The 97,909-nt window shown below is 62.6% G+C and carries 90 protein-coding genes and 1 pseudogene; 52 read left to right on the forward strand and 39 right to left on the reverse strand.

All coding sequences use genetic code 11. The features are described from left to right. From BM374_RS28770 to BM374_RS28780, 3 genes are all read left to right on the forward strand, one after another. Nucleotides 1-275, forward strand: a 275-nt coding sequence (locus BM374_RS28770) for a hypothetical protein (protein WP_143270266.1), incomplete at its 5' end; no start/stop codon positions are given. A 157-nt stretch (nt 276-432) separates the two neighbouring features. Next, nucleotides 433-1,629: an acyltransferase family protein gene (locus BM374_RS28775; protein ID WP_092300304.1), complete on the forward strand. Its 1,197-nt coding sequence runs from the start codon at nt 433-435 to the stop codon at nt 1,627-1,629. Between the two features lie 348 nt (nt 1,630-1,977). Further along, the gene (locus BM374_RS28780; RefSeq protein ID WP_092300307.1) at nt 1,978-3,441 is read left to right on the forward strand and encodes an MATE family efflux transporter; all 1,464 of its coding nucleotides are present in this window, start codon (nt 1,978-1,980) and stop codon (nt 3,439-3,441) included. A gap of 2 nt (nt 3,442-3,443) precedes the next feature. Here BM374_RS28780 and BM374_RS28785 read toward each other — a convergent pair whose 3' ends face one another. The 6 genes from BM374_RS28785 to BM374_RS28810 all read right to left on the reverse strand — a co-directional run bounded on the left by BM374_RS28785 (nt 3,444) and on the right by BM374_RS28810 (nt 9,612). Then, nucleotides 3,444-4,655, reverse strand: a complete 1,212-nt coding sequence (locus BM374_RS28785; RefSeq protein ID WP_092300310.1) for a glycosyltransferase family 4 protein — start codon at nt 4,653-4,655, stop codon at nt 3,444-3,446. Further along, nucleotides 4,652-5,419 carry a class I SAM-dependent DNA methyltransferase gene (locus tag BM374_RS28790; protein WP_092300313.1) on the reverse strand — a complete coding sequence of 256 codons (768 nt, stop codon included), beginning with the start codon at nt 5,417-5,419 and terminating at the stop codon, nt 4,652-4,654. The genes BM374_RS28785 and BM374_RS28790 overlap by 4 nt, the downstream gene beginning before the upstream one ends. Then, nucleotides 5,416-6,537, reverse strand: coding sequence for a DegT/DnrJ/EryC1/StrS family aminotransferase (locus BM374_RS28795; protein ID WP_092300316.1), 1,122 nt, complete (start codon nt 6,535-6,537; stop codon nt 5,416-5,418). The genes BM374_RS28790 and BM374_RS28795 overlap by 4 nt, the downstream gene beginning before the upstream one ends. Further along, nucleotides 6,534-6,980: a cupin domain-containing protein gene (locus tag BM374_RS28800; RefSeq protein ID WP_092300319.1), complete on the reverse strand. Its 447-nt coding sequence runs from the start codon at nt 6,978-6,980 to the stop codon at nt 6,534-6,536. Before BM374_RS28800 ends, BM374_RS28795 begins: the two co-directional genes overlap by 4 nt. Nucleotides 6,981-7,100: 120 nt before the next feature. After that, on the reverse strand, nt 7,101-8,183 hold the full coding sequence (locus BM374_RS28805; RefSeq protein WP_244552718.1) for a CgeB family protein: 1,083 nt from the start codon (nt 8,181-8,183) through the stop codon (nt 7,101-7,103). Between the two features lie 100 nt (nt 8,184-8,283). After that, nucleotides 8,284-9,612: a hypothetical protein gene (locus tag BM374_RS28810; protein WP_092300325.1), complete on the reverse strand. Its 1,329-nt coding sequence runs from the start codon at nt 9,610-9,612 to the stop codon at nt 8,284-8,286. A gap of 169 nt (nt 9,613-9,781) precedes the next feature. Here BM374_RS28810 and BM374_RS28815 point away from each other — a divergent pair, with 169 nt between their 5' ends. Together BM374_RS28815 and BM374_RS28820 are read left to right on the forward strand one after the other, a co-directional pair. Beyond that, nucleotides 9,782-9,976, forward strand: a complete 195-nt coding sequence (locus tag BM374_RS28815; protein WP_092300328.1) for a hypothetical protein — start codon at nt 9,782-9,784, stop codon at nt 9,974-9,976. After that, entirely contained in the window at nt 9,976-10,389 is a 414-nt protein-coding gene (locus tag BM374_RS28820) for a hypothetical protein (protein WP_092300330.1), read from the forward strand. The genes BM374_RS28815 and BM374_RS28820 overlap by 1 nt, the downstream gene beginning before the upstream one ends. Nucleotides 10,390-10,416: 27 nt before the next feature. Here the strand turns inward: BM374_RS28820 and BM374_RS28825 are convergent, their stop codons facing one another. Beyond that, nucleotides 10,417-11,736, reverse strand: coding sequence for a hypothetical protein (locus tag BM374_RS28825; RefSeq protein ID WP_143270258.1), 1,320 nt, complete (start codon nt 11,734-11,736; stop codon nt 10,417-10,419). A 201-nt stretch (nt 11,737-11,937) separates the two neighbouring features. Here BM374_RS28825 and BM374_RS28830 point away from each other — a divergent pair, with 201 nt between their 5' ends. From BM374_RS28830 to BM374_RS28865, 8 genes are all read left to right on the forward strand, one after another. After that, a complete protein-coding gene (locus BM374_RS28830; protein ID WP_092300336.1) occupies nt 11,938-12,999 on the forward strand; it encodes a Gfo/Idh/MocA family protein in 1,062 nt (353 codons plus the stop codon). Continuing rightward, nucleotides 12,996-13,463, forward strand: coding sequence for an acyltransferase (locus BM374_RS28835; protein WP_092300339.1), 468 nt, complete (start codon nt 12,996-12,998; stop codon nt 13,461-13,463). The genes BM374_RS28830 and BM374_RS28835 overlap by 4 nt, the downstream gene beginning before the upstream one ends. Nucleotides 13,464-13,466: 3 nt before the next feature. Next, nucleotides 13,467-14,567, forward strand: coding sequence for a DegT/DnrJ/EryC1/StrS family aminotransferase (locus BM374_RS28840; protein ID WP_092300342.1), 1,101 nt, complete (start codon nt 13,467-13,469; stop codon nt 14,565-14,567). A gap of 212 nt (nt 14,568-14,779) precedes the next feature. Beyond that, on the forward strand, nt 14,780-15,778 hold the full coding sequence (locus BM374_RS28845) for an NAD-dependent 4,6-dehydratase LegB (RefSeq protein WP_092300346.1): 999 nt from the start codon (nt 14,780-14,782) through the stop codon (nt 15,776-15,778). 5 nt (nt 15,779-15,783) lie between these two features. Beyond that, nucleotides 15,784-17,004 (forward strand): LegC family aminotransferase, encoded by a 1,221-nt coding sequence (locus tag BM374_RS28850; RefSeq protein ID WP_244552719.1) that lies wholly within the window; start codon nt 15,784-15,786, stop codon nt 17,002-17,004. Beyond that, a complete protein-coding gene (locus BM374_RS28855) occupies nt 17,004-18,392 on the forward strand; it encodes a hypothetical protein (protein ID WP_092300349.1) in 1,389 nt (462 codons plus the stop codon). The genes BM374_RS28850 and BM374_RS28855 overlap by 1 nt, the downstream gene beginning before the upstream one ends. Before the next feature lie 125 nt (nt 18,393-18,517). Further along, nucleotides 18,518-19,780 carry an oligosaccharide flippase family protein gene (locus BM374_RS28860; RefSeq protein WP_177248589.1) on the forward strand — a complete coding sequence of 421 codons (1,263 nt, stop codon included), beginning with the start codon at nt 18,518-18,520 and terminating at the stop codon, nt 19,778-19,780. Between the two features lie 47 nt (nt 19,781-19,827). Continuing rightward, nucleotides 19,828-21,357 carry a hypothetical protein gene (locus BM374_RS28865; RefSeq protein ID WP_143270260.1) on the forward strand — a complete coding sequence of 510 codons (1,530 nt, stop codon included), beginning with the start codon at nt 19,828-19,830 and terminating at the stop codon, nt 21,355-21,357. 28 nt (nt 21,358-21,385) lie between these two features. Here the strand turns inward: BM374_RS28865 and BM374_RS28870 are convergent, their stop codons facing one another. Next, nucleotides 21,386-22,360, reverse strand: a complete 975-nt coding sequence (locus BM374_RS28870; protein WP_092300358.1) for an NAD-dependent epimerase/dehydratase family protein — start codon at nt 22,358-22,360, stop codon at nt 21,386-21,388. Between the two features lie 57 nt (nt 22,361-22,417). Then, nucleotides 22,418-22,642 (reverse strand): hypothetical protein, encoded by a 225-nt coding sequence (locus tag BM374_RS38800; protein ID WP_177248590.1) that lies wholly within the window; start codon nt 22,640-22,642, stop codon nt 22,418-22,420. Nucleotides 22,643-22,672: 30 nt separating this feature from the next. Here BM374_RS38800 and BM374_RS28875 point away from each other — a divergent pair, with 30 nt between their 5' ends. After that, entirely contained in the window at nt 22,673-23,320 is a 648-nt protein-coding gene (locus BM374_RS28875) for an FkbM family methyltransferase (RefSeq protein WP_177248591.1), read from the forward strand. A gap of 13 nt (nt 23,321-23,333) precedes the next feature. Here BM374_RS28875 and BM374_RS28880 read toward each other — a convergent pair whose 3' ends face one another. The 3 genes from BM374_RS28880 to BM374_RS28890 all read right to left on the reverse strand — a co-directional run bounded on the left by BM374_RS28880 (nt 23,334) and on the right by BM374_RS28890 (nt 26,515). After that, the gene (locus tag BM374_RS28880; RefSeq protein WP_092300364.1) at nt 23,334-24,488 is read right to left on the reverse strand and encodes a phytanoyl-CoA dioxygenase family protein; all 1,155 of its coding nucleotides are present in this window, start codon (nt 24,486-24,488) and stop codon (nt 23,334-23,336) included. Nucleotides 24,489-24,578: 90 nt separating this feature from the next. Continuing rightward, on the reverse strand, nt 24,579-25,772 hold the full coding sequence (neuC, locus tag BM374_RS28885) for a UDP-N-acetylglucosamine 2-epimerase (RefSeq protein ID WP_092300367.1): 1,194 nt from the start codon (nt 25,770-25,772) through the stop codon (nt 24,579-24,581). Then, a complete protein-coding gene (locus BM374_RS28890) occupies nt 25,769-26,515 on the reverse strand; it encodes an acylneuraminate cytidylyltransferase family protein (RefSeq protein WP_244552725.1) in 747 nt (248 codons plus the stop codon). The genes neuC and BM374_RS28890 overlap by 4 nt, the downstream gene beginning before the upstream one ends. A gap of 181 nt (nt 26,516-26,696) precedes the next feature. Here BM374_RS28890 and neuB point away from each other — a divergent pair, with 181 nt between their 5' ends. From neuB to BM374_RS39205, 11 genes are read left to right on the forward strand one after another with little or no spacing between them, the layout of a single operon-like run. Continuing rightward, nucleotides 26,697-27,779, forward strand: coding sequence for an N-acetylneuraminate synthase (gene neuB / locus BM374_RS28895; RefSeq protein ID WP_092300373.1), 1,083 nt, complete (start codon nt 26,697-26,699; stop codon nt 27,777-27,779). Continuing rightward, the gene (locus tag BM374_RS28900) at nt 27,776-28,402 is read left to right on the forward strand and encodes a NeuD/PglB/VioB family sugar acetyltransferase (protein WP_092300376.1); all 627 of its coding nucleotides are present in this window, start codon (nt 27,776-27,778) and stop codon (nt 28,400-28,402) included. The genes neuB and BM374_RS28900 overlap by 4 nt, the downstream gene beginning before the upstream one ends. Nucleotides 28,403-28,414: 12 nt before the next feature. Beyond that, complete coding sequence (locus BM374_RS28905; protein ID WP_092300380.1) at nt 28,415-29,455, forward strand: nucleotidyltransferase family protein; 1,041 nt, start codon at nt 28,415-28,417, stop codon at nt 29,453-29,455. After that, the gene (locus tag BM374_RS28910) at nt 29,452-30,264 is read left to right on the forward strand and encodes an SDR family oxidoreductase (protein WP_092300383.1); all 813 of its coding nucleotides are present in this window, start codon (nt 29,452-29,454) and stop codon (nt 30,262-30,264) included. The genes BM374_RS28905 and BM374_RS28910 overlap by 4 nt, the downstream gene beginning before the upstream one ends. 37 nt (nt 30,265-30,301) lie before the next feature. Then, on the forward strand, nt 30,302-31,471 hold the full coding sequence (locus BM374_RS28915) for an N-acetyl sugar amidotransferase (protein ID WP_092300385.1): 1,170 nt from the start codon (nt 30,302-30,304) through the stop codon (nt 31,469-31,471). Nucleotides 31,472-31,501: 30 nt separating this feature from the next. After that, nucleotides 31,502-32,440 carry a polysaccharide deacetylase family protein gene (locus BM374_RS28920; protein WP_092300388.1) on the forward strand — a complete coding sequence of 313 codons (939 nt, stop codon included), beginning with the start codon at nt 31,502-31,504 and terminating at the stop codon, nt 32,438-32,440. After that, nucleotides 32,437-33,231 carry a formyltransferase family protein gene (locus tag BM374_RS28925; protein ID WP_092300391.1) on the forward strand — a complete coding sequence of 265 codons (795 nt, stop codon included), beginning with the start codon at nt 32,437-32,439 and terminating at the stop codon, nt 33,229-33,231. The genes BM374_RS28920 and BM374_RS28925 overlap by 4 nt, the downstream gene beginning before the upstream one ends. A gap of 19 nt (nt 33,232-33,250) precedes the next feature. Further along, a complete protein-coding gene (locus BM374_RS28930) occupies nt 33,251-34,063 on the forward strand; it encodes a YdcF family protein (protein ID WP_092300394.1) in 813 nt (270 codons plus the stop codon). After that, on the forward strand, nt 34,051-34,689 hold the full coding sequence (gene hisH, locus BM374_RS28935) for an imidazole glycerol phosphate synthase subunit HisH (protein WP_092300397.1): 639 nt from the start codon (nt 34,051-34,053) through the stop codon (nt 34,687-34,689). Before BM374_RS28930 ends, hisH begins: the two co-directional genes overlap by 13 nt. Before the next feature lie 10 nt (nt 34,690-34,699). Next, nucleotides 34,700-35,476, forward strand: a complete 777-nt coding sequence (locus BM374_RS28940; RefSeq protein ID WP_092300400.1) for an imidazole glycerol phosphate synthase cyclase subunit — start codon at nt 34,700-34,702, stop codon at nt 35,474-35,476. Between the two features lie 4 nt (nt 35,477-35,480). Beyond that, on the forward strand, nt 35,481-36,146 hold the full coding sequence (locus BM374_RS39205; protein WP_210188600.1) for an LbetaH domain-containing protein: 666 nt from the start codon (nt 35,481-35,483) through the stop codon (nt 36,144-36,146). On the opposite strand, the gene BM374_RS28950 is transcribed toward BM374_RS39205, so the two are convergent. The 6 genes from BM374_RS28950 to BM374_RS28975 all read right to left on the reverse strand — a co-directional run bounded on the left by BM374_RS28950 (nt 36,147) and on the right by BM374_RS28975 (nt 44,212). Next, the gene (locus BM374_RS28950) at nt 36,147-37,460 is read right to left on the reverse strand and encodes an aminotransferase class III-fold pyridoxal phosphate-dependent enzyme (RefSeq protein ID WP_092300403.1); all 1,314 of its coding nucleotides are present in this window, start codon (nt 37,458-37,460) and stop codon (nt 36,147-36,149) included. It lies immediately after the preceding gene. 564 nt (nt 37,461-38,024) lie between these two features. Further along, nucleotides 38,025-39,236 (reverse strand): glycosyltransferase family 4 protein, encoded by a 1,212-nt coding sequence (locus BM374_RS28955; RefSeq protein ID WP_177248593.1) that lies wholly within the window; start codon nt 39,234-39,236, stop codon nt 38,025-38,027. Between the two features lie 19 nt (nt 39,237-39,255). Beyond that, nucleotides 39,256-40,224 carry a GDP-L-fucose synthase gene (fcl, locus tag BM374_RS28960; protein ID WP_092300409.1) on the reverse strand — a complete coding sequence of 323 codons (969 nt, stop codon included), beginning with the start codon at nt 40,222-40,224 and terminating at the stop codon, nt 39,256-39,258. Next, entirely contained in the window at nt 40,205-41,290 is a 1,086-nt protein-coding gene (gene gmd, locus BM374_RS28965; RefSeq protein WP_092300412.1) for a GDP-mannose 4,6-dehydratase, read from the reverse strand. The genes fcl and gmd overlap by 20 nt, the downstream gene beginning before the upstream one ends. A 501-nt stretch (nt 41,291-41,791) precedes the next feature. Continuing rightward, nucleotides 41,792-42,877, reverse strand: coding sequence for a phytanoyl-CoA dioxygenase family protein (locus tag BM374_RS28970; RefSeq protein WP_092300415.1), 1,086 nt, complete (start codon nt 42,875-42,877; stop codon nt 41,792-41,794). A gap of 111 nt (nt 42,878-42,988) precedes the next feature. Next, entirely contained in the window at nt 42,989-44,212 is a 1,224-nt protein-coding gene (locus BM374_RS28975; protein ID WP_143270263.1) for a phenylacetate--CoA ligase family protein, read from the reverse strand. Nucleotides 44,213-44,298: 86 nt separating this feature from the next. Between BM374_RS28975 and BM374_RS28980 the strand changes: the two genes are divergently transcribed. After that, a complete protein-coding gene (locus BM374_RS28980) occupies nt 44,299-45,453 on the forward strand; it encodes an AGE family epimerase/isomerase (protein ID WP_177248594.1) in 1,155 nt (384 codons plus the stop codon). Here BM374_RS28980 and BM374_RS28985 read toward each other — a convergent pair. From BM374_RS28985 to BM374_RS29010, 6 genes are all read right to left on the reverse strand, one after another. Continuing rightward, on the reverse strand, nt 45,450-46,289 hold the full coding sequence (locus BM374_RS28985; RefSeq protein WP_092300421.1) for an ABC transporter ATP-binding protein: 840 nt from the start codon (nt 46,287-46,289) through the stop codon (nt 45,450-45,452). The genes BM374_RS28980 and BM374_RS28985 overlap by 4 nt on opposite strands. A 144-nt stretch (nt 46,290-46,433) precedes the next feature. After that, on the reverse strand, nt 46,434-47,717 hold the full coding sequence (locus BM374_RS28990) for an ABC transporter substrate-binding protein (protein ID WP_092300424.1): 1,284 nt from the start codon (nt 47,715-47,717) through the stop codon (nt 46,434-46,436). A 43-nt stretch (nt 47,718-47,760) separates the two neighbouring features. Beyond that, on the reverse strand, nt 47,761-48,834 hold the full coding sequence (locus BM374_RS28995; RefSeq protein ID WP_092300427.1) for a branched-chain amino acid ABC transporter permease: 1,074 nt from the start codon (nt 48,832-48,834) through the stop codon (nt 47,761-47,763). A gap of 3 nt (nt 48,835-48,837) precedes the next feature. Beyond that, nucleotides 48,838-49,731: a branched-chain amino acid ABC transporter permease gene (locus tag BM374_RS29000; RefSeq protein WP_092300430.1), complete on the reverse strand. Its 894-nt coding sequence runs from the start codon at nt 49,729-49,731 to the stop codon at nt 48,838-48,840. A gap of 179 nt (nt 49,732-49,910) precedes the next feature. Beyond that, nucleotides 49,911-51,842 carry a long-chain fatty acid--CoA ligase gene (locus tag BM374_RS29005; protein ID WP_092300432.1) on the reverse strand — a complete coding sequence of 644 codons (1,932 nt, stop codon included), beginning with the start codon at nt 51,840-51,842 and terminating at the stop codon, nt 49,911-49,913. Then, on the reverse strand, nt 51,839-52,660 hold the full coding sequence (locus BM374_RS29010; RefSeq protein ID WP_092300583.1) for an ABC transporter ATP-binding protein: 822 nt from the start codon (nt 52,658-52,660) through the stop codon (nt 51,839-51,841). Before BM374_RS29010 ends, BM374_RS29005 begins: the two co-directional genes overlap by 4 nt. 337 nt (nt 52,661-52,997) lie before the next feature. On the opposite strand from BM374_RS29010, the gene BM374_RS29015 reads away from it, so the two are divergent. Beyond that, complete coding sequence (locus BM374_RS29015; protein ID WP_092300435.1) at nt 52,998-53,672, forward strand: Crp/Fnr family transcriptional regulator; 675 nt, start codon at nt 52,998-53,000, stop codon at nt 53,670-53,672. Here BM374_RS29015 and BM374_RS29020 read toward each other — a convergent pair. After that, entirely contained in the window at nt 53,669-54,925 is a 1,257-nt protein-coding gene (locus BM374_RS29020; RefSeq protein ID WP_092300438.1) for an MFS transporter, read from the reverse strand. The two genes, BM374_RS29015 and BM374_RS29020, sit on opposite strands and share 4 nt — an antisense overlap. Before the next feature lie 291 nt (nt 54,926-55,216). On the opposite strand from BM374_RS29020, the gene BM374_RS29025 reads away from it, so the two are divergent. Further along, nucleotides 55,217-58,525, forward strand: a complete 3,309-nt coding sequence (locus BM374_RS29025) for an adenylate/guanylate cyclase domain-containing protein (RefSeq protein ID WP_092300440.1) — start codon at nt 55,217-55,219, stop codon at nt 58,523-58,525. A gap of 21 nt (nt 58,526-58,546) precedes the next feature. Further along, on the forward strand, nt 58,547-59,227 hold the full coding sequence (locus tag BM374_RS29030) for a peroxiredoxin-like family protein (protein ID WP_092300443.1): 681 nt from the start codon (nt 58,547-58,549) through the stop codon (nt 59,225-59,227). Between the two features lie 119 nt (nt 59,228-59,346). Here BM374_RS29030 and BM374_RS29035 read toward each other — a convergent pair whose 3' ends face one another. Continuing rightward, nucleotides 59,347-60,186, reverse strand: coding sequence for a uroporphyrinogen-III synthase (locus BM374_RS29035; RefSeq protein WP_092300446.1), 840 nt, complete (start codon nt 60,184-60,186; stop codon nt 59,347-59,349). Between the two features lie 143 nt (nt 60,187-60,329). Here BM374_RS29035 and purU point away from each other — a divergent pair, with 143 nt between their 5' ends. Further along, complete coding sequence (gene purU, locus BM374_RS29040) at nt 60,330-61,193, forward strand: formyltetrahydrofolate deformylase (RefSeq protein ID WP_092300449.1); 864 nt, start codon at nt 60,330-60,332, stop codon at nt 61,191-61,193. A 74-nt stretch (nt 61,194-61,267) separates the two neighbouring features. Here purU and BM374_RS29045 read toward each other — a convergent pair whose 3' ends face one another. Continuing rightward, nucleotides 61,268-61,561 carry a hypothetical protein gene (locus BM374_RS29045; RefSeq protein ID WP_092300452.1) on the reverse strand — a complete coding sequence of 98 codons (294 nt, stop codon included), beginning with the start codon at nt 61,559-61,561 and terminating at the stop codon, nt 61,268-61,270. Between the two features lie 576 nt (nt 61,562-62,137). On the opposite strand from BM374_RS29045, the gene BM374_RS29050 reads away from it, so the two are divergent. The 6 genes from BM374_RS29050 (at nt 62,138) to BM374_RS29075 (ending at nt 68,047) form a co-directional block, all read left to right on the forward strand. Beyond that, entirely contained in the window at nt 62,138-63,316 is a 1,179-nt protein-coding gene (locus BM374_RS29050) for an ABC transporter substrate-binding protein (RefSeq protein ID WP_092300455.1), read from the forward strand. Nucleotides 63,317-63,480: 164 nt separating this feature from the next. Further along, on the forward strand, nt 63,481-64,350 hold the full coding sequence (locus BM374_RS29055; protein ID WP_092300458.1) for a branched-chain amino acid ABC transporter permease: 870 nt from the start codon (nt 63,481-63,483) through the stop codon (nt 64,348-64,350). Between the two features lie 8 nt (nt 64,351-64,358). Continuing rightward, entirely contained in the window at nt 64,359-65,387 is a 1,029-nt protein-coding gene (locus BM374_RS29060) for a branched-chain amino acid ABC transporter permease (protein ID WP_092300461.1), read from the forward strand. Next, complete coding sequence (locus BM374_RS29065; protein WP_092300464.1) at nt 65,384-66,139, forward strand: ABC transporter ATP-binding protein; 756 nt, start codon at nt 65,384-65,386, stop codon at nt 66,137-66,139. Before BM374_RS29060 ends, BM374_RS29065 begins: the two co-directional genes overlap by 4 nt. Next, on the forward strand, nt 66,132-66,848 hold the full coding sequence (locus BM374_RS29070; RefSeq protein ID WP_092300467.1) for an ABC transporter ATP-binding protein: 717 nt from the start codon (nt 66,132-66,134) through the stop codon (nt 66,846-66,848). Before BM374_RS29065 ends, BM374_RS29070 begins: the two co-directional genes overlap by 8 nt. Nucleotides 66,849-66,928: 80 nt before the next feature. Next, complete coding sequence (locus BM374_RS29075; protein ID WP_092300470.1) at nt 66,929-68,047, forward strand: cobalamin-independent methionine synthase II family protein; 1,119 nt, start codon at nt 66,929-66,931, stop codon at nt 68,045-68,047. Between the two features lie 82 nt (nt 68,048-68,129). On the opposite strand, the gene BM374_RS29080 is transcribed toward BM374_RS29075, so the two are convergent. The 3 genes from BM374_RS29080 to BM374_RS29090 all read right to left on the reverse strand — a co-directional run bounded on the left by BM374_RS29080 (nt 68,130) and on the right by BM374_RS29090 (nt 71,298). Next, nucleotides 68,130-69,596 carry a sodium:solute symporter family protein gene (locus BM374_RS29080; protein ID WP_210188601.1) on the reverse strand — a complete coding sequence of 489 codons (1,467 nt, stop codon included), beginning with the start codon at nt 69,594-69,596 and terminating at the stop codon, nt 68,130-68,132. Beyond that, entirely contained in the window at nt 69,593-69,790 is a 198-nt protein-coding gene (locus tag BM374_RS29085) for a DUF3311 domain-containing protein (RefSeq protein ID WP_092300473.1), read from the reverse strand. Before BM374_RS29085 ends, BM374_RS29080 begins: the two co-directional genes overlap by 4 nt. Before the next feature lie 164 nt (nt 69,791-69,954). Continuing rightward, nucleotides 69,955-71,298: a caspase family protein gene (locus BM374_RS29090; RefSeq protein ID WP_244552721.1), complete on the reverse strand. Its 1,344-nt coding sequence runs from the start codon at nt 71,296-71,298 to the stop codon at nt 69,955-69,957. On the opposite strand from BM374_RS29090, the gene BM374_RS29095 reads away from it, so the two are divergent. The 8 genes and pseudogenes from BM374_RS29095 (at nt 71,191) to BM374_RS29125 (ending at nt 80,263) form a co-directional block, all read left to right on the forward strand. After that, nucleotides 71,191-72,546 carry a hypothetical protein gene (locus BM374_RS29095; RefSeq protein WP_092300476.1) on the forward strand — a complete coding sequence of 452 codons (1,356 nt, stop codon included), beginning with the start codon at nt 71,191-71,193 and terminating at the stop codon, nt 72,544-72,546. The genes BM374_RS29090 and BM374_RS29095 overlap by 108 nt on opposite strands. 61 nt (nt 72,547-72,607) lie before the next feature. Then, entirely contained in the window at nt 72,608-73,804 is a 1,197-nt protein-coding gene (gene metK, locus BM374_RS29100) for a methionine adenosyltransferase (RefSeq protein WP_092300479.1), read from the forward strand. A 124-nt stretch (nt 73,805-73,928) separates the two neighbouring features. Next, nucleotides 73,929-75,350, forward strand: coding sequence for an adenosylhomocysteinase (gene ahcY / locus BM374_RS29105; protein WP_092300482.1), 1,422 nt, complete (start codon nt 73,929-73,931; stop codon nt 75,348-75,350). A 159-nt stretch (nt 75,351-75,509) separates the two neighbouring features. Next, a pseudogene (locus BM374_RS29110) lies at nt 75,510-76,969 on the forward strand (flavin-containing monooxygenase). An 85-nt stretch (nt 76,970-77,054) separates the two neighbouring features. Next, entirely contained in the window at nt 77,055-77,210 is a 156-nt protein-coding gene (locus tag BM374_RS38805) for a hypothetical protein (protein WP_177248595.1), read from the forward strand. Nucleotides 77,211-77,351: 141 nt separating this feature from the next. Next, the gene (locus BM374_RS29115; protein WP_092300485.1) at nt 77,352-78,281 is read left to right on the forward strand and encodes an aspartyl/asparaginyl beta-hydroxylase domain-containing protein; all 930 of its coding nucleotides are present in this window, start codon (nt 77,352-77,354) and stop codon (nt 78,279-78,281) included. A gap of 33 nt (nt 78,282-78,314) precedes the next feature. Then, the gene (locus tag BM374_RS29120; RefSeq protein ID WP_092300488.1) at nt 78,315-78,773 is read left to right on the forward strand and encodes a YybH family protein; all 459 of its coding nucleotides are present in this window, start codon (nt 78,315-78,317) and stop codon (nt 78,771-78,773) included. 149 nt (nt 78,774-78,922) lie between these two features. Then, nucleotides 78,923-80,263 carry an MFS transporter gene (locus tag BM374_RS29125; RefSeq protein WP_092300492.1) on the forward strand — a complete coding sequence of 447 codons (1,341 nt, stop codon included), beginning with the start codon at nt 78,923-78,925 and terminating at the stop codon, nt 80,261-80,263. Nucleotides 80,264-80,326: 63 nt separating this feature from the next. Here the strand turns inward: BM374_RS29125 and BM374_RS29130 are convergent, their stop codons facing one another. The 3 genes from BM374_RS29130 to galE form a co-directional block, all read right to left on the reverse strand. Beyond that, complete coding sequence (locus BM374_RS29130) at nt 80,327-81,028, reverse strand: fumarylacetoacetate hydrolase family protein (protein WP_092300495.1); 702 nt, start codon at nt 81,026-81,028, stop codon at nt 80,327-80,329. Between the two features lie 36 nt (nt 81,029-81,064). Next, nucleotides 81,065-82,867 carry an ABC transporter ATP-binding protein gene (locus BM374_RS29135; RefSeq protein WP_092300498.1) on the reverse strand — a complete coding sequence of 601 codons (1,803 nt, stop codon included), beginning with the start codon at nt 82,865-82,867 and terminating at the stop codon, nt 81,065-81,067. A 118-nt stretch (nt 82,868-82,985) separates the two neighbouring features. After that, nucleotides 82,986-83,999, reverse strand: coding sequence for a UDP-glucose 4-epimerase GalE (gene galE / locus BM374_RS29140; protein ID WP_092300501.1), 1,014 nt, complete (start codon nt 83,997-83,999; stop codon nt 82,986-82,988). 125 nt (nt 84,000-84,124) lie between these two features. Here galE and BM374_RS29145 point away from each other — a divergent pair, with 125 nt between their 5' ends. Further along, nucleotides 84,125-85,162 (forward strand): glycosyltransferase family 4 protein, encoded by a 1,038-nt coding sequence (locus tag BM374_RS29145; RefSeq protein WP_092300504.1) that lies wholly within the window; start codon nt 84,125-84,127, stop codon nt 85,160-85,162. A 124-nt stretch (nt 85,163-85,286) separates the two neighbouring features. Here BM374_RS29145 and BM374_RS29150 read toward each other — a convergent pair whose 3' ends face one another. The 4 genes from BM374_RS29150 to waaF form a co-directional block, all read right to left on the reverse strand. Further along, nucleotides 85,287-85,496 (reverse strand): hypothetical protein, encoded by a 210-nt coding sequence (locus BM374_RS29150; protein ID WP_502689464.1) that lies wholly within the window; start codon nt 85,494-85,496, stop codon nt 85,287-85,289. A 3-nt stretch (nt 85,497-85,499) separates the two neighbouring features. Next, complete coding sequence (locus BM374_RS38810) at nt 85,500-85,676, reverse strand: hypothetical protein (RefSeq protein WP_177248596.1); 177 nt, start codon at nt 85,674-85,676, stop codon at nt 85,500-85,502. 94 nt (nt 85,677-85,770) lie between these two features. Further along, nucleotides 85,771-86,301, reverse strand: coding sequence for a D-glycero-alpha-D-manno-heptose-1,7-bisphosphate 7-phosphatase (locus tag BM374_RS29155; RefSeq protein ID WP_092300506.1), 531 nt, complete (start codon nt 86,299-86,301; stop codon nt 85,771-85,773). Then, complete coding sequence (gene waaF / locus BM374_RS29160; RefSeq protein WP_092300509.1) at nt 86,294-87,358, reverse strand: lipopolysaccharide heptosyltransferase II; 1,065 nt, start codon at nt 87,356-87,358, stop codon at nt 86,294-86,296. Before waaF ends, BM374_RS29155 begins: the two co-directional genes overlap by 8 nt. A gap of 162 nt (nt 87,359-87,520) precedes the next feature. Between waaF and rfaD the strand changes: the two genes are divergently transcribed. The 6 genes from rfaD to BM374_RS29190 all read left to right on the forward strand — a co-directional run bounded on the left by rfaD (nt 87,521) and on the right by BM374_RS29190 (nt 95,470). Next, on the forward strand, nt 87,521-88,501 hold the full coding sequence (rfaD, locus tag BM374_RS29165; RefSeq protein WP_092300512.1) for an ADP-glyceromanno-heptose 6-epimerase: 981 nt from the start codon (nt 87,521-87,523) through the stop codon (nt 88,499-88,501). A gap of 12 nt (nt 88,502-88,513) precedes the next feature. Then, complete coding sequence (rfaE1, locus tag BM374_RS29170; RefSeq protein ID WP_092300589.1) at nt 88,514-89,998, forward strand: D-glycero-beta-D-manno-heptose-7-phosphate kinase; 1,485 nt, start codon at nt 88,514-88,516, stop codon at nt 89,996-89,998. Next, nucleotides 89,995-91,293, forward strand: a complete 1,299-nt coding sequence (locus BM374_RS29175; RefSeq protein ID WP_244552722.1) for an O-antigen ligase family protein — start codon at nt 89,995-89,997, stop codon at nt 91,291-91,293. The genes rfaE1 and BM374_RS29175 overlap by 4 nt, the downstream gene beginning before the upstream one ends. An 84-nt stretch (nt 91,294-91,377) precedes the next feature. Continuing rightward, nucleotides 91,378-93,291, forward strand: a complete 1,914-nt coding sequence (locus tag BM374_RS29180; protein WP_177248597.1) for an SDR family NAD(P)-dependent oxidoreductase — start codon at nt 91,378-91,380, stop codon at nt 93,289-93,291. A gap of 2 nt (nt 93,292-93,293) precedes the next feature. Further along, nucleotides 93,294-94,526, forward strand: coding sequence for a glycosyltransferase family 4 protein (locus BM374_RS29185; RefSeq protein ID WP_177248598.1), 1,233 nt, complete (start codon nt 93,294-93,296; stop codon nt 94,524-94,526). After that, nucleotides 94,523-95,470: an NAD-dependent epimerase/dehydratase family protein gene (locus tag BM374_RS29190; RefSeq protein ID WP_092300518.1), complete on the forward strand. Its 948-nt coding sequence runs from the start codon at nt 94,523-94,525 to the stop codon at nt 95,468-95,470. Before BM374_RS29185 ends, BM374_RS29190 begins: the two co-directional genes overlap by 4 nt. Here the strand turns inward: BM374_RS29190 and BM374_RS29195 are convergent. Both BM374_RS29195 and BM374_RS29200 read right to left on the reverse strand, forming a co-directional pair. Further along, on the reverse strand, nt 95,458-96,411 hold the full coding sequence (locus tag BM374_RS29195; RefSeq protein WP_092300598.1) for an MraY family glycosyltransferase: 954 nt from the start codon (nt 96,409-96,411) through the stop codon (nt 95,458-95,460). The genes BM374_RS29190 and BM374_RS29195 overlap by 13 nt on opposite strands. A 50-nt stretch (nt 96,412-96,461) precedes the next feature. Further along, nucleotides 96,462-97,421: a lysylphosphatidylglycerol synthase transmembrane domain-containing protein gene (locus tag BM374_RS29200; protein WP_092300521.1), complete on the reverse strand. Its 960-nt coding sequence runs from the start codon at nt 97,419-97,421 to the stop codon at nt 96,462-96,464. Nucleotides 97,422-97,802: 381 nt separating this feature from the next. Between BM374_RS29200 and BM374_RS29205 the strand changes: the two genes are divergently transcribed. Next, nucleotides 97,803-97,909: sugar phosphate nucleotidyltransferase (locus tag BM374_RS29205; protein WP_177248599.1), on the forward strand; the 107-nt coding region annotated here is incomplete at its 3' end.

A 97,909-nucleotide genomic window follows, 5' to 3' on the forward strand; every position in this document is an offset into this window, starting at 1 on the left:
ATGAGGTTGCGTTGCATTTGACTGGCAGTGACCAGTACACCGTTTGGAATACCGACTCGAACGGCACGGTTGTTTCCAACGGCACGGGCGGCGTGGTCGTGTCGGGTTCAAGCTTGGTGCTGGAAGCGCTCGAGCCGAGCTTCCATCAGGATCTGAACGGGGATGGCGTGATAGGGGCGCCCACCTCCTCCGCGACTGCTCAAGCGCAACCCGGGTCAGAGGCACCCCATCATTGGACGATTGATTCCCACTTAGGTTACTTGATATCTCATTGATATTCTTTGGCTGTTTCGAACTCGGCCGCGATCGAGACCGGAAGCGCTGATCGGGATGGCCGATTGTATTCGTGACAATGCCAAGTTGTTATACACTACAATCAGTCGTGTGAATGCTCCCCCTTTTCCCCTTTTCCGCTCAGTTGAGATTTAACGGATGGCCAAGAGAGATAATATCGGCCTCGACTCTACAACCTCACATCTGATGGACTGCTTGCGCGGACTGAGCGCTCTGATCGTCGCGTATGTCCACGGGTTTCAGATATTTGTCCTACCCTATTTTGGTGTCGGCTCGCCGAGTCATATCCTGACGAGTCTGATCGCCACCTACGCCGTCAATACATTCTTTGTCGTTAGCGGTTTCATGATCTGCATCAGCACGCTGCGTCATCGCAATCCAGATGGTTCTTTCCGATCTGCCGAATTCGCCCAAGCCCGGATCCTACGAATTTATCCTCCTCTGCTTCTGGCGATTGCCGTCACGTTGCTGGTCTATTTTATTATCTCAGGTCTTGGTCTGCATGGATCAGAGAGTTTTCGACTAGGCGATGAGCTTTTCTTGGCGAGGGAACGCGTCAAGGTGGAATGGACCGCGCTCCCCAGTACGCTCCTTCTCCTGTATGGAGCAGTACCGTTCGCTCCCACTCCGATTAATATGGATGGACCTTTGTGGACGTTGGGCTATGAGTGGTGGTTCTACGTCTCGACTTTCTTGATTGCGCGGCTTTTGAACGGCTTGTCCATTTCTCGCCTGGTTCCGATTGCGCTTTTGGCTGGCATGCTGATTTACGGGCGGAATACTCTCTTTCTCTGGTTCTTGCTCATATGGTTAAGCGGCTTCAGCCTTGCCATGGCCTATGTAGCCAACTGGCTTCGTTCAAAATATTTTTTCCCGATTGTCGCCGTTCTCGCATCCGTCTTACTGCTCGCTCTACTCTTGATCGGGGGTGGACATATTTGGATCGATATACTTCTGCCATTCGATACGTCGTCGGCTCAGAAGATTATGGTCGTGAACTCGATGCTCGCTACGATCGTCCTGTCGGTCGTCGTCCGCTACGCATCATCTTCACGCCGTAAGTTCGCGCGGCAGCTCGCCAGCCTTTCGAATTTTTCCTACACGCTGTACGTGATCCACTATCCTCTCCTTCTTCTGGCCTTTAGTCTCTTGCACCCGCTTCTTCATGATTTCAAATGGATGGTTTCGCTGGCCACAATGACGCTTGTCCTCATCCCGATAGTTTACATATGTTCACGCGCCGCCACGGTCGTGGAGAATAGAAAGCTTCTCGGGCAGCTGGGATCTCGTGTCGTTGTGAGTTGGGTTCCTAGTGGGTCACGCGCAAATCCCTGAACTCGTGTTGCATGTGCGCTTTCTGCTCAATCGTCGGATTGGCCCCCTGAACGGGACGACCTCGGGCTCTTGCTTAGGCGGTCTCATCGCCGTAAGAGCCACTCTTGGGTCACTGGTCCACGTTGGGGTCACCCGTTCAGGGCGAGATGTTGATTGGTGCAGGCCGGTGTACCCGCTGCTTCACCACTGCCGACCGCGATCGAGACGATTTTTGGCCCGCTCGTCTGCCACGAAGGGTGCGTTTTGACCGATACGCAAGTTGATCCGCCAGGCAAGACAGACAGCCCCGCACGCGAGGGAGGGCGCTTGTACCGGCTTGTTCACGGCTGGTCCGCGAACCTTGTACAGATGCTGCTTGCTCTGACGCAGCAGCTTCTCCTGATCCCGACGTTCCTTCACTTCTGGAGCAGCGACACGCTTGCGGCCTGGCTCGCGCTCTATGCGGCCGGAAGCCTCGTCGTCGTCGCCGATTCCGGCTTGCAGCTTCGTGCCATCAACCGCTTTCTCGCGTTCAAAGCCTGTGTCGATTGCGAGGGACGCACGGCGAATTTCTACGCACGCATGATGCGGCTCTATCTGGGCATCGTCGTGGGACTAGGCGTATTGCTCGTTGCGGGCACCGAGCTGTTTCCGCCGGCGACGGTGCTCGGGTTTCACAACACCGAGAGTTTCGACATCGCGATGATCGTCATCACTGTCGGCACGTTGCTCGCTCTGCCGGCCAATCTCGTCTCCGGGCTCTATCGCGTGCGCGGCAAATACAGCCGCGCCGTGTGGTCGCAGAATGTCGCGCTGCTGGTTGGACAGATCGGACAGTTCATTGCGGTCGCATGGCTCGGCAGCCTGCTTGCGGTTGCGACCACCTATGTCGCGACGCAGATCCTGTTCGCGCTGTTCCTGATCGTCTACGACGCGCCGCGCCAACTGCCGTTCCTGAAACGCGGCCGCGCGGTCGCGTCACGGTCCTGGCAATGGAATGCCGGACAATTCCGCCTTGCGCTTCCGTTCGCCGTTGCCAACTTGACGGAGATCGCGCTCGCCAACGCGCCGATGCTGCTGGTCAGCGCGATGGTTGCCGATCGCGTGGCGGTCGCGCAATGGGGCCTGATCCGGGTTATCTCGAGCTTCGTGCGAGGCATCTGTATCCAGATGACGTTGCCGATCGGCGCCGAGTTAGGCCACGATTTTGCGATCGGAGACAAGGTACGGCTGCGCGGTCTCTATGCCTACGGATCGCTGTTCATCACCGCCATGGCCAGCCTGATCGTTGGCGGGCTGTTGCCGTTCTGGTCGGACTTCTTCGCGTTGTGGACGCATGGCAGCATTCCGAACGATGCCGTGCTCACCATGACGCTGCTGATGGGCTCGGCCGTCGTTGCGCCGTCCTTGATGGCCCTCAGCTTTGCCAATCACAGCAATCGAGGCGATCTCTTGGTGCGAACGAAGGGCGTGCAGCTGGCCGTTTTCCTGATCCTGTCGGCCGTGCTGATTCCCCGGCTCGGTCCGCTCGGTGCCGCGATCGCGGTCGTCGCAAGCGACCTGCTGACCCAGTTCGGAATCCTGACGCTCGTGATCGTGCGCCAGACGCTAGTCCATCCGATCCGCCACATGCTGCTCCTGATCGCGATCATGACCGCGATCATGCTCGGCGGATGGGGCCTTGGATTGGCGATCCGGGGCGTTGTGCCGGGAGCGGGGCTGCTGCGCTTCCTGGCGGAATGCACGATCTGGCTTGTGGTCGTTGCCATCGCAGCGAGTCCGCTTCTGATGGAGCGGGTGCGTGGGCGAGTGCTGGCGGCGGTGCCGAACTAGCGTCAGTAGATTTGGGGGTAGCGACGGTATCGCAGGCGCACCAGGTGCCGTGCGAGTTGGCGATGCCCCTCGTCGATCCGCTCGGCGAAATGGGCGAGCCGCTGCTTGCCGGCGGTGGCGAGCCGGGTGCGCTCCTCGGCCTCGCCGACCTTGACGATGGCCGCGGCGAGCGATGCAGGATCATCGTAGTCGAACAGAACGGCGGCGTCGCCCGCCTGCGCCTTGAAGGCTTCGGGATAAATCACGGGCGTGCCGACCGCCCAAGCCTCGAGGGGCGGTAGATTGGTCGGGCCGAAATAGGTGGCCATGACAAGCGCCTTGGCGCCGCGATAGAGTGCGCCGAGTTCCGTCGAGGGAACGAACCCGAGCATATGCACGGAATCGCCGAGCTCGTATTGTGCGACCAGCGCCTCGAACGCGGTGCGCGCGCCGGGGTCTGAGCCGCACAGCACCAGCTTGTGCCGCTCTCCCTGGTCCCTGAGCAGGCGCATCGCAAGCAAGATGGTCGCATGGTTCTTGTGCGACCAGAATTGCGCCGGATAGAACAGATAGCCGGGCTCGAGGTCGTGCTTGCTCAGGATCGCGTCATCTGCGGCCTCTTCACTCGTGCCCGGTCGCGACACGTAGACGGACGGCGAGAACGGAATGCAGACGGCGTGATCGCGCTCCATGGCGTAGCGCCGGCACAGCATGTCGATCAGCTCATCGGCGTTGGTGATGATCACGGCGGCTTTGGTGGCGGCACTGCGCCACACGATGTCGCGGCGCTCGAACTGGGCGAACTCGCGAACCTCGTCGAACTCTGGACTGTCGCGGAAGCAGCCGTCGAAAATCGTAATGATGAACGGCAGCTTATAGAGCACCAAGTTCCAGTTCGATGTGGTGGTGAAGTAGACGATATCGACGCCGGCGCGGCTCAGCTTCTTCTCGAACGGTGCACACACGCGCATGGCGAATTGCAGCAGGTCGAACGGCCCCAGGTACCTGAGGAATAGGAACAGGCGGTCGAGCCAGCCGAGCTTCAGATACTCGCTGCTGATGCCGAGATCGGCAAGGATCGCAACGTTGTCCGGCAGTGTCGTGAATACTGTAACCTCCAGACCAGCGGTCTTGGCCCAGTCGCGCATCCAAATGATGTCGGTGAGCGACTGCTGGAAACCGCCGCCGACGTCGAGCGGAAGTTCGAGAAAAATGCCGACGTGATAGCGTTTCATGGCTGCGCGGCCTTTCTCGCGATCGAATAGGCGGCCCAGTCCTTTGTGTTCGGCTCGGCTCCAGACAACCAGGCATTACTGCCTTCCGGGTCGAACCCGCTGTTCCTGAGCGAGGCCTCGACCTCGAACGGAAACCAGTAGCGCATGCGGTGGGTCTCATCGACGCGCCGGATCGTCGAGCGCTCGGTGTCTTCGCAGAACAGGGTGTAGTTCACGCGTACCGTTGCGTTCCGCTCGTCGTGCTCCGATTGCGCGATCCGCGTCAGGCGCAGCGGGGGCTGCTCGATGACCTTGACGCGTGTTTCGACGCCTTGAGCCAGCACGGCGCCGCCATACCAATAGTCGAAGAAGAACACGCCGCCGGCCTTCAACGCCGCGTGCGCGGTCTGGAACAGCGCCTCGAGCCGGTCGCGATCGTTCTGATAGCTGGCAACGTGAAACAGTGACACGACTGCGTCAAAGCCAGTTTCTGCGCCGACCTCGCAGGCGTCGCCCTGCCGGAAGGGAATCGCGAGCCCGGCCTGCGCCGCGCGTGCGTTCGCACTCGCGATCATGTCGGCGCTGAGATCGACTCCGGCGACGTCCCAGCCGCGGCGCGCGAATTCGATCGCATGCACGCCCGTGCCGCAGCCGAGATCCAGCAGCTTGCCCGTGACGATACCGTGGTCGCGCAGCCGGGCTTCGACAAAGTCGACCTCCCCGGTGTAATCCTTGTCCCGGTATAGAAGGTCGTACCACGGCGCGTAGTCGGCAAACACGCTCACGCCAGAATCTCCTTCAGAGCCTGGGCGGACCGCGCAATCTCATCCTCGGTTAGTGCGAGGCCGCTCGGCAGATAGAAACCGCGGCGAGCGATGCGCTCCGCGATTGGGTGTCGCTCGTTCAGCATGAATCCCATCCGCCGGAGCACGGGCTGCTCGTGCATGCACCAGAAAAACGGCCGCGTGCCGATGCCTTTCTCCGCAAGGCGCCGCATGGCCTCCTTGGCATCGAAGGGAACGTCGTCGTTCAGCACGATTCCGTAGACCCAGTAGATGTTGTCGGCATAGTTGGTGCGGGGAACGGGGCGGCGGATGCACTCGACGTTCTCGAGATGGCTGTCGTAGAGCCGGCCGATGCGGCGCTTGATCTCGACGGTCCGCGGCAGGCGCTCGACCTGGGCGACGCCGAGAGCAGCCTGGAGGTTGGTCATGCGCGCGTTCCAGCCAAGCTCTTCGTGGATGAAGCGCTGCTGCGGCTGAAAGCAGAGGTTGCGAAGGCTGGCGAGACGATCGGCAATAGCGTCGTCGTCGGTGAGGATCATGCCGCCTTCACCGGTCGTGACGTGTTTGTTGGGATAGAAGCTGAAGGTGGAGACGTCACCAAAGCTGCCGCAGGGCGCACCTCGATAAGTCTGGCCGTGCATTTCGGCGGCGTCTTCGATGATCTTGAAGCCGCGGTTGCGGGCAAGCTCGATGATCGGGGTAAGATCGACAGGCAGGCCGTAGATGTGAACCAGCATGATCGCGCGCGTGCGCGATGTGACCGCAGCCTCGACGCCCTCGATCGTCATGTTCCAGGTCGCGGGATCGCAATCCACCGCGACCGGAACGAGACCCGCGCGTACAACGGCGGCCGCGCAGCTGATGATGGTGAAGGTCGGGATGATGACTTCGTCGCCGGGCTCGAGACCCAGCGCGTGAACGGCGAGGTCGAGCGCGACAGAGCCATTGGTTACCGAAATGCCGTGCCGTCGTCCGGCGGCGCTCGCCATCGATTCCTCGAAGCGCTTGATGAACGGACCTTCCGACGAGATCCATCCGGTACGGATGCACTCGGCGAGGTACTCGGCCTCGTTGCCATCGAGGAGCGGCGTATTGACGGGAACGAAGGCGGAAGTCACAGCGCAGGGCCCTTGAGCCGTATCTCGGATGCGGGCACCTCGCGAAAGCGGGTCTTATCGTTCTCGCCAGCATACGGGCCTTGTTTGATCTCGAACATCTCGAGCGGCTCGATGACGTGGAAGCCGTGCGCGCCGCTGCAGAGCAGGATGATATCGCCGGGGCCAAGCATGCGGCTCTCCAAATACTCCTCTTCCTCGGTGTAGAAGTCGACCTGCAGCTTGCCCTTCTGGATGAGGAGAACTTCCTGGGTGTAATGTACCTCTCGCGTCACCTTGTTATGACGATGGGGCGCAATACTCTTGCCTTCCGGATGGCTCATGAAGGCGAGCTGTTGCGACAGCTCGGGCGAGGAGAAGAAGGTGATGCCCGGTTCGCGGAACGAGGCGCGAACGATGATCGCGTAGAGCTGCTCGCCGAAGCTGACACGTTCGACGTGTTCCATCCGAGGCCTCAAGAAAAACGCTGAAATTATAGCGACATAGCGCCGATTTGAGCCGCACTTTGGCTATTTTGACCCGCATCGTCAAGGGCGGAACGGGCCCCGCGCGGCCCCTCCTGAGTTTCAACCCATGAAGCGAAGAATATCGTCGATCCGCTGCCTGAACGTGTGGGTCGAAAGCGTCCGCGCCTGTCCTGCCGCAGCAATCGCGCGCCGCTCGTCTTCGTTCCTGAGGTAGCGATCGATCGTTGCGAGGCAGTCGTCGACCGAGCGCCAGACCGCAACCTCGTGGCCTTCTTCAAACAGGGTGTGAAGGTTGTCTTTGAAATCGGTCAGGAGAAACGTGCCGGCGCCGGTTGCCTCAAACAGGCGCGCATTGCCAGCCTCACGTCCGGCCATGTCGATATGCGAGTTGAGCGTGATGCGGGACGAACGGAGCGCCTGATACATCCCCACACCCCACGCCTCGCCTTGATAGCAGCGGTGTAGAGGGGATGAAGCGGGAAGCGTGCTCAGGCCGCTTCCAAATAGCTTCAAGTCGTATGTTTGCGCGACCGCCTCGAGTTGCGCCACCCGCTGCTGATGATCAGCGGACACGATGCCGACGAACGAAACGTCGATCTTGCGCTCAGGTGCCGGTGGCAGAGCGTTTAGTATCTCAGGCTCGAACGCCAGATGAAGCACTTCGGCTCTGACTCCCGCCTTGCGGAAGGACTGGACGACCTGGAAGAGCTGCGAGATCATCAGATCGTAGGCCGACCAATCCTCTCCGCGCGAGGGCACGATGCCGACCTGCCCGATGAGGGCCGGCCGTCCGATACCCTTGATTTGCCGCGCCAGGCGCGCGTCGATGTAAAAGACGTCCTGGTTCAGGACGAGATCCGGCTTGAAATCCTCGATCTGAGCCAGCAGAATCTTTTCCGCCTGCGCATCTAGCCGCGGGCTCAAACCGAGCTTGCGTGCCAGCGGCCTGAGGATCGGCTTGAATGGCGCGATCACGCGCTGAAGCGCACCGGGAATCGCTTGCCGTTGCAGCTGCGCGTCTGGTTCAGGCGGTTGTTCATAGGCGAGCCCGTGTTCGCGCGCCCATGCCGCCTGCATCCAGGGATTGTTGACGTGTATGTCGGCGGCGGGGTGGCCCGCCGCAGTGAAGTTGCGTGAGTAGAAGTCGGCGACGCCGAACAGGCTGGCATTGCGCGCCGCCATCTGCGCTGCGTGCGGCGCCCAGGCGAGATCGGGCGTGCGGCGATACAGCCAGGTCAGAAAGCGCGGATAGTCGGCATTGAGAATGAGGACGCGCATCTGGCTAGTCTGGTTGTTCACTTGAATCGCGCGGCATCACATACCACAACAGAAACAGCAGCACGGATCCATGAGTCAGCATGACCGTCGTGAACGGCACGTTCAGCAGCGTCTGCGGCAACAGCGCCCCGGATACCAGAACGATGCGCTGGGATATGCCGGCGGACATGCCGTTGGCGAGGGCGATGATGACGCCGCACACGAATGCAGAGATCGGAGCAAGCAGCGGGCCAACCGACGCAATGCCTTCAGTGGCAAAAAGCGAGGCGTTCATGTAGCCACCGATGCCGAACCAATTGTAGATGACAACTGCTATCGGCTCCTGATAGGCGCAAGGCATGATTGGCTTCAAATAGCTGATCTGGCAGAAGTGCGTCACAACATGAGTGAAAAAGAACTCGTTGTAGTAGTCCATCGCAAGCGAGGGGATGGCTACCATGCGGAAGTTCACCAGTTGGAAGGCCGACATTGCGAACCGTTCCGGCAATAGGCCGTATTGGCAAAGGCCCAATAAAATCACGCCCGCGGCGGTCGGCACCAGGAGGGACAGGATTACGGTGAGCCGCAAATTCACGAGCCGCGTTATCACGACCATGAGGACGAGCCACGCAGGGGCAAAGAAGGCCTGCTTGCTTAACGTGACCGGATAGAACAGCATCAGCAAGATAAGAATGAGGCAGGCCCGCCAAAGGCTTCCACGCACTGCGTAGCATGCGAATGCGAAGGGCAAGAGTGTCGTCGTCGTGGTCCCGACCAGGTAGTTCACCAACGTCGGTCCGATCAGCGTCTCGCGATATGTGTAGATATCTCCGAGCGAGACCAGCCTGAAATTGTAATATGCTCCGATCGCCGCGGCGGCGATCCCGATCAGCACGATGCAGCCCAATAGCCGTTCGAAAGCCTGCGGAGACAATGTCAGCAATCGCGGCAGGTTCGGCCGAGAGAGTGCGGCCACCAGGAACACCACCGCTGAGGTGGCCGCCGAGAGGCCGCTGAGGCGGTGGTTGTAGCCGAACTCGGAGAAGTTGTTGAGCCAGAGATAGCCGGCAATTATGACGAAGAGGTAGTAGCCGGCAAAATAGCCGAAGTTGAACCGAGCGCGGACGAACAAGACGGCTAGTATAGCGAACGCTGCAACCGTGGCGGCGGCCGCCGGTAGCATCTCGTTGCTGAAGATAACGTGGTATGCAGGATAGATTCGCGCGACGCAGATAAGCGAGATGCTACCCAGGGCCAGATGGCACGGGATGAGCAGCGCCACGCTGCGATCGTTGCGACGCCAGCGGGTCACGCTCGCGACCTGATGTTCTTCAGTATAGACGGGAAGCCCCATTGAGCGGTACAGATATCTTATTCAAGTCAGAGGCACAACGTCGTGCAGAGTTGGTTTTCGGGCTGGCGAGGGGCCTGCAGAGCCGCCCCATTGAAATTGCATCTTGGGCGTCTAATATGAAATCCCTCCAAAAGGAAGCTGCTCGGTCAAGCTGGGCAATGGCGTAGGAATGGTCGAGCAGATTGATCCCCGCATTGAACCGGCTACCAGGCGCATTGCATCCGAGATGGGCATGCCGGTGCTGACTGATGCCGAGTGGGATGTCTTCTTTGGCCGTCGTATCGGGGTGCTGTCGCCTCAGGCGTCGAACAAGATGATTGCTGCTTATGCTGCAGCGCAGGCGATTGCGCGAAGGGAGAACTGATGCGCGCCTTGCTTGCGGTTTGTGCGTTGCTACTGGCTTATGTTCCTGCTGCCATAATTCTGAGCAAGCGTTCGCTTCCGGATGGTGCAATTCTGCCCGGGCCCTTTATTCGGTACGCGAACTCGAACGCTTTCATGAGTTTCCCCGTGCTCCCTGGCGCTTTGGCGGACGAGGAGAATCATCGCGGGCAATCGACCTTGGCGCTGTACGAGGATGAGACGCTGCTAGGGCCGGCGCATAGCACAAACTTGGATGTGCAGGTTGATGGCCGAGGACGCTATTCTTACTGGCGTCACGGCACGAAGATGCTCCTCTTCTCGACCAGCGACAATAGCGACCCCAATACGAACGGTCGAACATATCGAGTCACTGATCCGAGGGCGCACGATCCATATCAGGCGCAACGTCGATAGCGACGTTTAACTTCGGAGTGTCGGCGTTCATCGTTCGAGAGGATCATTCTTGTGATCAAGTTTGAACATGTCTCGCGGCATGACATACCAAAGTAGAAAAGTGAAAGCGGCGCCTTGAGAAAGGAGCGTCGTCGTGAACGGTATGTTCAAGAAGGCCTGGGCGAGAACCCCGCCCGAAAGTAGGATGAAACGCTCGGGTAATCCGGTCGACATGCGATTGACGATCGCAAAAACGAGGCCGCATGCGAAGGCCGTCAACGGTGCGTATACCGGGCCCACCGAGGCGATGCCTTCCGTCGCGAACAGGGATGCGTTGAAAAGACCACCAGCATCGTAATACTTGGACATGATCGCCGCCAGCGGTTCATTGTAAGGGCAGCCGACAAGCGGGCCGAGCAGGCGAACTTGGCAGAAGTGGGTGAGTTGGTGTGTCGCGAAGAAGTGGCTGTAGTATTCCATCGCCAAAGATGGAATCGCAGTCATGCGAAAGTTGACCAGGCCAAAATAGGCCGGGGACACGCCCGAGACTAGCAGCCCTCTGTCGTGAAGGGATAAGAGCACCACGCCAAGGGCCACGGGGACCAGAACCGACAGGACAACCGTCACTCGCCCGCCGAACATCCTGGAGGCGATTGTGAGGCTGACGAGCCACAATGGCGCGAACAACGACATTTTGGAGAGAGTGATCGGATAAAAAAGCAGCATCAGCAAAATGACGACCCCTGCGCGCCAGAATTGGCTGCGCAGGGCGAAGCAGGCATAAGCGAGCGGCAGCAGGGCGCTCGAGACTATTCCGATCGCGTAGTTGAGACCGGTCGGGAAATCCAATTCTCCCCGAAACTGATAGATGTCGCCCAGCCCGACAAGCTTGAAATTGTATTTTGCGCCGGCTGCAATCGTTGCGACCGCAGTGATAAAGATTGTAATGAGGAGCCGATCGACTGACCGGATCGATAGGACGTAAACTTGGGATAGACGAGAGCGGATGAGCAGGGCTGGCAGCAGGAATGCCACAGCGGACACGGCAGCGGATATTCCGCTCAAGACATGGTCATATTGAAGCGGCGCGAAAGCATTGAGCCAAAGGTAGCCCAGTATCATGATATAAAGATAGAAGCCGACCAAATATCCGGGGCTGAAGCGTGCAACGGCAAACAGCCAGGAGAGGCTGGCAAACGACAGGGTGGTGAGAACCGCCGAAAGCAGCCATCCGGAATAAAAAGCGATCTGGAATTCGGGATAGTGGGTAGCGACGTAAAAAAGTGATGCGCAGCAGACTGCGCTACAGGCATATACGAGACCTGCGAGCAGTCGAGTTCCGGGCTCGTATTGGGCGGCGTACTTCATCGCGGGCTTGCGGCTCCCCATACTCGCTAACGCAATTGATGCTTGTGTTCAATCTCTTGGCCGGTACGGAGTTTCTTCGTTTCGCGCGAGAATCGACAGCAATCTCCTAATTTACAGGGATTTCATATGGTGTAGAAATGCCCACCATCTTGATATTGTCGGGGATGTATATGCAAGCGACTCGGATGTTGAGGGACTCCCGTGGTTAGGTTTGGTCTGCTCGGGTGCGGGCGCATCGCCAAGCGTCACTCCGAACTCCTGGGCGGCGGTATTATCGAGGGCGCTCGCCTGGTCGCGGTGTGCGATTCCGATCGTGCGCGGGCGGACGCGATCGCCGCGAAGTTCAAGGTTTCCGCGTATGCCGATCTCAATGAGATGCTCGCACGCGACGACATTGACGCCGTCGCGGTCCTGACGCCGAGCGGGATGCATCCGCAGCATGCGATTGCCTGCGCGCGCGCAGGCAAGCATGTGGTGGTCGAAAAGCCGATGGCGCTGCGGCTGCAGGACGCCGACGACATGATCCGTGCCTGCGATGAAGCCGGCGTAAAGCTCTTCGTCGTCAAGCAGAACCGCTTCAACGTGCCGATCGTCAAGGCGCGTGAGGCGCTCGATGCCGGCCGGTTCGGAAAGCTCGTGCTCGGCACGGTCCGCGTGCGCTGGTGCCGGGACCAGGCCTACTACGATCAGGACGCCTGGCGCGGCACCTGGGCCCAGGACGGCGGCGTGCTCACCAATCAAGCCAGTCATCATGTCGATATGCTGGAGTGGTTTTTCGGCGACGTCGTCAGCGTTCATGCGCGCAGCACCACCGCGCTGGTCAAGATCGAGACCGAGGACACGGCGGTTGCGACGCTGAAGTTCCGCAGCGGGGCGCTGGGGATCATCGAGGCTACGACCGCAGCGCGCCCTGCCGATCTGGAAGGCTCGCTCTCGGTCCTGGGCGAGAAGGGGACGGTGGAGGTTGGCGGCTTTGCCATGAACCAGATCCGCCACTGGCGCTTCGTCAACGAGCTGCCGTCGGACAAGGAGGTGATCGAAAAGTATTCGGTCAACCCGCCGAACGTCTATGGCTTTGGTCACCAGGCTTATTATCAGCATGTCGTTGACTGCCTCGCCGATCGGGGCGCGGCGCTTGTCGACGGGTTGCAGGGGCGCAAGAGCCTGGAGCTGATATCCGCACTCTACGAATCGATCGAGACCGGGGAGGAGGTACCGCTTCATTTCGTACCCCGCCGCAGCCGCTTGGGCTCAGTCTCGTGAGCGGCCCCGAGCGCCATCAGGTCGGGATACGCGACGTCAGCTTCGGCTCCGGCGTCAAGGTCGTCGAGCCCTGCAATCTCTACGGTTGCACGATCGGCGATGGATGCTTCATCGGTCCCTTCACCGAGATTCAGAAGGATGTCGTCGTCGGCGCCCGTACGCGGGTGCAGTCGCACAGTTTTGTCTGCGAGCTCGTGACTATCGGCGAGGACTGCTTCATCGGCCACGGCGTGATGTTCATCAATGACACCTTTGCGAGCGGCGGTCCGGCGCGCGGTCGCAAGGAATTGTGGCGCGAGACCAAGATCGGCAGTCGGGTGTCGATCGGCTCGAATGCCACGATCATGCCAGTCACGATCGTGGATGATGTCGTGATCGGCGCGGGCTCGGTGGTGACCAAAGACATCACCGCGGCCGGAACGTATGCCGGCAATCCGGCGCAACTATTGACCTTGCGGAAGTGACGAATGACGGTTCCCTTCGCTGATCTCCAGCTCCAGTATCAGAACATCAAGAGCGAGATCGACGCGGCAATCGCGGCCGTCATCCGCGACAACGCCTTCATCCGCGGCCCATTCGTCGATGCGTTCGAACGCGACTTCGCCAAGGCCGCATCGGTCAAGCATTGCGTCTCCTGCGCCAACGGGACCGATGCGCTGTATCTGGCTTTGGCCGCGCTGAAGGTGAAGCCGGGCGACGAGGTCATCACGACAGCGCATTCCTGGATTTCGACCTCTGCGATGATCACCCATGCGGGCGCCACGGTGAAGTTTTGCGATACCGACGGTGTGACGTTTACGATCGATCCCGCGGCGGTTGAGGCTGCGATCACGCCGCGCACGGTCGGCATCATTCCGGTGCACCTTTATGGTCAGCCCGCCGAGATGGACGCGATCATGGCGATCGCGAACAAGCATGGTTTGTGGGTGATCGAGGATTGTGCCCAGGCGCATCTGGCCCGCTACAAGGGCCAGATGGTCGGAACGTTCGGCGCGGCGGCAACCTATTCGTTTTATCCAGGCAAGAATCTTGGTGCGATGGGCGACGCTGGCGCCGTGGTCACGAATGACGCGGCGCTTGCCGACCACATGACCAAGCTGGCGCGCCATGGCGGTCTCGTGAAGCATCGGCACGAGATCGAGGGTGTCAACAGCCGGCTCGATGGCATGCAGGCTGCAATCCTCTCGGCAAAGCTTCCGCATCTGGCCGCCTGGACCGAGGCCCGAAAGCGCGCCGCCGCGATCTATGATGCCGGCCTCAATCAGATCGAGGGCGTGAGCGTCCCGCAGGTCGCGCCCGGACGTGATCACGTCTATCACCTCTACACCATCCGGCATCCGCGTCGCGATGCGCTGGCGGCGCACCTCAACGCCAATGGCGTGCAGACCGCAATCAACTATCCGACCGCGCTGCCGCTGCTTCAGGCTTATGCGCGATTCGGTCACACCGCGGCGCAATTTCCGCATGCCTACCGGGACCAGACCAGCATCCTGTCACTGCCGATGTTTGCCGAAATCACGCCGGCACAGCAGGAGAGCGTGGTCCGGCTCGTACGCGAATTTGCATAGCTCTGGCGGCGGGCCCGTTGCGCGCGAGATTTATTGATTTTTATCAAAGGCTTGTGCGTTACGCACGGTTGTATTTCGCGCCAACGGTTCCCGAGGCGCTTTGTCGGCCTGCACCGCATTCAAAACTGGCCTCCGGCGGCCGGAATGTTTAGAAGCGGCCGTGTTAGGTCGGCAGGCAGGTCGGGTGGCCTGGCCAAAGGGGAACAGGAACTTTGCGAAAAGTACTTTTGACGGGTGCAGGAGGATTCATCGGATCGCATCTCGCGGAAGAGCTGGTCCGGCGCAATATCGGGGTGCGCGCGTTCGTGCACTATAATAGCATGGGTTCGCACGGCTGGCTCGATTCCTCGCCCCCCGACATCCGCAGGGAGTTCGACGTCTTCGCCGGCAATGTGTGCGATCCCAACGGCGTGCGCACTGCGATGAAGGGATGCGACGCCGTGCTGCATCTCGCTGCGCTGATCGCTATTCCCTATTCGTACCATTCGCCCGACACCTATGTCGAAGCCAACATCCGCGGCACGCTCAACGTGCTGCAGGCAGCGCGCGATCTTGGCGTCGAAAAAGTGATCCATACGTCGACCAGCGAGGTCTACGGCACAGCTCAATTCGTTCCGATTACCGAGGAGCATCCGCTGCAGGGCCAGTCGCCTTACTCCGCGACCAAGATCGGTGCCGACCAGCTTGCGTTGTCGTTCGAGCGCTCATTCGGTACCCCGGTGACTGTGGTGCGGCCCTTCAACACCTATGGTCCGCGGCAATCGGCCCGCGCGGTGATCCCGACCATCATCACCCAGATCGCGGCAGGTGCGCGCAAGATCAAGCTCGGCAGCATCCATCCGACCCGCGACTTCAACTTCGTCGCTGACACTGTCGGTGGCTTCCTGGCTGCACTCGATACCAAGGCCGGTACCGGTGAGGTCATCAATGTCGGCAGCGCGTTCGAGATCTCGATCGGCGACACCGCGCGCCTGATCGCCGAGCTGATGGGAATTGAGATCGAGATTGAACACGACGACGTTCGCGTGCGCCCCGAGCGCAGCGAGGTCGAGCGGCTCTGGGCCTCCAACGCCAAAGCGCAGAGGCTGCTCGGTTGGTCGCCGCGTTTCGGCGGCATCGACGGCCTTCGCAAGGGTCTTGAACAGACGATTGCCTGGTTCACCAAGCAAGACAATTTGGCCCGCTATCGCGTCAATACCTACACGTTGTGAGCACCATGAGCATGTCCTCCGCGCAAGCGAGCCCGAACCATCCCGCCGCGCTTGACGTCAAGCCGGTGCTCGACGCCGTCGATGCCGCGCTCGGCTCAGCTCAGCGCCCGGTCGAGCTGCATGAGCCGCGGTTCGGGGATCGCGAGCGCGAGCTGGTGCTCGATTGCATCGATACCAACTGGGTGTCGTCGGCCGGCAAATACGTCACCCGTTTCGAGGAGATGGTGGCGGAGGCGACCGGCTCGCGCCACGCGGTGGCGATCGTCAACGGCACTGCGGCGCTACATGCGGCGTTGGTGCTGGAGGGCGTCGAGCCTGACGACGAGGTACTGCTACCCTCGATCACCTTCGTCGCCACCGCCAACGCCGTAAGCCATGCCGGCGCCGTGCCTCACTTTGTCGATTCGACCTGGGATACGCTGGGGCTCGATCCACGTGCGCTCGAAGCCCATCTCGATGCCGTCGCGGTGCAGCAGAACGGCACCTGGGTGAACAGGCATACCGGCCGCCGGCTTCGCGCTGTCGTTCCCGTGCACATTTTCGGTCATCCTGTCGACATGGTCGCGCTCGGCGCGGTTGCCGCTCGCTACGGGCTCGTGATCGTCGAGGATGCAACCGAGTCGCTCGGCTCGACCCTGAACGGCAAGGGCTGCGGCACCTTCGGCCATTCTGCGGTGCTCAGCTTCAACGGCAACAAGATCGTCACGACAGGTGGCGGCGGCATGATCGTGACCGACGACGAGGCGCATGCCCGCCACGCCCGACATTTCACCTCGACGGCCAAGAAGGCGCATGCTTGGGCCTTCGAGCACGACGAGATCGCCTACAATTACCGCCTGCCCAACATCAACGCCGCGCTCGGCTGCGCACAGATGGAGCGGCTAGGGGGAATGGTCGCGGCCAAGCGGGTCCTCGCCCAGCGCTATCTCGATGCCTTCCGTGATTTTCCCTGGGCGCGTATCTATCGCGAACCGAAGGGCTCCGAGAGCAATTATTGGCTCAATACGCTGGTGCTCGACCGCGAATACGCCCCCGAGCGCAACCGCTTGCTCGAGGCCCTGCACAGCCACGGCATTCGTGCGCGCCCGCTGTGGACGCCAATGCACCTGTTGCCGATGTACCGCGATTGTCCGCGCGCAGCGCTTCCCGTCGCCGAGGACATGAACAGGCGCTGCATCAACCTGCCGAGCAGTCCGTTCCTGGCTGAAAGCGCGAACGATCGCTGATGCCCCGGATCGTTTTCTTCGCGATTCACAGCACGACGGCCTGGTGGAAGTACCTGGCCTCGCGCATGACGTTTGCCGACGCCACGGTGATGAGCGATTTGCGCGGGGAGGGCGACTACACCCTGGTCGACGATTTCAATCGCTTCCTAGACCGCAGCGATGCCGCGGCCGCGGCGCTCGACCGATTTGGCCAGGACGGATGCGCCGACATCATCCTGCGCTGTCGCGTGCTCAGGAGCATTGATCGCGATCTCGCGCTCAGGATGATCGGCGGCATGACGCAGGCGATCGAGCTGGGTTTCGACAAGCTTGCCCCCGAGCTGGTCATGACATTCACCATCGATCGCTATGTCATGGACGTGATGGAGCGCGTCGCGCGGCGACGCGGTATCGATTTCCTGGAGATGACGATCTCGATCATCCCGGATCAGGTGATGTTGATGCGGCGCGGAAAGCCGATCCGACTTCGGGAGCCCTCCACGGATGATATCGACGCGGCGCTCGGTCAGCTCTGCCAACAAGATTTTGCGCCCGTCTATGTGCGTGACGCCAAACGTTTTTCGCTTGTCAAGTTCTGGCGGATTTTCGGTTATTACGCCCTGCGCGGTGCATTCTTCAACCTCTGCCGCTTTCTCAAGCGAGATCGCTACAATTGCCACTATCTCGACGCGCTGAAGCGGCTGAAGCACAAGGTGCGCATGCGCGACGTCACCGTGCTCGGGTTGCTCGACCAAGACTGGGACAATCGGCTCGCCGAAGTGGAGCACGAGCGACGGGTATTCCTCGGGCTCCAGCTGTTCCCCGAGGCTTCTATGGACTACTGGCTCGAATCGCAAGGCATGCTCGCACATGACGACGTGGTAGTGCGCTATTGCGAGGTGCTCGGTCGTGCCGGCTACCGCATCTTCGTCAAGGACCATCCGCTGCAATTCGGTTTTCGTCAGCGCGAGCTGTTCGAACGGCTGGTGAAGATGCCGGCCGTGGTGTTGGTGCCTTATGACGTGCCTGCGAATTTGCTGATTGAAAACTGCGCGGTGTCCGTCACGTTCACCGGTACGATCGGCTTTCAGGCGGCGCTCGCCGGGCTATGCTCTGTCGCGACAGAGCCTTACTACGCAACCGAGCAGCACTTCTTGCACATCCGCGACACGAGCGAGATCGACGGTCTCGCCGAGAAGCTTGAGCGATGGCAATCCCCTGACGATCTCGCTACGATGCGTCGCGCAATCATGCGGCACCTGGCGTCGATCAGCGTCGAGGGCGACTATTTCGGTTGGCGCAAGTTCGATCCCGATAACGAGGCATTGCGGACTTCAGTCGAGCCGTTGGCGCGTTCGTTGAACGCGCACCTGCCACAATTCATGAAGTCCTGCAGAGCCGTCGCTTGACGATCTCACAGGGAAAGCACTTGCAACCGATGTCGCCGTCCGGCGGAGATGGAAACAGCGCGATGCGATCTCGTCTGCTCGACCTCGTGACGCGACCGGCGGTTGCCGGCACGGTCGCGGCGCTGATGCTGCGCGCGCTGACGCTGGCGAGTCGCTTTTTGTTGTCGCTCCTGCTGGCGCGCATGTTGTCTCCGGCGGAGATGGGACAATATGGCCTGCTGACAGCGGCACTGGCCTTCGCCTTGCTCATGGTCGGCCTGGAGTTCTATTCCTACACCTTGCGCGAGCTGGTGCCGGCGAGCCCCGAGCAACGCGCGCGCATCATTGCCGACCAGATGGCGCTTGGCGCGATGGCGCTCCTCGCGGTCAGCATTGTGGTGGCGGGCGCGATTGCCACGGGTTCATTTCCGGCGCGCCTTGCGCCGTGGTTCATCCTGATCCTCGTCACCGAACATATTTCGCTGGAGGCGACGCGCATCCTGATCATCACCTGGCGGCCGGTTCGCGCCTATATCGGCGTGTTCCTGCGCGGTGGAATCTGGGTGTATGTGATCGCCGTGCTGATGTTCGCCGCGCCGTCGACACGCATGCTGGAGACCGTGCTGGTCTGGTGGGCTTTGGGCGGCGTGTTATCGATCGCCTTTTCTGCGTTCTCGCTTTCCGAGCTGCCATGGTGTGAGCTCAGGAGGTACCGGCCGGACATCGAGAACATCCGCACGGGCCTCAAGGTTGCGCGTCCCTTCATGCTGACGGCGGCGGGGGCGCTTATTATCTCTTATGTCGATCGCTTCATCATCGACGCTTTCGTTGGACGCGAGGCGCTCGGCATCTACACGTTCTATTCTACAATTCTCATCGGCCTATTGTCGCTGGGCAGTTCGGTGTCGCATCAGTTTTTGCCGAAGGTCATCGCAGGCTATGCGGCGGGCCGGGATGCCTATCGAATTTCCCTGCGGTCGTTCTTCTGGTCGATGCTGGCATTGGTCTCCTCAACGATGATCCTGTCTGCCTTTGCCATGGGGCCGGTGCTAACGTTGCTTCAGCTCTCGACCTATGCGGCAAACGTCGGCGTGTTCTATGCGATGCTCCCGGGGATATTCCTGCGCATGCTGGCGGATGTTCCATCCTACGCCCTTTATGCGGCGCGTTCGGACAAATGTCTTCTGGTCTGCAATCTCGGGTCCGCGGCGGTCTCGACGATATTGAATGTCGCGCTGATTCCCGTGCTCGGCATCTACGGCGCCGCACTTGCCGGAGGAGTGGCCAGTGCTGTGCTGTTCATCTCCCTAATCGGCTTCGCCATCCACCGGGTGGGCGAGAGTTTCAAGGAACTAGGTGCAACGGAAGCCATCGGTCTTCCCACCGATCCGGACATGCTCTATCCGTAACGACACGCCCCTGCGGCGGTCTGATTTTCTAGCCCGAGGAGTGCTTCTTGAGCGGCAATTTGCAACAGCGGCGCATTGCTTTGCTTGGCGTCCTCGCGTCCCCTGCCATTCTTATGACCGCGATCTGGCTCGGGGTGCTCCTCGCCGTGGCCTTTGGGCCAATCGACTATCCCGGACAGCCCTCTGCGGCTGTGCTCTCGCTGGTTGCGATTGGGCTGATGATCTTTCTCTTGTTCTATCAGGGGGGGAAGCTCGTCTTCGATCGTTGGTTCGTAAACCAGAATGCGTTGTCACAGATCTCCGCGCAGACGCTCAACAGCGTCACCTCAGCCGTTTCCCTGTTGGGCATCGTCGGCATCGCGCTGGTTGTGATCGATCGGACGCTTCTTAGCGGCGTGAGCAACGGCAATTATGCCGAGTTGCTGCGCTGTGCACCGGGGCTCGTCGATACGGTCGCGATCAAGCGTACGCCGCTGCTCTACGGCGGCTATGTGATGTTCTCCTTCGGCTTTGTTTCCGTGGTCCTTTTCCTGCTGAGGGGCGAGGAAATTAGGGGATGGGCCGCAGCATTGGCACAAATCTCCATCGTGTGCCCTGTCGCTTATGCGCTGCTCTACTCGGGACGGATGCCGATCCTATTCGTTCTCGTGCTCGTGGCGATGGCGATGCTCGTGCGGCTTACGCAGGGACGAACGCTCCTGCCGCGCGGCCATTATCTTCTGCTCAAGACCGCCATCGCCGTTGCGTTGTTTGCGGTCTATTCTAGTGCGATCTGGTTCACCAGACAAAGCTTTTGCATCCAGATGTCGCCTCTGATCACTGAATTGCAGCAGGAGAAAGTTCGACGCGATACAGTCGCGGCGGCGCAGGAGCCGGCCGCACCGAAAGAAACTCCGCGTTCCGAGGCCGGCGAACTCATCTCGGCTGCTGAGCTGAACAAACGGGTTGCCCAGGTGCAGGCGCTTCCACCGCCGGAATCCAGGCCAAGCTCGACAGGGGCTATTCTGGCGATGATGCTGGAAGCCTGGAACGTCAAACCGCGCGGCTACGTCGCCTCGGTGATCGAATCCGGTCGCGTGTCGGCGCACGAAGCCATGATCGGCCTCAGTACCTATTTCTATCTGACCCACGGCGTGCGGACGATCGATATCGTCTGGAAGTCTCGCGACAAATTCACCCCTCAATGGGGCGTGTACGAAGTTGGCGTGCTGTCGCCGCTACTGCGAGTTTTCGTCCCCGCGAGCGATCAGGTTGCGGTCATGGAGGCCGAACTGCGGGCCGCGCTGATCTACGGCTTCTTCCCGAGTGCCTGGGCTGCGGCCTTCATCGACTTTGGTTTTATCGGTGCTGTCATTTACGTGTCGATCTGGGGAGCGGTGGCCGGCTGGAGCGCGGCCGGAAGCAGGTATTCCGGCCGCATGACGCCTAGGTTGTTACTTGTATTCGTGCTCGCCAGCATTCTTCTCAGTCCCGTTCAGGGCCCTCTAGGCATGGCTAATTCGGCGCTGGTGCTAATATCGATGCTGGCGACCGGTCTGATGCTCGATCTGCCCAAGCTGCAGGCGCGGCCGGAATAGGACGCGGGCAAGCTCGAGGTCAGCAGGCCTACGACTTGGCCTCAACGCGCGCGGAGATTTCCCGCAGCCAGGCGACGGTTGCCGCGACGCCTTCCTCCATGGTGCAGGGAAGCGGACCGCAGACAGCTGCGGTCGGGCTGAGATCAAATTGATACTGTGTAAGCACATTGTTGAGGCGAAATGAATTGAATGGAAACCGCTTCAATCCGATGCTGTTGATCGCATCGCCGCAAAGCCCAAGCATATGGGCGCAGCTGCGCGGCAAATGCGGAATCGCACGCGCACCGAACGCGCGCTGAAATGAGTCGCTCCACGCGATCAGATCGATTGGCGTGTAGTCGGCGAGATAGAACGTCCGGCGATGGATTTGCTCGGCGGGGACGTCCAGGAGACGCCAATACTGGAACGCGATGTTCTCGATATAACTGTAGGATTTCCAAAGCGGACCATGTCCGACATGGAAATAGCGACCGCGTTCGATCATATGCAGGAAGCGCTGATAGTGCGCGCTCATGCCTGGCCCCCAGACGGTGGTCGGGCGCGCCAGGCACCATTCGCGGCCCGCGCCATCAGTGCTGCGGACGATCTCTTCGGTGCGCACCTTGCTCTTTCCGTACAGCGTGTCGGCCTTGTAGTCGGTGTCGCTGGTCGGCACATAGCCGACGCGGCAGACGAGCTGCGAGGAAGTCCATATTGCCCGCTGAACGGATGGCGTCCGCCTGATAGCCTCGACCAGATTTTCTACACCCTCGATATTGGCGTTGTAGCCGGAAAGGTTAGTCCTCTCGTCGAGATCGATGCGGGCGGCGAGATGGACCGCTGCATCGGGTGCGGCGCCAGTCACCGCTTTTATCAGGCCATCGGCATCGAGGATGTCGCACACGATGTCGGTGGTCTTGGCCGGGACCTTGTCGAGCCCCACGACCTCGCAATGTTCGGCGCGCAGCCGTCGCACCAGCGCCTGGCCGATGAAGCCGGAGCTTCCGGTCACTAGAACTTTCATGCTGATGTCGCTGTCTCTACCAACGGGGCGGTGGCTTGACCTGCCTGCCGAGCTGATCTACCAAACCGACCGGTCGATTGCAAACTGTGATACATCCATCGAGCTTAACGGCCATTTGCGATCGCGATCCTCCACCTCGGCTTTGGCCCAACCGGCTCTCGCTTCATGAAGGCATTCGTCTCGGCCGCGTTTCAGGCCATCAACAACGTCCTGGAACCCGTCGGGCTGCGCCTCATGCGCACCAATGCGCCGGTCAGGAGTTTTCGCCTGTTCTTCAAACATCTGAAGTCGCTCGGCTTCGATATGAGGACAGTGATCGACGTCGGCATTGCCTTCGGCACATCGCCAATCTACGACGCGTTTCCGCGCGCCAAGTATTTTCTGGTCGAGCCGGTGGCCGAATGCCGTCCGATTCTCGAGCAGCTCAAGCAGCGGCTCGATGCCGAATACTTTCTGGTCGCAGCCGGCGGCGATAATGGCGAGATCACATTTAACGTCCACGACGATATCTCGGGCTCGAGTATCTTTGCGCAAGTTGAGGGCAAGGCCCTGGACGGCGAGCCGCGGAAGACTCCGATGAGAAGGCTGGACTCGCTGTTGCCCGAGGCGCTGGAGCATCCGGTATTCCTGAAGATTGATACGCAGGGGGCCGAGCTCGAGGTGTTGAGGGGCCTCGGCACGCGCATCAGCGAGATCGATCTCATCATCCTCGAGACCACGATGATGCCGCTGCGGCACGGCATTCCCCAATTCGCGGATATCGTTCGCTTCTGTGACGACGCCGGCTTTGCAGTTTATGACGTGCTGGAGGGGCACATGCGCTCTCTGGACGGCGCGCTGGCCCAGATCGATCTGGCCTTCGTGCGCAAGGACAGCCCGCTGCGCAGTCAGACAGCCTACTTCAGCCCCGAACAACTCGCCGAATATCTCAAGCGCCCAAGCAAGCTGCGCAACGCGTAGTCCAGGTGTAACGTCAGATTTCCGCCAGGAGGATAAACAGGCAGCGACGCTCGCCCTTGTTGACCATACCGCCGCGGTGCATGCCGTTGCCGTCGAACAGCACGCAATTGCCGTAGTTCGAGGTCGCGGCGAAGTGGCCCTCGCGCAGCCGCGCCACCTCCGTCGAATTGTCGGGCAGGTCGCCGCCGAAATCAGCTTTCTTGCGCAGGAACGCCGGCAGCGCCATGAATTTCTTGCGTGCGTCGGGCCGTCGGCTGGAGAAGCCGGAGAAATCGTTGGTACGTCGGACCATGCCCTCGAACCAGCCGATCTTTGCGTTCTGGCTGCCGCGGATGTAGCAGAACGGACCGCCGTCCGGACCGATGTCATGGATGTAGATTGCGCATTTCAGCATGCCATAGGTAGCATCGATGTGCAGGTAGCTGCCCCAGGGATCGGCAAGTTGCGTATCCGGGAATACGCGCCTCCAGAATGCGAGGTCCTGGTCGTTGATCTGCGCGTTGACGTGCTTCACGCCGGCCGGCCGGCCGAGATAGGCGCTCGCCGCTTCCATGATGCCATAGCGCTTGAAGATATTTTCGACGGTGGCGAATGCCTGCGGATCGGCCGAGCGCGTGCACCAATAGACGTTGTCGTCGAACTTGCGCTTCTCCGGCGGAATGTTGGCGCGCCGCTCGTCGAGCTTGGCGAAGCCCGGATTGGTCACGCTGCGGATCTGCTCGATCTCGTCGGGCGCAAGTGTCAGGCAGACGATGCCGTCGGATTTGATCTTGTTGAGCAGCGCCGGGTTCGCGGGCTTGGCGGGACGACGCGCGCCGGTCAGGGCGCCGATCGCGCGGCTCGCACGGATGCGCGCATACATCGAGATGTAGCGGAGTGCCGTCCTTGCGTTAAGCCCGCTGAAGCCGGCTTCCTTGGTCAGCAGCGGCATGTTGTCGTAGTCAACGATGCGGCGGATTGTGACGAAGGCGAACGTGCGCAGGAATACGTTCAGCGCGTAGATGCGCTCACGGAATGTCGGCTTCGGCAGCATGCCGCCGTAGGCGGGATGCGCATCGTAATCAATCGCGGGAAGCGTGGTGCCGCGATAAGGCGGAATCGGAAGCTCACCAATCTCGACGGCGCGGGCCACCGGCGTCACGTCGGAAAGTGAATCGATCGTCGTCATGTCGCGTTCTCCCGGAACGAGCGTGGTTCGTTTCAAGCTCGCCTCGATCTATACAGCCTGAGGCGCCGCACAGGCAATAATCGCGGGCACTTATCCGATCATTCCGGGCAACTCCGGTGTTGCCGCTAAATCATGGAAATGCTTCGGAAAAGCGCGTTTGATGTCGATCGTTCTAAGGGTTCCAGCGATTGCGTCAGACGCACCCCCACGGCCATAGGGCGGAACTATGCCCGGATCGGGCTGGAACTGGCCCTCGAAGATGCGCGTCAGGCTGGCGAGAATGGTTGTCGAATCGGCCGGGCAATCGATGACCGAGGCGGCGCGAAGTCGCCCCTTCTGGCGATCACCGATGTTTATCGTGGGCACGCCAACCGCCGGCGCCTCCAGGATGCCGCTGGAGGAGTTGCCGACCACGGCGTCCGCGAGCCGCAATGCCGCCCAATAGCGCTCGCTGCCGAGCGAGGTGAAGAGATGGGCGCGATCGCCGTGCGTCGCGACAAACGCCCTGACTGCGTGGTCGATGGCGCGATAGCCCGGATCGGCATTCACGCCGGTGAAGATAAAGCTGCGGTCCTGGACCTCGGCGAGCGCGCCGAAGAGCGCTGCGATGTTGGCGGCGTCAGCCTGCGGCCGCGCCGTGGTCGGATGCAGGGTCACAAGCAGGAAGCGCTCAGGGCCGGCGATGCCGAGCATTGCGAACAACTCGGCGCGGTTCGGGGGGGGCGCGGTATCCGCTAGATCGAGGCCGGGCGCGCCGACGTTGAAGACGAGATCTGGCGGTTCCCCCATCTGAATCACGCGCTGGCGATAGGGCTCGGCGGCGACGAAATGCAGGCAGGCCATCTTGGTGATGGCGTGGCGGATGGCGTCGTCGAAGGCGCCCGCGGTGATCTCGCCGCCATGGATGTGCGCTATCGGGATGTTCAAGAGCGTCGCTGCAACGGCTGCGGCTAACACCTCGTAGCGGTCGCCAAGCACAACAAGGATGTCAGGCGCGAGCTTCGGCAGCACCTCGGCAAAGCCGGTGACGCCGAGGCCGGTGCCGCGCGCGATCGTCTCGGCGCGGTCGTCATCGAGTGCGAAGTTGATCTTTGCGGCGATCGGAAAGCCGTCGGCCTCGATTGCCCGCCAGGTCTCGCCGAAGCGCGGCACCAGATGCATGCCGCAGGCGATCACGCTCAGCGCAACGTCGTCGGCCGCCTTCAGCCGCGTCAGGATGCCCCGCAGCAGACCGTAGTCGGCGCGCGAACCCGTGACGACGGCGATACGGCGGCGTGCGCTCATGACAGCCGCCGCCAGGGCGAAGCGTCGAGCATGCCGTGCTCGACGACGTAGGACGCGTAGGCGAGATCGGCCGCGCTCTCGATTTCGATCGAATGCATGCGGTCCATCATGATGCCGTAGCTCGCGGACGGATCGGCATAGATCTTGCGATGTTTGCGCATCGCGTCCCAGCCGACAAGATAGAGCGCGCCGTTCATGGTGACTTCGACGGCCTGATCCTGCCGTCGCTGCGCCGTCGTGGTCAGCATTTTCTCGACAATGCTTCCAATCGAGCCGTCCGGGCCAAGCGTCCCGACGAAGATTGAGGAGACCTCGGTCTCGCGCATGCCGACCACGAGGCTCGCCTTGCGCGCGGCAAACAGTTCGACGGCCGCGTCGAAATGCTTTGGCGTCGCGAAGGGCGAGGAGGGTTCCAGCAGCATGATGGCCTCGTAGCGCCGCTTCTCATGCGTCTCGATCCAATCCATGGCGTGCAGCACCACGTCGTTGGAGGAGGCGGTGTCGGTCGCGAGTTCGGCCGGCCGCTCGAACAGCATTTCGGCACCATACCGCGTTGCCTCGGCGCGGATCTCGGCGCTGTCGCTGGAGACGATCAGGCGCGAGCAGTAGCGGGACTGCTTTGCGGCGATCGCCTTGTAACCTGTCAGGCTGAGGCCGCCGATTTCGCGAAGATTCTTGCCGGGCAGGCCCTTCGATCCGCCGCGGCCGACCAGCAGAAACAATATTTCGGGCGAGTTTGTCATTGGCAACTGGCAATCCTGCGTCAGGGTCATTGCGAACAAGCGCGATTCGTCACTCTGCGGCCTTTGCGAGGCCCTGGGGAACGCCGCAAACCGCTAGCCTGCGTTGCTTTTACCAGCGTGCTCGACTAAGACAACCACCTGATTGGCGGGCGATTTCGCTTCGCCCCGGCGACAAAACCCCATGCATCGCAAAACCTTGATCATTGCTGAGGCTGGCGTCAACCACAATGGCGATCGCGCGCGCGCGATGGCGCTCGTGGAGGCGGCGGCGCGGGCGGGGGCCGACGCCGTCAAGTTTCAGTCGTTCCGAGCCGACAAGCTCGCGACCGCCGGGGCGGCGAAGGCAAGCTACCAGCAAGCGACCACGGGAACGGCACAGTCGCAGCTCGACATGCTGCGTGCGCTCGAGCTCAGCCCTGATGACGAGGAGCAGATCGCAGCGGCCTGCGCGGCGTCCAACATTACCTATATGTCGACGCCGTTCGATGCCGATAGCGCCACGCATCTGGTCCGCCGCATCGGTGTCTCCTCGCTGAAGGTCGGCTCGGGCGACCTGACCAATGCGCCGCTCTTGCTGCATCTGGCGCGGTTTGGCCTGCCGATCATCCTGTCGACCGGGATGGGGACACTCGCCGAAGTGGAGCTGGCGCTTGGCGTCATTGCCTTCGGTTATCTCCGTGAGGCGACGGCGCGGCCGACGCCCGCTGATTTCGCGAATTTGTTGCTCGACCGCGCGACCTGGACGGAGCTGCGCGCAAAAGTCACGTTGCTGCATTGTACCACCGAATATCCGGCCGATCCGCAATCGATCAATCTGCGCGCGATGGCGACGCTGCGCGATGCGTTTGGCCTGCCTGTCGGCTTCTCCGACCACAGCCGTGGTATCCACATCGCTTCGGCAGCGGTGGCGCTCGGTGGCACCGTGATCGAAAAGCACTTGACGCTCGATCGCAATCTGCCGGGGCCTGACCACCGCGCCTCGATCGAGCCGGATGAAATGGCGGCGATGATCGCCGCGATCCGCGACGTCGAAGCCGCGCTGGGTGATGGCCGCAAGGTGCCTGCGCCGGAGGAGATTCCAAACCGCGTAGTAGCCCGCCGCAGTCTCGTTGTGCTTCGTCCTGTGCGCGCCGGAGAGCGCTTCACGGAAGACAATCTCGGCGTCAAGCGCCCGGGCGGCGGCATTCCGCCGATCGAATATTGGAGCTATCTCGGCAAGGCCGCCGCGCGCGACTATGCGGCCAACGAAGCGCTTGAGCCATGAGTTTCATCGTGCTTTGCGCCGGCGGTCACGCCCGTGTCGTCATCGAAGCGTTGCTGAGCTGTGGCATCCATCCCGCAGCCGTCGCCGACCGCAACGTCGCACGGATTGGCGAGGCGATTGGTGGTGTCAAGATCACGGGATCGGACGACGACGTGTTGAAGATGGCCGCCGACACGGTCGAGCTGGCCAATGGTCTCGGCAATCGTGCCTCGCGTAGCGATTCAGGGTTGTCGGGCCGGCGCGCCCTGTTCGATCGGTTTGCCGCCCAGGGTTACAAGTTTCCTGTGATCGCACATGCCTCCGCCGTCGTTGCATCCGATGCACAACTCGGCGACGGGGCGCAGGTGATGGCGGGCGCCGTGATCCAGCCGGCGGCGCGGATCGGGCGAAACGTCCTGGTAAATACGCGCGCGGTGGTCGAGCACGATTGCATTGTCGGCGATCACGCGCATGTCGCCCCGGGGGCGGTGCTGTGCGGGGGGGTATCGATCGGCGAGAGCGTCCATATCGGCGCTGCGGCCGTTGTGTTGGTCGGCGTCAAGGTGGGCGCCGGAGCCGTCGTTGCCGCGGGCGCGGTGGTTAAAAAGGATGTCGCGGCCGGCGGGTTCGCCGGCAACGAATAGGATTGGTTTGTCATGAAGGGTGCTTTCGTCGTCAATGAAGATACGCCGCTGATCGAAACGCTGCGGCGGATCGATCAGGGTAATCTGCAGCTCGCCATCGTCGAGCGCGAAGGCAGGATCGTCGGCACCGTCACCGACGGCGACGTGCGGCGCGCGCTGCTTGGCGGCGTCGGCCTCGACGCCTCAGTTAGGCTCGTGATGAACCGCACGCCGATCACGGCGTCGGTCGGGATTTCGAATCCGGCCGCGCTCAATCTTATGCGCAAGCATTCGATCCATCAGCTCCCGCTTGTCGATCCCGAGGGGCGGGTGGTCGAGGTCAAGCTGATCGATGATCTCGCGCTCGCGCAGCAATCCGATCATTGGGTCGTGCTGATGGCCGGCGGTCTCGGTTCGCGGCTGAAGCCGCTTACCGACGAGATCCCGAAGCCGCTCATTCGCGTCGGCGACAAGCCGATCCTGGAGACCGTGCTCGGCGGCTTCGTAAAGGCAGGCTTCGGCAAATTCTTCATCTCGGTCAATTACAAGGCCGACATGATCCGCGATTATTTCGGCGATGGGTCGGCTTGGGGCGTGGAGATCAACTATCTCCAGGAGAACGAACGGCTCGGTACTGCGGGGGCCCTGTCGCTGCTGCCGGAGCGGCCGACCCAGCCATTCTTCGTCATGAACGGTGATCTGCTGACGACGGTGAATTTTGAGCAGATGCTGAAATATCATCGCGAGCACCAGGCTTTCTCCACGGTTTGTGTGCGCGAGCATTCGGTGACCGTGCCGTTCGGCGTGATCGATTTCGACGACCATCGCCTGGTCCGCATTCGCGAGAAGCCGACGCAGAAATTCTTCGTCAATGCCGGCGTCTATCTGCTCGATCCCGGCGTGCTCGATCATCTCGACGCCAACGAGGCCGTCGACATGCCGACGCTCATCGAGCGGACCATCGCGAAAGACAAGCCGTCCGTTGTGTTCCCGCTGCGGGAGTACTGGATCGACGTCGGCCGTCTCGACGATCTGCAGCGTGCCTCCGACGAGTTCCAGAGGATATTCGGATGAACACTGAACGCTCCCTCCGCGAGATGATGTCGCTCAACGGCCGCGTCGCCGTTGTCACCGGCGGCGCTGGCCATATCGGCCGCGCGATTGCCTCGGGTCTTGCCGAACTCGGTGCCGCCATCGCCCTGGTCGATATCGCGGCTTCCGCGGGCACTGAGGCGGCGGCGAAGCTCACCGCCGATCATTCGGTCAAGGCTGCGATTTTCGACTGCGATTTCGAGCGGAGCGACGCCGTGAAGGATCTGCCGCAGCGGGTGCGCGAGACATTTGGTGGCATCGACATCATCGTCAATTGCGCCGCCTTCGTCGGCACCAGCGGGCTGGAAGGCTGGGCGGTGCCGTTCGAGCAGCAGTCGGATGCGACCTGGCGGCGGGCGATCGAGGTCAACCTCACCGCGCCCTTCGTGCTGATCCAGGCCGCGGCCGGGGACCTTGCAAGGTCCGGCCATGGTAGTGTGATCAATATTTCCTCGATCTACGGCCTCGCCGGGCCCGATTGGCGGCTCTACGAAGGAACGCCGCTCGGGAACCCGGCCGCCTATGCCGCGAGCAAGGGGGGGCTGATCCAGATGACACGCTGGCTGGCGACGACGATGGCGCCAAAGGTCCGCGTCAATGCGGTCGCGCCAGGGGGCGTCTTCAGGGCCACGCCGGAGCCGTTTTTGAGCCGCTATGTGGCCCGGACGCCACTTGCCCGCATGGCACGCGAGGACGATATGAAGGGCGCTGTGGCCTACCTTGCGAGCGATCTGGCAGCCTATGTGACGGGCCAGTGCATTGCGGTCGACGGGGGGTGGACGGCGTGGTAAGCCAGCAGCAAATCATTCAATTGCGAGAATCTCCGAAATGTTGAGCTGTAGCAAATGCTTATTGCCGGAAACGGCAGAGGCCACGTCGTTCGACGAAGCCGGTTCGTGCAGCGTCTGCGCCCAGATCGAGGTCCGGGACACCCAGATCAATTGGGAAGAGCGCCACGACCAGATGATGGAACTGGTCGCGCAATATCGCGACAAGGGGCTGTACGACTGCATCGTGCCCTATTCGGGAGGCAAGGACAGCGTTTTCCAGCTCTGGTACGTCGTCAAAAAGCTCGGTCTGAAGCCCTTGGTGGTGCGCTTCGACCATTGGTTCTACCGTCCGCTGGTCGAAGAGAATAACACCAGCGTCTTCAAGCAGCTTGGCGTCGACGTGCTGAACTTCACGCCGAACTGGCATGTTGTACGTGAGCTGATGCTAGAATCGCTGAAGCGCCGCGGCGACTTCTGCTGGCACTGCCACACCGGAATCTACGCCCACACCATGCAGATCGCGATCCGTTACGAGACGCCGCTGCTGATCTGGGGCGAAAGTCTGGCGGAATACCAATCGTTCTATTCCTACGACGAGATGGAAGAGGTCGACGAGAAGCGCTTCAACCGCGTCATGAATCTCGGCATCACCGCCGATGACATGTACGAATTCCTCGGCGGCCGTGTTGCGCGACGCGATCTTTATCCGTTCGCTTATCCTGCCAGGAAAGACCTGATGCGGATCAAGTGCCGGTCAGTCTGTCTCGGCAACTACATCAAGTGGGATACCAAGAAGCACGTCGAGATCATCAAGCGCGAGCTCGGCTGGAAGGGCCAGGAGGTCGAGGGCATCCCGCCGGAGTATGATTACGAGAAGATCGAGTGCTTCTTCCAGGGCGTGCGCGACTACCTGAAATACATCAAGCGCGGCATGGGACGGACCAATCACCTGGTCAACATCGATATCCGAAACGGTCGCATCAGCCGTGACGAAGGGCTTGCGCTCGTCAACGAATTTGATGGCAAGCGTCCGCCGAGCCTCGACCTGTTCCTCAATTATCTCGATTTGACGGAGGAGCAGTTCCTTGACGTGGCTATGCGTCACCAAGTCGATCCGTGGCAATTCTCGCCCAACGAGGTGAAGAGCGGCCGGGTGATGCCTGATATGGATAAGTGGGACAGGACAGACGTGCCGTGGCCAAACCATCCGGGAATCAAGCTGGGATAATCGAACGGTGGTGCGAGGAAAGCGCGCTTGATGCAGAACACGAGAGCTGCGGCTCCCGCTTTGATGTTTCATCATTTTTGCGGTGAGCATCACCCTCGCGGGCAGGGGGCGATCAGCGCTGACGAACTCGCCACTTTGATCGAGCATGTCGGGCCGGGAAACATCCTCCCGGCGCGAGAGTGGCTGTCGGCATTCCGAGGCGGCACGCTGCAGCCGCAACAGACCTGTCTTACCTTTGACGACAATCTGAAGTGCCAACTCGACGTGGCGGTCCCGGTGCTCGAGCACTACGGCCTAACCGGATTCTGGTTCGTCTACACCTGCTATTCGACGGACCGGCGGCTGCCTCGTCTCGAAGTATACAGGTATTTTCGGACGGTTCGCTTCGCTGACATCGAAGACTTCTACAAGGAGTTTTTCGGGCTTGCCGCCCAGCTCTACGGTGATGAGGTCACGACGTGGCTAGCGCGCTTCGATCGCTTGCGCTTTCCAATGTATCCCTCGTTCTATAGCCTCAATGACTGCAAGTTTCGCCAGAGCCGCGATGCGCTGTTGGGTGAGGAGCGCTATTTTGCCGTGATGGACCGGATGCTCGCAAACCATGGCCTTGATCCGGACGAGATCGCGCGTGCTGTTTTGATGAGCGATGACGAGATAGCGAAGTTGCACCGCAGGGGGCATGTTGTCGGCCTGCATTCGCATACGCATCCCACCGACCTTGCTCGCTTCGCGGAAGACCGGCAGGCGTGGGAATACGAGCGGAACTTCGCTGCCCTAGAGACGATTCTCGGCGAGAAGCCCACGACGATGTCACACCCCTGCAATTCCTACGACGGGTCGACACTGCGGCTGCTCGATCGCCTTGGGATCGAGGTCGGCTTTCGCGCCGATGCAGACCAGGCCGCCTATTCCTCGCTGGAATTGCCGCGTCGGGATCATAGCGTTTTGATACGGGAGGTGGTGCAGTGAGGGTGACGGTATTTACCAGCAATCAGCCGCGGCATTTTCGGCTCATCGAGAAGTTGGCGAACGTCGCCGATCATGTATTTGCAATCCAGGAATGCACGACGCTCTTTCCCGGCAAGAAGAAGGACTACTATGTCGCCTCTCCGGTGATGGAGGAGTATTTCTTCCATGTGCGTGCGGCGGAAAAGCAAACGTTCGGAGATGTGGCGTTTCCTCCAGACAATGTTACGTCTCTCGCTCTCTTTCTCGGTGACATCAACGATGTCGACATGAAGGCGCTCGCACCGGCGCTGCAGTCCGACTACTACGTGGTGTTCGGTGCGAGCTTCCTAAAGGGCCCGCTCGCCGAGTTCCTGATCGAGAAGCGGGCAATCAACATTCACATGGGCGCATCGCCCTACTACCGCGGCAATTCCTGCAATTTTTGGGCGATTGAAGACGGTCACGCCGACTACGTCTGCGGAACCATTCATATGATCACGAAAGGACTGGATAGCGGTCCAATCCTGTTTCACGCCCTTCCCAAGCCACAAACGGTCGACCCGTTCCTGCTCGGCATGATCTCGGTCGACGTCGCGCAGAATGCGGTCGCCCAGCACATTAAGAACGGTTCTCTGTACGATGCCCCCGCGGTTCCTCAGGATCGCTCGCAGGAACTGCGTTACACCAAGAACGTGGAATTCACGGATGAAGTGGCGAGCCGTTATTTGAGGATGCGGCCGTCGCCCGAGACCGTTAGGGCAATTCTCGACAAGAGAGACTTGTCGAAGTTCATCAATCCAGTCGTGCTGTGAAGGTCGCGCGAGGGCTTAGATGTTCTCCACTCTGTCCAAGATATCTCGGCTTCTGCTGGAGCCGGCGGCATTCTTGGTGATATGCAGTGTCGCCGGGCTTGTCCTAATCCATTCCGGGGTTCTGGAGACCGGCAAAGCGGTCGCCACTGTCGGGCTCTTGGGTCTCGTCGGCTTCGGCTTCGGGCCGCTCACCAGCATTGCGGTATGGATGCTCGAAAACCGCTTTCCCCAAGTGACCGAAATCAACGGTCGGGTCGATGGGATCGTGGTGCTTGGCGGCGGCGAGCGTTTGACCAGAGGGCAACTCGTGGTGGGATCGGCCGCCAGATTGCTGACAGCAGTGGACATCGCCCGGAGGTACCCGGCTGCACAATTGCTGTTTTCCGGTGGGGTTGCGAACTCCTTTGGGACGAAGGACACGCAGGAAGCTTCGATCGCCCGACATGTCCTCGTGCTGTTGGGGCTCGATGTGAAGCGTGTCCAGATCGAAGACTGTGCCCGCAACACGCGCGAAAGTGCCGTCTATATTGCAGAGAGGTATCCGCTCCCGAAATCGGAGCGCTGGCTTCTGATCACCTCCGCCGTCCACATGCCACGGGCGATCGGCGCTTTTCGCGCGATGGGGATCGACGTCATTCCCTATCCGGTTGACTATAGCCTCGCGGCCGACTTCAGGCCGTTTGATCTGCGTCGCGGCGTAGGCGCCTGGCTCGTGCTGGCCGAGGGAGCCGCCCGGGAATGGATGGGGTTGATCGTCTATCGCCTTGCTGGTTATACTTCAAAGGTGTTGCCTGGCCCACTTGATCCGAAGGTAGGTGAATGTCGGGCGTAGCGATCGTCGATTACGGCATCAACAACGTGCGCTCGGTGAAGAACGCCGTCGAATATTGTGGCTTCGATCCGGTCGTGACCCATGATGCCGACGCGATTGCGGATGCTTCCCACGTCATCCTGCCCGGAGTCGGCGCGTTCGGCGACGCCATGATCAACATCCGCGCCCGCGGCATCGATGAAATCCTCGAGCGCCAGGTCCGCGAGAAGGGCAAGCCGTTCCTTGCGGTGTGCCTCGGGATGCAGCTGCTCGCCAAGACCTCCGAGGAGCACGCCGATGACGGCGTTGTACATCGCGGGCTCGGCTGGTTCGACGCCGACGTTCTGCGGCTGATGCCGAACGATCCTGCCTTGAAGATCCCGCATATGGGATGGAACATGGTGGCGAAGGAGCGCAACCATCCGATCCTCGCCAATATCCGCGAGAGCAATCTGGCGTTTTATTTCGTACATTCCTTCGCCATGCGCTGCAGGGATCACGGCGACGTGGTTGGCTTCGCCCAGTACGGCCAACCGGTGACCGCGATCATCTCGCGCGACAATATCGCCGCCACGCAGTTCCATCCCGAGAAGAGCCAGGACACCGGGATCGAGCTGATGAGCAATTTCCTGCGCTGGAATCCCTAAAGTTCTCGCGATGCTGAAGAAGCGCCTGATACCGAAATTCCTGCTGCGCGACGGCAGGCTCGTCAAATACGTCCGCTTCTTCGAGAACGAGCGCGCCGCCGGCAACCCGGTGACGACCGCAAAAGTCTACAACGACTATGGCGTCGACGAACTGATTGTGCTCGACATCGTGCCGAGCGAGGCCTCGCGTGGCCGCGTCGTCGACATCATCGAGCGAATGTCGGAAGAGATTTTCATGCCGTTCACGGTCGGCGGCGGGGTCAAGACGCTCGACGACGTCAACATGCTGCTCCGCGCCGGTGCCGACAAGGTATCGGTGAATTCGGAGGCCGTGCGGCGCCCCGAGTTTCTGCGCGAGGCGGCGCGCACCTTCGGCGACCAGTGCATGACGGTGTCGATCGACTACAAGAGGATCAGCCCCAACCATGCTAGCGTATTCATCGACGGAGGCCGCGAGCATGTCGCGCTCGACCCGATCGAATGGGCGCAGCGCTGCGAGGACCTGCACTGCGGGGAGGTGCTGCTTGGCTCGATCGACCGCGACGGTACCATGAGCGGCTACGATCTCGAACTGATTCACAGGGCGGCAAGCGTCTTGAGCGTACCATTGATCGTCTCTGGTGGTTGCGGCTCGCTCCAGCACGCGATCGACGCGTTGGAGGCCGGTGCCTCTGCGGTGGCGATCTCCTCGATGTTCCTGTTCACCGACCACAGCCCGATCAAGCTTCGTAGTCATCTGTTCTCGCGTGGTCTCGACGTGCGCGCCAGCTTCTCGAGTAGGAATTGATGCCGTGCAGCTTTCGCTCGCCCGCAACGAACTCGCCGTCTACGTGCGCAGGCAATTCGAAAACCTGTTTCCCGACGGCGTCGATCTCGGCGACCTACCGAAATTCGTCGACCTTGCGCTCGGCCGGGTCGATCATTGCTTCTCGCGCGTAAGGCTGAAGGGCTTCTTTGCAGATGGTGAGGCGCGGTTCTCGCATTGGCATTCCGACCAGTATGCGATCTTCCTTTACTATCTCGCCAATTCGGCGTTTCGCGAGCGGCCCGGCCATCCCATCGCCGACAAGGCCTATGCACTCAACAAGGCGCTGCACGCGCTCGATGCGTTCTATGAGGTCGAGCTGCCCGATGTGTTCGCGGTCCAACATCCTGTCGGCACCGTGCTTGGGCGCGCCGGCTATTCGGATTACTTCATTTGCTATCACAACTGCACGGTGGGCGCGAACCTCGACAACGACTATCCGTCGTTCGGGCGTGGCATCGTGATGTATGGCGGCAGCCGCGTGATCGGCAAGACTGCGGTAGGGGACAATTCCTTCGTGTCGACCGGCGCGATCCTGATCGACGGCGGCACGCTTGCCGCCGACAGCATCTTGCACGGCGTGTATCCGAAGGCGGCGCGCTCGCCGACGTCGCGCAACGTAGTGCGCGATATATTCGGGATGACGACCTGATCAGGTCAACCGCTTGAACCCGGAGTGAGCCACGGGCCCGCGCAACAACTGCTTGACGGCCTTCTGATCGACTGCGGTGCGGAGCTCCCGGAACACGTCGGCCACCGCATCCAGGTAGCGGTCGACGTGGGCGTCCGTATGCGACCACATCGCGTAGAACGAGCCCGTCGCGAGGATGCCGCGGTCCAGCATCATCTGCGTGAACAGCGTGCGCACCTCCTGCGCGTCCGGCAGGTCGAAGGCGAAATGGCCGAGCGGCGAGATGCCGGAAACGTGCAGGGGCAGGCCCGCAGCCTGTGACGCTTCGGTCCAGCCCTTCTGGATGCGTGTGCCGATCCGCATCAGGTGCCGCGCGACGTTCTGCTCGCGATGCTTGCGCAAGGTGGCAAGTGCTGCGACCGGTCCGACGCGCTCGGTCCAGGCCGTCGAGCTGACGAAAGTTTCCTGCGCCGCGTCCATCACGGAGGCGCGGCCGACGATCGCGGCCATCGGAAAACCGTTGGCGATAGCCTTGGCGAATACCGCCATGTCGGGATCGACGCCATAGGCCAGATGAGCACCGCCGGAATTGATGCGGAGGCCTGACGTCACTTCGTCGAAGATCAACGCGGCGCCGCAGCGGTCGGCGAGCGCGCGGATACCCTTGATGAAGGCCGGTTCAGGCTCACTGGAGCGCACCGGCTCCATCACGATGGCGGCGAGCCGTTCGCCATGGGCGGCGACGATGGCCTCGATCTCATCGAGCTTATTGAAGTGGAAAGGGTGCATCAGGCCGGCGAGACCACGCGGCACACCCTTGGTATCGAGGCCCGGCAGCAGATGACCGTCGAGCGCGGTGGTCTCGCCGAGATTGGCGCTGAGATACCAGTCGTGCCAGCCGTGATAGCCGCAAAACGCCACCATGTCGCGGCCGGTCGCGGCGCGCGCGATGCGAACCGCAATCGCCATAGCCTCGCCACCGGCGCGGCCGAAACGCACCATGTCCGCCCAAGGATGCAGCTCGACCAGCAGCTCTGCCAGATCGATATCCTCGGCGCAATTCAGGGTCGACATAGAGCCCATGTCGATCGCGCTCTTTACTGCGGCATCGACGTCGGGGTCGGCAAAGCCCAGGATGGTGGCGCCGATGCCGCAATAGCTCATATCAAGGTAAGTCTTGCCGTCGAGATCGACGACTTCGGCGCCCTTGGCCGATTTGAAGTAAGTCGGCCACTGTTCCGGCAGGAACATTTCCGGCCGTTTTGAGAGCAGCTGCGTTCCGCCGGGCATGACCTTGCGCGCGCGTCGGTAAAGCGTTTGGCCGGTGCTCGACATTGGATTCTCCTGGGCGGAAAGCCTTCGGTGGATACCGCAAGCCCTCGACTCAGGCAAGGCGCCGTGAGCAGGTTCTGCATGCCCGAATGGGCGCCCGACTGCTAGCTGGCTCGACCGGTTATGGATGCAGAGAGAGGGGGGCGTGGACCCGGTCGCCGCTTGCTGTCTGTGGTGTCGTCGTTCTCAGGTGCGATCTCGAAGACGGCTGCTGGAGGGGAGATCAGCGTTCTCGATCCAGGTGGATTCGGGTCGGTATTCTCCGTCTACGCAGGTCATTCTAAACAATTCGGCAGTGACGGGTAATATCACCGGCTTGAGCTTCACTAACGGTGGTACGATGCCGTCACTCAAAAAATAGTCCCGTTGCAGGCAATTGAGTGGCCGACGGAACCTCGTCGGGGCTGTCACGCCGCAGTAGAACGTTTTTACAGCCGGCGCCTCGCGTTGGAACGCGGCACCGGCAGCCCGCAAGCAGGACTGCTTAAGCAACCGCTACTCGGTTGCTAACAGAAACTTCTCATCGTCGTAAGAGAATTTGAAAAGCCTGGAACGCGCCGCTTGTGGCTAATTGCGGTGCACTGCCTGGCTGACCTCGTTCATCACCTGGCGATAGCGAGCAAGAGCGACGTCCTCGCGATATTTCTCGGCGATGTCGGCTGCACGAATTCCTTTGTCCATGGTGGTCTGTCGATCGTCGGCCGCTTCCCGAATGGCTCGCACGAGCTCGGCGGGGTTTTCGGGAGAAACGACCCATCCGATTGCCTCTTCGCCAAGCACGAGCGCGCCTTCGGAATTGGCCTCCGAGGCGACCACGATCGGACGCCCGATCGCCAAGATGTTATAGAGGCGGCTGGGGATCGAGACACCGGCGACATGCCGGCGATAGGGAATAACCCAGAGATCGGCAGCCGACAGGAATTCCACGAGTTCGTCTTCGGCGACAGGTTTCATGATCGTGACATTCTCGAGACGATCCTTGGCATAAAGCTCGTTGAGCGTGGCCCAGCCCACGCCCCATCCCGAGAGCATGAAATGAATGTCCTTCCGGTCTCGCAACAGGCGGGCCGCTTCGAACACCGTGACGGGATCGTGTGTGAAACCGAGATTGCCGGATAGACCAACGATAAACCTGGAAGAGTCCGGCGCGCGGAATCGGCTGGCCGGATCAATCTTGCGATAGCCAATCGGAATAAGCGCCCAGTTCGGAATGTAGTGAAGTTGGTCCGCAACGACACCGGGATATTGTTCGATCAGAGGCGGCACGTCGCGCCCGATCACGACGATCGCATCAAGGCGCCGGAACAGAAGCGTGTTGGCAAAGCGAATGAGGCGCACCGCCAGCGAAGTGGAGCGAACCATACCGGCGGCCTCGAGCGCTTCCGGATAGAGATCATATATCAGGAGCATGGACTTTGCTCCACGCAATCTGGCGGCGATAAGCACGGTGTAGGGCAGGGTGAACGGCGTCGTGACGCAGAAGACGATGTCGCCCGACCTTGCCCGCCGCAGGACCGAGAAGAACATTTGGGCAGCAAGCAAGCAGATCGCGAGAGCGCGCTGGACGATCGCGGACTTGCGCGGATTCCAGCACTTGATTTCGACGACCTCGGGCTTGCCGGCTTTGCCGTCTGCGCGCGAGCCTTGTGTCGCTGAGATCACAACGACCTGCCGATCTCTTGCGAGGCTCTCGGCGATCTTGCCGACATAAACTGCCGTCGTGGTCGTGTCGGGCGGGTAGAACTGAGCCGCGATGATCAGCTTTGCGGAAGTGGCCATGTGCAAACGCGGTCCTCGATCAGGCGTTCGGCTGAAGGCCGTTGGCCTGACTTTCCGCCAAATAGGCTTCATAGGCGCGCTTCAAGCCATCGTGAAGCGAGGTCGTCGCGCGCCAGCCGAGCTCGTCGAGCCTGTTGATATCGAGCAGCTTGCGCGGCGTGCCGTCGGGACGCGAGGTGTCGAAGGAGATCTCGCCGCGATAGCCGACGATCCCGGCGACCACGCGCGCGAACTCGGCAATGGCGACATCCTCCCCGGTGCCGATGTTGATCAGCTCGCTGCCGGAATAGGTCTTCATCAGGTGGACGCAGGCATCGGCCATGTCGTCGACATAGAGGAACTCGCGCCGCGGCGTGCCGGTGCCCCAGACCGCGACCGTCTTGGCGCCCGACAGCTTCGCCTCGTGAAAGCGCCGGATCAGGGCCGCGACGACGTGGCTCAATTCAGGGTGATAATTGTCGCCGGGACCATAGAGGTTGGTCGGCATCACGCTGATGAAGTCGCTGCCATACTGACTGCGATAGGCCTCCGCCATCTTGATGCCGGCGATCTTGGCGATCGCATAGGGTTCGTTGGTCGGCTCCAGCGGGCCTGTGAGCACGGAATCTTCGCGCAGCGGCTGCGGCGCCAGCTTCGGATAGATGCAGGACGAGCCGAGGAACATCAGCTTCTCGGCCCGGTTCACATGCGCGGCGTGGATCACGTTGGCGGCGATCGCGATGTTGTCGTAGATGAACTCGGCGCGCAGCGTGTTGTTGGCGACGATGCCGCCGACCTTGGCGGCGGCGAGGAAGATCACCTGCGGCCGCACCCGCGCGAACCAGTCGAACACGGCGGCCTGGTTGCAGAGATCGACCTCGCGCCGGTCAACGGTGACGAGCTTCACATCCTCCCGTGCCAGCCGGCGCAGAAGCGCGCTGCCGACCATGCCACGATGACCGGCGACATAGACGCTCTTGCCCTTCAGCTCAAACGGTACGCTTGCCATTTGCAATGTCCCGTTTGGCCTCGGCAAGATCGCCCGCCATCATCTCTTCGACGAGCTGCGCAAAGCTCCGCTTCGGTTTCCAGCCGAGCACCTTTTGCGCCTTGCTGGCATCGCCGACGAGCAGATCGACCTCGGTCGGGCGGAAATAAGTCGGATCGATCTTCACCACCGTCTTGCCGCTGATGGCATCGACGCCGGTCTCGTCCACACCTTTGCCGCGCCATTCGATGCGGCGGCCGACCTGGGCAAAGGCCAGCTCGACCATCTCACGCACCGACCGCGTCTCGCCGGTGGCGAGCACGAAATCATCGGGCTTGTCGGCCTGCAGGATCATGTGCATGCCCTCGACGTAGTCCTTGGCATGGCCCCAGTCGCGCTTGGCCTCGAGATTGCCGAGATAGAGCGTCTGCTCGAGCCCAACCTCGATCCGGGCGACGCCGCGGGTGATCTTGCGGGTGACGAAGGTCTCGCCGCGGATCGGGCTCTCATGGTTGAACAGGATGCCGTTCGAAGCAAACATGCCGTAGGCTTCGCGGTAGTTCACCGTGATCCAGTAGCCATAGAGCTTGGCGACGCCATAAGGCGAGCGGGGATAGAACGGCGTGGTCTCCTTCTGCGGAATCTCCTGCACGAGACCGTAGAGCTCGGAGGTCGAGGCCTGGTAGAACCGCGTCTCCTTCTCCATGCCGAGGATGCGGATCGCTTCCAAAAGGCGCAGCACCCCGACGGCATCGGCGTTGGCGGTGTATTCCGGGCTCTCGAAGCTGACGGCGACGTGGCTCTGCGCGGCGAGATTGTAGATCTCGGTCGGGCGGATCTGCTGCACCAGGCGGATCAGGTTGGTCGAATCCGTCATGTCGCCGTAATGCATCAGGAACGGTACGTTGCCGGCATGCGGGTCCTGGTAGAGGTGATCGACGCGCGCGGTGTTGAACGAGGACGAGCGGCGCTTGATGCCGTGCACGACATAGCCGAGCGACAGCAAATGCTCGGCGAGATAAGCCCCGTCCTGCCCGGTCACACCGGTGATGAGAGCGACGCGCTGTTTGGAGTCTTGAGCATTCATAGTTGTTCCGGGCCACCGGCTTAGGATTGACGGGGTTGCGTATCCTACTTTTCCGAGCGTGTCTTGTTTTCCAGTGCGGCCGGATTTTCATGTAAATGTGATTATGCATTCAATGGGTTAGCGTTCGTTGATATGGAATTCTAGGGGTGCGCGAGCTTGATTTGCCCACGAATCTGCCGGTTCCTACCGCTCTGCAGGTTTCAGGCGAGCTCAAGCGCCTCGCGCACGAAGGCCGCGAGATTGCCTTCCCGAAGTAACGCGCCACGGATGCCTGCAGCGCACATCGCCTTCAGGAAAGCGCTTCATGAGGCCGGTGATCATGCCTCGCCCCGGCGTTCGCCGGTCGCTGTCGCATCGATAGCACTCGACGATGGTCTCGGGGTGGTCGGGGGATAGAACGTTTTGATATGGCGCCGGCTGCGATTTCGTGATCATGGGGTGCCGGAACAAATGTGTTCACCGTCCCGCCGGCGGCTTGTCTCGATATCGGCGGCGTCGCACCTACGTCGGTTCCGTCAGCATCATGGTGACGACCAGCCTGCGGCCGCTCCTTACCATGCCGCCGCGGTGGATTCCGAATGGGTCGAACAGGACCGCGTCGCCCTGGTCGCTGGTCACGCGCCATTCGTTGTCGAGGATGGCGTCGGCATATTCGCTGCCAGCGGGCAGATCGACACCGAAGGCGGCTTTGCGCTGCAGGAATTTTGGTAGCGCGTTGAAGAGCCGGCGGTTCTGCGGCTTGGTCGACGACAGGCTGGCATAGTCGTTGGCGCGGCGGATGAGCCCGTCCCAGAAGTTGCGGCTCGCGCGATGTGTTCCGCGGACATAGGTGAACGGGCCGTTGTCGGAGCCGACCTCGCTCACATAGATGATGAACTTGAGGAGGTTGTAGGTCGCATCGACGTGACAATAGTCGCAGGGCGAGTCCACGACACCGACGTCGCGAAAATGATTGGCCCAGAAGGCATCACTCGGGTCGTTGATCTGAGGCACCACATGGGCGATCGCCACCGGGCGGTCGAGATAGGCGCTCGCCGCGTCGATGACGCCAAGCTCGGACCCCAGTTGGTTGAAATAGGCGTAGATCTCGGGAAAGACGTCCTTGTCGAGCCACAGCCGCGTCTCGTCGAAATGGCGTTGGTCTGGCGTCTTTTGGGCAAGTCTTGCTTCAAGCCGCCGGTAGTGCGGAGCGAGCAGGTCTCTGATACGGCCGAGCTGTTCTGGCGAGAGGTGAAAACCGGCTATGCCGTCCCGGTTCAGCGTCTTCAGCACGTTGGCACCGGCCGTCGTCCTCGGCTCCGCGGCTCTGCGCGTCAGCCGCCGAAGCTTCTGTGTCGCCACCAGCCGCAGATAGGTCGGCGAGCGCCGGATCAGCTCGGCGACCTTGTGCGATTTATCCTTGGGGCGCGGCAGATGCTCGTAGTCGGCCATCAGACGGGCCGTGATCATGGCAAAGCCCGATGCGAATTTTGCGAGTGCCGCGGCGCGTTCGCCGAGAGTTGGCTTCGGGAAAGCCGTGCCATAGGCGGGGTGATTCGGATAATCGATGACTGGCAAATGATCGTACGAATATGGGTGCGATGTCATGGCGCCGCCTTTCCGATGAACCACTCGCTAGAATGGCAGGCGCCGTTCGTCATTGACGTCGATCAATGACTATTCACGTGATCGGCAGGGTAGCTGGAACAATCAAGCAGCCTATCGCTCGTCCGCGATCACCTTGCCATCGTTCGGCAATATGCCGGGGCCGACCAACTCGACGGCTCCGCCGAGCTTTGTCACGGCGCGCAAGCTGGCCGCGATCTCCTCGCGCAGTGTGTCGCCTGATGCGCTCGTCTCGGCCCTCAGCGTCATCGCATCAGCCTCGCCCTGGCGCGTAACAACGAGGCGCAGCCGCCCGAGCGCGGGATGGCGCTTGCCGATCTCCGCGATCTGCTCGGGGCGGACGAACATGCCCTTGACCTTGGTGGTCTGGTCGGCGCGGCCCATCCAGCCCTTGATGCGCATGTTGGTGCGCCCGCACGCGCTCATGCCGGGCAACGCTGCCGTGAGGTCGCCGAGCGCCAGCCGGATCCAGGGATGGTGAGGATCGAGCGAGGTCACCACGATCTCGCCGACATCGCCCGGTGCCACGGGATCGCCGGTGCCGGGCCGGACGATCTCCATGATCAGATCCTCGTTCACGACCATGCCCTCACGCGCCTCGGTCTCGAACGCGATCAGGCCGAGATCGGCAGTACCGAAGGCCTGGTAGGCCTCGATGCCGCGCGCCTTGATCTCGGCCTGGAGCGAAGGTGGGAAAGCGGCGCCCGAGACCATCGCGCGCTTGATCGAGGACACATCCCGGCCTGCGGTCGCCGCGGCATCGAGCAATATCTTCAGGAAGTCCGGTGTGCCGCTGTAGCCGATCGGGCGGTAGGCCTCGATCAGCTCGAATTGCTGCTCGATATTGCCGGGGCCGGCCGGGATCACGGCGCAGCCGAGCGCGCGCGCCGAGGCGTCGAAAATGAAGCCGCCCGGGGTGAGGTGGTAGCTGAACGTATTGAGCACGATGTCGTCGGGGCGGAAACCGGCCGCGAACAGCGCACGCGCGCCGCGCCAGGGATCATCCTGGCGTCCCTCCGGCTCGAAGATCGGCCCCGGCGAGGTAAAGAGGCGGGCGAACGAGCCGGGGGATGCCGCCACGAAGCCGCCGAAGGGCTGGGAGGCCTTGTGCAGGGCCGGCAGCTCCGATTTGCGCAGCACCGGCAGGCCCGCCAGCGCCGCCCTGGAGGTCACTGAGGCGGGGTCGATGCCCTTCAGTCGCTCGGCATAAGCTGGGGCGACCATGGCGCTGCGGAGCACGCCTGGCAGGCGGGCGAACAGCTCGGCCTCGCGCGCCGCCGGCTCACGCGTCTCGAGGGTGTCGTAATGGGCGGTCATGGCGGGTCTTTCCGGGTTGGCATCCGTTGCGCGCCGCCGCCCGCATGGGTATCAGACGGCCATTGCGGCGGCTTGGAGAGCGCGGAGTGACGGACGAGCGGATCAATGAGGCTGAAGGGGCGGGCGATGTGGTCGCGCGCCTGAAGCGCCGCATGGTCGAGGACGCGCTGCCGTTGTGGTCGACGGTCGGCTGGGATCACGCCGCCGGCGGTTTCATCGACAGGCTGCACCGCGACGGTACGGCGGATACGGCCGCACCGCGGCGCGTGTTCGTGCAGGCCCGCCAGATCTATTGCTACGCCAAGGCGGCGCAGATGGGCTGGTACCCGCAAGGCCGAGCCATCGCGCTGAAGGGGCTGGAACACCTTCTGGCGAAGGCGAAGGCGCCCGATGGCAAGCCCGGCTATGTGCACCGGCTGACGCCCGAGGGTACGGCGCTGGATTCGCGGCGCGATGCCTACGACCACGCCTTCATCCTGTTCGCCCTGGCGACCGTCTATGCGCTCGATCAGGACGCGCAGATCCGCGCCGAGATCGATGCGCTGCTTGCTTTCCTCGACGGCCATCTGCGCTCGCCGCATGGCGGCGTGCACGAAAGCCTGCCGGTGTCGTTGCCGCGCCGGCAGAACCCGCAGATGCATCTGTTCGAGGCGATGATCGCGTGTTTCGATGCGACTCACGATCTGTCGTTCCAGAACCGCGCCGGCGAGTTCTTCGCGCTGTTCCTCGCCAATCTCTATGACAAGCGGAAGTGCATCCTGACGGAGTATTTTGAGGAGGACTGGTCGAAGATCGAGCCGGTCAGCGTCGAGCCCGGCCACCAGGCGGAATGGGTCTGGCTGCTGAAGGGGTTTGAGCGAATCACGGGCTGTCCGACCGGACAGCGGCGCGCGGAGCTGCTGGCGACCGCGCTGCGCTATCGCGACACCGCGACCGGCTGCCTGGTCGACGAGGGCGACGATACCGGTCACATCCGTCGCAGCACGCGCCGGCTGTGGCCGCAGACAGAGATCGCGAAGGCCTGGATCGCACAGGCCGAGTCCGGTGAGGCGGGCGCGGCGGAGGAAGCGCGCGCGGCGCTGGTGCGGCTCGAACGGCATTACCTCAGCCATCCCGTGCGGGGTGGCTGGTACGACCAGTTCGACAGCGACGGCAAATCGCTGATCGACACCATTCCTGCGTCGTCGTTCTATCATGTTCTCTGCGCGGTCGCGGAAGCGGAGCAGGTGCTGGAAGGTTAGAGCCACCTTTTGCGCCGCTTGAAACTCTTGAGGTTCTTGAAGCTCTTGCGCTGGTCGCCGGCGCCGCCGAGGTAGAATTCCTTGACGTCCTCGTTGTCGCGCAGCTCGTCGGCGGTGCCGTCGAGCACGACCTTGCCTTGCTCCATGATGTAGCCGTGGCTCGCCACCGAAAGCGCGGCGCGCGCGTTCTGCTCGACCAGGAGGATGGTGACGCCGAGGTCGCGGTTGATCTTCTGGATGATCGAGAACACCTCTTTCACCAGCAGCGGCGACAGGCCCATCGACGGTTCGTCCATCAAGATCATCTTCGGGCGCGCCATCAGCGCGCGGCCGATTGCGAGCATCTGCTGCTCGCCGCCGGAGAGATAGCCGGCAAGGCCGGTGCGCTCCTTAAGGCGCGGGAAATAGTTGAACACCATGTCGAGATCGGCATCGACCTCGCGATCCCGGCGGGTGAAGGCGCCGAGCTTGAGGTTCTCCAGCGATGTCATGTCGGCGACGATGCGCCGGCCTTCCATGACCTGGAAGATGCCGCGGCGGACGATCTTGTCCGGATCGATGCCAGCGATCCGTTCGCCCTCGAACAGGATCTCGCCGCGCGTGACCTCGCCATCCTCGGTCTTGAGCAATCCCGAGATCGCCTTCAGGGTTGTCGACTTGCCCGCGCCGTTGGCACCCAACAGCGCCACGATCGCGCCCTTGGGCACGTCGAGGCTGAGTCCGCGCAGCACCAGGATGACGTCGTCATAGACGACCTCGATGTTCCGCACGGCGAGCAGGGGCGGCGCGGGGACGGCGGTGGGGGTGGGGCGGGATGCTTCGATGGTTTGGGACATGAGTCTTCGTTCTCCGCTGTCGTCACCCGCGCGGGCGGGTGACCCAGTATTCCAGAGACGCCGGAGATTCATCGAGAAGCCGCGGCGTACTGGATCCCCCGCCTTCGCGGAGGATGACAGTTGTGAGCGTGGTTAGAGCATGGCTCACCAGCCCAGCAGCTCCGGCTTGCGCGGCAGCTCGACGGTCTTGACCTTCTCGAGCTTGATCGTGCCCTTGGCCATGAGGTCGTTGAGGTCGCCGTCGGTCGGGCCCGAGATATTGGTGCGATAGAGGTCGACCTTCAGCGTGCCGCGATGGTCCTTGTCGGTCCAGGTCGAGGGATTGCAGACGCCGTCCATCCCGGCCGGCACCCAATCCTTCTTCTGGTAGAAGCCCTTCGCGACGTTCTCGCCGGTGGCACCGCCGTTCTTGGCAGCCCAGTCGATCGCCTCCTTCATGTAGAGGGCCGAGCAGACCGCCGCGACATAATGCACGGGGCGATAGACCTTGCCGCTGGGATCGGACATCTTCGAGATCTCCATCACCGTCTTCATGCCCGGCGCATCGCCGCCCCAGCTCACTGCCGTGCGCAGGGGGAAGATCACACCGTTGGCGGCGTCGCCGGCCGTCTTGGCGGCGTTCTCGTCCATGCCCCAGACATTGCCGAGGAACTGGATATCGACGCCGGCGGTCTTGCAGGCCTTCATCACCGAAATGTTGGAGGCGGCGGTGTTGCCGAGATAGGCGTAGTTGGCGCCCGAGGATTTCAGGCTCAGGCACTGCGCGCTGTAGTCGCCCGGCGCGAGCGCGAACACCAGCGGCGGCAGTACCTCGAAACCGAGCTCCTGCGCCATGGCTTCACCGGCGGCCTTCGGTGCGTTCGGATAGGGATGGTTGGCCCCCATATGGACGAACTTGGGCTTGCCAGGCTTGCCCTTGGCCTTCCAATCCTCGGCCGCCCACATCAGCATTGCGCGCAGCGAATCCGAATAGCTCGGGCCGTAGAAGAAATTGTAAGGCGCGGGCTTGGCCTTGCCGCTCGTCCCTTCGGGATCGGTCAGGGCTGCGGCGTAGGAGCCGGACATATCGGGAATCTTGTCCTGCGCGAGGAAGCCGGTCAGCGCTTCGGTATCTGCGGTGCCCCAGCCCATGATCGCCGCGACCTTGCTGTCGGGAGCAGACCATTTCTTGTAGAGTGCGATCGCCTTCGGCACCTGATAGCCGTAATCGTTGGTGTCGACATTGAGCTGCTTGCCGCCGACGCCGCCGTTCTTGTTGACCCATGCGAAGGTGTCGGCGACGGCCTGGCCGTAAGGCGTGCCGACATCGGAAGTGCCGCCGGAATAATCGGCGAGATGGCCGATCGCGATCTGCGCCTGCGCGCTCGCCGCGAACGCGGCGACGGCGATTGCAAGCGATGCGGTGCTCAAAAGGGCCTTCATCTTCATGGGTTGGTTCCTCCGGTTTATTGTTTAAGTGAGATTGCCGCGCTCAGTGCGAGAACGGGTAGAGTTTCCAGTATGCCTTGATCTGCCGCCAGCGATGCGCGAGCCCGTCGGGTTCGAACATCAGGAAGACGATGATGATCACCCCGATCGCGATCTCGCGCAGGAAGGTGATGTTGTTGTTGAGCGACAGCGCCCTGTCGATTGCGCCGCCCTTCAGGTACAGGCTGAGCAATTCCATCGACTCCGGCAGCAGCACCACGAAGGCCGTGCCCATCAGCGTGCCCATGATCGAACCGGTGCCGCCGATGATGATCATGGCGAGGAACAGGATCGAGCGCTCGATGCCGAAGCCTTCCTGCGAGACGACGAGCTGGTAGTGCGCATAGAGCGCGCCGGCGATGCCGGCGAAGAAGGCGGCGAGCCCGAACGACAGCGTCCGGTATTTGGTGAGGTTGATGCCCATGATCTCCGCGGACAGGTAATGGTCGCGGATCGCCACAAGCGCGCGGCCGTCGCGTGTGCGCATCAGGTTCGTAACGAGGATGTAGCTCGCCAGCACATAAGCCAGCACGACGTAGAAATATTGCCGGTCGCCGCGCAACGCGTAGCCGAAGATCGAGAACGGCTCGGCGCTCGCCGGGACCGAGCCGCCTGAGAACCATTCGGCGCGGGAGAAGAAGTCGAGCAGGATATATTGGGCGGCCAGCGTCGCGATGACGAGATAAAGCCCCTTCAGCCGCGCCGCCGGAATGCCGAATATCAGTCCGACCAGTGCGGTGACGATTCCTGCGAGCGGAATTGCGAAGAACACCGGGATCGGCGCATTGCTGGAGATGTAGGCCGAGGAGAAGGCGCCCAGCAGGAAGAAGGCGGCATGTCCGATCGAGATCTGGCCGGTGAAGCCGACCAGGATGTTGAGTCCCAACGCCGCGATCGAGAAGATGCCGATCTGGATCAGGATGCTGAGCCAGTAGCCGCTGAAGATCTGCGGCGCCAGGCACAGCAGCGCAACGCCAGCAATCGCGAAGTTGCGGCTGGTGGTGGTCGGGAAGATCGTGGTGTCTGCCGCGTAGGAGGTGCGGAAGTCGCCAGCGGGAATGAGGGCAGGGCCGGCCATGGATCAGATCCGCTCGATGTCGTGGGTGCCGAACAGGCCATAGGGCTTGATCATCAGCACGATGATGAGGACGTAGAACGGCGCTATCTCGTAGAGATTGCCCCAGTGCAGGTATTCGCTGTCGACATATTGCGCGACGTTCTCGAGCAGGCCGATGATGACGCCGCCGAGCACGGCGCCGCCGACGGAATCGAGCCCGCCGAGGATCGCCGCCGGAAACACTTTTATGCCGTAGGCTGCAAGTCCCGATGACACGCCGTTCACTACGGCGACCACCACGCCTGCGACCGCCGAAACCGTCGCCGAGATTGCCCAGGCCATTGCAAACACGCTTTTCACGGAAATACCGAGCGATTGCGCGACTTGCTGGTTGAACGCTGTGGCGCGCATCGCAAGCCCATACTTGGATGCGCGGAAGAACCAGGCCATGCCGATCATCATCGCGATCGAGACCACAAGGCTCATGACGTAGACGGTCTGGATCTGGAGCCCGAACAGACCGACGGACTGGCTCTCGAACACGCGCGGGAACGGCTGCGGATTGACGCCGAACATCCACTTCAGCGTCGCCTGCAATACGGTGGAAAGGCCGATCGTCACCATGATGACGGAGATGATGGGCTCGCCGATCATTGGCCTGAGGATCAGGACCTGGATCGCGATGCCGAACACGAACATGAACACCAGAGTCATCGGCATGCCGATCCAGAACGGCACCTGGTATTTGGCGAGCAGCGCCCAACACACCCAGGCGCCGACCAGCAGCAGTTCACCTTGCGCGAAGTTGACGACCTGCGTCGCCTTGTAGATCAGCACGAACGACATCGCGACCACGCCATAGAGCGTGCCGACCACGAGGCCGTTGACCAGGAGCTGGATGAGGAAGGCGGTGTTCATGTGTGGTCTCCTGATGCAGCCACGTCGTCATTGCGAGCGCAGCGAAGCAATCCAGCATCTTTCCGCGGAGACGGTCTGGATTGCTTCGCTGCGCTCGCAATGACGGAGTGCATATGAGATAGCGCGGCCGCAGGCGGGGGCGAGGCGAAGGGCAGCGTCGTGCTGAGCTGGAAACGAATTCACTCCGCGGCCTCCGCCATAAGGCCGTGTCCGCCGAGATCCACCACGCGCAGTGTTGTGCGCACGCGCTGCGTGGTGCCGTCCTGGAAGCGGATCACAGTATCGACGGGGATATCGGAATCGCCGCGGTAGATCGCGTCGATGATGCCGGCGTATTTTTCGTTGATGACGCCGCGGCGAACTTTTCTTGTGCGGGTGAGCTCTCCGTCGTCGGCGTCCAGCTCCTTGTAGAGCAGCAGGAAGCGCGAGATGCGCTGCGCCGGCGGCAGCGTGGCGTTGACGGTCTCGACCTCCTTCTGGAGCAGCGCGTAGACCTCGGGGCGCGAGGAGAGATCGCTGTAAGTCGTGAAGGAAAGGCGGTTCTTCTCGGCCCATTTCGATATGATGGAGTAACGGATGCAGATCATCGCGGCGAGCGCGTCGCGGCCGGCCCCAAGCACCACGGCTTCGGCGATATAGGGCGAGAACTTCAACTTGTTCTCGATGAATTGCGGCGAGAAGCGTTCGCCGCGGGAGGTCTCGGCGAGATCCTTGATGCGGTCGATGACGACGAGTTGGCGGTTCGCGTTGAAATAGCCGGCATCGCCCGACAGCATCCAGCCGTCCCTGATGTCGGCGACGCTTGCTTCTGGGTTCTTGTAATAGCCGAGAAACATGTTGGGGTGCCGCACTACGATCTCGCCGACGCCGTGGACGTCAGGGTTGTCGATGCGGATCTCGACGTTGTCGGCCATCGGCACGCCTGTGGTGTCCGGGTCGACCTTACCCTCGGGATGCAGCGTATAGGCGCCTAGCAGTTCCGTCTGGCCGTAGAGCGTGCGTAGCGGCACGCCCATCGCCTGGAAGAATTTGAAGGTATCGGGCCCGAGTGCCGCGCCGCCGGTCGCCGCCGAGCGCAGTCGCGTGAAGCCGAGCCGGTCGCGCAGGGCGCGGAACAAGATCGCATCGGCAAAGCCCGAGCGCTTGCCCCGCTCCAGCGCGGCGAGACCCGCCTTCATGCCGATGTCGAACAGACGCTGCTTGAAGGGTGTCGCGTCCATCACCTTGGCGCGGACATCGGCGGCGATCGATTCCCAGACCCGTGGAGCAAAGAGAACGAATGTCGGCGCGATCTCGCGCAGATCGTTCATCATCGTATCCGGCTCTTCGACGAAGTTGATCTTCATCCGGCAGAGCAGACCTTTGCCGAGCACATAGACCTGCTCCATGATCCACGGCAGCGGCAGCACCGAGACGTATTCGTCGTCCGGCCCTTTGGGATCGAAGGCAAGATAGGTCGCGCAATGACCGAGCACGCGGCCGGCGGCGAGCATAGCGAGCTTCGGATGCGAGGTCGTGCCCGACGTGGTGCAGAGGATGGCGACGTCCTCGCCCTTCGTGGCGTCCACGAGGCGATCGTAAAGCTCTGGCTCGCGGGTGGCCCTGATACGGCCGAGCTCGGCGAACTTCTCCGCGGACATCAGCCTGGGATCGTCATATTTCCGCATCCCTCGCGGATCGGAATAGATGATGTGCTTGAGATCAGGCACGCGGTCGGCCAGCGTGAGGAGCTTGTCGACCTGCTCCTCGTCCTCGGCAAAGACGAGCCGGGCCTCGCCGTAGTTGAGGAGATAGGAAGCCTCTTCGTCGAGCACGTCGCGATAGAGCCCGAGGCTCAATCCGCCGATCGCATGGGTCGCGACTTCCGCCGCAACCCAGTCCGGCCGGTTATCGCCGATGATGCCGATGACGTCGCCGCGGCCAAGGCCGAGCTCGATCAGCCCGAGCGCGAAGTCGCGGACGCGGGTCTGATAGTCGTTCCAGGTGAACGGGCGCCAGAGGCCGAGATCCTTCTCGCGCAGCGCGATCTCGTTGCCGTGCTCCCTGGCGTTGAGCCGGAGCATCTTCGGATAGGTGTCGGCCTGCGCGACGCGAGCGGCGTAATTCATCATGCCGCGCTCTCCTGCGCCGGCGGCGCATCATCGGGATCGACGAGCACCTCGTCCTCCTCGCCGAGATAGGCCCGCTTGACATGGGGGTCGGCGAGCACGGTGGTCGGATCGCCCTCGGCGATCTTGCGGCCGAAATCCAGCACCATGACGCGATGAGAGATGTCCATCACCACCCCCATGTCGTGCTCGATCATCACCACCGTCATGCCGAACTCCTCGTTGAGGTCGACGATGTAACGGGCCATGTCCTCTTTCTCCTCGAAATTCATGCCGGCCATCGGCTCGTCGAGGAGGATGAGGCGCGGCTCAAGCGCCATGGCGCGGGCGAGCTCGACGCGCTTGCGCAGGCCGTAGGAGAGGGTGCCGGCGGTGGCTTTCCGCACCGACTGGAGATCGAGAAAGTCGATGATCTCTTCCACCTTGCGGCGATGCTCGAGTTCCTCCTTGCGCGCCCCGGTGAGCCAGTACAGCGAGCCCGTGAGGAAATTGTTCTTCAGGAGGTGATGGCGGCCGACCATGATGTTGTCGAGCACGCTCATATGGTGAAACAGGGCCAGATTCTGGAAAGTGCGGCCGATGCCGAGCGAGGCGCGCGCATTCGGCGTCAGCCCCGTGATGTCGCGGCCCTGGTACAACAGTTGGCCTTCGGTCGGCTTATAGCGGCCGGAAATACAGTTCACGATCGAGGTCTTGCCGGCGCCGTTGGGGCCGATGATCGAGAACAGCTCGCCCTCGTTGATGGCGAAGCTGACATCGGTCAACGCGCGAACGCCGCCGAATCGCAGGGACACGCCGCGCACTTCGAGACTGGTAGCCACCAAACAAATCCCTCCCGGTGATGGCGCATTCAGCGGCGCTCTTCATCCGTTCCTCTCGGCCGATCCTAATACGGTCGTGCCGGTGAGGCCATGCAGCACATGATCCTGACCGGAGGCCCACCGCTTTCGTCCCGTTTGGGATCAAAAGCCGCATCGCCCGAGGTGGTCCTCAATAGGGGAAAGCGCTATTCTGAAATGTCTCCGGCCTGACAATTCTGCGACAAAGTTTTTTGGGCGGCTGCGGCCTCCACCTTTCGTAGGATGGTGGGTCGGAACGGTTGTGTTGCAATGCAACAGAAGAATGGAGTGACCAAACGGTGCGGCTGGCCTCTCGACCATGATTTCAGAGGATCAACTGAAGCGTGTCGCCGCCTGGGCACGCGAGCTCACGCCAGCGGAGATCGAGGTCGCCCGCGCCGGGATCACGGAACGGTCTTACGACACCGGCGAGACCGTATTCATGCGGGGCGATAAGTTCGATTACTGGGCCGGCATGGTGAGCGGATTGGCTCGCATGGGCGGGGTCTCGCGCGACGGCAAAGAGACGAGCCTTGCCGGGCTCACCGCGGGCGCCTGGTTCGGCGAGGGCAGCGTGCTCAAGAACGAACTGCGTCGCTATGATGTGGTCGCGCTACGCGACAGCCGGGTGGCGTTGATGGAGCGCGCGGCCTTCATGTGGCTGTTCGAGAACAGCGTCGGCTTCAATCGCTTCCTGGTGCGCCAGCTCAACGAGCGGCTCGGCCAGTTCATCGGCATGCTGGAAGTCAATCGCACGCTCGATGCGACCGCCCGGCTTGCCCGAAGCATTGCCTCGCTGTTCAATCCGATCCTTTATCCGGAATCGACCGCGCATCTGGAGATCACCCAGGAGGAGATCGGGGCGCTGTCGGGCATGTCGCGCCAGAACGCCAATCGCGCGCTGAACCGGCTCGAGAAGGAGGGGTTGCTGCGATTGGAGTATGGCGGCGTCACGATCCTCAATGTGGAGCGGCTGCGCGGGTATGGAGATTAGCGCGCGTTGGCGGGTGCATGTACCGGCCAGAGGTCGGCGCGCCAGCGGATCGCGATGGCTAGCATCGCGATGAAACCCGCGGCGGCATAGAGCGAGCCCGTCGCAGAATAGCCGATGATGTCGATCAGGCTGCCGGCCACGAGCAATCCGATCGGCAGGCCGTAGATCACCATCATGCGCACCCCCATCACGCGGCCGCGCAGATGCGCGCTGGCCGTCCGCATCAGGATCACGGCGGCTGAGATCATCGACATGCTCTGGGCCATACCGGCGAGCACGAGGCAGGCCATTGCGACCGGCATGGTCCTGATCTCGACGAACACCAGCAGCAGCGTGTACCAGGCCAGGGTGGCGCCGATCAGGAGTCGGGCAATGCGCAGGCCGCTGACAAGAGTGAGCGTGACGGAGCCGATCAGCGAGCCCAAGGCGAAGCTTGCCGAGAGATAACCGAGGCCGGTCTGGTCGGTATGAAAGATGTCGCGGGCGACGTAAGGCAGCAATCCATTCGTCAGCGGGAACGCCGTGAGATTGGTTAGGAATGCGACGCAAAGCGCGGCCAGCATGGCCGGCCCGTTCCAGGAATACACGAGGCCTTCCTTGAGGTCGCGCAGCAGCCGCGAGCCCGAATGGCTCTCCACCGCGCGATGCTCGGCTGACTTCGCCGGTCGGGTCAGGCACAGCATCAGAACCGCGGCCACGAAATAAAGGCAGGCGATTACTGCATAGACTTTGCCGATGCCGAAGGTCGCGAACAGCCCGGCGCCCGTCAGCGCCCCGGCGATGCGTGCACTGTCCTGGGTCGTGCGTGACAGGCTGATCGCCCCGACCAGCAGCTCGGCCGGCATGATGTCGGCAAGCAGCGCGCTGCGCAGGCCGAGATCCGAGGAGCGGATCAGGCCCATGACCGTCACGATGACCATCACCTTGAGCGGCGCCAGATGACCGGTCAGCGCGAGCACCATGATGGTCGAGGCGAGCGCCGTATAGGTGAGGCGCAGCATGACCAGGAGGTCGCGGTGACCGATGCGATCCCCGACCATCCCGAGCACCGGAGCAATCAGCGTTCCCAGATATTGCAGCGACGCGAGGACGGTCAGCAACAGCACCGAGCCTGTTTCGACCAGGATGTACCAGCCGAGCACCAGCGTCTCGATCTCGAATGCCCAGGAGGTGAGCAGATCGGACGGCCACTGGAAACGATAGTTGCGGATGCGGAATGGTGCGAGCGCCGAACGCCGTGCGGTTGTGCTCAAAACGCGATGACGGGTTTCATGGCGATTCCCTGCCCTTGTTCTTCCTTGTTCTTCAGTTCGGCAGCGTAGCGGTGATGGCGCTCGTGTCAATCGACGCTGTCGCATGCCGACATGCGGCGGCTTGCGTGCGGGTGGCGCGCCGCGGCCGTCTACGATTCTCTGGTGCACCCGCAGCATTGCTGCGACGCTCAGCCCGTCGGGGAGGGTACTCCGGATGCCGCTTGCTCTTCCGGCGCGTCAAGCCCATTCTGATCCGGTCTTGCTCGATCAAGGGTCTGAAAGGTCTTGGGCATGACGTGCGCAGGTTGCGGTTCTGAGGTTCAGAGCGGCTTTGCCTTCTGCCCGAAATGCGGCACGAAGCAGCCGGAGGCGTGCCCCGGCTGTGGGTTTCCATGCGCACCGGATTTCGCGTATTGCCCGAAATGCGGCACCTGTGTCCGTGGGGTCCCTCCACCCGGAGCACAGGCGCGCCCGACACTGCCGATCAGGGCGTCTTCACCGCCGCTGGCGCCGACAGCAGACACTCAACAGGCATTTCGATCACAGCAGGACAAGATCGACAGCGAACCAAACCGGCGCACCATCACTGTGCTGTTTGCCGATCTCAGCGGCTTCACGAGTATGAGCGAGCGCCTCGACCCGGAGGTCATGCAGAGGCTTCAGAACGAACTGTTCGCTGAACTGACGGCGTCGGTGCAAGGCTTTGGCGGCTTCGTGGACAAGTTCATCGGCGATGCGCTTCTGGCGCTGTTCGGTGCGCCGGCTGCGCATGAGGACGATCCGGAGCGGGCGGTCCGCGCTGCCATCGACATGATCGAGCGAACGGCGCAGCTCAGCGAACGGGTGAAGGCGTTTGCCGGCTCACCCCTGCTGCTCCATATCGGTATCAACACCGGGCATGTGGTTGCGGGTGGATTGGGTGTGGGCGTTGCCAAATCCTACTCCGTGACAGGCGATACCGTGAACACCGCTCAGCGACTGCAGTCGATGGCGCCGCCGGATCAGGTGCTGGTTGGGCCGTTGACCTATCGCCTGACCCGGCACGCATTCGCGTATGAATCGCTTGGCGAGGTCTCGCTCAAAGGCAAGATGGGCAGCGTCCTGATCCATCGCCTGAAGGGTCTGCTCGACGTGCCGCGCGCGGCACGAGGCCTCGACACGCTAGGTCTCAGTGCGCCCCTGATCGGCCGCGACGACGAGCTTGCGCGCGTGATCGGAAGCCTCGATCTCGCATGCGGCGGGGCAGCGCAACTGGTGCGGCTGGTCGGCGAAGCGGGCATCGGCAAATCGCGTCTGGTGAACGAATTCGTCGCTCGTATCCGCGACGAAGAGCGTTTCGAGGGAGTGGCGATCCGGCAGGCCGTCTGCTCGCCGCTCGGCGAACAATCCTACGGCACGCTCGCCGCAGTGCTGCGCAGCGCCTATGGCATCGCGCAGAAGGCCAGCGCCGCAGAAACCAAGGCCAGGCTGACTGAAGCGCTGTCAGAGCTTGGCCTTGCGGCCGAGGAGGCGGAACGCTTGATGCCGCTCTATGTCCATGTTCTCGGTCTCGGCGCTGCGGACGCCGTACTGCAGCACATCGAACCCGAACAGCTCCAACGGCAGATATTCTTTGCGATCCGGACTGTCTTCGAACGGCGCCTGGCCCTGTCGCCGCTTCTGATCATTGTCGAGGATCTGCACTGGGCCGATGCCGTGTCTCTCGAAGCACTGCGGTTCCTGATGGACCGGCTGGAGCGCAGACGGTTGATGCTGTTGTTTACGCATCGGCCGATGCTGGAACTGGATCAGTTCGGTTCGAGCCGGATCAGTCACACCACCATTCGATTGCCGCCGCTCGGTGACACCGATGGACAAAAGCTGCTCGCGGCTTTTTTCAGTCACGGCTGGCGGGAGCAGCCCGGAAATCTGTTCAGTCGCATCCTGGAGCGCGCGAGCGGCAATCCGCTTTTCCTCGAAGAGATCATCCGCGGACTCATTGAAGCTGGCGCCCTGGAGCGTGACGGCCCGCAGTGGCGGATCAAGTCGGATGAAGCCGCCGTCGATATCCCGGCGAGCATTCAAGCTCTGCTGCTGGCGCGCTTGGACCGGCTGCCGCATGAGGTGCGTCGGCTGGCGCAGGAGGCGGCGGTGATCGGCCCGCGCTTCGATGTTGCTCTACTCGGTGCTGTCGCAACCGGGCAGGCGAAGGTCGAACTGGGCGTGGAGCTGCTGTGCGACGCCGAGATTGTTGAGGAAGTCGCGGGCGCCAATTCGATTTCGCTGCGATGCTATCGTTTCGTCCAGACCATGCTTCAGGATGTGATCTATCAAAACTTGCTGTTGCAGCGTCGGATCGAGCTTCATGGGCGCATTGGTGCCGCGCTGGAGCAGCTCTACGGCAACGATCCCGAGCGCCTCGAAGACCTCATCCTGCTCGGACATCACTTCAGCCTCAGCGGGCGCAAGCCGATAGGTGCTCGTTATCTGCGTGCCGCCGGCGATCGCGCGCGCGCAACCTATGCCAATGACGATGCCATCCGTCTCTACCAACAGGCCCTCGCAGTACTGCTAACCGGTGACGAATGTGACCCCGAGCGGCTGGTTCTGTATGAGCGGATCGCGGATCTCTGTGGCGCGGCCGGGCGTCGCAACACGGCCGAAGAGCACTACCATAGCGCGCTCGAGGGGTACCGCGTCGCAGGGGATCGTATCGGTGAAGCGCGCATTCTTCGCAAGCTCGGCCGGTTGTTGTGGGACGCCGGCAAGCGGATCAAGGCCGAGGCGCATTACGCCGACGCAGCTGAACGGCTTGGCGGGGCCGAAGCGCCCATCGAGTGGGCGCACCTCTTGCAGGAGCGGGGGCGGCTCGCCTTTCGTATGGGCGACCACATGGCCGCTGCGAGATGGGCAGACGAGGCGCTTGTCTACGCCCGATCTGCGCCGGCGGCCGCAGACGAGCAGGCCGGACGCGACGCGGCGCGCGCCATTGCCGAGGCTCTCAACACCAAGGGGGTTGCGCTGGCGCGGCTTGGACGACATCCGGAGGCGGTGCGCGAGGTGGAGCAAAGTGTCGCGGCAGCCGAGACTGCCGACCTCCTCAACGTGGTGTGTCGCGGTTACACCAACCTTGGCGTGCTCTATACGATTGTCGATCCGGCGAAAGCCGTCGAGGCCTGCCGGCGTGGACTCGATGTCGCGCGGCGAATTGGGGATCTCGGCTTCCAGGCGCGCCTTCTCGCCAATTTTGCCGTTGCCTGTTGCACCTTCACGGACAGATGCACCGAGGAGGGCGTGCCGGCTGCCGAAAAGGCGATCGAGATCGACCGCGCGCTCGATCAGCGCGAGCATCTCCCGGTTCCTTTGATCGTCCTCGGGCAGATCCATCAGTGCCACTTCCGTCCCGATATGGCCGCTCAGTGCTACAACGAGGCCATCGAGGTAGTGAGCGAGACCGGGGAGCCGCAGCAGCTGTTTCCGTGCTATGATGGTCTTGCGACGTTGAACCTTGATCGAGGCGACATGCCCGAGGCCGAGCGGTATTTTGCGCTGGCCCATGATGTTTGCGCCCGGCACGGGCTCGATCCTGCAGGGCTGATCGTACTGCCGTTTCTTGACTAGCCAATGTGAGGGAGTTCAACCATGTCAGAACGCAATGTGGATGGAACACTTCAGCCGGGCGATCGCGCACCAAACATCGTCCTGGACGCCATCACACGCGAAGGAAAGATCGCACTCGAGGATTATCGCGGGCATAGTCCGATTTTGGTGGGCTTGTTTCGTGGCCTGCACTGCCCGTTCTGTCGGCGCCATATTGCGGCGCAGGCGCAGCTTGACGGCGCGCTGCGCGGGAAGGGCATCGAAAGTCTCACGGTCGTCAACACGCCGATTGACCGGGCGCGGCTCTATTTCCGCTATCATCCACTGCCTAATCTGCTCGCGGCGTCTGATCCCGATCGGGTCTCGCACCGCGCCTTCGGCCTGCCCAATATCGAGTTCACAGAGAACGAGACTGAGTGGCCACGCAGGGTCGGCATGGACGTGGTCATGAGCATGCAAGTGAATATGCCCGGCGAACTACCCGGCCCGATGAATCGGCCGGCAGCCGCGGAATATCTTAACAATAAAGACGGTTACGAGATGACCGAAGCTGATCAACGCATGGCGGCGAGCGGCACGGGTCAGCTCTTCGGCCAGTTCCTGCTCGATCGGGAAGGGGTCGTGCGCTGGAGCTTTACCGAGGTTCCGGATGGCGGTCAGCGCATGTTCGCAGCGCCGAGCCCGCAGGAACTGATGTCCGCCGCCTCGCAGGTGGCGGGCTAGGCGTCGTCGCGATTGGCGCTGCCCTTGGCCGCAGAAGGCACGGACCTGCGCGTTCGAGGTGCAGTATTTCGATCCCTACATCTCCGGTGGGATGTTGCTTCATGCGCGGGTAGGGACACCTACGTCTCTTTGACGGGCAGCTTCTTCGAGAGCGCTGCCGCCATCGCCGAGATTAGCGGGCGCATGAAATAGTGGTCTTCCACCGGTGAGACGTCGGTGCGCAAGCCATGCGCGGCGAGCTCGCCGGAAACTGCCGGTCCGACAGATGCGATCAGGGTCCGCTCGAATCCCGCGCGCAGCTTCGCCTCGCTGCCGTGCGCCTTGGCCGCCTCGAACAACCGGCGAACCTGGCCGAGATTGGTCAGCGCGACGGAATCGATTCTTCCTTCCGCCATGTCGTTGATGGCGGCGACGATGTTGGTATCCGCAGCCTTCGAGTCGTAGGCGTAAGGCAGCACCGTATCGACCTCTGCACCTTGCGCGGCGAGTGCGCCGGTCAGCGCGCTGTGGTCCTTGTCCGGATAGAGCTGAATTCCGAGACGATGTCCCTTCAAATCGAGCTTACCCAGCATCTCGATCACGCCCTCGGTGGTCGGTTTCTCCGTGGAGTGCTGCGCCTCGAGCGAGATTTCGCGCAGCGCCTTGCCCGGCTTCGGCCCGCGGGCGAACTTTCGCGATTTGGCCAGGGCCGCAACCAAGGCTTGATCGAGCCCGCGTGCGCGCGCGAGCTTCATGATCCGCCGCAGGCCTTCGCCGGTCATCAGCACGAGGTCGTCGAACGGCTTGTCAATGGCGCGGCGGATCCAGGCTTCGACCGGAGCCGGGTCCGGAGCATCCTGGATGGTGAACATCGGGCATTGCACGACTTCGGCGCCTTGCTCGGCCAGGAGCTTCGAAAACTGCGCCTCCTCGCGGGTCTCCAGGATCAGGATGCGGGTGCCGTTCAAGCGATCGGCCATGGGCGTACTCCCAGTCAAAATCGCAATCGTCCGTTCATCCTGACTCCGTCGCCGGGATTGGCGCAAGGGTCGCGTCGGTGCTAGACGAGGTCGCAAATCGCCCCTCGTCCCGCGCACCGCTGCACAAACCTTCGTCAAGAGTCATGCCCGATCATCAATACGTTCTGACCCTGTCCTGTCCTGATCGTCCCGGCATCGTTTCGGCGGTGTCGACCTTCCTGGCGAACTCCGGACAGAACATTCTCGACGCCCAGCAGTTCGACGATGTCGAGACCAAGAAATTCTTCATGCGCGTGGTGTTCACTGCGGCCGATCTCGCTGTGGAACTGTCTGCGCTCCAGACCGGCTTCGCCGCGATCGCCGATCGCTTCGGCATGGACTGGCAGATGCGCGACCGCGCTGCGCATCGCAAGGTGATGCTGCTGGTGTCGAAGTCCGACCACTGCTTGGTCGACATCCTCTACCGGTGGCGGACCGGCGAATTGCCGATGACGCTGGCCGCGATCGTCTCCAACCATCCGCGCGAGGTCTATGCCGGGCTCGATTTCGGCGGGATCCCGTTCCACTATCTGCCTGTCACCAAGGAGACCAAGAAGGAGCAGGAGGCGCAGATCCTCGAACTCGTCGCCAAGACCGGCACCGATCTCGTTGTGCTCGCCCGCTACATGCAGATCCTGTCGGATGACCTGTCGGCAAAACTGTCGGGGCGCTGCATCAACATCCATCACTCGTTCCTGCCGGGTTTCAAGGGCGCAAAGCCTTATCACCAGGCCCATGAGCGCGGCGTGAAGCTGATCGGCGCCACCGCCCATTACGTCACGCGCGATCTCGACGAAGGCCCGATCATCGACCAGGACGTCGAACGCATCAGCCATCGCGATACGCCGGAGGACCTCGTCCGCAAGGGCCGCGATATCGAGCGACGCGTGTTGGCGCGTGCGATCCGCTATCACCTCGACGACCGCGTCATCCTCAACGGCCGCAAGACTGTGGTGTTTGTGGATTAGCGAATAGTGAGTGGCGAGTAGCGAATAGAAGAGGGGGCCTCATTCGCCACTCCCTATTCGCCAATTCGCCCGCTTCAATGCACCGCGTTGCCCGACGCGGAGCCCGTGGCGCCCTTCTGCGCCTGCTCTTCTTTCTCCCGATCGGCCGCCGGCATCAGCCGCTTGCGCTCGCGCTCTTTCATGTAGGCGTCGTATTGCGGCGTGCCCGGCCGGGGCGGCGCGTCCGCCGGCAGGCCGCCGGCCCATTGCGGAACGTAGTCGCCCATGCCAGCCGCAAGCTTCTCGTTGACGGTGCCACAGCCAGCAAGGCTGCAAGCCAGCAAGGCAACGACGGCAGCGATCATAGGCGAACGGAATCGCATGAGCATATCTTCTGGGTCGAACTGGACCGGAGCGCGAATGGTGGGGCGCCCGATGGACGCAGCGGCGTCACTCTAGTCCTCAATCGGTAAAATTGGCCTATTCGACGGCGGTTTCGTGTGTATACATAAAAGGTAATATAATAAGCTAATCTGCCGTGAGTTGGCTTCCTTCAGCCAATAAAGTATACATCGCGTATGCAGATGAAGATGCCGGGCGGATCAATTCAACGTCGCCTCCGGCGCATGTTCGAATTCTGCAAAGGAGAGGCGGTTTTCTCCAGCCACGCCGCCGTCGGACGCTCCTAGGGTGCTGCATGAACTGGCGACAGGCCGTCCCGTCCGGCGAACGGCTTTCCTTGTTGACACGGACTTTTTATTTGTACAATCGTACAAATCTCGCCTTCGCGGTGGGTCGATCGCGCGGCTTGCACCGAATGGTCGCCCAACGTCCGATTGACAACGGGGTTGCAGAGGACGCCATGTGGCCGCGCGGCATGGCTTGTCCGTAGGTTCAGAGCGCGGCAAGGACCGGGGACTCGGTCCGGCGCACAATTTGTCAGGAATGATGGGGAGGGACATCTGATGTTCGATCGCAGAATCTTTTCACGCACCGCAGCCGCGGCTGTCGTCGTAAGCGTTGCGGGCCTCGCCCCGGCAAACGCGGAGGACACCGTCAAGGTCGGTCTGATCCTTCCGATGACCGGCGGCCAGGCCTCGACCGGCAAGCAGATCGAGAACGCGATCAAGCTCTACATGCAGCAGAATGGCGACACCGTCGCCGGCAAGAAGATCGAGATCATCGTCAAGGACGACGCGGCGATCCCGGACAAGACCAAGACCGCGGCGCAGGAACTGATCGTCAACGAGAAGGTCAATTTCATCGGCGGCTTCGGCGTGACACCGGCAGCGCTCGCGGCCGCGCCGCTGGCAACGCAGGCGAAGATTCCGGAAGTCGTCATGGCAGCCGGCACCTCCATCATCACCGAGCGCTCGCCTTACATCGTGCGCACCAGCTTCACGCTTGCGCAGTCCTCGACCATCATCGGCGACTGGGCCGTGAAGAACGGCATCAAGAAAGTGGCGACGCTGACCTCGGATTACGCGCCGGGCAACGACGCGCTCAACTTCTTCAAGGAGCACTTCACCGCCGGTGGCGGCCAGGTGGTCGAAGAGGTCAAGACGCCGCTTGCCAACCCAGACTTCGCGCCGTTCCTGCAGCGCATGAAAGATGCCAAGCCCGACGCGATCTTCGTGTTCGTGCCGGCGGGCCAGGGCGGCAACTTCATGAAGCAGTATGCCGAGCGCGGCCTCGACAAGGCCGGCATCAAAGTGATCGGACCGGGCGACGTCACCGACGACGACCTCCTCAACAACATGGGCGACGCCGTGCTTGGGACCGTGACCGCGCACATCTATTCGGCGGCGCATCCCTCGCAGATGAACAAGGACTTCGTCGCCGCCTACAAGAAGGCCTTCGGCAATCGTCCGGGCTTCATGGCGGTGAGCGGCTATGACGGCATCCACCTGATCTACGAGGCGCTCAAGAAGACCAATGGCGATACCGACGGCACCAAGCTGGTCGAAGCCATGAAGGGGCAGAAGTGGGAGAGCCCGCGCGGTCCGATCTCGATCGATCCGGAGACGCGCGACATCATCCAGAACGTCTATATCCGCAAGGTGGAGAAGGTCGACGGCGAGCTCTACAACGTCGAGTTCCAGACCTTTGAAGCCGTCAAGGATCTCGGCAAGACCAAGAAGTGACGCGCGAAAGCGCGTCATCCCGGAACGCGCTTAGCGCGTATCCTGGATCTCGCCGGCCGCTCCAGCGTCATGCCCGGGCTTGTCCCGGGCATCCACGCAAGGCCAGACAAGAACGTGGATGGCCGGGACAAGCCCGGCCATGACACCCAATCTAGACCGGGACGATGACCTCAATCCTCACCAACCTGTTCGATGGCGTGGCTTACGGCATGCTGCTGTTCGTGCTGGCTTGCGGGCTTGCGGTCACGCTCGGCCTGATGAACTTCGTCAATCTCGCCCACGGCGCCTTCGCCATGGCTGGTGGCTATGTCTGCATGCTGCTGGTGAATCAGCACGGCTGGCCGTTCTTCGCGGCCCTGCCGCTCGCCTTCGTCTCCTCCGCGGTGATCGGTATCGTGCTCGAGCGCACGCTCTACCGGCATCTCTATGCGCGCAGCCATCTCGACCAGGTGCTGTTCACGATCGGCTTGGCCTTCATGTCGGTCGCGGCCGTGGACTACATTCAGGGCTCGTCGCGCGTGTTCATCAACCTGCCCGCCGCGCTGCAGGGGCAGTTCGACCTGCTCGGCGTCGGCATTGGCCGCTACCGGTTGATGATCATCGTGATCTGCGGCCTGCTCACCATCGGCCTGCAGATGGTGCTGGCCAAGACTCGCTTCGGCAGCCGCCTGCGCGCTGCGGTCGATGATCCCCGTGCCGCGAGCGGCCTCGGCATCAACGTGCCGCAGGTATTCGCCTTCACCTTTGCCTTTGGCTGCGGTCTCGCCGGCCTCGGCGGTGCACTAAGCGCCGAGATCCTCGGCCTCGATCCGTATTTCCCGCTGAAGTTCATGATCTACTTCCTGATCGTCGTCACCGTCGGCGGCTCGTCCTCGATCACCGGCCCGTTTCTGGCCTCGCTCCTGCTCGGCATCGGCGACGTTGCCGGCAAATATTACGTGCCGAAGATGGGCCCCTTCGTGATCTACACCATGATGATCGTGATCCTGATCTGGCGCCCGAACGGCCTGTTCGGCCGCACGGCCGCGCGTTGAGTTTGCCGATGAGCGCTTCGTCCGACGTAGGGTTTCACGCTCAGCGGCAGGCGCGCTGGCGCTATGCCGAGGCCGCCTTCTGGCTCGTCGTGCTTGCTTGCGGCTTTCTGTTTCCCACGCGCTATCTGATCATGACCGACATCCTGCGGCTGGCGCTGTTTGCGATGTCGCTCGATCTCATCCTCGGTTATGCCGGCATCGTCTCGCTCGGCCATGCCGCCTTCTTCGGTGTCGGTGCCTATGCCGCGGGCCTGCTAGCTCTGCACGGCATCATCAACGAGCCGGTGCTGGCGCTGATCGCCGCGGGCCTTGCAGCGATGGTGCTCGGCTTTGCCACCAGTTTCCTCGTTATTCGGGGCGTCGACCTGACCCGGTTGATGGTCACACTCGGCATCGCGCTGCTGCTGGAGGCGCTCGCCGAGCGCTTCTCGAACATCAGCGGAGGAACCGACGGCCTGCAAGGCATCGAGATGCAGCCGATTCTCGGCGCGATCCCGTTCGACATGTTCGGCAAGGCTGGTTTCTTCTATTCGCTGGCCGTGCTGTTCGTGCTGTTCCTGCTCGCCCGCCGCATCGTGCATTCGCCGTTCGGCCTGTCGCTGCGGGCGATCAAGAACAATCCGCTGCGGGCGGCTGCGATTGGCATCCCCGTCAATCGCCGGCTGATCGCGATCTACACGCTCGCCGCGTTCTACGGCGGCATTGCGGGCGCGCTGTTTACCCAGACCACCGCGATCGCCTCACTCGATGTGTTCGCCTTCGACCGCTCGGCAGATCTGATGCTGGTGCTCGTCATCGGCGGCACCGGCTATCTCTATGGCGGGCTGATCGGCGCCGTGATTTTCCGCATGCTCCAGGAAGTCTTCTCCACCATCACCCCGCAATATTGGCAATTCTGGATCGGCCTTGTGCTGGTCGTGATCGTGCTGGTCGGCCGCCAGCGCCTGCATCGGTGGGTGTTGTATGTGCCGAACCTGATCATCAGGCAGGTTGGGGGCCGCAAGGCCGTCGTCGCCGTGCCGGAGAGCGACGCATGACCATCGCGCTCGAAACCCAGAACCTCGAAAAGCAGTTCGGCGGCCTGCGCGTCACCCGCGATCTCTCCCTCAAGATCGAGCAGGGCGCCCGCCATGCGCTGATCGGACCGAACGGCGCGGGCAAGACCACCGTCATCAACCAGCTGACCGGCGTGCTGAAGCCGAACTCCGGACGCATCCTGCTCGAAGGCCAGGACATCACCGATCTGCCCGTGCACAAGCGCGTGCTGCGGGGGCTGTCGCGGACCTTCCAGATCAACCAGCTCTATCCGGACCTGACGCCGCTCGAAACCGTCGGTCTTGCCGTCTCCGAGCGGCTCGGCCATGGCGGCGACTGGTGGCGGCGAATGGGCACGCGGAGCGACGTCAATGACGAGATCGCCGATCTCCTGACGCGCTTCCACCTGCTCGATATCATGAACGACCAGACCGTGACGCTGCCTTACGGCAAGCAGCGTCTGCTCGAGATCGCAGTTGCGATCGCCGCCAAACCGCGCGTCCTTTTGCTCGACGAGCCCGCTGCTGGCGTGCCCGAGAGCGAGCGCCACGACATTCTCGCGGTGGTCGGCGCGCTGCCGCGCGACGTCACCGTGTTGCTGATCGAGCACGACATGGACCTCGTGTTCTCCTTTGCCGACCGCATCTCGGTGCTGGTCTCCGGCGCGCTGCTGACCGAAGGGCCGCCCGACCAGGTTGCGCGCGATCCGCAAGTGAAGGCAGTCTATCTCGGTGAGGAGGCGGTCAATGTCTGACCTGCTCGCAATCGAGTCTCTTCGCGCCGGCTATGGCGAGGCCGTGGTGCTTCCCAACATGTCCCTGCACCTTGCCGAGGGGCAGGTGCTCGCGCTGCTCGGGCGCAACGGCACCGGCAAGACCACCTTGATCAACTCGATCGTCGGCGTCACCCGCCGCTTCTCCGGGACTGTCGGGCTTGCCGGCACCGACGTCACGACCATGCGACCCGACCAGCGGGCGCGCGCTGGAATCGGCTGGGTGCCGCAGGAGCGCAACATCTTCCGCTCGCTGACGGTCGAGGAGAACATGACCGCGGTGGCGCAACCCGGTCCCTGGACGGTCGAGATGGTCTATGAGATGTTCCCGCGGCTCAAGGAGCGGCGGAGCAACTTCGGCAATCAGCTCTCCGGCGGCGAGCAGCAGATGCTCGCGATCGGTCGCGCGCTGACCCTCAACCCGAAGGTCCTGCTGCTGGACGAGCCGACCGAGGGCCTCGCCCCCATCATCGTCGAGGAGCTGCTGAAGGCGATCGGTACCATCACCCGGGCCGGCGGCATCTGCTCGATCATCGTCGAGCAGAATGCCCAAAAGATTCTGGGGCTCGCCGACCGCGTTGTGATATTGGAGCGCGGAACGATCGTCCATGATGCCCCGAGCGCAGCGCTGAAGGCCGACCCATCGGTCCTGGAGCGTCATCTCGGAGTCGCAGGGGCGGCGGCCCACTAACTCGTCTGACGCGTTTTCTTCCACGCGAGCCGGTACCCACCTCGCTCGACAACGCTATAGAAACTACACGGGAGTTAAGAATGCAGCGAACCAGAGCCCCCTTCCGCGCCGACGAAGTCGGCAGCCTCCTGCGCCCCGCCAAGATCAAGGAAGCCCGCGCAAAGCTCGAGAAGGGCGAGATCTCGGCCGACGATCTGCGCAAGATCGAGGACATGGAGATCGAGAAGGTCGTGCACAAGCAGGCTTCGATCGGCCTGAAACTGGCGACCGATGGCGAATTCCGCCGATCCTGGTGGCACTTCGACTTCCTGGCCAAGCTCACCGGCTGCGAGCTGTTTCATCCCGATACCGGCATCCAGTTCGCGGGCGTGCAGACCCGCCATGACGCAGTGCGGGTGATCGACAAGCTCGACTTCCCAGACAACCACCCGATGCTGGACCACTTCCGCTTCTTGAAGAAGTATGCCGACCAGGCGCACGTCACCGCCAAGATGACGATCCCTTCGCCGGCGGTGCTGCACTTCCGCGGCGGCCGCAAGTCGATCTCCAAGGACGTCTACCCCGATCTCGACGCCTTCTACGAGGACCTCGGCAAGACCTATCGCAAGGCGGTGAAGGCGTTCTACGATGCCGGCTGCCGTTATCTCCAGTTCGACGATACCGTCTGGGCCTATCTCTGCTCGCAGGACGAATTGCAGAAGGCGCGTGAGCGCGGCGACAATCCGGATGGTCTCCAGCAGATCTACGCCCGCATCATCAATTACGCGCTGGCCGAGAAGCCCGCCGACATGGTGGTGACGACGCATGTCTGCCGCGGCAACTTCCGCTCGACCTGGATTTCCTCGGGCGGCTATGAGCCCGTGGCCGAGACCATGCTCGCCGGCACCAATTACGACGGCTACTTCCTGGAGTACGACAGCGATCGCGCCGGCGGCTTCGAGCCGCTCCGCTTCTTGCCCAAGGGCAATAAGGTCGTCGTGGTCGGCGTCATTACCTCGAAATTCGGCGAGCTCGAGAAGAAGGACGACATCAAGCGCCGTATCGAGGAAGCCTCCAAGTTCGCGCCGCTGGAGCAGCTCGCGCTATCGCCGCAATGCGGCTTTGCTTCGACGGAAGAGGGCAACGTCCTCTCCGAGGAAGAGCAATGGGCCAAGCTCAGCCTCGCCGTGGAGATCGCGAAGGAAGTGTGGGGCAATTAAGTTGCCATGTGGCCGGGATGCTCCGCGAAGGCGGGCATCCCGGCGGCGTGATGAGAACCGAAGGGTAGATCACCGCGTCGTGCTATTCTGCGGCAACCCGCGCAGGCTCCGCCGCCTGCCGGGTCACGGCGCTCACCACGATCAGCACGATGAAATTCAAGATCAGCGCGACAATGCCGATGTTGAGATCCTGAATCTCCGGCGGCAGCCATGGCAGCTTGTGAAAGTTCGCGCCAGTCAGGCTGACGACGGCAACCGTGGCTACGCCGGCGACAATGCCCGCCACGGCGCCTTCGCGTGTCGCGATGTTGCGTTGTGCGAGGCTGAGCACCAAGGATGGAAAGAGCTGAGTGACCAGGCTGTAGCCCATCAGCAGCAACGCCACGATGGTCTCCCCGCCCTTCAACGTGAAGAACACGGCAACCAGCGCCACCACCGGCACCAGGAGCCGTGCCATCAGAGACACTCTTCGATCGTCAGCCGACGGATCAAGGGCGCGGTAAAGATTGTTGGCGATCAAGGTCGCTGCAGTCATCAGGATCATCGATCCAGGCACCAGCGCAGTGAGCACACCGGTCGCGCCGATCACACCGACAAACCAGGGGTCGAATGTCTTCACGGAGAGCTTGAACAGAGCCAAGTCGATGTTCGGGCCACTGAGCCCGGGAACCTGAAGGATCGCTGCGAAGCCGACGAAAAACACGAACAGCAGGATAAGCTGATAGAGCGGCAGCACGATCGCGTTCTTGCGTATGACCCTGGCGCTTCTGGCCGTATAGATCGAGCCGAAGCTATGCGGCCACATGTAAAATCCGAGCGCCGTGAGCAGCACGGTCGAGGAAAACCACCACAGGCTTTCGCCGTGCGGCGGCAGCACGGTGAATCCTGGCTTCGCCTGTTCGATCGCCGAGAACATCGACGCGAGCCCGCCGTAATAGTGATGGGGTAAGTACATCCCCAGGAAGATGACGACGATGAGGATCAAGAGATCCTTGGCGACCGCGGTCCAGGCCGAGCCGTGTACGCCTGAGACCATCACATAGGCGGCCACGACAATTGCGCCGGTCCAGATCGCGACGGTGGAGGAGATCGCCCCATAGCCGGCGACCTCGACGATAATACCGAGCCCCTTGAACTGAAGGACGAGGTAGGGGATCAACGCCACGATATCGACGATCGCGACGATGACACCCAGTGTCGGACTATCGTATTTGCGCACGAAGAAGTCCGATTGGGAGTAGAGCCGGTGCTCCTTGGCATAGCGCCAGATCGGCGGCAGCATGAAATAGGACAGCACGTAGGCCAGCGTGCCATAGGAGAGAATGTAATAAGCTGGGGCACCCTTGCCGTAGGCGTAGCCGCTGCCCCCGAGGAAGGTGAAGGTCGTGTAGATTTCTCCGGCGAGCAGCAGGAACACGAAGATCGCGCCGAAGCCGCGCCCGCCCACGGTCCACTGTTCCAGGCTCATGTCCTTGCCGCGACGGGCGAGAAAGCCCAGCGCAAGCGCCAGCAGCGCGGCGGCGGCAATGAAGGGCAGCGCGCCGTTCACGACTCATTCCCCCGGTTGGCGGGATCGGCCGCGTAGATCACGGCCATGATGAGTGACGTGATCAGGATCCACACCACGATCCAGGCCAGCAGGAACGGCAGGCCGAGGATCAGTGGATCCACCCGATTGACGAAGAACGGGCCGATAATCAGCGCGAGGAACGGAATAATGGCAATCCAGCGGATATTGCGCATGGACAAAAGACTCTTGTTCACGGTGAGAACCGATGCCTTTTGTGAAAGTTCCTGATTGCTACCAATTGCTAGGGAAGCGTTCGGGCCCGGTCAAAGCTGGGCGATGACAACAAGTGTGCGGCGGATGGCCTCTCGATCCTGACGTGGTGGCACAATCGCCACCCTTACTTCTCCGCCAGATAAACTTCGCCCAGTAGCGATGAGTTCGACCACGGCACCTGCTTGTTCTTCGTGGCCGAGACCACCTCCGCCCGCACGCGTGTCAGCATCTGTTGCACCTCCAGCCCAGGCGTGCCGAGGTGGCGGGACAGCGCGGCGGAGAATGGCGAGTTGGCGCCTTCGCCGTCGAGCGCGACCTGGCCCGGCGCGGTCGCGAATGCGATCAGCGTGCCGGCTCCCAGCGTTGCACCGGATCCGAGGCTTGACGGCGCAGCGAGGCCAGATGTGCCCTCGATGCCGCGGCTGCTGCCGGCGCTTGCGACCTGCTGCGCCATTGGATTGTTGCGGCAGGCATCGAAGATCAGAATGTTGGTGCGGACCTGATCGTCGAGACCGGCCATGATCGTATCCATTTCGATCATCGCTTCCGTCATGCTGCCGCCTGCCTTGAGCTCGACGTCGACAGGAATGAGATAGTTGCGCCCGTCGATCTGCACGCCGTGGCCGGCGTAATAGACCAATGCCAGCTGTGCCCGTGCCGCCTCGCGCAGAAAATCGCGCGTCATCTTCTGCATCGCGGCGCGGTCGAGATCGACGCCCTCCGACACAATGAAGCCAATGTCGCGCAGGCTTTTTGCCACGGCGCGTGCGTCGTTGGGCGGATTGGGGAGTGCCTTCACATGCGCGTAGGCGCCGTTGCCAATCACCAGCGCCATGCGGGTGCCGCGAATGGCGGGTGCAGGCGAGGGCTGCGATGCAGCACCCGTCTGCTGCGGCACGGGAGTCATCTGCGAGGGCGCATCACGCGGGATCGGCGCGGCTGCATCGCTCACCAATGACAACCGCACCTTTGCGGTGGCCTGATTGGCCTTGCTGCCCGCGTCGGACGCCACGATCGCCAGCGTGGCGTTGTAGTCGTCCTTTGCGCGTGCATAGTCGCCCTTGGCCTCATAGGCCAGCGCGCGATGCGTATAGGCGGAGATCAGCACGCTGTTCGGCGGCGTCATGATGTTGACCGGCGGCTTGTCCTTGGCGAGCCGGATCGCCTCGCTGCCGTCGGCAATGGCGCGGTCGAGATGGTTCTTCGCGCGCCAGATCGCAGTGCGGTTGATCAGCGGCTGCGGCAGTGTCGGATCGAGCCGGATCGCCTGATTGATGTCCGCGAGCGCGCCGTATTCCCCCAGTGGGCAGAATTTGCTAGAAGGGAAGTCCCAATTTTTCTGCCCACCAACATCCCACCCATGAAGAACGACGAAATCCTGAGCCAAATCACGGAGTTCTGCCGCAAGGCGGACATGGCGGAATCGACGTTCGGCCGGCGTGCGGTGAACGATGGGAAGCTCGTGCACCGCCTGCGCGAGGGCAAACGGATCACTATCGACACGCTGGAGCGGATCCAGGCCTATATCGCCGCCTCGACGACCGGCGGCCTGCCACCTCCGCGTGGGCTTCAGGTGCCCCCGGAAAAGCGCGATCCACGAGGTAATTTCCGCTTCTTCGAGAACCGGCAGAAATATCTGCTGTTCGTCCACACCTGCAGCGAGAAGCGGGTGATCGCCGACCGGGTTGCGCTGGAGCTTGCCACCATCCATCCACGCCCGCCGGCTTTGCGCATTTTCGACGCCGGGGTCGGCGACGGTACGGTGCTGGCGCGGGTGCTCCGCGCCACGCACCAGCGCTATCCCCACATGCCGTTCTACGTCGCGGGCAAGGAGCTCAGCCTCGAAGATCTACGCCTGTCGCTGGAGAAGGTGCCCGATCGCATTTTCGAGCATCCGGCATCGGTTTTCGTCTTCACCAACATGTTCTACTCGGAGGCACCCTGGCTGACGCCGGCGTCGCCGGCTGCCGCCGCCGCCACGGTGTGGCACGAGGTCCCGCTGCGGGGCGCCTCGTCGGGCGAGTTCGAGCAGCAGATTGCCGAGCTGCGGCCGTTTCTGGAGCAGAACTGGCGTGCCGCGATCAGCCCACGCACGGCCATGCCGCTGTATGAGCGGCCGGTCGTTCTCGTGCTTTATCGCGAGGACCACCGATTCCTGCTTGATTCGACCATTCCGCGGCCGGGTCAGACCGAGGCGAATTTCGACCTCGTCATTGCATCCCAACCATACCGGGCCCTGTCCTCCGTCAACTTCCGGGCCAAGCGGATCATTGCACCCCTGGCACGGGCCTTGCGGCCGGGCGGCCGCCTGATCGGTATCCACTCCCATGGTCACGATCCCGGCATGGAAATGATCCAGGCCATCTGGCCCGGAGAAAATCCTTTCTCGGTGAGCCGTCATGAGCTATTGCGCGCCGTTAAGTACGAGCTCGGATCGTTGGGCCGCGACCTAAATTTTAATGCTTACGCGGATAACCGTTCGATCTTCAGGTATGATATGGAAGCGCTGCCCAACGAGGTGACAGGTACGATCGGCACCTCGACGGCCTTTGCAGCGTGGAATGCGGCGGTGTATGTCGCTCAGATTGAGGACGACCGGTTGACAGATATGACTCAAAACGGCCGCACTCTGGATGCCGCCAGGGATGTGCTGCGAAAGTACAACGGGCTTTGGTTTCTCGACGAATCCTACGTCATCTCGCGCCGGCGTGATTGACATAATCCAACAGTAAACATCGCAAACGTCCGCCGGCAGCGGTGGAACAAGGGGTTTCTTGATGCGCGCGTCCTATCTCTTCACCAGCGAGTCCGTGTCCGAAGGCCATCCGGACAAGGTCTGCGACCGGATCTCCGACGAAATCGTCGACCTGTTCTACCGCGAAGGGCCGAAAGCCGGCATCGACCCGTGGCAGATCCGCGCCGCCTGCGAAACGCTCGCGACCACCAACAAGGTGGTGATCGCCGGCGAGACCCGCGGTCCGAAATCGGTGACCAACGAGCAGATCGAAAGCGTCGTGCGCGAAGCCATCAAGGACATTGGCTACGAGCAGGAGGGTTTCCACTGGCAGAAGGCCGACATCGAGATCCTCTTGCACCCGCAGTCGGCCGACATCGCGCAGGGCGTCGATGCGCTGCAGCCGGGCGAAGTCAAGGAAGAGGGCGCGGGCGACCAGGGGATCATGTTCGGCTACGCCACCAACGAGACGCCGGACCTGATGCCGGCGCCGATCTTCTACGCTCACAAGATCCTTCGTCTCATCTCGGAAGCCCGTCACTCCGGCAAGGAGAAGGTGCTGGGCCCGGACTCCAAGAGCCAGGTCACCGTGCAGTACGAGAACGGCAAGCCGGTTGGTGTGCGCGAGATCGTGGTGTCGCACCAGCATTTGATCGAGGACATCTCGTCCAAGCAGATCCGCGACATCGTCGAGCCCTATGTGCGCGAGGCGCTGCCGAAGGACTGGATCACGCCGAAGACGATCTGGCACATCAACCCCACCGGGAAGTTCTTCATCGGCGGTCCTGATGGTGACACTGGGCTGACCGGCCGCAAGATCATCGTCGATACCTACGGTGGCGCGGCCCCGCACGGCGGTGGCGCGTTCTCCGGCAAGGATCCGACCAAGGTCGACCGCTCGGCAGCTTACGCTGCGCGCTACGTCGCCAAGAACATCGTGGCTGCCGGTCTTGCCGATCGCTGCACCTTGCAGCTCGCTTACGCCATCGGCGTGGCGCGGCCGCTGTCGATCTACATCGACACCCACGGCACCGGTAAGGTGTCGGAGGACCAGCTCGAGAAGGCGGCGGCGCAGGCGATGGATCTGACGCCCCGCGGCATCCGCAGCCATCTCGACCTCAACCGTCCGATCTACGCGCGTACCTCGGCCTACGGCCATTTCGGCCGCACGCCCGACAACGAGGGCGGCTTCTCCTGGGAGAAGACCGACCTCGTCGAGCCGCTCAAGCGCGCGCTCTAGTTTTCTTGCGTCATTCCGGGGCGCCGCGACAGCGGCGAACCTGGAATTTCGAACCGCCGGATTTCCGGGTTCGCTCGTTTCACGAGCGCCCCGGAATGACGAGCCAAACAAACAGGACCCCCCTATGAACGCGAAGCCCGGCTTCACCGATTACATCGTCAAGGACATTTCGCTCGCCGATTTCGGCCGCAAGGAGCTCTCGCTTGCCGAGACCGAGATGCCCGGCCTGATGGCCACCCGCGAGGAGTACGGCCCGAAACAGCCGCTGAAGGGCGCGCGTATCGCCGGCTCGCTGCACATGACGATCCAAACCGGCGTGCTGATCGAGACGCTCGCCGCGCTCGGCGCCGACATTCGCTGGGTCTCCTGCAACATCTATTCGACGCAGGACCATGCTGCCGCTGCGATCGCGGCAGCCGGCATTCCCGTCTTCGCCGTCAAGGGCGAGACGCTGACCGAATACTGGGATTACACCGCAAAGCTGTTCGACTGGCACGGCGGCGGTCACCCGAACATGATCCTCGACGATGGTGGTGACGCCACCATGTACGTCCATCTCGGTCTGCGCGCAGAGAACGGCGACGCTGCGTTCCTCGACAAGCCCGGCTCCGAGGAAGAGGAAGTTTTCTTTGCGCTGCTGAAGAAGCAGCTCAAGGAGAAGCCGAAGGGGTATTTCGCCGGAATCGCCAAGAGCATCAAGGGCGTTTCCGAAGAGACCACCACGGGCGTGCATCGTCTCTATGACATGCAGAAGGCCGGTACGCTGCTGTGGCCCGCGATCAACGTCAACGACAGCGTCACCAAGTCGAAGTTCGACAACCTCTATGGTTGCCGTGAATCGCTGGTCGACGGTATCCGCCGCGGCACCGACGTCATGCTCTCGGGCAAGGTCGCGATGGTCGCGGGCTTCGGCGACGTCGGCAAGGGCTCGGCCGCCTCGCTGCGTCAGGCCGGCTGCCGCGTGATGGTGTCGGAAGTCGATCCGATCTGCGCGCTCCAGGCGGCGATGGAAGGCTACGAGGTCGTGACCATGGAAGACGCCGCGCCCCGCGCCGATATCTTCGTCACGGCGACCGGCAACAAGGACATCATCACCATCGAGCACATGCGCGCGATGAAGGATCGCGCCATCGTCTGCAACATCGGCCACTTCGACAACGAGATCCAGATTGCGGCTCTGCGCAATCTGAAGTGGACCAACATCAAACCGCAGGTGGATGAGATCGAATTCCCCGACAAGCACCGCATCATCATGCTGTCGGAAGGTCGCCTCGTGAACCTCGGCAACGCGATGGGCCATCCGTCTTTCGTGATGTCGGCGTCCTTCACCAACCAGACGCTGGCGCAGATCGAGCTCTTCGCCAACAACAAGGACGGCAAGTACGAGAAGAAGGTCTACGTGCTGCCGAAGACGCTCGACGAGAAGGTTGCGCGCCTGCACCTCGCTAAGATCGGCGTCAAGCTCACCGAGCTGCGCAAGGACCAGGCCGACTATATCGGCGTGAAGCAGGAAGGCCCGTATAAGTCGGACCACTACCGCTACTGAGCCGCCGGTTCGGCCGACATTGACGCAAAGCCCCGGAGCGATCCGGGGCTTTGTTGTTTCGACGCATGGAATTCACCTCGCTTTGCGGTTGCTGCACGCCTGATTGCCAATTGACGGCCAGCGGTGGCGGGCGGACAATCCTCGGCGGCGGAGGAAATCATGCAACCGGAACATTTCGACGTGCTCATCGTCGGCGCCGGGCTATCAGGCGTCGGCGCGGGTTATCATCTCCAGACCAAGTGCCGGGACAAGAGCTACATCATTCTGGAGGGGCGCGACTGTATCGGCGGCACCTGGGACCTGTTTCGTTATCCGGGCATCCGCTCCGACAGCGAGTGTTCACGCTCGGTTATTCCTTCAAACCGTGGACCGATCCGAAAGCGATCGCGGACGGGCCGCAGATCCTGAACTATGTGCGCGAGACCGCGGCAGAGAACGGAATCGACAAGCACATCCGCTTCCGCCATCGCGTCAAGCGCGCAGCGTGGTCGACGCCTGAGGCGCGCTGGACCGTCGAGGTCGAGCGCACGACCGGGGAGGGCATGACGGAACTCGTGCACCTCACCTGCAATTTCCTGTTCATGTGCTCGGGGTACTACAAATACGAGGCGGGCTACACACCGGAATTCAAGGGCGTCGCGGATTTCGCTGGCCAGATCGTGCATCCGCAGAAATGGACCGAGGATATCGACTATGCGGGCAAGCGCGTGGTCGTGATCGGTTCGGGTGCGACCGCAGTGACGTTGGTGCCGGAGCTCGCCAGGAAAGCGGCGCAGGTCACCATGTTGCAACGCTCGCCGACGTATGTGGTGTCGCGTCCGGCGCAGGACCCCGTTGCCAACAAACTGCGCCGCAACCTGCCGGCGCGGCTCGCCTATCATTTGATCCGCTGGCGCAATGTGATGTGGGGGATGTTCTTCTTCCAGTTGAGCCGGCGACGGCCCGATAAGGTGAAGAATCTCATCCTGGGCGGCGTGCGTATGGCGCTCGGGCCGGATTACGACATCGCCACTCATTTCACGCCGCGCTACAATCCCTGGGACCAGCGGCTCTGCCTCGTGCCCGACGGCGATTTGTTCAGGGCGATCCGCGAAAAGCGCGCCGCCGTCGTCACCAACGAGATCGACACGTTTACCCACGATGGCATCCGTTTGAAGGACGGCAGCGAGCTTGCGGCCGACATCATCGTGACGGCGACGGGCCTTGTGCTCCAGGTCGTCGGCGGTCTCGAGGTCAGCGTCGACGGCTGTGCCGTCGATTTCGCCAACACATTGACCTACAAGGGCATGATGTACGCCGACGTGCCCAACATGGCCTCGGCCTTCGGTTACACCAACGCGTCATGGACGCTGAAATGCGACCTGACCTGCGAGTATGTCTGTCGGCTCATCAACTACATGGACCGGCACAATTTCCGCCAGTGCATGCCGCACAATGACGACGCTGACATCACCGCACAGCCCTCGCTTGATTTCACCTCGGGTTATGTGCAGCGCTCGGTCGCAAAACTGCCGAAGCAGGGCTCGAAGCGGCCTTGGCGGCTCTATCAGAATTATGCCCTCGACATCGTCTCCTTGCGCTTCGGCCGGATCGATGACGGCGTGATGCGATATTCCTGATCACACTCCGAACGGTTAACGCCGGATTAACGGATGAGTCCTAGCCTGTCCCGGCCGGGTTACTCGCAAGGCCGAGGTGAGCCCAATGGAAGCCCAGAAGATCGCGGTCGACGCCGTCGTCGCGCTGACCGATTGCGACCGCACGGCTGTGGTTGCCTTTATCCGCCAGCTCTATCTCGCGGGTGTCACCGATCCCAAGCGTCTGACCTTCAAGGGTCTCCAGGCCCTATCGCGGGCGTAATTGGCCCTTTTTGCCGGTTTCCCCCGGGTTCCCGGCCGGTTGGCTCCCTCCAGCGTGATTGCAACCCACCGGTGAATAGCTTGCTGCTGGGGTAAGGTCGGGTTACACGACATCCCGGCTGGATCACTTGGGATTGGGGAAATGCTGAAACAGCTTTTTGCGCCGCAACTCGTCATTCTGTATGTGCTTGCGGCATCGACCATCTATGTTCATTTCCGGGGCAAGCAGCGGTTGCGCTTCGCGCGCCAGCTCGGAGACCACTCGACCTATCTCGCACCTTACAACGTGCTGATGTATGCGGGCTCGGCCGTGCCGAACAAGCCCGTGATCTCGGTCGAGCAGTTTCCGGAGTTGAAGCCGCTCAGCGAGAACTGGGAGACGATCCGCGACGAGGCCGTCCGCCTGTTCGATGAAGGCTTTATCCGCGCGGCGGCCAAAAACAACGATTGGGGGTTCTATTCGTTCTTCAAGAGCGGCTGGAAGCGCTTTTACCTGAAATGGTACGACGACTTCCTGCCCTCGGCGAACACGTTGTGCCCGAAGACGGTAGAGCTACTCAAATCAATCCCGAGCGTGCATGGCGCGATGTTCGCAATGCTGCCGCCCGGCGGCAAGCTCGGCGCGCACCGCGATCCCTTCGCCGGCTCGCTGCGCTATCACCTCGGCCTGGTTACGCCGAACTCGAACAAGTGCCGCATCCTCGTTGACGGGGTCGAATGCGTCTGGCGTGACGGCGAAGCTTTCATGTTCGACGAGACGTTCATTCACAGCGCGGAGAATGCGACCGACGTCAATCGGATCATCCTGTTCTGCGACGTCGAGCGCCCGATGAAGTTCGGCTTCATGACCGCGATCAACCGCTGGGTCAGCCATCACATTGTCAAGGCATCCGCAACTCAGAACGTCGAGGGTGAGAATGTAGGCGTGCTCAACAAGGTGTTCGGCAAGCTCTACGAGATCCATCTCGGCAGCCGCAAGATCAAGGAGTGGAACCGCAACGTCTACTACACGCTGAAATACTCGCTGACGGCGCTGGTTCTCGGATTGATCGTGTTTTCAGCGCTGAAGTGATCGGCGTAGTTGGAACGTATCTGGAGTAGGGGAATGACCTCGTTGCCGGCCGCTGACAGCGAGACGGATCAATCCCTCCGTCAGTGGCTCGAGACCTTCGCCGGCTACGTGCGCGAGGTCGATTACGCCTCGGCGAGGCCGCTCTTTCATCCCGACGTGCTCGCCTTCGGCACGCACAACGACGTCATACCCGGCCTCGACCAATGGGTCTCGACGCAATGGAACAACGTCTGGCCGAAGACGACCGACTTCCGCTTTGTCCTTGAGCAGGCTTCGATCCTGGCCTCGTCCGACGGCACGATGGCGACCGTGATCGCGCCATGGACGAGCACGGGCTATCATCCCGATGGCAGCGCGTTCTCACGGCCGGGCCGTGCGACCATGGTGTTTGCCAGGAGTGCCGATGGCTGGCTGTGCGTGCATTCGCACATGTCACTCAATCGCGGTGTGCCGCAGGCGTCTCACGCCAACCGGCCGGTCAAGGCGTGGTAGGAATGCAGTCACAGGCGGTTTTGGCGACCGACTAAAGTTTTACCCCTTGTTCGGGTCCGGCTGGAACTCTTGGAACCCAACCTCGTTTGTTCCGCAACGAACAACCGATGAAAACCCGCGAGCGGGGGCCTGTCCGAGGGAGCATTCCCATGGCAACACTTGGCCTCGACTCCACCCAACTCACTGTATCCGAGCATCAGCGACAGCTTCGTCGCGCCGTGATCGCCTCCACGATCGGGACCGCGATCGAATGGTATGACTTCTTTCTTTATAGCACCGTCACGGGCCTGGTGTTCGCAAAGCTGTTCTTTCCGAACTCCGATCCCTGGGTTGGCACGCTGGAAGCATTTGCGATCTACGCGGTCGGCTTCGTCGCGCGCCCGATCGGCGCGGCGATCTTTGGTCACTATGGCGACCGCATCGGACGCAAATCCACCTTGATCGCAACGCTGCTTTTGATGGGACTGGCGACCGCCGCGGTTGCCGTGGTGCCGACCTATGCCAGCATTGGCATCTGGGGCGCCGTGATCCTGACCGTGCTGCGATTCGTTCAGGGCGTCGGCGTCGGCGGCGAGTGGGGCGGCTCGGTGCTGATGTCGATGGAATGGGCCCGCAATGACCAATCCCGAGGATTGATCGCGTCGTGGCCGCAATTCGGCGTGCCTTGCGGCCTGTTCCTCGCCAATCTCGCCGTGCTGGCGTTCAGCCAGATGGCGGGCGACCAGTTCCTGGCGTGGGGCTGGCGCATTCCGTTCGCGCTCAGCATCATCCTGGTCGCAGTCGGCCTTTATATCCGGCTCGGCATTCTTGAAACGCCGGTGTTCTCGAAGCTTGTGGCCGAGCGTCAAGTCGACCGCACGCCGATGCTGACCGTGATCCGGGACTATCCGAAGGAGATCCTGCTGTCCGCCTTCGCGCGCATGTCGGAGCAGGCACCGTTCTACATCTTTACCGCCTTCGTCTTCTCTTATGGCATCGGTACCTTGCACGTTTCGCGCGACTTCCTGCTCACTGCGGTGCTGTCGGCCTCGGTGCTGTCGTTTGTCTCGATCCCGCTGTGCGGCCACATCTCAGACCGGATCGGCCGCAAGAACATGTACATGCTCGGCGCTGCGGCGACGGGCATTTTCGGCTTCATCTATTTCGCGATGCTCAATACGGGATCGCTGGCCATCATCTTCGTGGCCATCATCCTGTCCCTGATCCCGCACGACATGCAGTATGGGCCGCAAGCCGCCTTGATCGCCGAGAGCTTTACCGGCCGCTTGCGCTATAGCGGCTCCTCGCTCGGATATCAGCTCGCATCGGTGATTGCCGGCGGTCCGGCGCCGCTGATCGCTACTTGGCTGTTCGGCACATTCCATTCTGCGACCGCCATTGCGGTCTACATCGCGATTTGCGCAGTCATGACGCTGGTCGCCACCGCGATGATGACCGACTACACCGGCAAGGACATCAACGCGGTGGGCGCGCACGAGCGGCGAGTGTGAGGGTGCAAAAAAGCCCCGGACGCGTACCCGGGGCCTTTTGCTTTCTGTGACTGGAGCTCAGCCTTACTCCGGCTGGCCGATCGACACCTTCAATGTGCCGACCCCGTCGACGCCGCATTCGAGCTTGTCGCCCACCTGAAGCTGCGACACGCCGGCCGGCGTGCCGGTCATGATGATGTCGCCGGCGGCAAGCTTCACTTGCTGCGAGAGCTGCCAGATGATTTCCGGCACGTTCCAGATCAGCTCGGTGAGGTCACCCTTCTGCGCTTCCTTGCCGTTGACCGTCAGCCAGATCTTGCCCTTGGCGGGATGACCGATCTTCGAGGCCGGCTGAATCGCGGAGCAGGGGGCGGAACCGTCGAACGACTTGCCGATCTCCCACGGGCGCTCCTTCTTGCGCGAGGCGATCTGGAGATCGCGGCGGGTGAGGTCGATGCCGACGGCATAGCCGTAGACGTGGTCGAGCGCCTTGTCGGCGGGAATGTTGAGCCCGCCGCTCTTCATCGCGACGATCAGTTCGACCTCGTGATGCAGATCCTTGGTCAGCGGCGGATAGGGAATGGTGGCGCCATCGGGCACCAGCATGTCGGCATGCTTGGCGAAGAAGAACGGCGGAGCGCGCTCGTCGTTGCCCATCTCGCGGATGTGCTCGAGATAGTTGCGGCCGACGCACCAGATGCGGCGCACGGGATAGCGGCCGCTCTCGCCGACAACGGGAAGCGAAGCCTGGGGCGGAAGCGGGATGACGTAGGAGGCGGCGTTCATGGAGCGATCTCGCTGCTCTTGGTGGGTGAGGGAACTCTATGCGGTTGCGCTGATCGGCGCCAGAGCGCCGGCGTCGTGATGCTGCAGGCGGAAGAAGGAGGCGTAGCGGCCGCCGCGACGGAGCAATTCCTCGTGCCGGCCCCGCTCGACGATCTCGCCGCCCTCGACGACGAGGATCGCATCCGCATGCATGATGGTGTGCAGACGATGCGCGATCACGATCGTGGTGCGATTCTGGCAGAGATGCTCGATCGCCTCCTGCACCTGCCGCTCGGACTCCGAATCGAGCGCCGCGGTGGCTTCGTCCAAGAGGATGATCGGTGCGTTCTTGATCAGCGCGCGCGCTACGGCGATGCGCTGGCGCTGACCGCCCGAGAGTTGCGTGCCGTGCTCGCCGACCGGCGTGTCGTAGCCGAGCGGGAAGCCCATGATGAAATCATGCGCGCAGGCCGCCTTTGCGGCCTCGATGATCTCGCTCTCGCTGGCGCCCGGCTTTCCGAAGGCGATGTTGTTGCGGATGGTGTCGCGGAACAGATAAACGTCCTGGCCGACATAGGCGGTTTGCGCGCGCAGCGACTTGCGGGAGACCGCGCCGATCGACTGGCCGTCGATCACGATATCGCCTTGCGTCACCTCGTAGAAGCGCAGCAGCAGCGCCAGCACGGTGGACTTACCGCCGCCGGAGGGGCCGACCAGCGCGGTGACCTTGCCGGGCTCGGCAACGAAGCTCATGCAGTTGAGCACGGTCTCGTTGGCGCGGTAGGCGAAGCTGACGTCACGCAGCTCGATCCGCGCGTCGGAAAGTTTCAGCGCCGGCTTGTCATCGTCGGATTGCTCGCTCGCCGGGCTGTCGACGACCTCGAGCAGCATGCGCGCGCCGACCAGCTGGCTGTTGAGATCGATGTTGAGCCGCGCCAGCCGCTTGGCCGGCTCGGTCGCCATCAGGAACGCGGTCATGAACGAGAAGAACGCGCCTGGCGTGGCGTTGAGCGCGACCACCGCGTAACCGCCGTACATCAGGCAGCCGGCGACCGCGAAGCCGCCGAGCATTTCCATCAGCGGATTGGAGCGGTTGGCGACGCGGGCCATTTTGTTGGCATTGCGCTCGACGATGGCGATGTTCTCGTCGATGCGGCTCTGCATGGTGTCTTCGAGCGTGAACGCCTTGACCGTGCGGATGCCTTGCAGCGATTCCTGCATCGTCTCCATGATGTCCGCGGTGCCGGTGAACTGGTTGTAGGCGAGCCCCTTGATGCGCTTGACCAGTTTGCGCAGCACCAGCATCGCTGGCGGCACCGCGACGAGGCCGATGAACGACATCAACGGGTCTTGCCACACCATCACACCGACCATGGCGAGCAGCATCAAGAGGTCACGCCCGATGGCGTTGACCAGCATGTTGAGCACGTCGGTGATCGATTTGGCGCCGGCCGTGAGCCGCGCCAGGAATTCGGACGAATGCCGCTCCGAGAAGAAGCCGACGCTTTCGCGCATCAGCTTGGCGAACAGCTGGCGCTGGTTGGTGGCGAGGATGGCATTACTGATCTTGGTCAGGATCACCATGTGGCCGTAGGTCGCCACGCCCTTGATGAAGAGCAGCACCACCGTGACGCCTGAGAACATCGCGATGCCCGGGATGTTCTTGTCGACATAGGCCTGGTTGATGACCTGGCCGAGCACGTAGGTCGCGCCCGCGGTGGCGCCCGCGGCAGCCGCCATCAGCGCAAAGGCAACGAGGTAGCGCCGCCAGTAGACGACCCCCTGTTCCATGACCAGGCGGCGAATCAGGATCGCGGCCGCATAGGGATCGTCGGTGATTTTCTTCGGAAACTGGGCCATCCGGTGTCCATTGACGGCGCAGGGACAAGCCTGCCCGCGCGTCAGGGATCGATGGGCCTCTGTGCCCGCTAAAGCTCCGCTTTTCAAGCCCAATTAAGGGCTTGCGCCGGAAGCGATTTTAGGCCGAGACGGCGTGGCGGAGCTCGCCGTGACGCTCGCGGAACAGCTTGTCCTCCCAAGCCAGCGCATGCGCCGCGATGGTCTCGAGGTCCTCGTATTGCGGCCTCCAGCCGAGCAGTCCGCGGATGCGGCTGGTGTCCGCGACCATGGTCATGATGTCGCCGGGCCGGCGCGCGGCATATTGCACAGCGAAGCTGCGGCCCGACACCCGACGTACCGCGTCGATGGTTTCAAGCACCGAATAGCCGCGGCCATAGCCGCAATTCAGTGTGGTCGAGGCGCCGCCATTGCGCAGATAAGCCAGCGCCGAGCGATGGGCCTGCGAGAGGTCCGTGACATGGATGAAGTCACGAATGCAGCTTCCGTCCGGGGTCGGATAGTCGGTGCCGAACACGTCGATCTTGGCGCGCTGGCCGGTCGCGGCTTCCACCGCGATCTTGAGCAGATGGGTGGCACCGACGGTGGCAAGCCCGATGCGCGCCTGCGGATCCGCGCCGGCGACGTTGAAATAGCGCAGCGTCACGTACTGCATGCCGTAGGCGGTGGCGACGTCCTGCAGCATGATCTCGGTCATCAGCTTCGACGACCCGTAGGGCGACAGCGGCCGCGTCGGCGCGTGCTCGGGCACCGGCACCTGGTCCGGATTGCCGTAGACGGCGGCGGTCGAGGAGAAGATGAAGCGGCTGATGCCGCGCTTGACCGCGACGTTCAGCAGGTTGCGTGCAGTCGTGAAATTGTTGCGATAATAGCCGAGCGGATCGCGCATCGAATCCGGCACCACGACGGAGCCGGCGAAATGGATGATGCTCTCGATATTGTGCTGGGCGATCACGCCCTCGAGCAACTTCTCGTCGCCGGCATCGCCGATGAACAGCGGCACGCCCTCGGGCAGATAGGCGGAGAAACCGGTGGAGAGATCGTCGATCACGACGACGTCCTCGCCGGCTTCTGCCAGCGCCAGGACCGTGTGACTTCCGATATAGCCGGCGCCGCCGGTGACTAGCACAGTCATGATCTCACCCGTCTTCGATCAACGCGGATGCTAGCGTCTGCGTAGTGAAGAGGGGGTATCGGCAGCCCTGAACTGGTCACTATGCTTAATGTTGCGTATAGGGGACGCACCAAACGGAGCATGACGTGGCAAATTCCGCGGGCGATCTGCAAGTGATCGTGCCAAATCTGCACAGGCGCTATTCCGGGGTCACCGCGACCAACCGGATGGTGGCGCCGCGGCTGGCAAAGCTGTACCGCGCCGGCTGGTTCGGCTCGGACGCACCGGAGGGGATTGTGCGGCTGGGTATCGCCGATGTCCTGAAGCTATGGCGCCGCAACCGGCCCTTGATCTGGCATGCGCGCCGCAACAACGAGATGATCGCAGGCGTCTTGCTGCGCGCCCTCGGCTGGCCGCTCAAGCTGGTGTTCACCTCGGCGGCGCAGCGGCATCACAGCTGGATCACCCGCTGGCTGATCCGGCAGATGGATGCGATCATCGCAACGTCCGACATCTCGGCCTCGTTCCTGAAGGTGAAGGCGACGGTGATCCCGCACGGCGTCGACACCGACGTCTATGCGCCGCCGGTCGATCGCGCCGCGGCGTTCGCGGAAAGCGGCTTGCCGGGCCGTTACGCCATCGGCTGCTTCGGCCGCGTGCGGGCGCAGAAGGGCACCGATGTGTTCGTCGATGCGATGTGCCTGGTGCTGCCGCGCTATCCTGACTTCACCGCCGTGATCGTCGGGCAGGTCACGGCCGAGCAGACGCCTTTCGCGAATGAGCTCAAGAAACGCATCGAGGCAGCTGGCCTGCAATCGCGCATCGTCATCACCGGCGAGCTGCCGATCGAACAGGTGCAGCGCTGGTATCAGCGGCTGACGATCTACGCCTTCACCTCGCGCAATGAAGGCTTTGGCCTGACGCTGATTGAAGCGATGGCCGCCGGCAGCGCGCTGGTCGCTGCCCGCGCCGGAGCTGCCGAGCTCGTGGTCGAGGATGGTGTGAGCGGCGTGCTGATCCCGGCGGGCGATGCCGATGCCTTGGCTACAGCACTCGAGCCGCTGATGCGCGACGTGGCTGCGGCGACCGCGATGGGTGAGCGGGGACGAGCGCGAGTGCTGGCGAAGTTCAGCCTCGATGCTGAAGCAGCGCGGATCGGCAAGGTCTATCGGCCGCTGCTCTGAATGGCCGACGTTTCGGCGCCGCCGGCCAGAATCTCGAAAACAACCCCATGCACAGTAGGCCGGGCCAGACAAATCAAAGGCTTGCAAAGCCGGCATGACGGCGATGCGGATTTTACGAAATTCGTTAGGCAAGTCCGGTCGAGGAAAGAAGGAGGAAGAACTCGGTCAGTGTGAGCCCTTCGATCGAACTCTCGACCCGAAGCGTGGCTGAGCTTTCGGAGACTTCCTTGACGAAACAGGGCCGGCGCCAGGTGCCGTCGATCGCCATCATCTGCGCCGGCAGCGGCCGCTCGAAGACGACCCGCTGGGTCTCGCGCTCCTTCTCTGTCGGCACGTCTTAGCGATTCGCCTGCGGCTGAAAACGCGCGCCTACGGTTCCTGCAGAATGAGGTGGGTCGAGCCTGCGCTCATAGGTGGCGGCAAGATCTAGCAGGCGCTTCCTGGTGAACGGGTCCGCCTTCGCCGCGAGATCGCGGATGTCTTGAGCGCGTCCCCTGATGAAGTTCTCATCCATTGGCTGTTTCCCTCTGAAAGAAAGGATGCCTGGTCTTCCCGACGGTGTAAGCAACATATGTTAGATCGAAGGAAACTTGCCGATCGCGAGCCCGCTACGCGCGCCTGATCTGCGCCAGCACCTCCGTCACGAACGCGTCGAGATCGCCGCCCGGGAAGAGGAAGCCCGGCAGTCCGAGCGCCTTGCCGGCCTCGATGTCGCGGGACTGATCTCCGATCACGAAGCTGCCGTCGAGCTGCACGGGCCAGTGCTGGACGAGGTCGCGCAACATGCCCGGCGCGGGCTTGCGCCAATCATGCTCCCCGATATAGCCGGCGACGGTTCCTTGCGGATGATGCGGACAGAAGCGGATGTCGTCGATCCGCGCGCCGTCGCGCGCGAGCTCGTTGCGCATCCAGCCGTGCAGATTGTTCACGTCGTCCTCGGTGAAGAGGCCACGCGCGACGCCGGACTGGTTGGTGAAGACGAACACCCAGTAACCTGCCTCGTTGAGACGGCGAACGGCCTTGGCGACGTTGGGCATCCAGCGGATGCGGTCTCGCGTGCCGATATAGGCATCGTCATGGTTGATGACACCGTCGCGATCGAGGAAGGCGGCGGGCTTGGCAGGGTGGGTGTCAGACATTTGCCTGTGTCCTGGTCAGCACGTCCCTTGCGATCTCGACGACGTCCCGTGCCGCAATATCCCGCATGCAGCGGTGGTCATTCATCCTGCAGATCGTGCTCTGGCAGGGCTGGCAGGCGAGCACGCTCTTGTTCTGGACGACGGTCGCGGCGAGGCCGTTGAGGGGCGCCCAGAGATAGGGGCTGGTCGGGCCGAAGATGCCCATGGTGGGTGTGCCGAGCGCCGCTGCGATGTGCATCAGGCCCGAGTCGTTGGAGATGGCGACGCCAGCGGCGGCCATGGCCAGCACGCCGTTGCGTAAGTCGTTGCCGGTGAGATCGCGGACATCAGGGCCGCCGGCAGCGACGATCTCCTGGGCCAGGCCCTTTTCGGCGGGGCCGCCGACCACCCAGACCTCCAGGCCGCGCTCGACCAGCAGGCGGGCGGCTTCGGGATAGTACGTCCAACGCTTGGAAACGCCGACCGAACCAGGGGCGAGCGCGACGGCGGGGCGGGCGCTGAGCCCATTGGCCTGGCGCCAGCGGGCGACCTCCTCAGTCGGCACCCGCAATTGCGGCACCGGCCATTCCGGCGGCAGTGGCGCGCCGTCGGGCTGGGCGAGGGCAGCGTTTTTGTCAATGAAGCGGGGCAGCTTCCTTTCGCCCCAGCGCCAGTGGTTCAGTAGGCCAAACCGGAACTCGCCGACGAAGCCGACCCTTTCAGGGATACCAGCCAGCGCCGGCGCGATGGCCGCCTTCCAGGTCCGGGGCAGCACCAGGGCCGTACCGTAGTTCCGTTCGCGCAGCAGCTTCGCCAGGGCGAGCTGGCTGCCTACGGCGAGACGGCCGCGGGGCAGGTCCCAGACGATGCCCTTCCGCACGCCGGGCATATAATCGACCAGGGGAGCGCAGAGAGACGTGGTCAGGAGATCGACCGGCCGATTCGGCCAGCGTTCCTTCAGGACCCGGACAACGGTGTGATTCCGGACGAAATCGCCGATCCACATGTAGGGAATGATCAGGATCGGGCGGGTATCGCTCCGGTCTGCATCTCCACTAAATTGCGAATCAATATTCATTCGTTAATAGGGCCGAAGACGTGCTGATGTTGGCTGTTCGGTTAGCCGCTCCGGGCCTGCAGGTAAAGCGGATGGAGCGCCCATCCCAAAACCGCTTACACTTTGGCGGATCATGCGCTACGGCAGGACCGGGCCGCAAAATATCAGGCAGGGAATTTCGGAATGTTGCTGGTGACCGGCGGAGCCGGTTTTATCGGGTCGAACGTCGTGGCCGCGTTGAACGATGCCGGTCGCAGCGACGTCGTGGTCTGTGATCTCCTCGGCAGCGACGGCAAGTGGCGGAATCTCGCCAAGCGCCAGCTCGTGGATATCGTCCCGCCCGCCGAGCTGCTCGATTGGCTGAAGGGCCGCAAGCTGGACGCCGTGATCCATCTCGGGGCGATTTCCGCGACCACAGCGACCGACGGTGACCTCGTGTTCGAGAGCAATTTTCGCATGTCGATGCGACTGCTCGACTGGTGCACGGCGGGCGCGGTGCCGTTCATTTACGCCTCCTCCGCGGCGACTTACGGCGACGGCGAGACGGGTTTTGACGACGACGCCGCGGTTCCCGCATTGAAGAAGCTTCGGCCGATGAATCTCTATGGCTGGAGCAAGCACATGTTCGATCTCGCCGTCGCCGGGCGCCTCGCGAGCGGCGATCCGCTGCCGCCGCAACACGTGGGCCTGAAATTCTTCAACGTGTTCGGGCCCAACGAGTACCACAAGGGCACGATGATGAGCGTGCTGGCGCGCCGCTTCGATGACGTCAAGGCCGGCCGCGTGGTGCAGCTGTTCAAGTCGCACCGCGAGGGCATCGCCGACGGCGATCAGCGCCGCGACTTCATCTATGTCGAGGACGTCGTGCGCGTCGTCATGTGGCTGCTGGCGACGCCCGCGGTGTCGGGACTGTTCAATGTCGGCACCGGGACGGCGCGCAGCTTCAAGGACCTGATGCTCGCCGCCTACGCCGCACTCGGCACCAGGCCCAACATCGAATATGTCGACATGCCCGAGCAGATCCGCGGCGCCTACCAATATTTCACCCAGAGCAAGGTCGATCGTCTTCACCGCGCTGGCTACAACGGCGGCTTCACGGCGCTCGAGGACGCGGTGAAGGCCTATGTCGGGGATTACCTCGACCGGCCCGACCGCTTCCGCTGAGGCCTTTTGATCATGCCGACGCCCATTCTCGATTTCGACGCCCTTGCGCAAACGATCTCCGGCCGCACGGTGCTATGCATCGGCGACATCATGCTGGACGAGTTCGTCTATGGCGAGGTGTCGCGGATTTCGCCGGAGGCTCCGACCCCCGTCATCGCGGCCCAGCGCAGCGAGATCCATATCGGCGGTGCCGGCAATGTCGCGCGCAATATTGCCTCGCTTGGCGCGTGCTGTGTCTTCGTCGGTCTCGTCGGCGAGGACGATGCGGGCGCACGGCTCAAGGCCGCGCTGGCGGACTATGCCGGCATCGAGAGCGCGCTGGTGCGCGATCCGTCACGTCCCACCACGCGAAAGGTTCGCTTCGTCTCCGAGCATTTTTCCACGCATATGCTGCGCGCGGATTGGGAGCAGGCGTCGGCGGCCTCCGATGAGGTCGAGACGAAGCTGATCGAGGCGATTCTGCCGCAGATTCCGCGCGCCGATATCGTGCTGCTGTCCGATTACGCCAAAGGCGTGCTGACCGCGCGCGTGATCCGCCACACCATCGATGCCGCGCGACAGGCGGGGAAGCCTGTGATCGTCGATCCCAAGAGTCTGAATTGGGCGATCTATCGCGGCGCCACGCTGCTCACGCCCAACCGCAAGGAATTCGCGGAAGCCACCCGCAGCCGCGCCGACACCCCGCAAGGCATCGCCGAGGCCAGCGAGGACGTGATGCGGCTCGCCGATTGTGAGGCGATCCTGGTCACACAGGGCGAGCACGGCATGACGCTGGTGCCACGCAAGGGCGAGGCCGTTCATGTGCCTGCTTTCCCGGTAAAGGTGCGCGACGTCTCCGGCGCCGGTGACACCGTCGCGGCGGCGCTCGCGGTCTCGCTCGCCGCCGGCGCGGATTGGGATACGGCCCTGCGCATGGCGAGTGCAGCGGCCGCCGTTGCCGTCGGCAAGCAGGGCACCGCCAGCGTGAGCGCGGCCGAGCTGCGACGCAAGATCCTGCCACATGCCACGCTCGCGGCCGAGGAGAAGGTCGTGACCGCGCCCGGCGCGCTGGCGGCCCAGCTCGCCGAATGGAGGCGGGAGGGATTGCGCGTCGGCTTTACCAATGGCTGCTTCGACATCCTGCATCCCGGCCACGTCAAGGTGCTGACCGCGGCGCGCGCCGCCTGCGATCGCCTGATCGTCGGACTCAACAGCGATGCCTCGGTGCGCCGATTGAAGGGCGCGGATCGTCCGGTCCAGGACGAGCGCGCGCGCTCCGAAGTGCTGGCCGCGCTCGAAGCCGTCGATCTCGTCGTCATCTTCGAGGAGGACACGCCGATCGAGCTGATCACGCAGATCACGCCGAGCGTGCTGGTGAAAGGCGGCGACTACACGCGCGAGCAGGTGGTCGGCCACGAGGTGGTCGAAGCTGCCGGTGGGGTGGTCGTGCTGGTCGACATTTTGCAAGGTTTCAGCACGACGGCGCTGGTCCATCGCGCGCGGGGAGGGGGCAAGTGACGGACCAGGTGACGGCGCTGGAGCGACAAACGACCACCCACGTGCTGTGGCGGCGTTTCCGCAGCCCTGCGGCGTGGAGCGAGACGGCGGACCTGTTCGCGATCCTCACCGTGGTCTCGCTGCCTTGGTCGACTTCGCTCACGGCGATCTTCAACGCCGCGTTCCTGGTCTGCATGGTGCCGTTTCTCGACGTCAGGGCCTTCCTGCAATCGCTGATGCGTCCGATCTGCGCGGCACCGATCGCACTGTTCCTGCTCGCGCTGGTGGGAACGCTGTGGTCGGATGCAGCGTGGGCCGTGCGCCTCTATGCGCTCAGTCCGACCGTCAAGCTGCTCGTGCTGCCCATGCTGCTCTACCATTTCGAGCGCTCCACGCGCGGGCACTGGATCTTCATCGCCTTCCTGGTGTCCTGCGCGTTGCTGTCGATCATGTCGTGGCTGGTGGCGTTCTATCCGCAACTGTCGCTGAAACCCTACGACCCCCTCGAACGCGGCATCTTCGTCAAGAACTACATCGACCAGAGCCAGGAATTCACGTTGTGTGCGGTCGCGCTCGCCTATCCCGTGATGATGCTGCTACGCGAGAAGCGCTACTGGCTTGCCGGGCTGCTGGCCGCACTGGCGCTGAGCTTCCTGGTCAACATGGCCTTTGTGGTGGTGTCGCGCACCGCGCTGGTGACCGTCCCGATCATGCTGGGCGTGTTCGCGCTGCTTCATTTGAGGTGGCGCAGCATCGCGATCATCTCCGCCGCACTGATCGCCTGCGCCGCAATCGCCTGGCAGGCCTCACCGCAACTGCGCAATACGGCCGACACCTTTTCGCGGGACTACCGGCTCTACATGCAAGAGAACAGGCCGACATCCATGGGCGAACGCCTCGAATATTGGCGGCATGCTGTTCGGTTTTTCGCGGACGCTCCATTCGTGGGCCACGGCACGGGCTCCACGCAAGGGCTGTTCGAGAGAGCCGCGCAAGACCCCTCATGGGTTCCGGGCGTCAGGGTCTTTCCGAACCCGCATAACCAGACGCTACATGTCGCGATCCAGTGGGGCCTCGCCGGCATCGTGGTTCTCTACGCGATCTGGATCCTTCATTTTCAGCTGTTTCGCGGCGACGGATTTGCCAGGTGGATCGGCCTGCTCGTCGTGGTGCAGAACATTTTCACCTCGCTGTTCAATTCCCATCTGTTCGATTTCCACGAGGGCTGGATGTACGTCATCGGCGTCGGCGTCGCCGGCGGCATGGTGATCCGGATGCAACGGGAGACGGCGAAGGTGGGGGAAGTCGGTTCCTGAGCGGTCGCGCGGCTGGCAACTCCGGTCGATATGGGCTATCAGCGCGGTCAGGTTGTACCCATTGGGATATTCATCGGTCGGCGGATGACGCGTCTTTCGCATCTCACCTTGCGCAATTTCATGATCGCGCTCCACGACTTGCTGGCGACGACAGCGGCGCTGTTCGCAGCCTTCTATCTGCGATTCGAGGGCGGCGAGGGCTTCTATGATCGCCTGCCGCTCTTGTACCAGATCCTGCCCTACTTCCTCGCCTTCAGCGTGGTAGTGTTCTTCGTCTTCAACCTGACCACGACGAAATGGCGCTTCATCTCGCTGCCGGATGCGATGAACATCATCCGCGTCGCGAGCGTGCTGACGGTGGCGCTGCTTGCGCTCGACTACATCTTCGTCGCCCCCAACGTCCGCGGCGCCTTTTTCCTCGGCAAGGTGACGATCGTCCTCTACTGGTTCCTCGAGATATTCGCTCTCAGCGCCTTGCGCATGGCCTATCGCTACTTCCGCTATACGCGGGTGCGGCGCCATGCCCGCAACGAGGATGCCGCCCCGACGCTGCTGATCGGCCGTGCCGCGGATGCCGAGGTCTTGTTGCGCGGCATCGAGAGCGGCGCGATCAAGCGGATCTGGCCAGTCGGCGTGCTGTCGCCGTCGAGCTCCGACCGCGGCCAGCTGATCCGCAACCTGCCGGTGCTGGGCGACCTCGACGACATCGAAGACGTCGTCGCCGACTTCACCAAGCGGGGCAAGGCGATCACGCGTGTCGTGATGACGCCCTCCGCATTCGAGCCGGAGGCTCACCCGGAATCGATCTTGATGCGGGCGCGCAAGTTAGGTGTCATCGTCAACCGCATGCCCTCGCTCGAGAGCGGCGACACGCCGCGATTGACCGCGGTTGCGGTCGAGGATCTGCTGCTGCGGCCGAGCGAAAAGATCGACTATGCGCGGCTGGAGGCCCTCATCCGGGGCAAGGCGGTGATCGTCACCGGCGGCGGCGGTTCGATCGGATCCGAGATCTGCGAGCGTGTCGTCGCTTTCGGCGCCGCGCGGCTCCTGATCCTGGAGAATTCCGAGCCGGCACTCTACGCCGTCACCGAGGCGCTCGCCGCGCACGGCACGGGGGCTGCGATCGAGGGGCGGATCGCCGACATTCGCGACCGCGAACGCGTGACGCGGCTGATGGCCGAGTTCAAGCCTGACATCGTGTTCCACGCAGCCGCGCTCAAGCACGTGCCGATCCTCGAGCGCGACTGGAGCGAGGGCGTCAAGACCAATATCTTCGGCTCGATCAACGTGGCCGACGCCGCGCTCGCCGCCGGCGCCGAAGCCATGGTGATGATCTCGACCGACAAGGCGATCGAGCCGGTGTCGATGCTGGGCCTGACCAAACGTTTCGCCGAGATGTACTGCCAGGCGCTCGACCATGATCTCGCGACGGGCAGCAGCGGGGCCAAGCCGCCGATGCGGCTGATCTCGGTCCGGTTCGGCAATGTGCTGGCCTCGAACGGCTCGGTGGTTCCGAAGTTCAAGGCGCAGATCGAAGCAGGCGGCCCTGTCACGGTGACCCATCCCGACATGGTCCGCTACTTCATGACCATCCGCGAGGCCTGCGACCTCGTGATCACCGCGGCGACGCACGCGCTCGGAACGCAGCGTCCCGACGTCTCGGTCTACGTGCTCAACATGGGCCAGCCGGTGAAGATCGTCGATCTCGCCGAGCGCATGATCCGTCTCTCCGGCCTGCAGCCCGGCTACGACATCGAGATCGTGTTCACGGGGATGCGGCCGGGCGAGCGCCTGCATGAGATCTTGTTCGCCTCCGAAGAGCCGACTCGCGAAATCGGCGTTGCCGGCATCATGGCCGCGCAGCCGAACGAGCCGCCGATGCAGACCCTGCGCAAATGGATCGCCGCGCTCGACCAGGCGATCGCGCGCGACGATCGGGCGACCATCAGGACCATCCTGAAGGATGCGGTCCCCGAATTCGGGTCGACCGCGGCCTGACCATGCAGCCGCCACATGAGATCGCCCGCAAGATCGTCGTCGCGAGCCAGCATTATCCGCCCGATCCGAGCACGACCGCGGCGATCATGGCCGAGATCGCCTGCCGCCTCGCCTCCGAGCACGAGGTCGTGGTGCTGTCGGGCTCGCCAGGTGCGCTGCCGGCCTCGCAGACGGGTGTGGGCAAGCCGCGCGTAATCGCCGTCAAGAACCGGATGGCGGGAAAGGCGGCGCTGGTCCGGCGCGGTCTCTCCGAGCTGCTGTTCGTGCTGCGCATCTTTCTCGCGCTGTTGCGGCGCTTGCGGCGCGATGACGTCGTGCTCACCGTCACGGCACCGTTCATGCTGCCTTACGCGGTCGCGGCCGCGGCCTGGCTCAAGGGCGCGCGCTCGGCGCTGGTGATGCACGACCTGTTTCCGGACGTGCTGGTGATGGCGGGCCTGTTGAAGCCGCGCTCGATCATGGCGGGCGCGATGCGCGCCGCCAACAGCCTGATGTTCAGCGCGCTCAATGCCGTGATCACCATCGGCCGTGACGCCGAGCGGCCGTTGCTCAGCTATTCCGGCATGACGCGGAACAAGATCCGCTTCATTCCGAACTGGGCCACGCTGGTGCCGGCAGTGCGGCCGGTCGCCTTGGACAATCCGTTCCGCAAGCGGCTTACAGGGCGCTTCATCGTCGGGCTGTCGGGCAATCTCGGTTTCACCCATGATCCCGAGATCGTGTTCGAGGCGGCGCGCCTGCTCAAGGACGAGCCGGACATTCGCTTCCTGCTCTCCGGCTGGGGCATCGGCTTCGAGCGGCTGAAGCAGTTGCAGGCGGATGCGAATCTCCCGAATGTTTCCTTCGCGGCGCGGGTCGAGGATGCCGAGCTCGAGGCGTTCCTCGCCGCGGCCGACCTCTGGATCATCCCGTATCGCAAGGACGTCGCCGGGGTGTCGGTGCCGAGCCGGTTCTACAATCTGCTGGCGGTCGGCCGTCCGGTCGTGCTGGTCTCCGAGCCCGAGGCCGAGGCCGCCTTGACGGTGGTGGAGAACGGTCTCGGCTGGGTGGTGACGCCGGGCCGCGCCGATCAGCTCGCCTCGACGATCCGTGCGGCATCGAGGTGCGGCGATGGTGCTTTTGCCGAGCGTGCGGTGAAGACGGCATCGAGGTTCGACCGCGGCATTGCGATGAACGCCTATGCCGCCCTGATCGATGAGTTGTTGCGCAACCCGAACCTGAGGGAGGAGCGATGAGCGGGAGCAAGCGGGTCGTGCTGGTCACGGGTGCGAGCGGCTTCGTCGGCTGCCACGTCGTGCCTGCTCTGGTGCGCAAAGGCTGGTCGGTTCGTCGCGCGGTTCGCAGCCCCGAGGGCCGCGACGACGAGATCGTTATCAAGTCGCTCGGTCCCAATACCGATTGGACGGCTGCGCTCGACGGGGTCGAGGCCGTCGTCCATCTTGCCGCGCGCGTGCATCACAAGCATGAGGAGCACGCGGTCCAGCTCTACCGCAACGTCAATATCACCGGCACGCTGCATCTGGCGCGCTCCGCGGCGGCCGCCGGCGTGCGTCAATTCAACTTCGTCAGCACGGTTCTCGTGCATGGGCGCAGCAATGATGGCCGCGCCCCGTTCAGCGAGGATGACGTCCTCACGCCGCGCGGCCTCTACGGCATGTCCAAGGCGGCGGCGGAGGCGGGCCTGCGGACGCTCGCGCGCCACAGCGACATGAAGATCTCCGTGGTCCGGCCGCCGCTGGTCTATGGCGCGGGCGCCAAGGGCAATTTTGCGCTGCTGACGCGCGCGGTGAATTTGGGATTGCCGCTGCCCTTTGCCGCAATCCGCAACCATCGCGCCTTTGTCGCCGTGCAAAACCTCTCGTCCTTCATCCTGCACCGGCTTGCCCATCCGGACCCCGCGAGCAATTTCGAGGTCTTCCTGGTGGCCGACAGGGAGCAGGTCTCGACGCCCGAATTCATCGAGCGCCTGGCGAAGGCGTCCGGCAAGAGCCCGCGGATGTTCGGCGTATCGCCGAGGTTGCTGGGCTCGCTGCTCGGCCTGCTTGGCCGGCAGGAAACGCATGACAGTCTGATCGGCTCGCTCGAGCTCGACATCTCCAAGGCGATCGCAACGGGCTGGCAGCCGGAGGTGTCGCTCGACGAGGGGCTGCGGCTGGCGTTGGCAGCTCAGGACGCCTGAGGGCGGGAGAATCGCTGCAGCACGAAGGCGACCGCGATCGCGCCTGCGACAAGCGCGAGCAGCTTGAGCGTCATCGAGCCGGAACAGACGGTGAGGATGGCAAGGGCCGCCAGCACGAGATTGAGGGCAAACACGTCACGGATGACGCGCGGAACCGTAAACCCGTTGTCGGTGGCGCGCTGATAGAAATGCGAGCGGTGCGCCGACCAGAACTGTTCGCGCCTTGCGATGCGGCGGAACAACGTGATGGTGGAATCTGCGAGATAATAGGCCGGCAGCAGCAGCGCCGCGGCTGGCTCTCCGCGCCAGGCAAGCTCGAGCAGGCACCAGCCGAGCAGTAGGCCGATCGGCAGGCTGCCGACATCGCCCAAGAAGACTTTCGCGACCGGCTTGTTGAACGGCGCAAAGCCGAACATCGCGCCGCACAGGGCCGTTGCGATCAACACAGCCGGCCAGGACAATTCTCCGAGCAGACCGAACAGCGCCAGCGCGGCGGTGACCGGCACCACTTCGGCCACCGTCATCAGGTCGAGTCCGTCCATGAAGTTGACGAGGTTCACGAACCAGATGCCGGCGAACACAATTAGGCCGCGCTCGAGCGCGAGCGGGAGTGCCGGCACGATGCGCGCATCGTCGGGCGCGGTGAATACGACAGCGCCAACACAGGCGGCTTGTAGCACGAGCCGCACCAGCACCGGCAGCGAGACGATATCGTCGGCGAACCCGACCAGCGCGATCACGACTGTCGCGACGACCAGCGCCGGCGGAATCGCAACGTTGGCCCAGACTGCCCATGCCAATCCCACGACGAGCGTCGCCGATATCACCGCGATGCCCGCGCCTTGTGGGGTCGGCATACGGTGCGAGGAGCGGGCATTCGGCCGCGCCAGTGCGTAGCGCTGGAGCAGGGGGCGGCTGGTCCAGGTGATGAGCGCCGACATCAGCGCGGCGATCACAAGGGCAAGCAGCGAGGGCACGATCGCAGCCGCGGTCACTCCGGCACCCCGAGTTGCGCCGAGCCCTGCGCGGCCTTTTCCGCGCTGAGGATCCAGACCAGTCCGCCGAACGCGCCGACGATGAAGAAGACCGCGCCGAACAGCAGCGAGACGTTGACGCCTTCGTTGGCAGCGAGCCCGGCAAAGCCGAAGGCCAGTCCCATGCTCGCCTCGCGCACGCCCCAGCCGGCAATCGAAATCGGCATCAAGGTGATCAGCATCACCGGCGGCACCAGCAGGAAGACCTGGACGAACGTGACGGGGGCTGCGATCGACTGCACCACGCACCAGGCGATGACGACGGCAAGCACGTGAACCAGCAGCGACAGGACCGCGATGGCGGGTCCGCGGGTGCGGCTGAAGATGACGCGGTTGGCGATCACGGCGCAGGCGTGGATGTGGTGGGTGGCCCACCATGTCTTCAGCCACGACCATTTCAGCGCGCCGAAGATCAAAAAGCCGATGCCGCCGGCGAGTGCTGCGAAGTCGACCAGCAGCAGCGCCGAGCGGCCGCTTGGATCGGTAATCAGCTGATAGCTCCAGGGCAGGCTCGCGACGATGAGGATCGCAAGCGCGACGAGGCCGATGGCGCGGTCGACGAAGATCGAATAGGTCGCCGCGCGCCATCCGGCACCGGCGCGCGCCACCAGCCAGAGCCGGACCGCGTCGCCGCCGATCGCGGACGGCAGGGTCTGGTTGAAAAAGGAGCCGATCACGTTGTAACGCATGGCGCGGCCGAGCTCGAGCGGCGCACCGCATTCGGCGCTGATCTCGCGCCAGCGCAGCACGCCGACGAAGATCTGCAGAAACGTGACCGCGATCGCCATGCCGATCCAGACCAGGCTGGTCGCGGTGAAGCGCGACAACAGCTCGGTGAGGTCGACCTTGCGCAGCGCCAGATAGAGTAGCGCAGCAGAGATCAGGATTTTGGCCGTCGACAGCAGGATTCGGCGCATCTCGTCCGCAGGGTTTGCGAAGATTGGAGGCAACCCGACGCGAGGCGTCGAATTCGGCCGCTTTGGTATGGTTTTGGCGCCGATCTTGCAATAGCGGTTATCAAAAGGCTCATCGGAAGAGGTTGTGAGGGGGCTGATGGCTGTGCGAGCCCTTCGGTACCGGTTGGAGTGGCCCGCGGGCGGGCCTTGGGCATCGCCTGGGAACAGGATGAAGGATCTGACGATTTTGGTCACGGACGCGGCCTGTGTCCGGCGCCTTAACCATGGCAAATGGCGCCGCGGCTTCACCTATCTTGACGCCGCGGCCCGCGTAGTATCCAAGCCGATCGCTCGGGGGCCACAACTTTGTCACCTGGTATCGGACCACTACAAGGAATGACGATGGACAAACGCATTATCCCCCTGATCATGTGCGGCGGCGCCGGCACGCGGCTGTGGCCGGCTTCGCGCGAGGTGCGGCCGAAGCAGTTCCTGCCGCTGTTCGGTGC

The organism is Bradyrhizobium sp. Ghvi, assembly GCF_900115265.1.
Classification (GTDB): Bacteria; Pseudomonadota; Alphaproteobacteria; order Rhizobiales; family Xanthobacteraceae; genus Bradyrhizobium.

Excerpts from the sequence above, each read along its gene's own strand:
- BM374_RS28775 (WP_092300304.1), top strand. The coding sequence starts at position 433 with ATGGCCAAGAGAGATAATATCGGCCTCGACTCTACAACCTCACATCTG.
- BM374_RS28780 (WP_092300307.1), top strand. The coding sequence starts at position 1,978 with ATGCTGCTTGCTCTGACGCAGCAGCTTCTCCTGATCCCGACGTTCCTT.
- BM374_RS28785 (WP_092300310.1), bottom strand. The coding sequence starts at position 4,655 with ATGAAACGCTATCACGTCGGCATTTTTCTCGAACTTCCGCTCGACGTC.
- BM374_RS28800 (WP_092300319.1), bottom strand. The coding sequence starts at position 6,980 with ATGGAACACGTCGAACGTGTCAGCTTCGGCGAGCAGCTCTACGCGATC.
- BM374_RS28805 (WP_244552718.1), bottom strand. The coding sequence starts at position 8,183 with ATGGCGGCGCGCAATGCCAGCCTGTTCGGCGTCGCCGACTTCTACTCA.
- BM374_RS28810 (WP_092300325.1), bottom strand. The coding sequence starts at position 9,612 with ATGGGGCTTCCCGTCTATACTGAAGAACATCAGGTCGCGAGCGTGACC.
- BM374_RS28815 (WP_092300328.1), top strand. The coding sequence starts at position 9,782 with ATGGTCGAGCAGATTGATCCCCGCATTGAACCGGCTACCAGGCGCATT.
- BM374_RS28820 (WP_092300330.1), top strand. The coding sequence starts at position 9,976 with ATGCGCGCCTTGCTTGCGGTTTGTGCGTTGCTACTGGCTTATGTTCCT.
- BM374_RS28825 (WP_143270258.1), bottom strand. The coding sequence starts at position 11,736 with ATGAAGTACGCCGCCCAATACGAGCCCGGAACTCGACTGCTCGCAGGT.
- BM374_RS28840 (WP_092300342.1), top strand. The coding sequence starts at position 13,467 with ATGACGGTTCCCTTCGCTGATCTCCAGCTCCAGTATCAGAACATCAAG.
- BM374_RS28850 (WP_244552719.1), top strand. The coding sequence starts at position 15,784 with ATGAGCATGTCCTCCGCGCAAGCGAGCCCGAACCATCCCGCCGCGCTT.
- BM374_RS28855 (WP_092300349.1), top strand. The coding sequence starts at position 17,004 with ATGCCCCGGATCGTTTTCTTCGCGATTCACAGCACGACGGCCTGGTGG.
- BM374_RS28860 (WP_177248589.1), top strand. The coding sequence starts at position 18,518 with ATGCTGCGCGCGCTGACGCTGGCGAGTCGCTTTTTGTTGTCGCTCCTG.
- BM374_RS28870 (WP_092300358.1), bottom strand. The coding sequence starts at position 22,360 with ATGAAAGTTCTAGTGACCGGAAGCTCCGGCTTCATCGGCCAGGCGCTG.
- BM374_RS38800 (WP_177248590.1), bottom strand. The coding sequence starts at position 22,642 with ATGTTTGAAGAACAGGCGAAAACTCCTGACCGGCGCATTGGTGCGCAT.
- BM374_RS28880 (WP_092300364.1), bottom strand. The coding sequence starts at position 24,488 with ATGACGACGATCGATTCACTTTCCGACGTGACGCCGGTGGCCCGCGCC.
- neuC (WP_092300367.1), bottom strand. The coding sequence starts at position 25,772 with ATGAGCGCACGCCGCCGTATCGCCGTCGTCACGGGTTCGCGCGCCGAC.
- BM374_RS28890 (WP_244552725.1), bottom strand. The coding sequence starts at position 26,515 with ATGACAAACTCGCCCGAAATATTGTTTCTGCTGGTCGGCCGCGGCGGA.
- neuB (WP_092300373.1), top strand. The coding sequence starts at position 26,697 with ATGCATCGCAAAACCTTGATCATTGCTGAGGCTGGCGTCAACCACAAT.
- BM374_RS28900 (WP_092300376.1), top strand. The coding sequence starts at position 27,776 with ATGAGTTTCATCGTGCTTTGCGCCGGCGGTCACGCCCGTGTCGTCATC.
- BM374_RS28905 (WP_092300380.1), top strand. The coding sequence starts at position 28,415 with ATGAAGGGTGCTTTCGTCGTCAATGAAGATACGCCGCTGATCGAAACG.
- BM374_RS28910 (WP_092300383.1), top strand. The coding sequence starts at position 29,452 with ATGAACACTGAACGCTCCCTCCGCGAGATGATGTCGCTCAACGGCCGC.
- BM374_RS28915 (WP_092300385.1), top strand. The coding sequence starts at position 30,302 with ATGTTGAGCTGTAGCAAATGCTTATTGCCGGAAACGGCAGAGGCCACG.
- BM374_RS28920 (WP_092300388.1), top strand. The coding sequence starts at position 31,502 with ATGCAGAACACGAGAGCTGCGGCTCCCGCTTTGATGTTTCATCATTTT.
- BM374_RS28930 (WP_092300394.1), top strand. The coding sequence starts at position 33,251 with ATGTTCTCCACTCTGTCCAAGATATCTCGGCTTCTGCTGGAGCCGGCG.
- hisH (WP_092300397.1), top strand. The coding sequence starts at position 34,051 with ATGTCGGGCGTAGCGATCGTCGATTACGGCATCAACAACGTGCGCTCG.
- BM374_RS28940 (WP_092300400.1), top strand. The coding sequence starts at position 34,700 with ATGCTGAAGAAGCGCCTGATACCGAAATTCCTGCTGCGCGACGGCAGG.
- BM374_RS28950 (WP_092300403.1), bottom strand. The coding sequence starts at position 37,460 with ATGTCGAGCACCGGCCAAACGCTTTACCGACGCGCGCGCAAGGTCATG.
- BM374_RS28955 (WP_177248593.1), bottom strand. The coding sequence starts at position 39,236 with ATGGCCACTTCCGCAAAGCTGATCATCGCGGCTCAGTTCTACCCGCCC.
- fcl (WP_092300409.1), bottom strand. The coding sequence starts at position 40,224 with ATGGCAAGCGTACCGTTTGAGCTGAAGGGCAAGAGCGTCTATGTCGCC.
- gmd (WP_092300412.1), bottom strand. The coding sequence starts at position 41,290 with ATGAATGCTCAAGACTCCAAACAGCGCGTCGCTCTCATCACCGGTGTG.
- BM374_RS28970 (WP_092300415.1), bottom strand. The coding sequence starts at position 42,877 with ATGACATCGCACCCATATTCGTACGATCATTTGCCAGTCATCGATTAT.
- BM374_RS28975 (WP_143270263.1), bottom strand. The coding sequence starts at position 44,212 with ATGACCGCCCATTACGACACCCTCGAGACGCGTGAGCCGGCGGCGCGC.
- BM374_RS28985 (WP_092300421.1), bottom strand. The coding sequence starts at position 46,289 with ATGTCCCAAACCATCGAAGCATCCCGCCCCACCCCCACCGCCGTCCCC.
- BM374_RS28990 (WP_092300424.1), bottom strand. The coding sequence starts at position 47,717 with ATGAAGATGAAGGCCCTTTTGAGCACCGCATCGCTTGCAATCGCCGTC.
- BM374_RS28995 (WP_092300427.1), bottom strand. The coding sequence starts at position 48,834 with ATGGCCGGCCCTGCCCTCATTCCCGCTGGCGACTTCCGCACCTCCTAC.
- BM374_RS29000 (WP_092300430.1), bottom strand. The coding sequence starts at position 49,731 with ATGAACACCGCCTTCCTCATCCAGCTCCTGGTCAACGGCCTCGTGGTC.
- BM374_RS29005 (WP_092300432.1), bottom strand. The coding sequence starts at position 51,842 with ATGATGAATTACGCCGCTCGCGTCGCGCAGGCCGACACCTATCCGAAG.
- BM374_RS29015 (WP_092300435.1), top strand. The coding sequence starts at position 52,998 with ATGATTTCAGAGGATCAACTGAAGCGTGTCGCCGCCTGGGCACGCGAG.
- BM374_RS29025 (WP_092300440.1), top strand. The coding sequence starts at position 55,217 with ATGACGTGCGCAGGTTGCGGTTCTGAGGTTCAGAGCGGCTTTGCCTTC.
- BM374_RS29030 (WP_092300443.1), top strand. The coding sequence starts at position 58,547 with ATGTCAGAACGCAATGTGGATGGAACACTTCAGCCGGGCGATCGCGCA.
- BM374_RS29035 (WP_092300446.1), bottom strand. The coding sequence starts at position 60,186 with ATGGCCGATCGCTTGAACGGCACCCGCATCCTGATCCTGGAGACCCGC.
- purU (WP_092300449.1), top strand. The coding sequence starts at position 60,330 with ATGCCCGATCATCAATACGTTCTGACCCTGTCCTGTCCTGATCGTCCC.
- BM374_RS29045 (WP_092300452.1), bottom strand. The coding sequence starts at position 61,561 with ATGCTCATGCGATTCCGTTCGCCTATGATCGCTGCCGTCGTTGCCTTG.
- BM374_RS29050 (WP_092300455.1), top strand. The coding sequence starts at position 62,138 with ATGTTCGATCGCAGAATCTTTTCACGCACCGCAGCCGCGGCTGTCGTC.
- BM374_RS29055 (WP_092300458.1), top strand. The coding sequence starts at position 63,481 with ATGACCTCAATCCTCACCAACCTGTTCGATGGCGTGGCTTACGGCATG.
- BM374_RS29060 (WP_092300461.1), top strand. The coding sequence starts at position 64,359 with ATGAGCGCTTCGTCCGACGTAGGGTTTCACGCTCAGCGGCAGGCGCGC.
- BM374_RS29065 (WP_092300464.1), top strand. The coding sequence starts at position 65,384 with ATGACCATCGCGCTCGAAACCCAGAACCTCGAAAAGCAGTTCGGCGGC.
- BM374_RS29070 (WP_092300467.1), top strand. The coding sequence starts at position 66,132 with ATGTCTGACCTGCTCGCAATCGAGTCTCTTCGCGCCGGCTATGGCGAG.
- BM374_RS29075 (WP_092300470.1), top strand. The coding sequence starts at position 66,929 with ATGCAGCGAACCAGAGCCCCCTTCCGCGCCGACGAAGTCGGCAGCCTC.
- BM374_RS29085 (WP_092300473.1), bottom strand. The coding sequence starts at position 69,790 with ATGCGCAATATCCGCTGGATTGCCATTATTCCGTTCCTCGCGCTGATT.
- BM374_RS29095 (WP_092300476.1), top strand. The coding sequence starts at position 71,191 with ATGAAGAACGACGAAATCCTGAGCCAAATCACGGAGTTCTGCCGCAAG.
- metK (WP_092300479.1), top strand. The coding sequence starts at position 72,608 with ATGCGCGCGTCCTATCTCTTCACCAGCGAGTCCGTGTCCGAAGGCCAT.
- ahcY (WP_092300482.1), top strand. The coding sequence starts at position 73,929 with ATGAACGCGAAGCCCGGCTTCACCGATTACATCGTCAAGGACATTTCG.
- BM374_RS38805 (WP_177248595.1), top strand. The coding sequence starts at position 77,055 with ATGGAAGCCCAGAAGATCGCGGTCGACGCCGTCGTCGCGCTGACCGAT.
- BM374_RS29115 (WP_092300485.1), top strand. The coding sequence starts at position 77,352 with ATGCTGAAACAGCTTTTTGCGCCGCAACTCGTCATTCTGTATGTGCTT.
- BM374_RS29120 (WP_092300488.1), top strand. The coding sequence starts at position 78,315 with ATGACCTCGTTGCCGGCCGCTGACAGCGAGACGGATCAATCCCTCCGT.
- BM374_RS29125 (WP_092300492.1), top strand. The coding sequence starts at position 78,923 with ATGGCAACACTTGGCCTCGACTCCACCCAACTCACTGTATCCGAGCAT.
- BM374_RS29130 (WP_092300495.1), bottom strand. The coding sequence starts at position 81,028 with ATGAACGCCGCCTCCTACGTCATCCCGCTTCCGCCCCAGGCTTCGCTT.
- BM374_RS29135 (WP_092300498.1), bottom strand. The coding sequence starts at position 82,867 with ATGGCCCAGTTTCCGAAGAAAATCACCGACGATCCCTATGCGGCCGCG.
- galE (WP_092300501.1), bottom strand. The coding sequence starts at position 83,999 with ATGACTGTGCTAGTCACCGGCGGCGCCGGCTATATCGGAAGTCACACG.
- BM374_RS38810 (WP_177248596.1), bottom strand. The coding sequence starts at position 85,676 with ATGGATGAGAACTTCATCAGGGGACGCGCTCAAGACATCCGCGATCTC.
- BM374_RS29155 (WP_092300506.1), bottom strand. The coding sequence starts at position 86,301 with ATGTCTGACACCCACCCTGCCAAGCCCGCCGCCTTCCTCGATCGCGAC.
- waaF (WP_092300509.1), bottom strand. The coding sequence starts at position 87,358 with ATGAATATTGATTCGCAATTTAGTGGAGATGCAGACCGGAGCGATACC.
- rfaD (WP_092300512.1), top strand. The coding sequence starts at position 87,521 with ATGTTGCTGGTGACCGGCGGAGCCGGTTTTATCGGGTCGAACGTCGTG.
- rfaE1 (WP_092300589.1), top strand. The coding sequence starts at position 88,514 with ATGCCGACGCCCATTCTCGATTTCGACGCCCTTGCGCAAACGATCTCC.
- BM374_RS29180 (WP_177248597.1), top strand. The coding sequence starts at position 91,378 with ATGACGCGTCTTTCGCATCTCACCTTGCGCAATTTCATGATCGCGCTC.
- BM374_RS29185 (WP_177248598.1), top strand. The coding sequence starts at position 93,294 with ATGCAGCCGCCACATGAGATCGCCCGCAAGATCGTCGTCGCGAGCCAG.
- BM374_RS29190 (WP_092300518.1), top strand. The coding sequence starts at position 94,523 with ATGAGCGGGAGCAAGCGGGTCGTGCTGGTCACGGGTGCGAGCGGCTTC.
- BM374_RS29195 (WP_092300598.1), bottom strand. The coding sequence starts at position 96,411 with ATGTCGGCGCTCATCACCTGGACCAGCCGCCCCCTGCTCCAGCGCTAC.
- BM374_RS29200 (WP_092300521.1), bottom strand. The coding sequence starts at position 97,421 with ATGCGCCGAATCCTGCTGTCGACGGCCAAAATCCTGATCTCTGCTGCG.